The organism is Streptomyces sp. NBC_00086 (assembly GCF_026343255.1).
Classification (GTDB): domain Bacteria; phylum Actinomycetota; class Actinomycetes; order Streptomycetales; family Streptomycetaceae; genus Streptomyces.
In genome coordinates, this window is the sequence record NZ_JAPELZ010000001.1 from 5301603 (window position 1) to 5415499 (window position 113897).

Annotated in this window: 97 protein-coding genes, 1 tRNA gene and 3 pseudogenes (1 of these 101 only partly in view); 54 read left to right on the forward strand and 47 right to left on the reverse strand. The window is 72.2% G+C overall.

All coding sequences use genetic code 11. The annotated features are described in order from the left end of the window. Positions 1–910, reverse strand: the 5' portion of a protein-coding gene (locus OG276_RS23830) for a phosphatase PAP2 family protein (protein WP_266908543.1). It extends 116 nt beyond the left edge of the window; only the first 910 of its 1026 coding nucleotides appear in the window; its start codon is at positions 908–910; its stop codon lies off the left edge, out of view. Between the two features lie 156 nt (positions 911–1066). Here OG276_RS23830 and OG276_RS23835 point away from each other — a divergent pair, with 156 nt between their 5' ends. After that, positions 1067–1660 carry a histidine phosphatase family protein gene (locus OG276_RS23835; protein WP_266908545.1) on the forward strand — a complete coding sequence of 198 codons (594 nt, stop codon included), beginning with the start codon at positions 1067–1069 and terminating at the stop codon, positions 1658–1660. Positions 1661–1751: 91 nt separating this feature from the next. Here OG276_RS23835 and OG276_RS23840 read toward each other — a convergent pair whose 3' ends face one another. Then, positions 1752–3101, reverse strand: a complete 1350-nt coding sequence (locus OG276_RS23840; RefSeq protein WP_266908547.1) for a tetratricopeptide repeat protein — start codon at positions 3099–3101, stop codon at positions 1752–1754. Between the two features lie 304 nt (positions 3102–3405). On the opposite strand from OG276_RS23840, the gene OG276_RS23845 reads away from it, so the two are divergent. Further along, positions 3406–3822, forward strand: a complete 417-nt coding sequence (locus OG276_RS23845) for a hypothetical protein (RefSeq protein WP_266908549.1) — start codon at positions 3406–3408, stop codon at positions 3820–3822. Positions 3823–3856: 34 nt separating this feature from the next. Further along, positions 3857–4735, forward strand: a complete 879-nt coding sequence (locus OG276_RS23850; RefSeq protein ID WP_266908551.1) for a spermidine synthase — start codon at positions 3857–3859, stop codon at positions 4733–4735. A gap of 7 nt (positions 4736–4742) precedes the next feature. On the opposite strand, the gene OG276_RS23855 is transcribed toward OG276_RS23850, so the two are convergent. Continuing rightward, the gene (locus OG276_RS23855) at positions 4743–6245 is read right to left on the reverse strand and encodes a class I adenylate-forming enzyme family protein (RefSeq protein ID WP_266908553.1); all 1503 of its coding nucleotides are present in this window, start codon (positions 6243–6245) and stop codon (positions 4743–4745) included. Positions 6246–6304: 59 nt separating this feature from the next. Continuing rightward, positions 6305–6859, reverse strand: coding sequence for a hypothetical protein (locus OG276_RS23860; RefSeq protein WP_266908555.1), 555 nt, complete (start codon positions 6857–6859; stop codon positions 6305–6307). 79 nt (positions 6860–6938) lie between these two features. On the opposite strand from OG276_RS23860, the gene OG276_RS23865 reads away from it, so the two are divergent. From OG276_RS23865 to OG276_RS23890, 6 genes are all read left to right on the forward strand, one after another. Continuing rightward, on the forward strand, positions 6939–7628 hold the full coding sequence (locus OG276_RS23865; RefSeq protein WP_266908557.1) for a response regulator transcription factor: 690 nt from the start codon (positions 6939–6941) through the stop codon (positions 7626–7628). Between the two features lie 10 nt (positions 7629–7638). Next, complete coding sequence (locus OG276_RS23870; protein ID WP_266908559.1) at positions 7639–9012, forward strand: HAMP domain-containing sensor histidine kinase; 1374 nt, start codon at positions 7639–7641, stop codon at positions 9010–9012. A gap of 131 nt (positions 9013–9143) precedes the next feature. Continuing rightward, entirely contained in the window at positions 9144–9308 is a 165-nt protein-coding gene (locus OG276_RS23875) for a DUF5993 family protein (RefSeq protein ID WP_266908561.1), read from the forward strand. An 11-nt stretch (positions 9309–9319) separates the two neighbouring features. Further along, entirely contained in the window at positions 9320–9961 is a 642-nt protein-coding gene (locus OG276_RS23880) for a disulfide bond formation protein B (protein ID WP_266908563.1), read from the forward strand. Positions 9962–10087: 126 nt separating this feature from the next. Continuing rightward, positions 10088–10762 (forward strand): NADPH-dependent F420 reductase, encoded by a 675-nt coding sequence (locus OG276_RS23885; RefSeq protein ID WP_266908565.1) that lies wholly within the window; start codon positions 10088–10090, stop codon positions 10760–10762. Between the two features lie 79 nt (positions 10763–10841). Further along, entirely contained in the window at positions 10842–11141 is a 300-nt protein-coding gene (locus OG276_RS23890; RefSeq protein WP_266908567.1) for a hypothetical protein, read from the forward strand. Here OG276_RS23890 and OG276_RS23895 read toward each other — a convergent pair. Both OG276_RS23895 and OG276_RS23900 read right to left on the reverse strand, forming a co-directional pair. Then, complete coding sequence (locus OG276_RS23895) at positions 11059–12399, reverse strand: MFS transporter (protein WP_266908569.1); 1341 nt, start codon at positions 12397–12399, stop codon at positions 11059–11061. The genes OG276_RS23890 and OG276_RS23895 overlap by 83 nt on opposite strands. A 99-nt stretch (positions 12400–12498) precedes the next feature. Further along, on the reverse strand, positions 12499–12999 hold the full coding sequence (locus OG276_RS23900) for a MarR family winged helix-turn-helix transcriptional regulator (protein WP_266908571.1): 501 nt from the start codon (positions 12997–12999) through the stop codon (positions 12499–12501). A 102-nt stretch (positions 13000–13101) separates the two neighbouring features. On the opposite strand from OG276_RS23900, the gene OG276_RS23905 reads away from it, so the two are divergent. Both OG276_RS23905 and OG276_RS23910 read left to right on the forward strand, forming a co-directional pair. After that, the gene (locus OG276_RS23905) at positions 13102–13989 is read left to right on the forward strand and encodes an NAD(P)H-binding protein (RefSeq protein WP_266908573.1); all 888 of its coding nucleotides are present in this window, start codon (positions 13102–13104) and stop codon (positions 13987–13989) included. 83 nt (positions 13990–14072) lie between these two features. Continuing rightward, the gene (locus OG276_RS23910; protein WP_266908575.1) at positions 14073–15791 is read left to right on the forward strand and encodes a VCBS repeat-containing protein; all 1719 of its coding nucleotides are present in this window, start codon (positions 14073–14075) and stop codon (positions 15789–15791) included. A gap of 50 nt (positions 15792–15841) precedes the next feature. Here the strand turns inward: OG276_RS23910 and OG276_RS23915 are convergent. From OG276_RS23915 to OG276_RS23930, 4 genes are all read right to left on the reverse strand, one after another. Further along, a tRNA-His gene (locus OG276_RS23915) sits at positions 15842–15914 on the reverse strand. A gap of 96 nt (positions 15915–16010) precedes the next feature. After that, positions 16011–16613, reverse strand: a complete 603-nt coding sequence (orn, locus tag OG276_RS23920) for an oligoribonuclease (RefSeq protein WP_266877785.1) — start codon at positions 16611–16613, stop codon at positions 16011–16013. Positions 16614–16696: 83 nt separating this feature from the next. After that, positions 16697–17866, reverse strand: a complete 1170-nt coding sequence (locus tag OG276_RS23925; protein WP_266908578.1) for a helix-turn-helix domain-containing protein — start codon at positions 17864–17866, stop codon at positions 16697–16699. 376 nt (positions 17867–18242) lie between these two features. After that, positions 18243–18563, reverse strand: coding sequence for a hypothetical protein (locus tag OG276_RS23930; RefSeq protein WP_266908580.1), 321 nt, complete (start codon positions 18561–18563; stop codon positions 18243–18245). Between the two features lie 475 nt (positions 18564–19038). Here OG276_RS23930 and OG276_RS23935 point away from each other — a divergent pair, with 475 nt between their 5' ends. Then, complete coding sequence (locus tag OG276_RS23935; RefSeq protein ID WP_214951587.1) at positions 19039–19569, forward strand: universal stress protein; 531 nt, start codon at positions 19039–19041, stop codon at positions 19567–19569. Positions 19570–19668: 99 nt separating this feature from the next. Further along, on the forward strand, positions 19669–20238 hold the full coding sequence (locus tag OG276_RS23940) for a GPR1/FUN34/YaaH family transporter (RefSeq protein WP_266908582.1): 570 nt from the start codon (positions 19669–19671) through the stop codon (positions 20236–20238). 117 nt (positions 20239–20355) lie between these two features. Here the strand turns inward: OG276_RS23940 and glmS are convergent, their stop codons facing one another. The 3 genes from glmS to OG276_RS23955 form a co-directional block, all read right to left on the reverse strand. After that, complete coding sequence (gene glmS / locus OG276_RS23945) at positions 20356–22173, reverse strand: glutamine--fructose-6-phosphate transaminase (isomerizing) (RefSeq protein WP_266908584.1); 1818 nt, start codon at positions 22171–22173, stop codon at positions 20356–20358. 64 nt (positions 22174–22237) lie between these two features. Further along, positions 22238–22513 carry a hypothetical protein gene (locus tag OG276_RS23950; protein ID WP_214951593.1) on the reverse strand — a complete coding sequence of 92 codons (276 nt, stop codon included), beginning with the start codon at positions 22511–22513 and terminating at the stop codon, positions 22238–22240. Between the two features lie 107 nt (positions 22514–22620). Further along, a complete protein-coding gene (locus tag OG276_RS23955; RefSeq protein ID WP_266908586.1) occupies positions 22621–23568 on the reverse strand; it encodes a DUF4429 domain-containing protein in 948 nt (315 codons plus the stop codon). A 52-nt stretch (positions 23569–23620) separates the two neighbouring features. Here OG276_RS23955 and OG276_RS23960 point away from each other — a divergent pair, with 52 nt between their 5' ends. Together OG276_RS23960 and OG276_RS23965 are read left to right on the forward strand one after the other, a co-directional pair. After that, positions 23621–25225, forward strand: a complete 1605-nt coding sequence (locus OG276_RS23960; RefSeq protein ID WP_266908588.1) for a beta-N-acetylhexosaminidase — start codon at positions 23621–23623, stop codon at positions 25223–25225. Between the two features lie 66 nt (positions 25226–25291). Then, positions 25292–26314 carry a hypothetical protein gene (locus OG276_RS23965; protein ID WP_266908590.1) on the forward strand — a complete coding sequence of 341 codons (1023 nt, stop codon included), beginning with the start codon at positions 25292–25294 and terminating at the stop codon, positions 26312–26314. 16 nt (positions 26315–26330) lie between these two features. Here the strand turns inward: OG276_RS23965 and OG276_RS23970 are convergent, their stop codons facing one another. The 6 genes from OG276_RS23970 to OG276_RS23995 form a co-directional block, all read right to left on the reverse strand. Next, positions 26331–27272 (reverse strand): siderophore-interacting protein, encoded by a 942-nt coding sequence (locus OG276_RS23970; RefSeq protein WP_266908592.1) that lies wholly within the window; start codon positions 27270–27272, stop codon positions 26331–26333. An 88-nt stretch (positions 27273–27360) separates the two neighbouring features. Continuing rightward, complete coding sequence (locus OG276_RS23975) at positions 27361–28398, reverse strand: ABC transporter substrate-binding protein (protein ID WP_266908594.1); 1038 nt, start codon at positions 28396–28398, stop codon at positions 27361–27363. A 125-nt stretch (positions 28399–28523) separates the two neighbouring features. Continuing rightward, on the reverse strand, positions 28524–29684 hold the full coding sequence (locus tag OG276_RS23980; RefSeq protein WP_266908596.1) for an acyl-CoA dehydrogenase family protein: 1161 nt from the start codon (positions 29682–29684) through the stop codon (positions 28524–28526). 8 nt (positions 29685–29692) lie between these two features. Beyond that, on the reverse strand, positions 29693–30625 hold the full coding sequence (locus tag OG276_RS23985; RefSeq protein WP_266908598.1) for a hydroxymethylglutaryl-CoA lyase: 933 nt from the start codon (positions 30623–30625) through the stop codon (positions 29693–29695). Further along, positions 30622–32712: a biotin carboxylase N-terminal domain-containing protein gene (locus OG276_RS23990; RefSeq protein ID WP_266908600.1), complete on the reverse strand. Its 2091-nt coding sequence runs from the start codon at positions 32710–32712 to the stop codon at positions 30622–30624. The genes OG276_RS23985 and OG276_RS23990 overlap by 4 nt, the downstream gene beginning before the upstream one ends. A 16-nt stretch (positions 32713–32728) precedes the next feature. Further along, positions 32729–34345, reverse strand: coding sequence for a carboxyl transferase domain-containing protein (locus tag OG276_RS23995; protein WP_266908602.1), 1617 nt, complete (start codon positions 34343–34345; stop codon positions 32729–32731). A 100-nt stretch (positions 34346–34445) separates the two neighbouring features. Here OG276_RS23995 and OG276_RS24000 point away from each other — a divergent pair, with 100 nt between their 5' ends. Continuing rightward, a complete protein-coding gene (locus OG276_RS24000; RefSeq protein ID WP_266908604.1) occupies positions 34446–35024 on the forward strand; it encodes a TetR/AcrR family transcriptional regulator in 579 nt (192 codons plus the stop codon). 65 nt (positions 35025–35089) lie between these two features. Next, the gene (locus tag OG276_RS24005; RefSeq protein WP_266908606.1) at positions 35090–35890 is read left to right on the forward strand and encodes a phosphatase; all 801 of its coding nucleotides are present in this window, start codon (positions 35090–35092) and stop codon (positions 35888–35890) included. 114 nt (positions 35891–36004) lie between these two features. Here the strand turns inward: OG276_RS24005 and OG276_RS24010 are convergent. Beyond that, a pseudogene (locus tag OG276_RS24010) lies at positions 36005–36882 on the reverse strand (SDR family NAD(P)-dependent oxidoreductase). 101 nt (positions 36883–36983) lie between these two features. Between OG276_RS24010 and OG276_RS24015 the strand changes: the two are divergent. Continuing rightward, positions 36984–37445, forward strand: a complete 462-nt coding sequence (locus OG276_RS24015) for a MarR family winged helix-turn-helix transcriptional regulator (protein WP_266908608.1) — start codon at positions 36984–36986, stop codon at positions 37443–37445. Here the strand turns inward: OG276_RS24015 and OG276_RS24020 are convergent. From OG276_RS24020 to OG276_RS24040, 5 genes are all read right to left on the reverse strand, one after another. After that, positions 37423–38412, reverse strand: a complete 990-nt coding sequence (locus OG276_RS24020; protein WP_266913068.1) for a cation diffusion facilitator family transporter — start codon at positions 38410–38412, stop codon at positions 37423–37425. The two genes, OG276_RS24015 and OG276_RS24020, sit on opposite strands and share 23 nt — an antisense overlap. A gap of 45 nt (positions 38413–38457) precedes the next feature. Next, entirely contained in the window at positions 38458–39336 is an 879-nt protein-coding gene (gene tesB, locus OG276_RS24025) for an acyl-CoA thioesterase II (RefSeq protein ID WP_266908610.1), read from the reverse strand. A gap of 18 nt (positions 39337–39354) precedes the next feature. Continuing rightward, positions 39355–40512 (reverse strand): acyl-CoA dehydrogenase family protein, encoded by a 1158-nt coding sequence (locus OG276_RS24030; RefSeq protein ID WP_266908612.1) that lies wholly within the window; start codon positions 40510–40512, stop codon positions 39355–39357. A gap of 131 nt (positions 40513–40643) precedes the next feature. Further along, on the reverse strand, positions 40644–41015 hold the full coding sequence (locus OG276_RS24035; protein WP_266908614.1) for a hypothetical protein: 372 nt from the start codon (positions 41013–41015) through the stop codon (positions 40644–40646). A 164-nt stretch (positions 41016–41179) separates the two neighbouring features. After that, positions 41180–43153: a helix-turn-helix domain-containing protein gene (locus tag OG276_RS24040; protein WP_266908616.1), complete on the reverse strand. Its 1974-nt coding sequence runs from the start codon at positions 43151–43153 to the stop codon at positions 41180–41182. 113 nt (positions 43154–43266) lie between these two features. On the opposite strand from OG276_RS24040, the gene speB reads away from it, so the two are divergent. The 5 genes from speB (at position 43267) to OG276_RS24065 (ending at position 49226) form a co-directional block, all read left to right on the forward strand. Continuing rightward, positions 43267–44244, forward strand: a complete 978-nt coding sequence (speB, locus tag OG276_RS24045) for an agmatinase (RefSeq protein ID WP_266908618.1) — start codon at positions 43267–43269, stop codon at positions 44242–44244. Between the two features lie 4 nt (positions 44245–44248). Beyond that, a complete protein-coding gene (locus tag OG276_RS24050) occupies positions 44249–45916 on the forward strand; it encodes a thiamine pyrophosphate-binding protein (protein ID WP_266908620.1) in 1668 nt (555 codons plus the stop codon). Between the two features lie 77 nt (positions 45917–45993). Next, positions 45994–46368 (forward strand): hypothetical protein, encoded by a 375-nt coding sequence (locus tag OG276_RS24055; RefSeq protein WP_266908622.1) that lies wholly within the window; start codon positions 45994–45996, stop codon positions 46366–46368. A 16-nt stretch (positions 46369–46384) separates the two neighbouring features. Then, positions 46385–48535 (forward strand): DUF6571 family protein, encoded by a 2151-nt coding sequence (locus OG276_RS24060; RefSeq protein WP_266908624.1) that lies wholly within the window; start codon positions 46385–46387, stop codon positions 48533–48535. Beyond that, complete coding sequence (locus OG276_RS24065; protein ID WP_266908626.1) at positions 48516–49226, forward strand: hypothetical protein; 711 nt, start codon at positions 48516–48518, stop codon at positions 49224–49226. The genes OG276_RS24060 and OG276_RS24065 overlap by 20 nt, the downstream gene beginning before the upstream one ends. Here the strand turns inward: OG276_RS24065 and OG276_RS24070 are convergent. Next, positions 49216–49623, reverse strand: a complete 408-nt coding sequence (locus OG276_RS24070; protein ID WP_266908628.1) for an ATP-binding protein — start codon at positions 49621–49623, stop codon at positions 49216–49218. The two genes, OG276_RS24065 and OG276_RS24070, sit on opposite strands and share 11 nt — an antisense overlap. Before the next feature lie 163 nt (positions 49624–49786). Between OG276_RS24070 and OG276_RS24075 the strand changes: the two genes are divergently transcribed. Next, positions 49787–50548 carry a GntR family transcriptional regulator gene (locus OG276_RS24075; RefSeq protein ID WP_266908630.1) on the forward strand — a complete coding sequence of 254 codons (762 nt, stop codon included), beginning with the start codon at positions 49787–49789 and terminating at the stop codon, positions 50546–50548. 136 nt (positions 50549–50684) lie between these two features. Then, positions 50685–54479, forward strand: coding sequence for an ABC transporter ATP-binding protein (locus OG276_RS24080; RefSeq protein WP_266908632.1), 3795 nt, complete (start codon positions 50685–50687; stop codon positions 54477–54479). A 38-nt stretch (positions 54480–54517) separates the two neighbouring features. Here the strand turns inward: OG276_RS24080 and OG276_RS24085 are convergent, their stop codons facing one another. Then, complete coding sequence (locus tag OG276_RS24085) at positions 54518–55072, reverse strand: EF-hand domain-containing protein (protein WP_266908634.1); 555 nt, start codon at positions 55070–55072, stop codon at positions 54518–54520. Positions 55073–55171: 99 nt separating this feature from the next. Between OG276_RS24085 and OG276_RS24090 the strand changes: the two genes are divergently transcribed. The 3 genes from OG276_RS24090 to OG276_RS24100 all read left to right on the forward strand — a co-directional run bounded on the left by OG276_RS24090 (position 55172) and on the right by OG276_RS24100 (position 58841). Further along, positions 55172–56776: an aldehyde dehydrogenase gene (locus OG276_RS24090; RefSeq protein WP_266908636.1), complete on the forward strand. Its 1605-nt coding sequence runs from the start codon at positions 55172–55174 to the stop codon at positions 56774–56776. Between the two features lie 97 nt (positions 56777–56873). Beyond that, the gene (locus OG276_RS24095) at positions 56874–57287 is read left to right on the forward strand and encodes a hypothetical protein (RefSeq protein ID WP_266908638.1); all 414 of its coding nucleotides are present in this window, start codon (positions 56874–56876) and stop codon (positions 57285–57287) included. 84 nt (positions 57288–57371) lie between these two features. Beyond that, positions 57372–58841, forward strand: coding sequence for a S28 family serine protease (locus OG276_RS24100; RefSeq protein WP_266908640.1), 1470 nt, complete (start codon positions 57372–57374; stop codon positions 58839–58841). A 52-nt stretch (positions 58842–58893) separates the two neighbouring features. Here the strand turns inward: OG276_RS24100 and OG276_RS24105 are convergent, their stop codons facing one another. Together OG276_RS24105 and OG276_RS24110 are read right to left on the reverse strand one after the other, a co-directional pair. Further along, complete coding sequence (locus OG276_RS24105; RefSeq protein WP_266908642.1) at positions 58894–60765, reverse strand: glycoside hydrolase family 3 protein; 1872 nt, start codon at positions 60763–60765, stop codon at positions 58894–58896. A gap of 10 nt (positions 60766–60775) precedes the next feature. Next, positions 60776–61732 (reverse strand): LysR family transcriptional regulator, encoded by a 957-nt coding sequence (locus OG276_RS24110; protein ID WP_266908644.1) that lies wholly within the window; start codon positions 61730–61732, stop codon positions 60776–60778. 105 nt (positions 61733–61837) lie between these two features. Here OG276_RS24110 and OG276_RS24115 point away from each other — a divergent pair, with 105 nt between their 5' ends. Continuing rightward, positions 61838–62866, forward strand: coding sequence for an EamA family transporter (locus OG276_RS24115; RefSeq protein WP_266908646.1), 1029 nt, complete (start codon positions 61838–61840; stop codon positions 62864–62866). Positions 62867–62929: 63 nt separating this feature from the next. Here the strand turns inward: OG276_RS24115 and OG276_RS24120 are convergent, their stop codons facing one another. Then, complete coding sequence (locus OG276_RS24120) at positions 62930–63805, reverse strand: LuxR C-terminal-related transcriptional regulator (protein ID WP_266908648.1); 876 nt, start codon at positions 63803–63805, stop codon at positions 62930–62932. Positions 63806–64010: 205 nt separating this feature from the next. Here OG276_RS24120 and OG276_RS24125 point away from each other — a divergent pair, with 205 nt between their 5' ends. The 12 genes from OG276_RS24125 to OG276_RS24180 all read left to right on the forward strand — a co-directional run bounded on the left by OG276_RS24125 (position 64011) and on the right by OG276_RS24180 (position 79130). Continuing rightward, entirely contained in the window at positions 64011–64205 is a 195-nt protein-coding gene (locus OG276_RS24125; protein ID WP_266908650.1) for a hypothetical protein, read from the forward strand. Between the two features lies 1 nt (position 64206). Further along, positions 64207–65010 carry a hypothetical protein gene (locus OG276_RS24130; RefSeq protein ID WP_266908652.1) on the forward strand — a complete coding sequence of 268 codons (804 nt, stop codon included), beginning with the start codon at positions 64207–64209 and terminating at the stop codon, positions 65008–65010. A gap of 170 nt (positions 65011–65180) precedes the next feature. Continuing rightward, positions 65181–65762, forward strand: coding sequence for a GNAT family N-acetyltransferase (locus OG276_RS24135; protein WP_266908654.1), 582 nt, complete (start codon positions 65181–65183; stop codon positions 65760–65762). A 338-nt stretch (positions 65763–66100) separates the two neighbouring features. Further along, on the forward strand, positions 66101–66685 hold the full coding sequence (locus OG276_RS24140; RefSeq protein WP_266908656.1) for a cysteine hydrolase family protein: 585 nt from the start codon (positions 66101–66103) through the stop codon (positions 66683–66685). 43 nt (positions 66686–66728) lie between these two features. Then, on the forward strand, positions 66729–67754 hold the full coding sequence (gene hypE / locus OG276_RS24145; RefSeq protein WP_266908658.1) for a hydrogenase expression/formation protein HypE: 1026 nt from the start codon (positions 66729–66731) through the stop codon (positions 67752–67754). A 23-nt stretch (positions 67755–67777) separates the two neighbouring features. Next, entirely contained in the window at positions 67778–70189 is a 2412-nt protein-coding gene (gene hypF, locus OG276_RS24150) for a carbamoyltransferase HypF (RefSeq protein ID WP_266908660.1), read from the forward strand. A 4-nt stretch (positions 70190–70193) separates the two neighbouring features. Beyond that, positions 70194–71528: a diaminobutyrate--2-oxoglutarate transaminase family protein gene (locus OG276_RS24155; protein ID WP_266908661.1), complete on the forward strand. Its 1335-nt coding sequence runs from the start codon at positions 70194–70196 to the stop codon at positions 71526–71528. 102 nt (positions 71529–71630) lie between these two features. Next, positions 71631–72371, forward strand: coding sequence for a hypothetical protein (locus OG276_RS24160; RefSeq protein WP_266908662.1), 741 nt, complete (start codon positions 71631–71633; stop codon positions 72369–72371). Beyond that, the gene (locus tag OG276_RS24165) at positions 72358–73827 is read left to right on the forward strand and encodes an MFS transporter (protein ID WP_266908663.1); all 1470 of its coding nucleotides are present in this window, start codon (positions 72358–72360) and stop codon (positions 73825–73827) included. Before OG276_RS24160 ends, OG276_RS24165 begins: the two co-directional genes overlap by 14 nt. A 10-nt stretch (positions 73828–73837) precedes the next feature. Continuing rightward, positions 73838–75136 (forward strand): amidohydrolase, encoded by a 1299-nt coding sequence (locus OG276_RS24170; RefSeq protein ID WP_266908665.1) that lies wholly within the window; start codon positions 73838–73840, stop codon positions 75134–75136. After that, entirely contained in the window at positions 75133–76422 is a 1290-nt protein-coding gene (locus OG276_RS24175) for an acetyl-CoA carboxylase biotin carboxylase subunit family protein (RefSeq protein WP_266908667.1), read from the forward strand. The genes OG276_RS24170 and OG276_RS24175 overlap by 4 nt, the downstream gene beginning before the upstream one ends. 95 nt (positions 76423–76517) lie before the next feature. After that, on the forward strand, positions 76518–79130 hold the full coding sequence (locus OG276_RS24180; protein WP_266908669.1) for an acetyl-CoA carboxylase biotin carboxylase subunit family protein: 2613 nt from the start codon (positions 76518–76520) through the stop codon (positions 79128–79130). Positions 79131–79142: 12 nt separating this feature from the next. On the opposite strand, the gene OG276_RS24185 is transcribed toward OG276_RS24180, so the two are convergent. Then, entirely contained in the window at positions 79143–80351 is a 1209-nt protein-coding gene (locus tag OG276_RS24185) for a transposase (protein ID WP_266913070.1), read from the reverse strand. A gap of 158 nt (positions 80352–80509) precedes the next feature. Between OG276_RS24185 and OG276_RS24190 the strand changes: the two genes are divergently transcribed. The 3 genes from OG276_RS24190 (at position 80510) to OG276_RS24200 (ending at position 83537) form a co-directional block, all read left to right on the forward strand. Next, a complete protein-coding gene (locus OG276_RS24190; protein WP_266908671.1) occupies positions 80510–81850 on the forward strand; it encodes an MFS transporter in 1341 nt (446 codons plus the stop codon). Next, positions 81847–83082, forward strand: a complete 1236-nt coding sequence (locus OG276_RS24195) for a PLP-dependent aminotransferase family protein (protein WP_266908673.1) — start codon at positions 81847–81849, stop codon at positions 83080–83082. Before OG276_RS24190 ends, OG276_RS24195 begins: the two co-directional genes overlap by 4 nt. 80 nt (positions 83083–83162) lie before the next feature. Next, positions 83163–83537 (forward strand): nuclear transport factor 2 family protein, encoded by a 375-nt coding sequence (locus tag OG276_RS24200; protein WP_266908675.1) that lies wholly within the window; start codon positions 83163–83165, stop codon positions 83535–83537. Positions 83538–83621: 84 nt separating this feature from the next. On the opposite strand, the gene OG276_RS24205 is transcribed toward OG276_RS24200, so the two are convergent. After that, the gene (locus OG276_RS24205) at positions 83622–84221 is read right to left on the reverse strand and encodes a DUF937 domain-containing protein (RefSeq protein ID WP_266908677.1); all 600 of its coding nucleotides are present in this window, start codon (positions 84219–84221) and stop codon (positions 83622–83624) included. A 313-nt stretch (positions 84222–84534) separates the two neighbouring features. Here OG276_RS24205 and OG276_RS24210 point away from each other — a divergent pair, with 313 nt between their 5' ends. Together OG276_RS24210 and OG276_RS24215 are read left to right on the forward strand one after the other, a co-directional pair. Beyond that, the gene (locus OG276_RS24210; protein WP_266908679.1) at positions 84535–86781 is read left to right on the forward strand and encodes an ATP-dependent RecD-like DNA helicase; all 2247 of its coding nucleotides are present in this window, start codon (positions 84535–84537) and stop codon (positions 86779–86781) included. 183 nt (positions 86782–86964) lie between these two features. Next, the gene (locus OG276_RS24215) at positions 86965–88254 is read left to right on the forward strand and encodes a citrate synthase (protein WP_266908681.1); all 1290 of its coding nucleotides are present in this window, start codon (positions 86965–86967) and stop codon (positions 88252–88254) included. A gap of 299 nt (positions 88255–88553) precedes the next feature. On the opposite strand, the gene OG276_RS24220 is transcribed toward OG276_RS24215, so the two are convergent. Together OG276_RS24220 and OG276_RS24225 are read right to left on the reverse strand one after the other, a co-directional pair. Then, on the reverse strand, positions 88554–90848 hold the full coding sequence (locus tag OG276_RS24220; protein ID WP_266908683.1) for a cation-translocating P-type ATPase: 2295 nt from the start codon (positions 90846–90848) through the stop codon (positions 88554–88556). Positions 90849–90946: 98 nt separating this feature from the next. Then, positions 90947–91180, reverse strand: coding sequence for a heavy-metal-associated domain-containing protein (locus tag OG276_RS24225; RefSeq protein ID WP_266908685.1), 234 nt, complete (start codon positions 91178–91180; stop codon positions 90947–90949). Between the two features lie 175 nt (positions 91181–91355). Between OG276_RS24225 and OG276_RS24230 the strand changes: the two genes are divergently transcribed. Further along, entirely contained in the window at positions 91356–92612 is a 1257-nt protein-coding gene (locus tag OG276_RS24230; RefSeq protein WP_266913072.1) for a cation:proton antiporter, read from the forward strand. Here OG276_RS24230 and OG276_RS24235 read toward each other — a convergent pair. Beyond that, entirely contained in the window at positions 92590–93300 is a 711-nt protein-coding gene (locus tag OG276_RS24235; protein ID WP_266908687.1) for a TetR/AcrR family transcriptional regulator, read from the reverse strand. The two genes, OG276_RS24230 and OG276_RS24235, sit on opposite strands and share 23 nt — an antisense overlap. A gap of 140 nt (positions 93301–93440) precedes the next feature. Between OG276_RS24235 and OG276_RS24240 the strand changes: the two genes are divergently transcribed. Beyond that, positions 93441–95687 (forward strand): MMPL family transporter, encoded by a 2247-nt coding sequence (locus tag OG276_RS24240; protein ID WP_266908689.1) that lies wholly within the window; start codon positions 93441–93443, stop codon positions 95685–95687. A 44-nt stretch (positions 95688–95731) separates the two neighbouring features. On the opposite strand, the gene OG276_RS24245 is transcribed toward OG276_RS24240, so the two are convergent. From OG276_RS24245 to OG276_RS24260, 4 genes are all read right to left on the reverse strand, one after another. Further along, a complete protein-coding gene (locus OG276_RS24245; protein ID WP_266908691.1) occupies positions 95732–95932 on the reverse strand; it encodes an AlpA family transcriptional regulator in 201 nt (66 codons plus the stop codon). A 245-nt stretch (positions 95933–96177) separates the two neighbouring features. Beyond that, positions 96178–96714, reverse strand: a complete 537-nt coding sequence (locus tag OG276_RS24250) for a GNAT family N-acetyltransferase (protein WP_266908693.1) — start codon at positions 96712–96714, stop codon at positions 96178–96180. A gap of 76 nt (positions 96715–96790) precedes the next feature. Continuing rightward, positions 96791–97804 (reverse strand): Gfo/Idh/MocA family protein, encoded by a 1014-nt coding sequence (locus tag OG276_RS24255; RefSeq protein ID WP_266908695.1) that lies wholly within the window; start codon positions 97802–97804, stop codon positions 96791–96793. Positions 97805–97856: 52 nt separating this feature from the next. Beyond that, positions 97857–98771, reverse strand: coding sequence for a sugar phosphate isomerase/epimerase (locus tag OG276_RS24260; protein ID WP_266908697.1), 915 nt, complete (start codon positions 98769–98771; stop codon positions 97857–97859). A 66-nt stretch (positions 98772–98837) separates the two neighbouring features. Between OG276_RS24260 and iolC the strand changes: the two genes are divergently transcribed. From iolC to OG276_RS24280, 4 genes are read left to right on the forward strand one after another with little or no spacing between them, the layout of a single operon-like run. Next, entirely contained in the window at positions 98838–99818 is a 981-nt protein-coding gene (gene iolC, locus OG276_RS24265; protein ID WP_266908699.1) for a 5-dehydro-2-deoxygluconokinase, read from the forward strand. 7 nt (positions 99819–99825) lie between these two features. Beyond that, a complete protein-coding gene (gene iolB / locus OG276_RS24270) occupies positions 99826–100932 on the forward strand; it encodes a 5-deoxy-glucuronate isomerase (RefSeq protein ID WP_266913074.1) in 1107 nt (368 codons plus the stop codon). Further along, positions 100929–102824, forward strand: a complete 1896-nt coding sequence (gene iolD / locus OG276_RS24275) for a 3D-(3,5/4)-trihydroxycyclohexane-1,2-dione acylhydrolase (decyclizing) (RefSeq protein ID WP_266908701.1) — start codon at positions 100929–100931, stop codon at positions 102822–102824. Before iolB ends, iolD begins: the two co-directional genes overlap by 4 nt. Before the next feature lie 11 nt (positions 102825–102835). Beyond that, on the forward strand, positions 102836–104335 hold the full coding sequence (locus tag OG276_RS24280) for a CoA-acylating methylmalonate-semialdehyde dehydrogenase (protein WP_266908703.1): 1500 nt from the start codon (positions 102836–102838) through the stop codon (positions 104333–104335). Positions 104336–104456: 121 nt separating this feature from the next. Here the strand turns inward: OG276_RS24280 and OG276_RS24285 are convergent, their stop codons facing one another. The 5 genes from OG276_RS24285 to OG276_RS24305 form a co-directional block, all read right to left on the reverse strand. Then, positions 104457–105680 (reverse strand): hypothetical protein, encoded by a 1224-nt coding sequence (locus tag OG276_RS24285; protein WP_266908705.1) that lies wholly within the window; start codon positions 105678–105680, stop codon positions 104457–104459. 74 nt (positions 105681–105754) lie between these two features. Beyond that, on the reverse strand, positions 105755–106774 hold the full coding sequence (locus OG276_RS24290; RefSeq protein ID WP_266908707.1) for a DUF916 domain-containing protein: 1020 nt from the start codon (positions 106772–106774) through the stop codon (positions 105755–105757). 120 nt (positions 106775–106894) lie between these two features. Then, positions 106895–108187: a hypothetical protein gene (locus OG276_RS24295; RefSeq protein WP_266908709.1), complete on the reverse strand. Its 1293-nt coding sequence runs from the start codon at positions 108185–108187 to the stop codon at positions 106895–106897. Between the two features lie 344 nt (positions 108188–108531). After that, positions 108532–109794: a S8 family peptidase gene (locus OG276_RS24300; RefSeq protein ID WP_266908711.1), complete on the reverse strand. Its 1263-nt coding sequence runs from the start codon at positions 109792–109794 to the stop codon at positions 108532–108534. A gap of 117 nt (positions 109795–109911) precedes the next feature. Further along, the gene (locus OG276_RS24305) at positions 109912–110322 is read right to left on the reverse strand and encodes a GNAT family N-acetyltransferase (RefSeq protein ID WP_266908713.1); all 411 of its coding nucleotides are present in this window, start codon (positions 110320–110322) and stop codon (positions 109912–109914) included. A gap of 191 nt (positions 110323–110513) precedes the next feature. Here OG276_RS24305 and OG276_RS24310 point away from each other — a divergent pair, with 191 nt between their 5' ends. Beyond that, positions 110514–111170, forward strand: coding sequence for a nucleoside deaminase (locus OG276_RS24310; RefSeq protein ID WP_266908715.1), 657 nt, complete (start codon positions 110514–110516; stop codon positions 111168–111170). A 20-nt stretch (positions 111171–111190) separates the two neighbouring features. Here the strand turns inward: OG276_RS24310 and OG276_RS24315 are convergent, their stop codons facing one another. After that, positions 111191–111760 carry a hypothetical protein gene (locus OG276_RS24315; protein WP_266913454.1) on the reverse strand — a complete coding sequence of 190 codons (570 nt, stop codon included), beginning with the start codon at positions 111758–111760 and terminating at the stop codon, positions 111191–111193. Between the two features lie 357 nt (positions 111761–112117). Here OG276_RS24315 and OG276_RS24320 point away from each other — a divergent pair. Beyond that, a pseudogene (locus OG276_RS24320) lies at positions 112118–112483 on the forward strand (phospholipase); the annotation flags it as partial. 176 nt (positions 112484–112659) lie between these two features. Here OG276_RS24320 and OG276_RS24325 read toward each other — a convergent pair. Both OG276_RS24325 and OG276_RS24330 read right to left on the reverse strand, forming a co-directional pair. Continuing rightward, on the reverse strand, positions 112660–112902 hold the full coding sequence (locus OG276_RS24325; protein ID WP_266908717.1) for a hypothetical protein: 243 nt from the start codon (positions 112900–112902) through the stop codon (positions 112660–112662). 178 nt (positions 112903–113080) lie between these two features. Further along, a pseudogene (locus OG276_RS24330) lies at positions 113081–113422 on the reverse strand (metallophosphoesterase); the annotation flags it as partial. Between the last annotated feature and the right edge of the window lie 475 nt (positions 113423–113897).

Sequence of the window (113897 nt, forward strand, 5' to 3'; positions counted from 1 at the left end):
GGGGGACCGCGGCGGGGTCTGCGGCGGCGAGGCGCTGGACGGGTAGGAGCTCACCCGCGGAAGTCTCCCATCCGCCACTGACAATCGTGGACTTACCGCGAAAACCCGCTGTTCGGGTGGTGTGCGGGGCGGACCCGTCGGGCCCGGCGGACGCGAGGACTCGGGCCCCGGCGACCCCGGCGACCCCGGTGATGCCGGCGGGCAGGGCGCGGGCCGCCAGGTAGCCGGCCCCCATCACGGCGGCCCCGGCGACGGCGTCGAGGAAGTAGTGGTTGGCCGTGCCCATGACCACCACGGTGGTGACGGCCGGGTACGCGGCCCCCAGCGCCCGGACCAGCGGCCGGCGCGCGCAGCACCACAGCACGACCCCGCACCACAGGGCCCAGCCCACGTGCAGGCTGGGCATGGCCGCGAACTGGTTGGTGAAGGAGCCGAGCCCGCGCGGCGCGCTGGCCTCCGCGCCCCACCAGCCGTAGGCGCTGTACTGGGCCATCGTGTCGGTGAACCCGTACGAGGCGTCGAGCAGCCGGGGCGGGCAGGTGGGCACCAGGGCGAAGCCGACGAGTCCGAGCAGGGTGGAGAGCATCAGCCAGGTGCGGGCGAATCGATACTGCTGGGGGCGGCGCCGGTAGAGCCAGACCAGCACCGCAGGGGTCACGAGGTAGTGCAGGGAGGCGTAGACGAAGTCGGCGGGTATGCCGAGGACCGCCTGCCCGGTGAAGAGCCGGTTGAGCGGCCGCTCCAGGTCCATGGCCAGGAGCTCCTCCAGACGCAGGATCGCGAGCCCGTGGTCCACCGCCAGTCCTACGTCGCCCCGGGCGAGGAGTCTGCCACCCGAGTACGCCCCGTAGACGAGTCCCAGGAGCAGCAGTTCGGCCCACCAACGCGGAGGCTGCCGCCTATTAGTCATACGGCGTATGACGTGTGTGAAGACGCAAGGGTTGCGTGGCGTTCATCTGATGGATGATGGAGCGGCGACGCAATACCCGCAAAGCCGTGCGAATGGTCGGGGCCGTCGATGCTCCGCCCGTACCGCCCATCTCGCTTCTCAACCGGGAGAACTCATATGGCCCCCCGCATCCTCTTGGCCCGTCACGGCCAGACGGCGTGGTCCCAGCTCGGCAAGCACACCGGACGCACGGACGTGCCCCTGCTGGAGGAGGGGAAGCGGGGCGCGAAGCTGCTCGGCGAGCGCCTCGCCCGCGGCCCGTGGGCGAGCCTGCGCGGGCTGGAGGTGCGCACCAGCCCCCTCGTGCGGGCGAGCGAGAGCTGCGACCTGGCCGGCTTCGGAATCCAGGCGGAGCCGTGGGACGCGCTGATGGAGTGGGACTACGGCGACTACGAGGGCATGACCCCGGCCGAGATCCAGGCGATCCGGCCCGGCTGGCTGATCTGGCGCGACGGGGTCCCGGGCGGCGAGTCCGTCGCGGAGGTCTCGGCCCGCGCGGACGAGGTCGTCACCTGGGCCCGCTCGGCCGAACGCGACGTCCTCGTCTTCGCGCACGGCCACATCCTGCGCACCCTGGCCGCGCGCTGGCTCGGCTTCGAGGCCTCCTTCGGCGCCCGCATCCGGCTGGAGCCGACCTCGCTGTCGGTCCTGGGCTGGGCGTACGGGGTCCCCGCGCTGGAGCGCTGGAACGACACGGGGCACCTGGAGTAATCCAGCCCCTCCGGCGTTTGGGGAGCGGGGTCTGGGGCGGAGCCCGGAGGCTCGTGCGCAGCGGGCCGCTCCCCCCTGGCCCCCCGGAGGGTCAGGCCGACGCGTGCCGCCCGAGGAACGCGCCCACGCGCGGGGAGCGCTGGTGCGGAACCAGCGTGCGGGCCGTCGCCGCCAGCATGGACTGGATCCGGGTCGACTGGACCTCCTCCAGCAGCTCCAGCACCCGGCCGCCCGCCCAGGCGGCCTCGTCGGGGGCGCCCGCGTGGGCCAGGTTGTCGGCCAGCTCGGCGGTGTAGAGGGCGACGTTGCGGGCGAAGTGCGGGTCCTGGAGGTCCGCCGCCCGGCGGGCGTGCCGGGCCGCCCGGGCGTGCTCTCCGAGCGCGGCCCAGCAGCGGGACTCCAGGGACTCCAGCTCGGCCTCGCCGAAGAAGGACATCCACTCGGGGTCCGCCCCCGCCTCGCCGCGCGAGAAGTCCGTGTGCGCCCGGGTCAGCGCCTCCTCGCAGGCCTTGCGGTCCGACAGTCCGGCCCAGCCGCCCGCCTCCCGCAGGGCGAGCAGCGACAGGAGCCGCGGGGAACCGAGCGAACGGGCGGCCCGGCGGCCCGCCTGGGCGGCCCGTACCGATTCGCGGGGGCGCCCGCAGTCCCGGGCGAGGAAGGCCATGTTGCTGAAGGCGTGCGCCTCCAGGCCGGCGTCGCCGGAGACCCGGGCCGTGGCCAGCGCCTCCGCGTAGTGCGAGCGGGCGTCGTCGAACCGGCCCGAGTCGTGCGCGAGCCAGCCCACCGAGATGGCCAGCTCGCCCGCGCCCGCGTGCAGTCGGTCCTCGGTGGACTGCCGGGTCGCGCCCGCGTCGAGCAACGCGTACGCGGTGCGCAGGGGTTCGGCGGCCCGCCGGTACAGGGCGTCGGCGCCGTGCCGGTCGTCCAGCAGCCGGATCTGGCGTACGGCGTCCTCGACGGCGGCCGCCTCGGACTCACCGGCGCGGGAGGGCAGTCGGCGGGTGTCGCCGAGCAGGGTGAGGCTGAGGGTCGCGGCCGCCACGGTCGCGGAACCCCCCGCCATGAACGCGCGACGCAGCACGTCGCTCTCCTTGGAACGCGAAGGGGCGGGGGAGCCGACGGAGTGGGTGTGCCTGGCGAAGGCGGAGAAGGGCGCCGCCTGTTCACGCTGCGCCAGCCGGCCCCGTACCGTCTCGCGCGGGGAGAACCCCAGGTCGGCCAGGGTGCGGCCGGGGAACATGTGGAGGAAGACCCGCTCGTAGGCGTAGTTGGGGCAGCGGATCTCGCCGGATTCGACCCGGCCGATGTAACGGGCGTCGCAGGAAACCGTTTCTCCGATTTCCTTCGCCGCCCTGCGCACCAGCGCGGCGAACTCGGCCGGGGAGTGCTGACCGCGCAGCCGCCGGAAGGGGGTGTTCGGTGAGTGGGGGGACGTCGCCATGGACGCGGCCTCTCTGGGCAAGTGATTGCGCTGCCGGTGACTGTGTGGTGCCTGTGACGCGCTGCCCGGCGGGCATGAACGTACCGCCAGCGGCGGAGGGTTGACTCGGTGTTTGGCTACAAAACGGATATCTCACCCGCGATCCGCCATGAACTGCCATCCTTTGCAGCGTCTTGCCGCCGCACCTGTTGACGTTCCCGTGCGTTGAACTTATGCGGAGTGGGAGGAAGCCCGCCGGCTTCCGGGACCGCTCCCGCGTTGCTCGTACGCGGATCGAGGAGGGGTTCCCTTGGTGGAGGGCGGCATGGAGAGCACGGACACGAACACCGCGCCCGAGACCGGAGCGGTCCTCCTCACGGGCGCCCCGGACCTGGTCACCGTGCCCACCCGGCAGGGGCTGGAGGCCGTCGACATCATCCAGCGGGCCGCCGGTCAGGCCAGCCGCGCGGGTGGCGTCGGCCCGGTCCTGCACGACGGCTCCGGCAGCACCCTCGGCTTCCTCGTCCCGCCCGGTACGGCCGACGCCTGGGACCTCCCGGGCAGTGCCTGTACGCACACCAACGGGCGCGGCATGCGCTTCGGCGACAGCTCGCCCACCGCGGGCGACACCGGCTGGCTGCTGCCGCCGGAGGCCGTCGGGCCGGTCACCGACCCGGAGGTGCTGCGGGCGGCGCTCGGCGAGGCGGCCCGGCTGATCGAGGCCGCGGACAACTGCCGCTAGCGGGTGTCGGGCCCTGACCAGCCATAATGAGGACGTGGCGAGCAAGGGCAAGGGCAATGACAAGCGGCGCGGGCGCGAGACCTCCGAGGCGCCGGCCGGGCCGGTGGACGGCGGTCACGCCGCGCTGGAGCCCGACCGGGAGCGGTCGCGCGCCTGGACCCTGCTGATCGACGGGGCCCCGCAGTCCCACGTGGACCTGGACGACCCCGGACACCTGGACTTCGCCTACCAGCGCCGGATCGGCCACCTGATCGACCTGTTCGCCCCCGCCCGGCAGCCCCTGAACGTGCTCCACCTCGGCGGCGGCGCCTTCACCCTGGCGCGCTACACGGCCGCCGCCCGCCCCCGCTCGACGCAGCAGATCGTCGAGATCGACGCCGGGCTCGTGGCCTTCGTACGGGAGCACCTGCCGCTGGACCCGCAGGCCCGGGTCCGGGTCCGCGCGGTCGACGCCCGGGCCGGGCTGGCGAAGATCCCCGACGGCTGGGCCGACCTGGTGATCGCCGACGTGTTCAGCGGGGCCCGCACCCCGGCGCACCTGACGAGCGCCGAGTTCCTGGACGACGTACGCCGGGCCCTGGCGCCGGGCGGCTGGTACGTGGCGAACCTCGCGGACGGTCCGCCGCTCTCCCATCTGCGGGGCCAGATCGCCACGGCCGCGTCCCGGTTCGCGGAGCTGGCGCTGGCCGCCGACCCCGTGGTGTGGCGGGGGAAACGCTTCGGCAACGCCGTGCTGGTGGCCGCCGACCGGGAGCTCCCGGTCGCCGAGTTCACCCGGCGGGTGGCGAGCGATCCGCACCCCGGACGGGTCGAACACGGCCGCGCCCTCATCGACTTCGCGGGCGGCGCCGTCCCGGTCTCGGACGCCTCGGCGGTGGCCTCGCCGGAGCCCCCGCCGTCCGTCTTCCGCTGACGCCCGGCTACTCCCGCGAAGCCGCGGCCAGCTCGCGCAGGCGCCGCTTGTCCGGCTTGCCGCGGCCCGTCAGCGGGAGCGCCGGCAGCCAGAACACCGCCGCGGGCCGCTGCCCCGGCGCCAGCTCCGCCTCGACCAGCGCGCACGCCTCGGCCGCCGCTTCCTCCGTCGGGGCGTGCCCGGGGGCCGCGACGAGGAACGCGCACACGGCTTCCCCGGTGACCGGGTCCGTCCGCCCCACGACGGCCGCCCGGGCCACGGCGGGGTGCCGGGTCAGGGCCGTCTCGATCGGGCCGCAGTAGATGTTGGCCCCGTGCACCATGACCACGTCCTTGACCCGGTCGTCGAGGTACAGGTACCCGTCGGCGTCGAAATGCCCGACGTCTCCCGTGCGCAGCCAGCCGTCGTGCAGGACCTCGGCCGTCAGGGCGGGCTGGTTGCGGTAGCCGGCCATGACCATCGGGGAGCGCACCCACACCTCGCCGGTGGCCCCGGGCGCGCAGCCCCGTACCTCGACCTCCACCCCGGGCGCCGGCCGGCCGACGGAACCGAGCAGTTGGGGGCGGTCGGTGGCCGCCGCGTCGTGGTCGGCCGGGGAGAGCCGGCTGAGCACCCCGGCCTCGTTCATCCCGTAGCCCTGGGTCCAGCGCACCCCGGGACCCCAGCGGGTCAGCGCCCGCCGCAGCCGCTCCGGGTGCACGGGGGAGTCGCCGTAGGAGACCCGTACCAGGCCGGGCACGCCGTCGGCGGTCTCCGGGTCGTCGAGCAGCCGGTACAGCATCGAGGGGGTCAGGTACGTGGCCGCCGGCCCGAGCCGCCGGCAGGCCTCGGCGAACTCCCGGGTGCCGAGGGGGTGCACGATCTCCGAGCGGCCGCCGACGCGCAGCTGCTCCAGGCAGCGGCCGCCGGAGCGCTGGGAGAGCGCGTCGGTCGAGACGAACGTGAGCGGCGCGGAGCCGTCGGTGGACGGGGAGTCGCCGCGGGTTGCCGTACGGGCCGCCATCGCGGCGAAGGTCGAGGCCACCCCCTTCGGCCGGCCCGTCGTACCGCCCGTGTAGGTCACCCGGGCCACGTCCTCGCCGCGCGCCGCCACCGCGACGGGCAGGGCCTCCCGGGTGGAGGCCAGCTCCAGCAGCGCGGCCAGCCCGATGCGGGCTCCCGGGCCCGGCGGCACCGGGGTGTCGTGGACGACCAGGTCGGGCTCGCAGTCCCGTAGGAGGTGGTCGAGTCCGTGGGTGGTGGGGCCGACGCACACGTGGGTCAGCCGGGCCCCCAGCACGTGCGCGGCGAGCCGTACGAGCAGGGTCCGGGGCGGATTGCCCGCCGATACGCAGGCCAGCCCGGAGCCGCGCCGGATCCCCAGCTCGGCCAGGGCGCCCGCCAGCCGGTACGTCCAGGCCAGCACCTCGGAGTGGGTCAGGACCCAGGACCCGGACCCGAAGGCGGGGCGGTCGCCGTACCGCTCGCAGGCGTCGATCAGGTCCGTGACGTACCGCGCGCCGCTGCTCATGGCGCCACGGTATCCGGCGGTCCCGATCCGAAGGACGGGCCCTGCCACCAGGAGACGGTCTAGGGGTCGACGATCTCCACCAGCGGCGGGTGGTCGTGCCAGGTGCAGAACACCGACACCTCGCGGCCGTCACGGGTGAAGGTGACGCGGATCCAGGACGGCTGCTTCCAGACCTGCATCCGCCACCCGGCCAGCGGGGTCGCCGAGACCAGATCGGCGGAGGTGGTGCCCAGATCGAAGACGACCCGGCCGCCCGAGACGCTGTACGCCTTCACGTTCTCGCTCGCGGCCCCCTGCCGCTGCGGCCGGGGGGTGGGCGGCGGGGAGGATCTGGCAGAGGGGGAAGGGGAGGCCGGCGCGGTGGACGCGGACGCGGACGGCGACGGCGAAGGCGACGGCGAGGGTGTCGGGGACGGCAGGGGCTCCGGCTGCGTCGCCCGGTGGGTGGAGGAGGAGAGGGGCTGCGTGGCCAGCGGCACCGCGAGCGGCGGATCGTAGGCGGTACCGGACATGACCGAGTGCACGCCCCACCACGACAGCGTCACCGCCGCCCCGGTCGCCAGGGTCCACGCACCCGCATGGCCGACTGCTCTCCCGACAAGTCCTCGTCGCATCGGGGGACATACTGCACCACCCGTCCCAGACCCGGCCCGGCACCCCTCGCCATCCCCCGAATGGGCTACCGTGCGGGCCATGGCTAGTGTGCTCGTGGTCGAGGACGACCAGTTCGTACGTTCCGCCCTCATCCGGCACCTGACAGAGGCCTCGCACACCGTGCGCAGCGTCGGCACCGCCCTGGAGGCGCTGCGCGAGGTCGCCCACAACCGCTTCGACGTGGTGATCCTCGACCTCGGACTGCCCGACCTGGACGGCGCCGAGGCCCTGAAGATGCTGCGCGGGATCACCGACGTGCCCGTCATCATCGCGACCGCCCGCGACGACGAGGCGGAGATCGTCCGGCTGCTCAACGACGGCGCCGACGACTACCTGACCAAACCCTTCTCCGTGGAACACCTCTCCGCCCGGATGGCCGCCGTCCTGCGCCGCGCCCGCTCCTCCGCCGGGGCCGAACCGCCCTCCCGCGTGCTGCGCGTCGGCGGCCTCGCCATCGACCCGCTGCGCCGCCAGGCCGAGCTGGACGGGGCGGTACTGGACCTCACGCGGCGGGAGTTCGACCTGCTGGCCTTCCTCGCCGGGCGGCCGGGCGTGGTCGTGGCCCGCCGGGAGCTGCTCGCCGAGGTCTGGCAGCAGTCGTACGGCGACGACCAGACCATCGACGTCCACCTGTCGTGGCTGCGCCGCAAGCTCGGCGAGACCGCCGCCAGCCCGCGCTACCTGCACACGTTGCGGGGTGTCGGGGTGAAGCTGGAGCCGCCGGCGTGAGGGGCCCGCTGTGAGGTGGGCGCTGGTCAAGGTGTGCCTCGCGGTCACCGTGATGGTGGTCGTGGCCTTCGCCGTACCGCTCGGGCTCGTCGTCCAGGAGATGGCCAGCGACCGGGCGTTCTCCAACGCCGAGCGGCAGGCCGCCACCATCGGGCCGACGCTGTCCATCACCACCGACCCGGTGCAGTTGCGCAAGGCCGTGGAATCCACGCAGATGGGCGCCGACCGGCGGATGGCCGTGCACGTCCCGGCCGTCGGGGACGACCCGCGCGTGGACATCGGCGACGGCTGGGCCGGCGAGCGCGCCGTCTCCCAGGTCCGGCGGATCGGGCGGGCCGCGACGGCCCCCGTGGCGGGCGGCGGCTTCGCGCTGCTCCAGCCCGTGGCGCTCGGCTCCGGGGACATCGCCGTGGTGGAGATCCTCGTTCCGGAGAGCGAGGTCAGCAACGGCGTCGCCACCGCCTGGGTGGTCCTCGCCGGAGTGGGCCTCGCCCTGGTCGTGGGCTCGGTGGCGGTCGCGGACCGGCTCGGCGCCCGCCTGGTGCGGCCGGCCGAGCGGCTCGCGGACGCCGCGCACCGGCTGGGCGAGGGGCGGCTGGGGGCGCGGGTCCCGGAGGACGGGCCGAAGGAACTCCGCTCGGCGGCCGTCGCGTTCAACTCGATGGCGGACCAGGTGGTGGAACTCCTGGCCAACGAGCGGGAGCTGGCCGCCGACCTCTCGCACCGGCTGCGGACCCCGCTGACGGTGCTGCGGCTCAACGCGGCCTCGCTCGGCGACGGCCCGGCGGCGGAGCAGACCCGGGCGGCCGTGGAGCAACTGGAGCGGGAGGTCGACACGATCATCCGTACGGCCCGCGAGCAGCGGTCCGCCGCCGCACAGGGGCCGGGCGCCGGCTGCGACGCCTCCGAGGTGATCCGCGACCGGATGGGGTTCTGGTCGGCGCTGGCCGAGGACGAGGGCCGCGAGGTGCGGCTCGCGGGGGTCGACCGTACGGTACGGATCCCCGTGGCCCGGCCGGAACTGGCCGCGGCGCTGGACGCCATGCTCGGCAACGTGTTCCGGCACACCCCCGAGGGCACCCCCTTCGCGGTGGACGTCCACGACGCCGGGGACGCGGTCATCGTGCTCGTCTCGGACGCGGGAGGCGGCATCGCCGATCCGGACGCGGCCCTGCGGCGCGGCAACGACGGCGGCCGCGACGGGTCCACGGGCCTGGGGCTGGACATCGTCCGGCGGGTCGCGGAGTCGACGGGCGGGGACGTACGGCTGGGGCGTTCGGTGCTCGGCGGCACCGAGGTGCGGGTGTGGATCGCGCTGGACGGGCGGACGCGGGGAGACGCGGGGCGCGCCGGACGCAGCCGACGCAAGCGGCGACGCAACTGACGCAGGCGACGCACCGGGCGCAACTGACGCAACCGGCGTAGGCCACGCAACTGACGTAACCGACGTAACCCTGCGGGCGGCCGGGGCGCGCCGCCCGCCCGGAATGTCCCCCTGTCGGTACGGTCCGCGCCATGGACACCCTCATCTTCGGCGGCCTCCTCGCCACCCTGATCTCGATGTACCGGGACGCCCCGAGGTTCGTCGTGCTCGGCGCCTGGTGGCTCATGCTCCTCGCCGTGATCCTGCTGATGGCGCACCACATCACCAGCGGCCTCGCCCTCACCTTGAGCTACTGACCGTGGCCGCGATGTCCAGCCTCCTCCCGGAGGCCTCCCTGGAGGGCGGCCTGCTGGGCCGGGTCCAGTTCTGGTTCGCGTGCGTCTTCGCCATCGGCTGGACCGGGGTGGTGTGCGGCGGGCTCTTCTACCAGTTCGGCATGTGGGAGTACCCCTGCCCGCTCTGCATCGTGCAGCGGATGTTCATGCTGCTGGCGGCGATGGGGGCGGCCCACATCATCCGGACGGCACTGTCGCGCGGGGCGGTGACCGGCCGCGACTACATGATGGGCTGGGGCCTGTCCCTGGTCGCCGTGATCGCCGGCTCGTTCGCCTCGTGGCGGCAGACGATGCTGCACGTCCTGCCGGGCGACAAGGGCTACGGGAGCGAGGTGTTCGGCCTGCACCTCTACGTCTGGGCGTGGATCCTCTTCCAGGCCTCGGTCGTCGCCGTCGGCATCGTCCTGGCCTTCGCCCACGCCACCGCGGACCGGGCCGTCCCGGCGCAGGACCCGGGACCGTACCGCGCGGTGGGGACGGCCGCGCTGTGGTTCCTGGGGCTGGTGATCGCGGTGAACATCGTGGCCGTCTTCCTGGAGGAGGGCTTCCACTGGTTCCTGCCGGACGACCCGTCGCGCTATCAGTTCTTCTACGACGTGGGGATCCTGGACTAGCTGAGGTTGGCGCGGAGTCGACGCCGCCCGGCGCGGGAATCCGTACGACCTGCTTGAGTGGGGCCGCCCTTCTCGTTGATTCCTTCCGTTCCTTCCGTTCTTTTCCGTCTGTGAGGGGAAGCCGTCATGCGCTACGCAGTCCTCGGCACCGGGATCGTCGGCCGTACGGTCGCCGCCCGGTTGCTCTCCCTCGGCCACGAGGTCGTCATCGGCACCCGGGACCCCGCGGCCACCCTCGAACGCGACGAGTACGCCACGTGGCAGCAGGCCCACCCGGCCGCGGTCCTCGCCCCCTTCGCGGAAGCGGCGCGGTTCGGCGAGGTGCTCGTCAACGCCACGGGCGGGCAGGTCAGCGTGGCCGCCCTGACGGCGGCGGACGCCGCGCACCTGGACGGCAAGATCCTGATCGACATCGCGAACCCGCTGGACTTCTCCCGCGGCTTCCCGCCCGGCCTCGACCCGGTCGACAGCGACAGCCTGGGCGAGCTGATCCAGCGGACCTTCCCGGGGCTGCGCGTGGTCAAGACGCTGAACACGATGAACTGCCAGGTCATGGTCGACCCGGCCAGGGTCCCCGGCGACCACACCGTCTTCCTCTCGGGTGAGGACGCCGAGGCCAAGAAGGCCGTACGGGAGCTCCTGTACTCCTTCGACTGGCGCGAGCACACCGTCATCGACCTGGGCGGCATCGAGACGGCGCGCGGTACGGAGATGCTCCTGCCGATCTGGCTCCGGCTGATGGGGAGCCTCGGGCACACGGACTTCAACTTCCACATCCAGGGCGCGAACCGGACGGAGTAGCGCGGCGCCCGGACGGAGGCGGAGATGTTGCCGCCTCCCGCACCCGAGCTCAGGGTGGCCGTGACGAAAGGAGCCGCGCATGAGAGTCATGCTCAGGGCCCATATGGACACGGCGGCGACGAACGAGGGCATCAAGAGCGGCGCCCTTCCGGCGGCCATGAAGAAGCTCATGGACACCGTGAAGCCGGAGGCCGCCTACTTCGGGCTCCACGAGGGCGTCCGGTCCTGCTGGATCGTCTTCGACCTCCAGGACAGCGCCCAGATGCCGCCCCTGATGGAGGACCTGTTCCTGCAGTTCAACGCCGAGCTGGAGGTCGCCCCGGTGATGAACGCCGAGGACCTGGCGAAGGGGCTGGCGGCGATGAAGAGCTCGGGCTGAGCCCCGGCACCCGGGCCGGTCCCGGGACCGGCCCCAGTACCCGGTCGGTGGCCGCCCACGCCAGCACCGCGGAGGCGGCCGCGGCCGCGCACGAGACGGCGAAGGCCGCCCGGTACCCGTAGGCCGCGGCGAGTGGACCGGCGGCCGCTGCGGCCAGTGCCTGGCCGATGATCAGACCGCTGCCGGCCAGGGTCATGGCCTCGCCCATCCGGCGCGCGGGACCGGCCCGTTCCACGAGGCCGAAGAGCGCGATGAGGTGCGGGGCGACGGCCAGTCCGATGCCGGCGACGGCGAAGGCGGCGCCCCACAGGCCGGAGACGGCGAGCAGCGGCAGCGTCAGCAGCGCCTGGACGGCGATGGTCCGGCGCAGCCGGACGGTCAGGCCTGCCGTCCCGGGCCGGGCCACGGTCACGAAGCCGGCGATCGAGCTGGTCACGGCCATGGCCGCCCATACGAGCCCGGCGGCCCCGGGGGAGCCGACCGCCACGGCGAGCGCGTTGACCCCGGTATTGGCCCCGCTCCACGCGGCGCCCTGCAGGACGGCCACGAAGAACAGCAGCGCGAGCCCCGGAGACCACAGTCGTACGTCGCCCCGCGCGGCGGCGCCCGGTCCCGTCGGGCCGGGCGCCGTGGGATGCAGGGCGAAGAGCGTCCCGAACACCAGGCCCAGGGCGGCCGCGAGGAGCAGCGCCGACGCGGGATGGACGGTCACCGCGAGGATCCCGGCCAGCGCGGGCCCCACCATGAAGCCGACCTCGTCGAGGGTGGTGTCGAAGGAGAGCGCGGCCCCGACCAGGGCCTTGTCCTCTCCGGCCAGCCGCGCCCACCGGGCCCGGGCCAGCGGCCCGATCTGCGCCGCCGTGAGACCGGCGGCGACGGCCAGCGCGATGCGGGCGGCGAGCGGAAGCCCGCCGAGGACGGCGGCGACGAGGGCGAGGAGCACGGCGGCGTTCGCGGCGCAGGCGACCAGCAGGACGGGCCGGTGGCCGCGCCGGTCGGCGAGCCGGCCGATGACCGGGCCGCCGAGGGCCTGGCCGAGCCAGAGGGCGGCGGCGATGGCCCCGGCGTCACCGATGCCGTCGCGTTCGTTGATGAGCAGCAGGGTGCCGATGGGGCACAGCGCGGCGGGGAGCCGGGCGAGGAACCCGTAGACGGGCAGGGCACGGCCGCCGAGGGCGAACACCCCGCGGAAGCCGGCGGGGGCGGATGGGGGTGTGGGTGGGGGAGTGGGCGCGGGTGTGGGCATGGGCGTGGACATGGACAACCTCCAGCCGCACGCCGACCCTCCCGTTTCTCCGGCGCGCGCCGTTGCCCGTTGGGCGGGAGGCTAGCGCCGGACCGGCCGGTTCGGTAGGTCTCAGGCGGTGTCCCCCGAGGTCAGCCGCTTGGCCTGGGCGCGGCCGACCTCGGCGGCGCGGTGCAGGTAGTCGGCGATGACGGCGAGTTCGGTGTCGGAGTAGCTCGCCAGAACGGCGCCGAAGGCGCGGCCGGGAGTCTCCCAGGCGGCGCCGATCCGGTCGCGGGCCGTGGGGGAGAGGGTGACGAGGGAGCGGCGGCGGTCGTTCGGGTCGGCGTGCCGCTCGACGGTGCCGGCCTTGACCAGGCGGTCCACGAGGCGGGTGGCGGAGCCGGAGGTCAGGCCGGTGAGGCGGGCGATGTCACCGGTGCTGACCGGGGCGGGCTCCATGTCGAGGAGGGCCACGCACTGCATGTCGGTGGGGTGCAGGCCGACGTGGTCGGCCATGGCCTGGTTGAAGAGCGAGTAGTCGGCGTAGTGCCGCTGGCTCTCGGTGACGATGCGCGCGAGCAGCTCGGCGCGGGTCCACTCATCACTCGAACGAGCGTAATCGGTTGACATGGGCTTCTCCGTGGTCCAAATTTATCTGTGTGACGCAGAGATTGCGTCACACAGAATCTGCGTCACGTATTCAGTCTAGAACAGGAAGAGCAGGAATCCGCCATGTCGAACACCCCGAACACTCCGAACACCCCGACCGCGTCGAACACGCCGAGCGCGTCGAAGACGCCGCAGACCCTCGTCACCGGGGGCCGCGGCTCCGTCGCCCGAGGTCTCTCGTCCCTCCTCGCCGCCCACGGCGTCCCACACCGCCTCGCATCCCGCGCGCCGGACACACCCGGCACCGTCCGCTGCGACCTCACCGATCCAGCGACCTTCCCCGAAGCCCTCGCCGGCGTCCGCTCCGTCTTCCTCTACGCCGAGGCCGCCGCCATCGATGCCTTCGTGAAGGAGGCCGTCGGCGCCGGCGTCGAGCACGTCGTCCTCCTGTCCTCCTCCTCGGTCCTCGCCCCCGACGCCGCCGACAGCCCCCTCGCCGCCTCCCACCTCGCGGTGGAACGAGCCCTGCTCGCCTCCCCGCTGCGCACCACCCTGCTGCGCCCCGGATCCTTCGCGAGCAATGCCCTCGGCTGGGCCTGGCCGATGAAATCGGGCCGTCCGGTCCACCTGCCGTACCCCGGTGCGTACAGCGACCCGGTCCACGAGACCGACCTCGCCGAAGCCGCCTTCGCGGTCCTCACCGACCCCTCGCTCGGAGGGCGCGCGTACACCCTGACCGGGCCGCGGACGCTGACCTTCGCCGCCCAGCTGGCCATACTGGGCGACGCTCTCGGCCGCCCCATACCCTTCGAGCCGGTCTCGCGCGAGCAGTGGAAGTCCGAGGTCGACGGCTACATACCCGGCCCGTATGCGGAGGCCCTGTTCGACTTCTGGTCCGCCTCGGACGGCCTCCCCGTTGATCTCACCGACGACCTCGAACGGCTCACCGGGCACGCGCCGCGCACCTTCGAGACCTGGTCGGTGGATCATGCCGACGCATTCCGGGCGTAGGGCCGTCTTCCCTGGCCCCAGGCATCTCCGTCGGCAGAGGTGCGTGTTAGCGTCCGCCGATTGATCGATTGCAGGGGGGAAGCATGCGAAGGCTTTTGAGTATCGGCAGCGCGGTGGCGCTGCTCGTCACCGGCGGTGTCTTGGGTGCGGGGGCGGCCGTGGCGGCCGGGGACCCGACGTTCTTCTTCGACCCGGTCGTGGACAAGGTCCTGATGCCCGGCGAGGAGCGGATCGAGCTGTCGCCCTCCGGTTGGGGTGGGCAGAACGGCGGACAGCCGGACGGTACGTACATCTACGCGCTGAGCAAGAAGCCCCTCACGGATGCCGGCTGGACCGGCGGCGGGGTGCCGACCGGGTTGAGCGTCGACCCGACGGACGAGTGCGCGCCGAAGGCCGGGATCGCCGGGGTGTACCTGTGTGACGTGAAGGAGTGGGGTCACCCGACGCCCCGGATAGCGACGGCGGCCACCGCGCCGGATGGCGCGACGGCCTACTACGGCCTCGTCTACGTGCCGCGCGGGGCCAGCATCAGCGCGGGTATCAAGGAGGCGCAGACCGCGGGCTCCAAGGACATCGGACCGCGCCGGGCACACGCGACGGTCACGGTGAAGAGCAACGCACACGTCGCGCAGAACACGATGGCGCTCTCGACGCCCACGCTGCCGGCCGGTGGTTTCGTGAAGCACACGGTGAAGCTGCACGCTGTCGACAAGGGGCGGCTGCGGCTGTATCCGTCCCCGGCACCGGGCTTCCGGCGCTGGGACGACGGTGAGCTGAAGGTCGCCGCCGGGTTCGACGCCGGTGGCGCCGCCGGGGCCGGCTGCTCCCAGGAATGGGGCCTGTTCGACGGCCTCGCGTGTGACATCAAGAAGCCCGGCGACTACACGCTCACCTACACGCTGACGGCGGAGGCGACCGCGCCGGCATGGAAGGTGCGCACCACTGCGGTCTACGACGTGTACACCTCCGGCACGGGCAACCCGGAGGAGACCTCGGACTTCGCCGTCGCCAGTTCCACCCCGGTGACCCAGCGATTCCGGCTCGTGGGCCGGGACGCCGAGGGCGGTCTGTGGGACTACCGGGGCACGGGCAAGGCCGCCGAGCCGTTCACGCCGGTCGACCCGGTCGGGGGCAGTTTCGACTGGAGCCAGTACACCGCGCTGACCCGGCTGGAGCCGGTGACCGTGCAGAGCACCGGGCGGGGTGCGGTGGGGCGGGACAAGGCCGGGGTGCTGTGGTTCCACCCGACCTCCGGTGACGGCTCCATATACAAGGACCGGATACGGGTCGGTGGCGGCTGGAACATCTTCAACGCGCTCGTCGGCGTCTCCGACGTGACCGGCGACAAGAAGGCGGACCTGCTGGCGCGCGACGCCGAGGGTGGCCTGTGGCTGTACCCGGGCACGGGCCTGGACGCGAAGCCGTTCGGGAGCAGGGTCAAGGTCGGCACCAGCTGGAACATCTACGACCAGCTCGTCGGCGGCACCGATCTGACCGGTGACGGCAAGGCCGACGTGGTGGCGCGGGACAAGGCGGGCAACCTCTGGTTCTACCAGGGCACGGGGGTGGCTGCGAAGCCGCTCTCGGCCAGGAAGCAGATAGGTACCGGCTGGCAGATCTACGACTCGATCGTGGCGCCGGGTGACCTGACCTCGGACGGCAAGGCCGACATGGTGGCGCGGGACAAGTCGGGCAACCTGTGGCTGTACCAGGGCACGGGAGTCGCGGCGAAGCCGTTCGGCTCGCGGGTGAAGGTCAGTGTCCTCGGTACCGGCTTCGGCAGGTACAACCTGCTGTTCTGAGAAACGCGGAAGGCCCCGGTCCGCTTTCGCGTACCGGGGCCTTCCCACAGGGTGAGTGACGGGACTTGAACCCGCGGCCACCTGGACCACAACCAGGTGCTCTACCAACTGAGCTACACCCACCATGTCCGGTCGGAAAACCGACCGGCCGAAGAAAAGGGTACAGGGTCCGGGAGGGTGCTCGCTCCCCCCTTTGTCCGCACCCCTCTCCGGTGGGTGCTAGGCGCCGGGGACGACGTGCTTGGCGGCGATGGTGCGCGCCGTGTCCGAGTCCGGACCGGGCTGCGGTACGAAGACGGCCTCCCGGTAGTAGCGCAGCTCGGCGATGGACTCCTTGATGTCCGCGAGCGCCCGGTGGTTGCCGTTCTTCGGCGGGCTGTTGAAGTAGGCGCGCGGGTACCAGCGGCGTGCCAGCTCCTTGATCGAGGACACGTCCACGATCCGGTAGTGCAGGTACCCCTCCAGCGCGGCCATGTCGCGCAGCAGGAAGCCGCGGTCGGTGCCGACCGTGTTTCCGCAGAGCGGGGCCTTGCGGGGTTCCTTCACGTGTTCCCGTACGTAGGCCAGGACCTGTGCCTCCGCGTCCGCGAGGGTGGTCCCGCCGGCCAGCTCGTCGAGCAGGCCGGACGACGTGTGCATCTCGCGCACCACGTCGGGCATGGTTTCCAGGGCCGCGTCCGGCGGGCGGATCACAATGTCCACGCCTTCGCCGAGCACGTTGAGCTCCGAGTCGGTGACCAGTGCGGCCACCTCGATAAGTGCGTCGTCCGTCAACGAGAGCCCGGTCATCTCGCAGTCGATCCACACCATGCGATCGTTCATGCGCCCCACCTTATGCGGAAGGTCCCCCGCAACGGTGACCACCGAGGTGACCACTGCTGCGGGGGACCTTCCCGGGACCTCTGTTACGCGTGCTCGCGCAGCACCCGGCCCGGGGCGTACAGCTCCGTCACCGTGGGACCGGAAGCGGCCAGGGCCGCGGCCGCCCGCTGCGGCTGCGGAGTGCGCTGGTGCGGGACCGGCGAATCCGACAGCTGAGCCACCTGGACCACGTCGGCCTGCGGGCGGCGGGCCCGGTAGGCGGAGCGGTAGGCGGCCGGGGAGGACCCCAGCTGGCGGCGGAAGTGCCCGCGCAGCGCGACCGGCGAGCGGAACCCGCAGCGTCCGGCGACCTCGTCGACCGAGTAGTCGGAGGTCTCCAGCAGCCGCTGCGCCTGAAGCACCCGCTGGGTGATCAGCCACTGCAGCGGCGCACTGCCGGTGAGCGAGCGGAACCGCCGGTCGAACGTGCGCCTGCTCATGTAGGCGCGCGCCGCCAGCGTCTCCACGTCGAACTGCTCGTGGAGGTGCTCCAGGGCCCAGGCGACGACCTCGGCCAGCGGGTCGGCGCCGATCTCTTCCGGCAGCGACCGGTCGAGGTAGCGTTCCTGGCCACCCGTGCGGCGCGGCGGGACGACGAGCCTGCGGGCCAGTGCTCCCGCCGCCTCGCTGCCGTGGTCCGTGCGCACGATGTGCAGGCACAGATCGATTCCGGCCGCGGTGCCCGCGGACGTCAGCACGTCGCCGTCGTCGACGAACAGCTCGCGCGGATCGACGTGGACGGACGGGTAGCGCTTGGCCAGCGTCGGCGCGTACATCCAGTGCGTCGTCGCGGGCCGGCCGTCCAGCAGACCGGCGGCGGCGAGCACGAATGCCCCCGTGCACAGTCCGACGATCCGGGCCCCCTCCTCGTGCGCCAAACGCAGCGCTTCGAGCGCCTCCGGCGGCGGAGGCGAGGTGATGGAACGCCACGCGGGAACGACGACCGTGCCTGCCCGGGCGATCGCCTCCAGCCCGTATGGCGCGGTCAGTTCGAGTCCGCCGGTGGTCCTCAGCGGACCGTCCTCACCGGCGCACACGAGCAATCGGTAGCGTGGAACTCCCGCGTCCTGCCGGTCAATGCCGAACACGGAAAGTGGAATGGAGCTCTCGAAGATCGGTCCGCCGCTGAAGAGCAGCACCGCGACGATCTCCCTGCGGCGACGCCCCGCGAGCTTCCTGCCGTCTACGACGACGGCGGTGGAATCCTGGCTCATGGCGCTAAGCCCCCCTTGGGTGTCGCGACTCCTTGGTCTGGTCGCACCTGCACGTATCCCCTCGGCCTTGCACGTGGCTCCCCCGCCGTAAATACATGATCGAATCTACTGCGTCCCGTGGTGTCGGCGTGACAAGTTCAGCACGCAGCGCTATGTCGACTTGGCAACTTGGCGAAAAGCATTCGATCAGGAAGCGTTCCACTCCGCTACCCGGGTGGAAAGCGCACTGTCCGGCCATGGCCAGTACTCGTAGGGTCAAAGACCCCCTGTGGCGCCGTAGTCGCTGATGGTGAGGGGGGTGGGGGGACATTCCGGCAAGGGGGGTGACCTGCCGGGAAGTTGGCTGAAAACATGCGGGTGTGGATGTGCGAATAAGTCAGTCTTGAGGGGACATCCCAGAGGAAACCTGACATCCGCGCTGGCCCCCGGCCCCGGCGCGCGAGTGCCGGCCCCGATGCGAGGGCGTCAATCGGTCCTCCGCGAGGATCCGGGCGGCACTGCGCTCCGTCCGCTCGGAGTGGCGCAGCAGCACCCGGCAGGCCGCCGTGACGGCGGCGAGGCCCAGGGTGGCGACGGCGGCCCCGCCGAAGGAGGTCCCGTAGACGACGAGGACCACGGGGACGAGCAGGCAGCTGAAGGCGGCCCATCGCACCACGTCACCCGCGGGGTCCCCGTGGGGTCGCCGAGCGGCCTGCACGGACGAGTGAAGGGGAGGGGGTGGCGTGTGGACGGACTGCGTCGGCTGAGCGGGCGACTGAGCGGGCTGGACGGGGTGAACCGGATGACCGGGCACGGCGTGCTCCCTGCGGGCTCTTCCTGGACGGTCGGACTCCTGTCCAACGGCGTGCGGCGCGGCTCGGTCACTGCGCGCACGGGTGGCGCACACCCGATGGGGTGCTCCTGGTCACTGGCTGTAGGGGGCAGCGGACATTGCCAAGGAGGCGTGGCTGCGGCATGCTCCCTGGGACGCTCTCCAAGGGCGGCATGACCTGTGCAGCACAGGAGTGTCGCCGTACCCTGGTGGGTATGGGCTTGGGAAGATGCTTCCCGGACAGAGCTCGGTCACACTGAGTTGTCGTTTTCTGGAATCGTCCCGCTTGAATCGTCGCTTCCGCCTACTGGCGCCCCGCCCCCTTGTCCCTTCCCCTGAGGACCTCTTCGCCGAGACACCCATGGCCGGTCACGAATTCTCCGAACCCGCGGACCGTAAGCGCAAACGCCTCGCCGACCCCGAATCGGCCGACCTGCGCGCGGTGGAACAACCACGTCATCCCTGCGACCCGGCCTTCCGGCACGGGGTCGTGGTGGGCTTCGACGGATCCACGTCCAGTGAGCGCGCCCTCGCGTACGCGATCGGGATGGCGCGTCGCTCAGGCTCCGGTCTGATCATCGTCCATGTCGCGAACCGGCTGCCCACCACCGTGTGGGCGGGCTGTGAGCCGCCGGTCTTCGTGGACGTGCCGGACCACCGCACCGAGGTGCTGGGGCTGGAGCTGGCCTGCGCGGACTACCTCTCCGAGGTTCCGTGGATCCTCGTCGAGCGGGGCGGGGACATCTGCCACGAGCTGGAGGAGGTCGGCCGGGAGTACTCGGCGGACGCCATCGTGGTCGGCTCCACGCACGGCATCGTCGGCCGGATCTTCGGATCGGTGGCGGGCCGGCTGGCGAAGCGGGCGCAGCGACCGGTCGTTGTCATCCCGTAACCGACTGTATGTCGATTGTGCGGTTGTGCACCCCCATGTAAGGGGTAGATAAAGGCTGCTGGGACGCAGCAAACAACTGCAGATCGAAGGGAGCCCGCCGTGGACAATGGTGTCTCTGCGGGAAGCACGGCCTCGACTTCGACCCTCGGGCACATCGCCCTGGGTCTCACCCTTCTCGCGTTCGGTATCGGTACCACCGGCATCATCGACGGTGTGACCGCGGCCAACTCCGTGTCGCTCGCCATGTACCTCGGCGGCCTCGCGCTGTTCGTCCTCGGAGTCCTCGAGTACCGCGGCGGCAACGGCTTCAACGGCACGGCCTTCGCGGGCCTCGGCACCTTCTGGTTCATCTGGGCCAACGGGGCCGACGGAAAGGTTTCGGCAGACGCGGCCGGAATGTTCCTCGTGCTGTTCGCCATGCTGGCACTGACCCTCACCGCCGCGGCCTCGGGCGGGCTGTTCGGGCAGGGCGTGTACGGCCTGTTCACCCTCTCCCTGCTGCTCCTGGCGATAGGCACCTTCGCCGAGAGCGACGGGCTGGCCAAGGCGGCCGGCTGGGTGGCGGCGCTCGCCGGACTGCTGGCCTGGTACGGGGCCACCGCGGCGCTGGCGAGCTGGCCGATGGCCTTCGGGAAGGGTTCGCGTCGCGGCGCGGTCGCCGCGAGCTGACGGACCACGCAGCACCACGTAGGACGTACGGCGCACGACGCGCACCGTACGAAAAGGCCCCCGGGGGATCCCCGGGGGCCTTCCTCGTGCGCGTGTGACCTACAAGGTCTGCGCGACCTACTCGACGGTGACGGACTTCGCCAGGTTGCGCGGCTTGTCGATGTCGCGGCCCATGGCCAGGGCCGTGTGGTACGCCAGCAGCTGCAGCGGGATGCCCATCAGGATCGGGTCCAGCTCGTCCTCGTTCTTGGGCACGAGGATCGTGTGGTCGGCCTTCTCCTGCTTGGTGTGGGCGACCGCCAGGATCCGGCCACTGCGGGCCTTGATCTCTTCGAGCGCGGCGCGGTTCTTCTCCAGCAGGTCGTCGTCCGGGACGATCGCGACCGTCGGCAGCGAGGGCTCGATGAGGGCGAGCGGACCGTGCTTGAGCTCGGAGGCCGGGTAGGCCTCGGCGTGGATGTAGGAGATCTCCTTGAGCTTCAGGGAGGCCTCCAGGGCCACCGGGTAGCCCCGGACGCGGCCGATGAACATCATCGACTTGGCCTCGGCGTACTCCGCGGCCAGCTTCTTGATGTCCTCCTCGCCGTCCAGGATCTCCTGGATCTGCGCGGGCAGCTTGCGCAGGCCGTCGATGATCCGCTTGCCGTCGGTGACGGACAGGTCGCGGATGCGGCCCAGGTGCACGGCGAGCAGCGCGAAGGCCACGACCGTGTTGGTGAAGCACTTGGTGGAGACGACGCAGACCTCGGGGCCGGCGTGCACGTACACGCCGCCGTCGGCGGCGCGGGCGATCGCGGAGCCGACCACGTTGACCACGCCGAGGACGCGGGCGCCCTTGCGCTTGAGCTCCTGCACGGCCGCGAGCACGTCGTACGTCTCACCGGACTGGGAGACCGCGATGTAGAGGGTGTCGGGGTCCACGACCGGGTTGCGGTAGCGGAACTCCGAGGCCGGCTCGGCGTCGGCGGGGATGCGGGCCAGGCTCTCGATGAGGCCCGCACCGATCAGGCCGGCGTGGTACGAGGTGCCGCAGCCCAGGATCTTGACCCGGCGGATGCCGCGCGCCTCGCGCGGGTCCAGGTTCAGGCCGCCCAGGTGGACGGTGCTGAAGCGGTCGTCGATCCGGCCGCGCAGGACGCGGTCGACGGCGTCGGCCTGCTCGGAGATCTCCTTGTGCATGTACGTGTCGTGGCCGCCCATGTCGTAGGAGGCGGCCTCCCACTCCACGGTCTCGGGCGTGGCGGTGGTCGTCGTACCGGAGGTGGTGTAGGTCCGGAAGTCGTCGGCCTTCAGGGTCGCCATCTCGCCGTCGTCGAGGGTGACGATCTGGCGGGTGTGCGAGACGAGCGCGGCGATGTCCGAGGCGACGAACATCTCCTTCTCGCCGATGCCGAGGACGACCGGGGAGCCGTTGCGGGCCACGACGATGCGGTCGGGGAAGTCGGCGTGCATGACGGCGATGCCGTAGGTGCCCTCGACGACCTTGAGCGCCTCGCGGACCTTCTCCTCCAGGGTGTCGGCCTGGGCGCGGGCGATGAGGTGGACGAGCACCTCGGTGTCGGTCTCCGAGAGGAAGGCGACCCCGTCGGCCTCCAGCTTGGCGCGCAGCTCGGAGGCGTTGTCGACGATGCCGTTGTGGACGACGGCGACCTTGTTGTCGGCGTCCAGGTGCGGGTGGGAGTTGAGGTCGCTCGGGGCGCCGTGGGTGGCCCAGCGGGTGTGGGCGATGCCGGTGGTGCCGGCGAAGCGCTTGGGTACCCGGGACTCCAGCTCGCGCACGCGGCCCTTGGCCTTGACGACCTTCAGGGCCGCCGCCTTCGGGCTGTTGACGACGATGCCCGCGGAGTCGTAGCCGCGGTACTCCAGTCGCTGCAGGCCCTCCAGAAGCAGCGGTGCCACGTCACGCTTGCCGATGTAACCCACGATTCCGCACATAAGGTCTTTCCCCTCCTGAAGTTCGGTTGCTCTTGCCGCTGTCCGGATCCCCGGCGGGTGGTGCTCAGCCGTAGACGATGCGGCGCAGTTGCCGGAGCGAGAGCTCCGGCGGTGCCACGGCGCGGTGCGGCAGTTCGGCCGCGATCCGCTCGAAGATGTCCGCGTTGACCGCGCCCCCGGACTGGAGCTCACGGTGGCGCCGACGGACGAACTCCTCGGTGCTCTCGTCGAAGTACGCGAGGACGTCGAGTACCACTCGGGCGGCTTCGCCCCGCTGGAGCGAGGTGCTGCGCACCAAGTGGTCGACGAGGTCGTCGTGCGACGGGCGGCGGTCGGGCATCCGTCGATATTGGCGGTACCGGCCGCAGAACGCAAAAATCCTGCCCGAAATCGGGCAGGATCGCGCTGGTCTGGACCAGGGGAGGGGTGAATTCCGGTACTAGATGCTCAGAAACGACCCAAAATCGCCGCTTTCGCCGTCGAGAACTCCTCGGCCGTGAGGATCCCCGCCTGGTGCAGCTCTCCCAGCTCGCGCAGCCGGCGCAGCAGGGAGTCGTGGTCGGTTGCCGGGGCGGTGCCGGCGGCCGGAGCCGGGGCGGCAGCCGGAGCAGGGGCCGGGAGGGTCCCGGGCGGGAGCGGGAGCGGGAGCGGGAGCGGAAGCGAGGGCAGGGGCTCGGGCCCGGGCGCGGGTGCCGCCGGGTGGGGCATGCGGACCACCACGGCAGCCGCGACCAGCGCCATCAGGTGGGACTTCTTGGAGCCGTACAGCTCCACCGTGTACGGGTCGTACTTCGGCGGGGCGCTCTGGGCGGGGGCGCCCGCCAGGGCGAAGCGGATCAACCCGTTCGTCAGCCCCCGGGCCGGGGCCCACTCCACCGACCGCAGGTCCGCGACCCGGAACTCCCGGACTCCGCCGGACCGTTTCGCCTCCTCCGCCATCCAGTTCCACTCCAGGGACACCCGGTCCCCGTCGAAGGCCACGGTCCCCTCGCCCGCGTCGACCGTGATCGGCACCGCGGGGCCCGGCAGGAGGTAGGAGTCGGCGGACCCGGCATCCACCTGGTCCAGAAGCAGGGCGTTGCGGACCTCGTCCACGAAGTACTCCGCCACCCCGCCGCGGTCCGGTTCCACGGTCAGCCGGTACGGATCGGAGGCCTCCGGCAGCCGGCCGCCCGTCACCTGGAGCAGCGGGTCCGCGCCGTCACGCAGCCGCAGGCGCAGCCGGCCCGCCTGGCGCCCCGGTTCGAAGGAGATGCCGGCCAGCGCGCGCAGCGGGACGAGCACCTCGCCCAGCGTCTGGCGCAGCAGGCTCACCCCCTTGTCGCGGCCCGGCACGATGCGCACCGCGTCCCCGTCGAAGGTCCATGTGCCGTCCTTCTGGATGATTTCCGCCATCCTTGGATTCTTGCACCGGCCCCACGAGCCCGGTTGGCCTATACCTAGGCCCATGAGAGTCCCGCGACGCATGCTCGCCGCCCTCCTCGTCCTCGCCGCCGTCCCCGCGGCCGCCTCCTGCAGCAGCGCCGCGAGGGGGGACGACGCCCGACCCCGTCGAGCAGCTTCCGAGCCCCCCGTCGTGCTCGCGCCCTACGAACGGCTCCTGCCGGCTCCCGTTTCCGCGCACGCCGAAGGCCCGGGCTACGCCTTCGGTCCGGGCACGGTCATCCGTACCGGCCTGACCGACGACGAGGCGGTCCGCAGGGTCGGCGAACTCCTCGCCGAGCAGTTGCGCGGCCCCAGCGGGCTGCCGCTGCCCGTGGTCGACGGAGTGGAGGGCGACGGGATCCGGCTGCGGATCGACGAACGGGCCGAGGGCGCGGGGGAGGAGGGCTACCGGCTGGAGTCCGGGCCCGGCGGGGTCACCCTCACCGCCCGCACGCCCGCGGGGCTCTTCCACGCCGGCCAGACGCTGCGCCAGCTCCTGCCGGTGTCCGGTCCGGGGACGGTGCCGGGCGGCACGGTCACCGACGCGCCGCGCTTCGCGTACCGGGGGGCGATGGTGGACGTGGCCCGCCACTTCTTCACGGTGGAGCAGGTCAAGCGGTACGTCGACCAGCTCGCGCAGTACAAGGTCAACACCCTGCACCTGCACCTGACCGACGACCAGGGCTGGCGCATCGCGATCGACTCCTGGCCCGGGCTCGCGGAGCACGGGGGCGCGAGCGAGGTCGGCGGCGGACCCGGCGGGCACTGGACGAAGGACGAGTACCGGGACCTGGTGGCGTACGCCTCGGAGCGGTACGTGGACGTGGTCCCGGAGATCGACATGCCCGGCCACGTGAACGCCGCACAGGCCGCCTACGCCGAGCTGAACTGCGACGGCAAGGCGCGCGAGCACTACACCGGGATCAAGGTCGGCTTCAGCTCGCTGTGCGTGGGCAAGGAGCGGACCTACGAGTTCATCGACCAGGTGCTGGGGGAGCTCGCGGAGCTGACCCCCGGCAAGTACCTGCACATCGGCGGCGACGAAGCGCACTCCACGCCCGCCGCGGACTACGCGGCCTTCATGGACCGCGCCCAGGCGGTCGTGGCGAAGCACGGCAAGACGGTGGTGGCCTGGCACCAGCTCGCGACGGCCCGCCCGGCCCCGGGAGCGGTGCTCCAGTACTGGGGACACGACCGCACGGCGGCCCCCGAGAAGGCGGCGGTGGCCGCGGCCGCCAAGGCCGGCAGCCCGGTGATCCTGTCCCCGGCGGACCGGCTCTACCTGGACATGAAGTACGACAAGGAGACGAAGCCGGGTCTGGCCTGGGCCGGGTACGTGCCGGTGCGCCGCGCCTACGACTGGGACCCGGGGACCTATATGACGGGCCTCCCGGAGTCTTCGGTCCTCGGGGTGGAGGCCCCGCTGTGGACGGAGACCATCGCGACGCGGGGGGACTGGGAGCTGATGGCCTTCCCGCGCGTACTGGGGCTGGCGGAGCTGGGCTGGTCCCCGGCCGCCGGCCGCGACTGGACCTCGTACCGGCTGCGCCTGGCCGCCCAGGGCCCGCGGCTGGACGCCCAGGACGTCACCTTCTTCCGGGCGCCGGACGTGCCGTGGGGCCCGTGACGGCCCGCCGGAACGGGGCACCACCTGCCTGACCCCCTGGATCGGACGGTGCTGCAGGATGTGCGGGTGATATTCCGAGGCAGGAAGCTCCCGGGCGTCGTGGAGCAGTTCGAGAAGGCCGTGCGCGCGCAGGACGCGCCGGTATCGGAACGGGCGTTCGCGAAGCTCCTTCGGGTGGCCGGCAAGGCCGGGGACGCCGAGTACCGGGAGGCGGGACCCCGGCTGGCGGCGCTGCTCGGGGAGATCCCGCCCGGGCCGAGGGCCACGGTCGGGGTGATCGTCGGGGCGTGCGTGGAGCGGGGCGCGGACCCGGTCGTCTGCGCGCCGGGGATCCTCACCGGGGCCACGGAGGCGTTCGCGGTCGCCCTTGAATTCTGCGCGCGCTGGGCGGAGACGGGCGGCGGGGAACTGCCGGGCCCCGAGGGCGAGCACACCGACGAGATCGCCGAGCGGGTGGGGCACGACCTCGCGGTGGGCTGGTTCTCGCTGCCGGAATGGGAGATGGCGGCCGTCGCCGTGCTGGGCACGGCGGCCGTGCGCCGGACGGTGGAGGGCAAGGCGGAGCTGCTCGCCCGCGTGGAGCGGGTGACGGAGGCCTCGGGCGACGCGTTCAAGTGCCTGACGTACGCCCTGCGGGTGCTGGACGACGAGCCGCTCATCGTCCTGCACCGCGAGAGCGGGACCGGCTTCGCCCTGCGCATGAGCGGAATCGGTGACAACTTCCAGCTGCACACCCTGCTCGCGGGCGTGCTCACCGGCGGCAACCACGTGCCGGGCGAGGCCCCGTCGGCGCGGGAGGTCGCCGTGTGCCGGGACGCCGACGGGATGGTCCCGACGACCGGGGCGTTCAACCTGGTCGGTGCGGACGGGATCTGGATCTTCAACGAGGGCACCCCGACCGACATCGCCGTCGTGGACGGCGTCCGGCTGCTCGTCCTGGACCCGTCCCCGTACCGGCGGAGCTGGGAGGCGGGGCGGTTCTTCCCCGGCATGCACGGCGACCTGGTGCTGGAGCGGGTGCTCGGCGCGGAGGAGACCGCCGGCTGGTTCGGCAAGGTGGCTCCGGACAAGGGGTGGGCGCGCGCGTGAGGAACCGGAGCTGGGGCTAGAGCGCCGCGGTCGGGTCCTCGTCGGGGGCCCGGCCCGCGTAGGCCTCCGCGAGGAGCTGTTCCTCGCTCGCGCCGAGCCGCCAGTATCCGGTGAAGCGGACCGCGCGCCGGTCGACGCCGCAGTCCTGGACGAAGTGCCTGCGGACCGCGCGGATCGTCGCGGACTCGCCCGCGATCCAGGCGTACGGGGCTCCGGCGGCGGGCCGTTCGGCCGCCCGGAGGGCCTCCAGCACCCGGTCGGTGCGTTCCGGGCCGGTGCCCGGCTCCCGGACCACCCAGGTGATGTCCGCGTCGGCGGACGTCGGCAGGTACAGCCGGTCGTCCTCGTGCGGGACCTCGAACCAGGCCCTGACCGGGGTGCCCTCGGGGAGCCGGTCCAGGATCGCGGAGGCCGCGGGCAGGGCGGTCTCGTCGGCGTACATCAGGATCGCGTCGGTGGCGGCCGGCGGCTGGAAGCGTACGGACTTGTTCTCCGCGACGGCCGGGCCGATGGCCATGATCCGGCGGCCGGTCACCGCGCGGCCCGCCCAGGACGAGGCGGGGGAGGTGGTGCCGTGCAGGACGAAGTCGATGTCCACCTCGTCCACGCCCGCGGGGGTACGGCGCTGCTCGCGGACCGTGTACGAGCGCATCACCGGGCGCTCCTCGTCCGGCATCGCACGCCAGTCGCCGAACCAGGTGTCCTCGCCGGTGGACGGCAGCACCGTGTGCTCCCGGCCGGCGGGCGGCAGGAAGAGGGACAGGCTCTGGTCGTAGCCGCCCGAGCGGAAGTCCGTCAGGGAGGCGCCGCCGAAGGTGATCCGCAGGAAGGAGCGGCCGAGGCGGCGCGTGCGGAGCACTTCGAGCTCGAAGAACCGGAAGTGGGGGATCTCGGCTTCGGGCGCGGGCGCGGGCGCGGTGGTGGCGGCGGCGGTGCTGGCGTTGGCGTTGGCGGTCATGCGGAGGGTCCCCCCTGGGATCGGCGATGACGGGCGAAGCAGAAGGCCCCGGCGCCTGGGTGAGGCGCCGGGGCCGGACGGCCAGGGGTCAGCTGACCTTCTTGGCGTTCTGGATGGCCTTGGTGAGCTCTTCGACGATCTGCGCGCACTTCTCGTAGGAGTAGATCGGCTCGGTCACGCGGGGGGTGATCTGACCGGCCTTGACGGCCGGCATCTCGGCCCAGGTCGGCTTGGCCTTCAGCTCCTCCGGCTGGAGGGTGCCGGTGCGGTTGTCGAGGAGGATCACGTCGGCCTTGTACTTGCCGGCGTTCTCCCAGCTGAGGCTCTCGAAGAAGCCGCCCTCGACCTTGTCCGGGACGACGAACTCGACGCCGAGCGACTGGAAGTACTTCAGGTCGGCGGAGGTGGCCGGGGTGGAGACGTAGAACAGGTCCGCGGCGCCGGAACCGACGAGCACCTTGATGCCCGGGTTCGCCTTGGTGGCCTCGCGGAGCTTCGCGGAGGCGGCCTCGAAGCGGGCCTTGGCGTCGACGGTCTTCTTGTCGTTCAGGTCGGCGCCCAGGGACTTCGCGAGATCCGCGGTGCGGGCCAGGGCCTTGTCCATCGTGACGTCGCCGCCCACGCCGATCGCGGCGGCCGGGGCCAGCTTCAGGATCTTGTCCTTGGAGGCTTCCGGCAGGTACCAGTAGCTGCCCTTCTCCCAGGTGTTGGTCACCAGGAGGTCGGGCTGCAGGGCTGCGTACTTCTCGACGTTGAACTCGTCGTAGACGTTGCCGATGATCTCGACCTTGGAGATGTCCATCGAGCCGGCCTGCACGTCGGCCTTGCCGTCGGCGGTCTTCGTCGGGCCGAACACGCCCTTGACGCCCACTCCGTAGTCGTGGAGCGCGGCCGCGGTGCCGGTGAAGGCGACGATGTTCTTCGGCGTGGACTTGGCGGTGACGTCCTTGCCCATGTCGTCCTTGAAGCTCCACGCGCCCGACGCGGCGCCCGTGCCCTTGTCGCCCGATCCGTCCTTCGCGGAGTCGCTGCCACCGCAGGCGGTGAGCGCGGCCACGAGGCCGAGGGCGCCGCCTGCCGCGATGAGACCGCGGCGGGTGAGGAGGGAGGAGCGGGACTTGGGCATGGCGATGTCCACTTTCGTGCGTACTGGGTGGCTCGTGCGTTCGAGAGGAAGGTTAGCCTAACCTTGGCTGAGAACGATAAAGGGCCCTCCACATGGAGGGCCCCGTACCGCACCACCGACTGCCGTTAGGCGGAAAGCCCCAGCTCACGGGCGATCAGCATGCGCTGCACCTCGCTCGTGCCCTCGCCGATCTCCAGGATCTTCGAATCGCGCCACATGCGGGCCACCGGGTACTCGTTCATGAACCCGTAGCCGCCGTGGATCTGCGTGGCATCGCGCGCGTTGTCGACCGCCACCGTCGAGGAGTACAGCTTCGCGATGGCCGCCTCCTTCTTGAAGGGCTCCCCGGCCACGAGGCGGGAGGCCGCGTCGCGCCAGCCGATCCGGGCCATGTGGGCGCGCATCTCCATGTCCGCCAGCTTGAACTGGATGGCCTGGTTGTCGCCGATCGCCTTGCCGAAGGCGTGCCGCTCCTTGGCGTACTTCACCGATTCGTCCACACAGCCCTGGGCCAGGCCCGTCGCGAGCGCGGAGATGGCGACCCGGCCCTCGTCGAGGATCCGCAGGAACTGGGCGTAGCCGCGGCCCTCTTCGCCGACCAGGTTGGCGAGGGGGACCCGGACGCCGTCGAAGGACAGCTCGCGGGTGTCCGAGGAGTTCCAGCCCACCTTGGAGTAGGGGGCGGCCACGGTGAAGCCGGGGGTGCCCGACGGGACGATGATCGAGGAGATCTCGGGGCGTCCGTCGGCCTTGCGGCCCGTCACGGCGGTGACGGTGACCAGGCCGGTGATGTCCGTACCGGAGTTGGTGATGAAGCACTTGGAGCCGTTGATCACCCACTCGTCGCCGTCCCGGACGGCGGTCGTACGGGTGCCGCCCGCGTCGGAGCCGGCCCCCGGCTCGGTCAGGCCGAAGGCGCCGAGGATCTCGCCGGAGCACATCTTCGGCAGCCACTGCCGCTTCTGCTCCTCGGTGCCGAAGAGGTACAGCGGCATCGCGCCGAGCGAGACGCCGGCCTCCAGGGTGATGGCGACCGAGGAGTCGACGCGGGCCAGCTCCTCCAGGGCGATGCCGAGGGCGAGGTAGTCGCCGCCCATGCCGCCGTACTCCTCGGGGAAGGGCAGGCCGAACAGGCCCATGCGGCCCATCTCGCGGACGATCTCGTACGGGAACTCGTGCCGCTCGTACAGATCGCCGATCTTGGGCGCCACCACATCGTGCGCGAACGCCTCGACGGTGCGGCGGAGTTCCTCGTGCTCGGGGGTGAGCCGGTGGTCGAGGGCCATGGTCTTCGTTACTCCTTGTGGGAGAGGGCGCGGACGGTACGGGAGGGGCTGGGACGCCCCAGCTGTTCGGCCATCCACACGCTCGTGGCGGTGAGGGCGGCCAGATCGACCCCGGTCTCGATGCCGAGGCCGTCGAGCATCCAGACGAGGTCCTCGGTCGCGAGATTGCCGGTGGCGCTCTTGGCGTACGGGCATCCGCCGAGGCCGCCCGCGGAGGCGTCGACGGTGCTCACGCCGTGCCGGAGCGCGGCGAGGGTGTTGGACAGGGCCTGGCCGTAGGTGTCGTGGAAGTGCACGCCGATCCGGTCGGTGCCCACGCCCTCCGCGTTGAGCGCGCAGAGGAGGGCCCGCACGTGCCCCGGGGTGGCGACGCCGATGGTGTCGCCGAGGCTCAGCTCGTCACAGCCGAGGTCCAGGAGGGCCTTGGCGACGCCGACCACCTGGTGGACCGGTACCGGCCCTTCCCAGGGGTCGCCGAAGCACATGGAGAGGTAGCCGCGGACGTGCGCCCCGTGCTCCTTGGCGCGGGCCACGACGGGCTCGAACATCGCGAGGGACTCGGCGACGGTCCGGTTGAGGTTGCGGGCGGCGAAGGTCTCGGTGGCCGAACCGAACACGGCGATCCGGGTGGCCCCGAGGGCGAGCGCGCGGTCGAGGCCGCGCTCGTTGGGGACGAGGACCGGCAGCGCGGCCTTCACGTCGGCGAGCAGCGGGAACAGCTCGTCGGCGTCGGCCAGCTGGGGGACCCACCGGGGGTGCACGAAGCTGGTCGCCTCGATGGTGGTGAGCCCCGCGGCGGCCAGCCGGTGCACGAACTCGGCCTTCACGTGGGTCGGGACGGCCGTCTTCTCGTTCTGCAGCCCGTCCCGGGCGCCCACCTCGTGGATCCGGACCCGGGCCGGGAGGCCCTCGTCCGGGAAGCTCATCGGAAGCCCGTTCATTCGGCCTTCTCCTCCTCGTCCGGAGTGACCACGGCGAGGACCTGGTCCATGGCGACCGTGGTGCCGGGGGTGACGTCGAGTTCGGTGACGGTGCCGGCGTGCGGGGCGGAGATGACGTGCTCCATCTTCATGGCCTCGACGACGAGCAGGCTCTGACCGGCGGTCACCCTCTCGCCGACGGCGACCTTGACGACGGTGACGGTGCCGGGCATGGGGGCGGCGAGGGTGTCTGCGCCGCCGCGGCCCGCGCCGCGGAGGTTCGCCTCGACCGGGTCGTGCGCCTGTACGTGCCAGGAGTCGCCGTCTCGGCCTAGCCAGGTCCCCTCCGGGGAGGTGGCGTGGCTGAACCGGTGGGTGACGCCGTCCAGTTCGACCGTGAGGTGCTCGGGGGTGAGGTGCACGATCCGGCCCCGGGCCGGGGTGCTGGGGCTCCGCCCCGGACCCCGCGCCTCAAACGCCGGCGGGGCTGGATGTGCCTGGGCGCCGTCGTCGAGCAGCAGCTCCGTGTCCGGGCCCGTTCCGGCGGACCGGGTACGGACCGTGACCGGGTCCTGGCCCGGGAGGCGGAAGTGCTGGACCGTCCAGGCGGGGGTGCCGCCCAGGCGCCAGCCGTTGGCGGAGTCGAACGGGTCGACCCAGCCCCCGGCAGGGTTTCGGGAAGGGGCGGGGTGGGGGAAAGAACCTCCGGCCAGCAGGGCCGCCGCCGCGTACACCTCGTCCGGGACCCCCTCGGGGAGGAGCTGGGACAGGTCCCGCTCCACCAGGCCCGTGTCCAGGTCGCCCGACACCACATCCGGGTGCGCGAGCAGGCGGCGCAGGAAGCCCGTGTTGGTCTGGACGCCCAGGATCACGGTGTCCGCGAGGGCGCCGCGCAGGACACGCAGCGCCGAGGCGCGGTCGGGACCGTAGGCGATGACCTTCGACAGCATCGGGTCGTACGTGGAGCCGGTGTCGACCCCCGCCGCCAGCCCGGAGTCCGTACGGACGGAGCCGCCGGACGGCTCCGACAGCGCCAGCACCGTGCCGCCGGACGGCAGGAACCCGCGCGCCGGGTCCTCCGCGCAGACGCGGGCCTCGATCGCGTGCCCGGTCAGCCGGACCTCCGACTGGCCGAAGCCCAGCTCCGCGCCCGCCGCGACCCGGAGCTGCTGCTCCACCAGGTCCAGGCCCGTGATGAGCTCGGTGACCGGGTGCTCCACCTGGAGCCGGGTGTTCATCTCCATGAAGTAGTACGAGGCGGGGTCGTGGCCCGGGACGATGAACTCCACCGTGCCCGCGCCGACGTACCCGCAGGACCGGGCCGCCTCCACCGCCGCCGCGCCCATCGAGGCCCGCAGCTCCGGCGTCAGCAGGACCGACGGGGCCTCCTCGATCACCTTCTGGTGGCGCCGCTGGAGCGAGCACTCGCGCTCCCCGAGGTGGACCACGTTCCCGTGCGCGTCCGCCAGTACCTGGATCTCGATGTGCCGGGGCCGGTCCACCCAGCGCTCCACGAGCAGGGTGTCGTCGCCGAAGGAGGACTTCGCCTCGCGGCGGGCCGCCGCGATCTCCTCGCCGAGCAGCGCGGAGTCCCGTACGAGCCGCATGCCCTTGCCGCCGCCGCCCGCCGAGGGCTTCAGCAGGACCGGCATGCCGATCTGCTCGGCGGCGGCGACCAGTTCGGCGTCGGACAGCCCGCTGCCCGAGGAGCCGGGGACCACGGGCACGCCCGCGGCCTTGACGGTCTCCTTGGCGCGGATCTTGTCGCCCATCAGGGAGATCGCCGAGGCGGGCGGTCCGATGAAGGCCAGGCCCGCGTCCGCGCAGGCGGCCGCGAAGGCGGCGTTCTCCGCGAGGAAGCCGTAGCCGGGGTGGACGGCCTCGGCGCCCGTGCGGCGGGCCGCGTCGAGCAGCCGCTCCACCGACAGGTAGCTCATCGAGGCCGCCGCCGGGCCGATGCGGACGGCCGTGTCGGCCTCCCGTACGTGCCGGGCGTCCGCGTCGGCGTCGCTGAAGACGGCCACGGAACGGATGCCGAGCTCCCGCAGCGTGCGGATGACGCGGACCGCGATCTCGCCCCGGTTGGCGACCAGAACAGTGCTGAACATCAGTGAGGTCCTCACGTCACATGCGGAAGATGCCGAAGCCCGAGTCGCCCAGCGGGGCGTTCGCGCACGCGGTCAGGGCCAGTCCCAGCACCTGCCGGGTCTCCATCGGGTCGATGACCCCGTCGTCCCACAGCCGCGCCGTGGCGTAGTAGGCGTTGCCCTGCTCCTCGTACTGCGCCCGGACCGGGGCCTTGAAGGCCTCCTCGTCCTCGGCCGGCCACTCCTGGCCCGCGCCCTCGATCTGGTCGCGCTTGACCGTCGCCAGGACGGAGGCCGCCTGCTCGCCGCCCATCACGGAGATCTTGGCGTTGGGCCACATCCACAGGAAGCGGGGGCTGTAGGCCCGCCCGCACATGGAGTAGTTGCCCGCGCCGTACGAGCCGCCGACCACCACCGTGAGCTTCGGGACCCGGGTGCAGGCCACGGCCGTGACCATCTTGGCGCCGTGCTTGGCGATGCCGCCCGCCTCGTAGTCCCGGCCGACCATGAAGCCGGAGATGTTCTGGAGGAAGAGCAGCGGGATGCCGCGCTGGTCGCACAGCTCGATGAAGTGCGCGCCCTTCTGGGCCGACTCGGAGAACAGGATGCCGTTGTTGGCGACGATCCCGACCGGGTGCCCGTGGATCCGGGCGAAGCCGGTGACCAGGGTCTGCCCGAACTCCGCCTTGAACTCCTGGAAGCGGGAGCCGTCCACGATCCGGGCGATGATCTCGCGGGCGTCGTAGGGGGTGCGGGAGTCGACCGGCACCGCGCCGTACAGCCCGTACGGGTCCACCTTGGGCTCCTGCGGAGCCTCGACCGACCAGGGCAGGGCCCGGCGCTCGGGCAGGGTCGCCACGATGTTCCGTACGATCCGCAGCGCGTGGGCGTCGTCCTCCGCGAGGTGGTCGGTGACCCCGGAGGTGCGGGAGTGGACCTCGCCGCCGCCCAGCTCCTCGGCCGTGACCACCTCGCCGGTGGCGGCCTTCACCAGCGGCGGGCCGCCGAGGAAGATCGTGCCCTGGCCGCGGACGATGACGGCCTCGTCGCTCATGGCCGGTACGTACGCGCCGCCCGCCGTGCAGGAGCCGAGGACGGCGGCGATCTGCGGGATGCCGGCCCCCGACATGCGGGCCTGGTTGTAGAAGATGCGGCCGAAGTGGTCCCGGTCGGGGAAGACCTCGTCCTGCATGGGGAGGAAGGCGCCGCCCGAGTCGACCAGGTAGAGGCAGGGGAGACGATTCTCCAGGGCCACCTCCTGGGCGCGCAGGTGCTTCTTCACGGTCATCGGGTAGTACGTGCCGCCCTTGACGGTGGCGTCGTTCGCGACGATGACGCACTCGCGGCCGCTGACCCGGCCGATGCCGGCGATCACCCCGGCGGCCGGGGCCGCGCCCCCGTACATCCCCTCGGCTGCCAGCGGGGCCAGCTCCAGGAAGGGGGACCCGGGGTCGAGGAGGGCGTCCACGCGGTCGCGCGGCAGCAGCTTCCCGCGGGCGGTGTGGCGGGCGCGGGCCTTCTCCCCGCCGCCGAGCCGGGCCGCCTCCAGGCGGGCCCGCAGGCCCTCGGAGAGCTCACGGTGGGCGGCCTCGTTGGCCCGCCAGGCATCGGACGCCGGGTCGGCGGCGCTCGTCAGCACTGGTGCCTGCTGCATCGGTCGAGCTCCCTTGCTCGGTGCGCTCTTGTTAATGAGCGTTAACGCATGTGGGACTTAGGTTAACGACCGCTAACGGCCCTGTCTAGAATGGATTCCCATGAGCACCAGAGCAGCCGCCCCGACCCGGCGCGAGCAGATCCTCGGCGAGGCTGCGCGCCTCTTCGCCGAGCGCGGTTTCCACGGCGTGGGCGTGGACGAGATAGGGGCCGCGGTGGGCATCAGCGGCCCCGGCCTGTACCGGCACTTCGCGGGCAAGGACGCGATGCTCGCCGAGCTGCTCGTCGGCATCAGCGAACGGCTGCTCACGGGCGGCCGCCGCAGGGTGGAGGAGGCGGCCGGTGACCCGTCCGGCGTGCTGGCCTCCCTCGTCGACGGCCACATCGACTTCGCCCTCGACGACCGGGCGCTGATCACCCTCCACGACCGGGAGCTGGACCGGCTGCGCGAGGCCGACCGCAAGCTCGTACGGCAGCTGCAGCGCAAGTACGTCGAGCTGTGGGTCGACGTCGTACGGGAGCTGCACCCCGAGGTGGGCGAGGCGGAGGTACGCGTCTCCGTGCACGCCGTCTTCGGCCTGCTGAACTCCACCCCGCACCTGGCGGCGCTCGGCCGGGACGCGACGGAGTCGCTGCTGCGCCGGCTCGCGAACGGGGCCTTCGGGGCGCTGTCGGGATGAGGCGGCGCGTCCGGGGTGTCCGGGGGGCGGGATGGAAGGGACGGCTCCGGGCGGGCGGCGGCAGAATGGGCCGCATGCCGAAGCCGATAGCTGTTCCCAGTCGAGCCGAACTCATCGACCACCTGGTCCGCACGCGGATCGCGGGGGACGTCGCGACTCCGCGCGAGAACAACCTCTCCCACTACCGCAAGCTCGCCAACGGTGACCGGCACTACTGGCTGGGCCTGGAGCTGGGCGACCGCTGGACGGACGAGCAGGACGTGCTCGCGGTGATGGCGGAGCGCTGCGGGGTCGTGGACGAGGCGACCCACCGCTTCGGCCAGGACACCATCGACCCCGAACTGACCGTGTCCGCGCTGGACCGGATGGCCGCGCGGTTGCGCAAGGCCGCGCTGGACCGGCAGAGCGTGCTGCTGGCCACGGGGCATCCGGGCGGGCTGCTGGACGTGCACCGGGCCACCGCCGACGCGTTGCGCTCCGCGGGCTGCGAGATCGTGGTGATCCCGCCGGGGCTGGTCGCCGACGAGGGCTCGGTGTGGCAGTTCGCGGACGTCGCGGTGCTGGAGCGGGGGGCGACGCTGTGGCACACCCACTCCCCGGAGCCGATGGCGGCGATCCTGGACGCGCTGGCCGCCCACGGGCGGCCGCAGCCCGACCTGGTCGTCGCCGACCACGGCTGGGCGGGGTGTGCGGCGCAGCGGGGCCTGGATGCGGTGGGGTACGCCGACTGCAACGACCCCGCGCTGTTCCTGGCCGAGGCCGAGGGCACGCTTCAGGTGGCGGTGCCGCTGGACGACCACGTCCGTGACCCCCGCTACTACGACCCGATGGTCGCGTACCTGCTTGCGGCGGCGGGCCTGCTGTAGCCCCTCCGGGGTCGGTCGTCTGGTGCGGCGCCGCTGCCGGGGACCCGGGCCCCGCGCCTCAATCGCCGGCGGGGCTGGATTTTCCCGCCCCGGCGGCCGGCGGAGCGGGGCGGGTCAGCGGACCCAGCTGCCCGTGAGGGTCTGGACGGCCGAGCCTTCGAGGTCGGCGAGCTTGGGGGCGACGAACTCGCGGGCCCAGTCCGAGGTCTGGACACGGAACGGGGCCGCTCGGCGGTCAGCGCCGCGACGACCGGGGCGGCGGCCTCCGCGGAGGTCTGTGCGCCGGAGTACGACTGCGTCGTGCGCTCGACGTAGGCCCGCAGCGCAGGGGCGTACGGCCCGGCATCGGCGAGCATCGCCGGGATGTCGAGCCCCAGGCTGGCGACGAACTCGGTGGCCACGGCCCCCGGTTCGACGACGGTCACCCCGACGCCGACGGTCGCGGCGACCGGCGCGAGCGATTCCATGAACCCTTCGACGGCGAACTTGGCCGCGCAGTACGCCTCGTTGAAGGGCTGGCCGATCACTCCGCCGACGCTGGTGACCGTGATGACCCGGCCGCCGGAGGCGCGCAGGTGGGGGAGGGCCGCGCGGGTCAGCTCGACGACGCCGAAGTAGTTGACCTCCATCGCGGAGCGGACCGGCTCCATGCCCTGCTGCTCGACGGTGCCCACGGACCCCGCCCCGGCGTTGTTCACCACCGCGTCGAGCCGCCCGTGCTCGGCGACGACCTCGGCCACGCAGGCGGCGACGGACACGGCGTCGGTGACGTCGAGCTGCTTGACCTGGACGAGGCCGGAGACCCCGGCCTCCTCGGCGGCCTTGAGCAGGGCATCGGCGCGGCCGGTGTCGCGCATGGTGGCGACGGTGTGCCAGCCGGCCTCGGCGGCCCCCACGGCCGCGGCGAGGCCGATGCCGGAGGAGGTCCCCGTGATGAGGACGGTCTTGCGGGGCGAAGAGGCCGGCGGGGTCGACGAGGTGGAGGGGGTCATGGCGGGCTCCAGGGTGCGGCGGACGGCACGTGAATAATCATCGCGTGTACACACACAGATTATCGTTGTGTGTGCGTACACGCAACCGGTACCCTGGCCCCATGGCGCACAACGACTTCACCCTGGGTGCTCTCACCCCCCGCGACCACGCCTTCTACGGGCTCGTGTGGGCGGGCACCACCCTCACCGCCCGGGTGGACCAGGCCCTCACCCGCCGGCACGACCTGCCGCTGTCCTGGTTCGAGGTCATGCTGTGGCTGCGCGCCCAGCCCGAGCCGGTCGCCCCCTCCGAGCTGGGGGCCAGGACCCTGCTCAGCCGCAGCCAGGTCTCGCGCGTCACCGACTCGCTCCAGGCCCGCGGCCTTGTCGAGCGGATCCCGTCCCCGACCGACGCCCGCTCGATACGCGTGGCCCTCACCGACGCCGGCCGCCGCGCCTTCGCCGAAGCCGATGCCACCCGCCGCGAGGCGCTGGCGGAGGTCTTCGACGACCGGCTCGACGACGCGGACATCGCCGCGCTGGAGGCGGTGTGGGCCAAGCTCAAGGCCCGCCCGCAGCAGTAGGGGGACCGGCGGGCCCCGGCGGCGGGGCGGGCGTCGGCGTCGGGTCCAGGTACACCCGGCGGATCGCCGGGAAGCGGTCCCGGAGCTGCGCCTCCGCGACCTCGCACGCCTCCTCCACCTGCCGCGCCGAAGCGAGATCGTGGAAGTCGACCTTCGCGGCGATCAGCACCTCCGCCGGCCCCTGCACGATCGTCGTCAATTCGAGGACGCCCTCGATGTGCAGCACAGACAGCAGCTCCTCCCGGACCTCCGCCCGCATCGCCTCCGGCAGCGGCCGCCCGATCAGGTACTGCGCGTTCGAGCGCCCCAGCTCCCACGCCACCCACACCAGCAGCAGCCCGATGAGGAGGGAGGCCACCCCGTCGTAGACGCCCGAGCCCGTGAGCTGCGCGCCGAGCAGGCCGCCGGCGGCCAGGGCCAGTCCGATCAGGGCGGCCACGTTTTCCAGGAGGACGGCCTTCACGGCCGTGTCCGGGGTGTGTTTCACGTACAGACCCAGGGGCGCCCGCATCCGCGCCGCCTCGCCCTTGACCTGCCGCCAGGCGACCAGGAGGGAGTAGCCCTCCAGGACGGCGGCGACGGCCAGGATGATGTAGGAGAGGGTCGGGTTTCCGGGGTCCTCGCCGTGGACGAGGGTGTGGATGCCGTCGTAGACGGCGAACACCGCGCCGCCGACGAAGGTGGCGATCGATGCGAGGAGGGCCCAGATGTAGCGTTCCGGCCCGTAGCCCAGCGGGTGCGCCTCGTCCGCCGGCTTCGCGCTCCGCTTGAGCGAGGCCAGGAGCATCACCTCGGTGACGGTGTCGGCCACCGAGTGCGCCGCTTCGGAGAGCATCGCGCTCGATCCGCTGACGATCCCGCCCACGGCCTTGGCCGCGGCGATGCCGAGGTTCGTGACGACGGCGACGATGACCGTGCCCACGCTCTCGTTCTCGCCGGGGCCGCCGCTTCCGCTTCCGTTCACCATCACATCGCTGCTGGACATGGTGTGACGTTATGTCGGGCGGCCGTACTACGCGCGCGGGACGCGCACCACGCCCTCCTGGATGACCGTCACGGCGAGCCTGCCGTCCTGGGTCCAGATCCGGGCCTGGCCCAGGCCCCGGCCGGCGGCCGCCGAGGGTGACTCCTGGTCGTACAGCAGCCATTCGTCGGCGCGGAACGGCCGGTGGAACCACATCGCGTGGTCGAGTGATGCGCCGACCACGTCGCCCACCGCCCATCCGCCCTTCCCGTGCGCGAGCAGGACCGAGTCGAGCAGGGTCATGTCGGAGACGTAGGTGGCCAGGCAGGTGTGCAGGAGCGCGTCGTCGCTCTCCAGCTTGCCGGAGGTGCGGAACCACACCTGCGAGCGCGGTTCGACCGGTTCGCCGATGCTGCCCCAGGGCGGGACCGTGGCGTACCGCAGGTCCACGGCGCCGCGCGCCTCGATGAGCCGCTCCACCGTGCCCGGGTCGCGGAAGACCTCCCGGTAGAGGGGGAGGGACTCGGCGGCCGTCGGGAGGGTCTCCGGATCGGGGGCCTCGGGCATCGCGGTCTGGTGGTCGAGGCCGTCCTCGTACGTCTGGAAGGACGCGGAGAGGTGGAAGATCGGCTGGCCGTGCTGGACGGCGACGACGCGGCGCGTGGTGAAGGAGCGTCCGTCGCGGATCCGGTCGACCGAGTACACGATGGGCGCGCCCGGGTCGCCGGCGCGCAGGAAGTACGAGTGGAGAGAGTGCGCGGTGCGGTCCTCCGGCACGGTCCGGCCGGCCGCCACCAGCGCCTGGGCGGCGACCTGGCCGCCGAAGACCCGCGGTACCAGCGCGGAACGGCTGGTACCGCGGAAGATGTTCTCCTCGATCTGCTCGAGGTCGAGCAGGTCGAGGAGAGTCGTGAGGGCCTCGTTCATGGGGGAAGGCTAGATGCCCTACAGGCCCATCGACTTGGCGATGATGGACTTCATGACCTCGCTGGTGCCGCCGTAGATGCGGTTCACGCGGTTGTCGGCGTACAGGCGGGCGATCGGGTACTCGTTCATGTAGCCGTAGCCGCCGTGCAGTTGGAGGCACTTGTCGATGACGCGGTGCGCGACCTCGGTGCAGAACAGCTTCGCGGAAGCGGCCTCGGCGGCGGTGAGCTCACCGGCGTCCAGGGCCTCCAGGGCGCGGTCGGCGACGGCCTCGGCGGCGTCCACCTCGGCCTGGCAGGCGGCCAGTTCGAACTTGGTGTTCTGGAAGTGCGCGACCGGCTTGCCGAAGACGGTGCGGTCCTGAACGTAGTCCTTGGCGAACCGGACGGCGGCCTTGGCCTGCGCGTACGCGCCGAAGGCGATGCCCCAGCGCTCGGACGGCAGGTTGGCGCCGAGGTAGTAGAAGCCCTTGTTCTCCTCGCCGAGCAGGTCCTCGACCGGGACCTTGACGTCGACGAACGCCAGCTCGGCGGTGTCGGAGGTGCGCAGGCCGAGCTTGTCGAGCTTGCGGCCGATGGAGTAGCCCTCGGACTTGGTGTCCACCGCGAAGAGGGAGATGCCGAAGCGGCGGTCGTCCTCGGTGGGGGCGGAGGTGCGGGCGCAGACGATCACACGGTCGGCGTGCACGCCGCCGGTGATGAAGGTCTTGGAGCCGTTGAGGACGTAGTGCGTGCCGTCCTCGGAGAGCTTGGCGGTGGTCTTCATGCCCGCGACGTCGGAGCCGGTGCCCGGCTCGGTCATCGCCAGGGCCCACATCTCCTCGCCGGAGACGAACTTCGGCAGGAAGCGCTTCTTCTGCTCGTCGGCCGCCAGCATCTTGATGTAGGGGAGGGCGAGCAGCACGTGCACGCCGGAGCCGCCGAAGTTGACGCCCGCGCGGGAGGTCTCTTCGTAGAGGACGGCCTCGAACTTGTGGGTGTCCAGGCCGGCGCCGCCGAACTCCTCGGGGACGTTGATGCCGAAGATGCCCAGCTCGCCGAGCTTGTAGTAGAACTCGCGCGGGGCCTGACCGGCCGCGAACCACTCGTCGTAGACCGGGACGACCTCGGCCTCGATGAAGGCGCGGATGGTCTCGCGGAACGCCTCGTGGTCCTCGTTGAACACCGTACGGCGCACGGCCGACTCCCTTCGTCGCGGCAGTCCGCCGCCCAATCTAAGCGCTTGCTCAGATTAAGTTACCGGCGAGTTGGTCGCGCTGTCCAGAGTGAGGTGGGGCACGTCGGTCCGCAGGCCGGTCCGCAGGCCGGTCAGAAGCCGTCGCAGACGGCGGAGGCGAAGGGGCCGGTGGCCGTCGCCGTGACGGGCGGGTCGTCGTCCACCGTCACCGAGCAGGTGGCGGTGCCGCCGGCGGGGCCCAGGGTGACGACGAGGGAGCCGCCCTTGACGAAGCCCTTGGTGGTGAGCTCCTCGGTCCAGGGCAGGGTCCGGTCGCCGACCTGGCTGGTGGACAGGTTCCCGTCGCGCCAGGTCGAGTAGGTGATGGCCACGCCCGAGGCGGTGCCGGTGGCCGCGTACGTGATCCGGGCCGGGCGCGCGGCCTCCTCGGACACCTCGTCGACGAAGACGGCGAAGAGGGCGGTGCAGCCGCCGAGCAGGAGCAGGAACAGGCCCAGGAGCACCCACGGCCAGCGGCGGCGCCTCCGGGGCGGCGGCGGGTACGGGGACGGGTACGGCTGCTGGGGTGGGCGCGGTCCCCAGTGAGGGGGGTCCGAGTGGCCCGAGGGGCTGTCCGGCCGGTTCATGTCCCCAGCGTCACCCCGCCCGCCGCACGCCGCGACACGGCCTACGGGGCGTCCGGGCCGTCGGTGTGGCGCAGCGCGAACCACAGCTCCATGCGGGTGTCCGGGTCGTCCAGGTCGGCTTCGCCCAGCAGGCCGGCGATCCGGGCGATGCGCTGGCGGACGGTGTTGCGGTGGATGCCGAGGGCGGCCGCGCTGCGGTCCCAGCTGCCGTGGTGGGCCAGCCAGGCCTGCAGGGTCTCCCGGAGCGCGGAGGAGAGGGGCGCGAGCAGGGCCTCGGCGTGGGCCCGGGCCTCGGCGGCGCCGACCAGGCCCGAGAAGCCGGGGTCCCGGTGCCGGACCAGCGGGGTACGGGCCGCCTCGGCGCGCTCCAGGGCCCGCCCGGCCTGCGCGTCGGCGCCGGGCAGGCCTCCGGGCTCGGCCGCGGCGCTCACCCCGAGCCGCCAGCCGGGCTGGGGGGCGGGCTCGCGGTGGGTGAGCAGGCGTACCGAGCCTGCGCGTGCGGAGCCCGGGGGTACGGAGCCGGGGTGTGCGGAGCCGGGGCGTACGGCGTCCTCGTGCACGGGATCCCCGGGTACGGAGTCCCCGCGCGGGTCCAGCAGTACGGTGCCCAGCGCGGCCGCCAGGGCCCGCGGGTCCCCGGTGCCGCGGGCGTGGACGGCGTACCAGGGTCCGGGGCCCAGTGCCGTCCCCGGATCCCCGTCGAGCAGCAGCCGGGTCAGGGCGGCCTCCGATCCGGCGGGGCGGTGGGCGGTGAGCAGCGTCAGCAGGACGGCCGCGACCGAGGCGATGGTGTGGTCCCCGGGTGCCCGCGTCGGGGTCGCGAGGGCGAGGACCCGCCCGTCGCCCAGGGCGTGGACGCCGAGGTGGAGCCCGCCGTGGGTCGCCGTGGCGGTGACGGCGGAGCCGGGTGCGACCCGTCGGGCGAGTTCGGTGAGCACGTCGAGGGCCTCGGGGGCGGGCGCTGTTCCGGCGGAGGCGCCGGGGGCGGTGAGGGTGGCCGGGCTGGCCGGACTGGCCGGAGTGGCCGGAGTGGCCGGTCCAGAAGATCCCGCCGGTCCTGTGGGCATCGGCCCGGGTTCGGCTCCGGCGGCACCCGCCCTGAGGCCCTGTTCCTGGCGGGCATCCGGGCCCTCCGGTGCGGAAGGCGCCGGCCCGGTGGGTGATGGGCCGGTCCCTGTCCCGGTGGGTGCGGTCTCGGCCCCCGCCCGGTTGCGCGCAGGTCCGGTCCCTGCCCCGGTGGGGGCGGACCGAACGGTGTTCGCCCCGGCGGTGGGCGCCGCCCCGGATCCCGCTGCTGCGGGCTCCGCCCCGGCCGTCCCCGCCCCGGTGGCCGCCGGGGCGTCCGGCCGGGTGGCGGGGAGGAGGCCGGCCCAGCCGCCGAGGGTCGCCGCCAGTCGGCGCAGGACCGCCGGGACCGGGTCCGGGCGGGCGGCGGCCGCCGCCAGGGACTGCTGGGCCTCGGTCACCCGGCGGAGCTCGGCGGTCCGGGCGCGGGCCATCAGCCGCCAGACGCTCCGGCCGACCGCGGTGAACGGGGTCCCGGGCGGCACCTCGACCAGGGGCAGCCCGTACCGCTCGCAGGCCTCGACGAGGGATCGCGGCACGGTCGTGAACACCGGGGTCACCCCGAAGCCGACGGCCCCGACCCCGGCCCGGACCAGCCGTGCGACGTACGGCCCCGCGTCGATCGGCCCGGCGTCCGCGGGCCGGGCGTGGCCGGGGCGAGCGTCGACGGGGCCGTCTCCCGGAGGACTCCCGTCCGCCCCCGAGGGCTCCGTGCTGCCGCCCGGCCCGTGTTCCGTCCCCCCGGCCGGCCAGGCCCCCGCGCCCGAGAGGCCCGCGCCCGCCGTCAGGAGGAGTTCGCCGCCCAGCAGGTACGGGGACGGGTCCGCCATCTCGGAGGCGTGCACCCCGTGCAGTTCGGCCTCGGCGGGCCCGGCCAGGTGGCGCAGCCCCAGCTCGTGGTCGGCGAGCAGTCGGCCGAGCGTGACCGGCGGGGTGGGCGGGGCTTCCATGGATACTCCGTACACATCGGTGGGGCCGGATGGATGAAACGTACACTTCGCGCCCCCGAGGTGTCCGTTTACGCTCGAAGGACCGCACCGCACACCTCCCCGGAAGGCCCCCCATGAGCACGCAGCCGCGCGGCCCCGTCGACTCCTCCCGCATCCCGCGCTACGCGGGCCCCGCGACCTTCGCCCGGCTGCCCCGCCTGGACGAGGTCGGTGGCAAGGCCGACGTGGCCGTCGTGGGCGTGCCCTTCGACTCCGGAGTCTCCTACCGCCCCGGCGCCCGCTTCGGCGGCAACGCCATCCGTGAGGCCTCCCGCCTGCTGCGCCCGTACAACCCGGCGCAGGACGCCTCCCCGTTCGCGCTCGCGCAGGTCGCCGACGCCGGCGACATCGCGGCGAACCCCTTCAACATCAACGAGGCCGTCGACACGATCGAGGCCGCCGCCGACGAGCTGATCGGCAACGGCTCCCGCCTGATGACCCTCGGCGGCGACCACACCATCGCGCTGCCCCTGCTCCGCTCGGTGGCGAAGAAGCACGGCCCGGTCGCGCTGCTCCACTTCGACGCGCACCTGGACACCTGGGACACGTACTTCGGCGCCGAGTACACGCACGGCACCCCGTTCCGCCGCGCCGTCGAGGAGGGCATCCTCGACACCGAGGCCCTGTCCCACGTCGGCACCCGCGGCCCGCTGTACGGCAAGCAGGACCTGGACGACGACGCCAAGATGGGCTTCGGCATCGTCACCTCGGCCGACGTCTACCGCCGCGGCGCCGACGAGGTCGCCGACCAGCTGCGCCAGCGCATCGGCGACCGTCCGCTGTACATCTCCATCGACATCGACGTGCTGGACCCCGCGCACGCCCCCGGTACGGGCACCCCGGAGGCGGGCGGCATGACCTCCCGCGAGCTGCTGGAGATCATCCGCGGGCTTTCCTCCTGCAACCTGGTCTCGGCGGACGTCGTCGAGGTCGCCCCGGCGTACGATCACGCGGAGATCACCTCGGTCGCGGCCTCGCACACCGCGTACGAGCTGACCACGATCATGAGCCGTCAGATCGCGCAGGCGAAGGCGAACCCGAAGGGCAACTAAGAGCGTGACGCACGACCACGACCTGGTACTCCGTCCCACCGAAGCCCAGAAGGCGGCGGCGCTCGCGCCCCCGCCGGGGCGCACGGGCGGGGACCTGGTCGTGGAGACGCTGCGCTCGCTCGGCGCGACCACCGTCTTCGGGCTGCCCGGCCAGCACGCGCTGGGCCTCTTCGACGCCGTCGGCCGCTCCGACCTGCGTCTGGTCGGACTCCGTACGGAGAACAACGCCGGGTTCGCCGCCGACGCGTACGGCCGGATGACCGGCGAGGCGGCCCCGCTCCTGCTGTCCACGGGCCCGGGCGCGCTCATGGCGCTCCCGGCCCTGGCCGAGGCGGCGGCGGCGTCGGCGCCCGTCCTGGCGATCTCCTCGCAGGTCCCTACCCCGGGCCTGGGCGGCGGCCGGCGCGGCCACCTGCACGAGCTGCGCGACCAGTCGGCCTCCTTCCGGGACGTGGTCAAGTCGGTGCACACCGCCCGGACCCCCTCCCAGATCCCGTCCGTGATCGCCGAGGCCTGGGAATCGGCGCTGACCGCCCCGCACGGGCCGGTGTGGGTGGAGATCCCGGAGGACGTCCTGCGCGCGGAAACCGTCATCCCGCAGGTCACGGGCATGGACGCGACCCCGCACGAACTGGCCCCGCGCCCGGAGCTGACCGCGCTGGCGGCGCACTGGCTGGAGAACGCCGAGCGCCCGGTGATCATCGCGGGCGGCGGGGTGATCCGCTCGGACGCGGCGGGCAAGCTGAAGCAGCTCGCGGAACGCCTGAACGCCCCCGTCGTCACCACCTTCGGCGGCAAGGGCGCCTTCCCCTGGACCCACCCGCTCTCCCTCCAGTCCTGGCTGGAGGACCGCCACATGACGGACTTCCTGGAGGACGCGGACGTCCTGCTGGTGGTCGGCTCGGGCCTGGGCGAACTGTCCTCGAACTACCACACGTTCTTCCCGGAGGGCCGGGTCGTCCAGATCGAGGCGGACCTCGGCAAGCTGGAGTCCAACCACGCGGGCCTCGGCATCCACGCGGACGCCCGCCTCGCCCTGCAGGCACTCCTCGAAACGGTCGCCGAGCGCCCCGACCCGCAGGCCCCCGAGCGCGTCGCCCTGCTCCTCGCCGACATCGCGACCCGGCTGGCCGAGCAGGACCTGACCCTGGAGCAGCAGCTCCTGACCTCGATCCGCCAGGCCCTCCCGCCCCGCTCCCCGTCCTTCTGGGACATGACGATCCTGTCCTACTGGGCGTGGTCGGCCTTCGACGCCAAGCACCCCAACACCATGCACTCGGCGCAGGGCGCGGGCGGCCTCGGCTACGCCTTCCCGGCGGCCCTCGGCGCGGCCGTCGCGGAGCCGGACACCCCGGTCCTCGCGGTCTCCGGCGACGGCGGCGCGATGTACTCGATCGCCGACCTGGCCACCGCCCGCCAGCACGACCTGGACGTCACCTGGCTGATCGTGGACGACGGCGGCTACGGCATCCTGCGCGAGTACGGCTGCGAGACGGGAACGGCGCTGACCGGCCCCGACTTCGTAGCGCTGGCGGCCTCCTTCGACATCCCGGCGACCACGACCACCCCGGAATCCCTCCGCGCGGACCTGGCCAAGTCCCTGAAGACCCCGGGTCCTTCGCTCCTGCTACTCCCGGCCAAGCTGAGGATGTTCGCACCCACCCACGTCTGAGGGGTGCGCGGACCGGGTTAGGTTGGTACCGGTCAGTCCCGGGCGCAAATCGCCGGTCGCACATCTTTGGGGGAGCGGTGTCGTTCGAGCAGCAGTGGGCCCAGCAGCGGCAATCCACGACCGCGCCGGGCACCGGAGTCCTCGCGACGGCCCCGCCCGAGAAAAAGAAGGCGGCCGACACCATCGAGAACGTCCTCCAGCCGGGGACGACGAAGGCGGCGGACGCCGCCGACGAGCCGACGACCGCTGCGGTCAAGGCCTTCGCCGGCTGGGAGACCGCGACGGGCCTGACGAAGGCGCACACGCACTGGGACGACCAGGTCAAGCGCCTGATGGGACGCCTGAACTCGGAGAAGACGTCCCTGCGCGGGGCGTCGAACCTCTTCACCGGCAACGACCAGCTGACGGGCCAGGGCTTCCAGCCGGTCACGTCCAAGCTCTCGGGCCTGTAGGGGAGACGGAGACGCGATGCCGAACTACCAGGAGATCGTCACCACCGACCTCGGGGCGCTCGTCACGGCCGCCGACGGCTGGAAGTCGATGGCGACGCAGTTCAAGACGATGGAAGACGTCTACGAGAAGGAAGTCCAGAGCGTTTCCAGTGGAAACGGCTGGCTGGGCAGCAGCGCGCAGACGGCGAGCAACAACGCGGCCATCACCCGCCGGGAGTTCGACGCGGCGCAGACCCAGGCGCTTGCCATGGAGTCCCTGCTCCGCGACGCGCACGCCCGCTTCACGGACCTCAAGGGCCGGGTGACCTCCGCCGTCGCGGACGCGGTCAAGGCCGGGATGAAGGTCTCGGACGCGGGCATCGCGAGCTACGACTTCAGCAAGGCCGACCCCGCCTCCGTGAACGCGATCCGGCACGACCCCGACCTCCCGGAGATCGAGCGGTCCTGGACCCGGAGCATCGCGGACGCGGTCAAGGCGGTCACGGAGTTCGACGAGGACGTACGCATCGCCCTCCTCAACGCGTCCGGAGCCGACGGCACTTCCCTCTTCGGCTTCAACTCCCGGGCCGTCGGCGACGTGGAGGCGGTGGAGGCCCTGGCCCTCACCCAGAAGATCCAGTCGGGCGACGCCTCCCCGGACGACCTCAAGCACTACGACGATCTGCTCCGCCAGAACGCGAAGGACAGCCACTTCAGCGAGGCGTACCTGCACTCGCTGGGCGCCAAGGACACCGTCCACCTGGCCGACCAGCTCAACCTGGCGTCCAACGAACGCGGCGCCTCGGCAGCCGACAAGAAGCTTTACGAGTCCATCGGCACGGGCCTCGCGGGAACCATCGCCTCGGGCACGAAGGACCCGGAGAGCTACGCCTACAAGCCCTTCATGGCGGGCCTGAAGGAACAGGGCCCGGCCCTGGTCGCCGACGGCCTGCGCCCGACGTACGGCTACCAGTCCCTGGTGACGCTGATGCAGCGCGGCGACGGCTACGGCAAGCAGTTCCTGAACGACCTCGGCGACGGCATGATCGAGGCCGAGAAGTCGAAGCCCCACATGTATGACCACGCCTACGACTCCCAGCGCCCGAACCTGGTCACGGACCCGCTGGACGGCCTCCTGGGCATCATGGCCAAGGACCCGGACGCGGCGACGCACTTCCTGGACCCCGAGGCCCCCGGCAACAAGAACGAGCACCTGAAGTACCTCCTCACCGACCGCGACATGCCGGACCCCTGGATCTCGACGGGCGTGGGCCAGCCGATCGAGATCCAGAACGACAAGACGGCCGGCCTCGGCGCGGCCATCCAGGCGGCGGCCACGGGCCACGTGGACGGCGAGAAGCTGGGCCCGCCCGGTCCGCACACGGAGGGTCAGGCGCGGGTGATGCACGATTCGATCCGCCTGCTGGACGACGACATGGGCGGAGATGAGTTCCCGAAGGACAGGGAGGGCCTGCGCCAGCCGATGGCGAAGGCGCTGGTCGACTACGTCGCGGACACGCACGAGATCCTGGGCGGGCAGAACCCCGACCTGGGGAGCGTCAGGGGCTCCGACTCCATTCACGGCTCGGGCGACCGGTCCCAGATCGCGGTGGGCCAGGGCAGTCTGATCCGCGTGATGCGGGGGATCGCGGACGACGGCCCGTCCTACGCGCTGATGGTCGAGGCGGAGCGGGCCTATTCGGCGGGCTTGCTTTCGGACGCCCCCGTGTTCACGGCCGATTCCCCGCACTCGGGGAGCGCCGACTGGGACAACCGTGCGCATGAGATCGGCGTGGCGAACGGCGCCCTCAACGGCATCGGGGCTGACGTGCACAAAGACAAGGAGGATGACAAGGTCGAGTGGGCGGAGGCCACGTCCACGTACTCGGCCGCCGGGGCCAACGGCCTCATCGGCGAGATACCGGTGGTGAGCACGATCGGAGGCTCGTTGATCGACGTGGCGGGTTACCACTGGGTCGAGGACGTCAAGGACGCCGCCGAGGAGCTGAGTAAGCAAGAGTCCAGCAACAACTACGCGGCGGGCGTGGAGGGGACCAACGCTCTGTTCGCGGCCTGGGGCAAGGACCGCGACATCCAGGGCGACCAGGCCTTCGAGCACGCCCAGAACACGGCGAACAGCTCCTACTCGACCGGACGGGAGGCTGCTCGTGGGCACCTGCGGCCTTGATCTGCGGAAAACCCTCGCGCGGTCTGCGGCCGCCGTGCTCGCCGTGCTGACGCTGGCGTCGTGCACCGCAGGCGAGACCGAGGCGAAGGCCGACCACCTGTGTGACATCACTCCTTCCTCGGAGGAGGACGTCCTCCTCCGGGAGATCCTCGGTAGGGGGACGGCTCCGGGTACGGACGTGGATGCCTTCAGGACCTTCATCCCCAACCGCACGAGCCGTCTCGTGGAGAAGCTGGGGCGCGAACTGCGGGAGATGGACCCGGCGAAGGAGACGTTCGCGCCATCCACCTGCACCTTCAGGCCGCCCACGCGGTCCGAGGGCGCGGCGTTCAGCGCCGGGTGGGCGCCCCGCACGTCGAAGTTCGTCGAGGAGCCCCTGCGCGAGGCGGGCCGGTTCGAGGTGAACGGAGCCTTCGGTCAGAGCAACTACTTCTCCACGAAGCTGTTCGTCCGGTGCGACATGCCCGGAGACCTCGCCGAGCCCTCGAAGACGGCATGGCTGTACGCGAACGCCTCGTACGTGGTCAACATCTCCCCGACGGAGATCCTCCCGGCCGACATCGACCAAGCGGCCAAGGACCGGCAGACGACGCTCACCTACCTCATGACCCGCCGCGTCACCGAAGCCCTCGGCTGCGAGAACAAGCCGCTGGCGAAGCCCCCCGTGGTGAAGCGGCTGCCTACACCCTGACCTCGGCCCAGACCGCCTTGCCGATCCCGTGGAGCCGGGGGCACTGCCCCCACCGCTCGGCCAGGGCCGCGACGATCGCGAGTCCCCGGCCCCGCTCGTCGGTGTCCGCCACCACCTGTGGCGTGAGCTTCACGGCGGGGCCGGCGTCGGCGACCTCCACGCGCAGCAGCCCGCCGTAGCGGGCGAGCCGGATGCCGAGGTCCCGGCCCTGCGGAGCATGCGAGTGCCGTACGGCGTTGGTGACCAGCTCGGAGAGCAGCAGCTCCGCCGCCTCGGCGGGTGTCGTTCCGATGCCCCACGCGGTGGCCTGCTCGCGCAGCAGCGCGCGGGCCCGGCTGGGAGCGCGGGTGTTGCGGGGCACAAGCCAGAAGATCTCGCCGGCATGCAGCACTGTCATGGCGTCGCCTCTCTAGAGATGCCCGATTAGTGAAGCGTTCAGTTGTGGGCCGGTCAAGCTTTCTCTAGAGATGTGTCCCGCTCGGTCTCAGGATGGACGAGCTTGTCGTCACTCCGTCCCCATGGGGTGCCTAGGATGACTAGAGATGATCAGGGAGGACCGCATGCCGAGTGACGGCGCCGTACGCCAGCCCAAGTACAAGCGCATCGCCGCCGCCCTGAAGGACGCCATCGCATCGGGCGAGTACGGGCCGGGTGACCGGCTGCCCGGGGAGAACGACCTCATGGCCTCCTACGGCGTGGCCCGGATGACGGCTCGGCAGGCGCTCGGGGTGCTCCAGTCCGAGGGGCTGACCGAAGCGCGCAAGGGCGCCGGGGTCTTCGTCCGGACGTTCCGGCTCATCCGGCGGCGGGGGATTCAGCGTCTGGCCACTGGCGTGTGGGGCGAGGGGCGTTCCATCTGGGACGCCGATACCGAGGACCGGGACCCCGTCGTCGAGTTCATCGGGGTCACTGCGGAACCAGTGCCCGATGCCGTAGCCGCCGTGCTCGGTCTCGCCGAAGGCTCGCTCGGCTGCGTCCGGCGCCGCAGGTTCCTGCTCGACGGGAAGGCCGTCATGTTCGCGACCTCCTACCTCGACGCCGCCCTCGTCGCCGGTACGCCCATCACCGAGCCCGACACCGGCCCCGGCGGGATCTACGCACGCCTCGCCGAGCTCGGCCACAAGCCCGCGCGGTTCCGCGAGGAGGTCCGCTCGCGGATGCCCGGCGCCGAGGAGGCCGCGAGCCTCGGGCTGGCCGCCGGGACGCCCGTCGTGCTGGTCGTCCGTACCGCCTTCGACCCCGACGGCCGGGTGGTCGAGGTCAACGAGATGGTCCTCGACTCCGCCGCCTACGTACTGGAGTACGAGTTCGACGCCCCGTAGGGCTCCGCCCGCCCCCGTAGGCCCAGCACCGCGCGCGGAACCCGCGCAACCCAGTTCGAATTGTTGCGGCGGGATGAAATCCGCCGGTCGGAGCGTTGGCGCTTCCGGTAGGGCAGGACGAACGGGGAGGCAGTACGTGGCTACGGCGACGGCGGAATCGGCGGCTGGAAGCAAACAGGGGTGGGGGAGGCGGCTCGCCGCCTACACCTGGCGGTACAAGGCCAATGTGCTGCTGGCCCTCGGATCCTCGCTCGGCGGCATGGCCGTCATGGCGCTCGTGCCGCTCGTCACCAAGGTGATCCTCGACGACGTCATCGGCGACCGGAGCAAGCCCATGACGCCCTGGGCGCTGATGCTCATAGGCGCCGCGCTCCTCGTGTACGTGCTGACCTACATCCGCAGGTACTACGGCGGGCGGCTCGCCCTCGACGTGCAGCACGACCTGCGCACCGACATGTACGACACCATCGCCCGGCTCGACGGCCGCCGCCAGGACGAGCTGTCCACCGGGCAGGTCGTGGGGCGGGCGACCACCGACCTCCAGCTGATCCAAGGGCTGCTCTTCATGCTGCCCATGACCATCGGCAACTTCCTGCTCTTCGGGATATCCCTCGGGATCATGCTGTGGCTCTCGCCGCTGCTGACCGTCGTCGCACTGCTCATGGCCCCCGCCCTCTGGTTCATCGCCAAGCGCAGCCGCAAGAAGCTCTTCCCCGCCACCTGGTACGCCCAGAGCCAGGCCGCCGCCGTCGCCACCGTCGTCGACGGGGCCGTCACCGGGGTCCGCGTCGTCAAGGGCTTCGGCCAGGAGGAGCAGGAGACCGGCAAGCTCCGCGACGCCGGGCGCCGGCTGTTCGCCGGGCGGATGCGCGGGATCCGGATGAACTCCCGCTACACCCCGGCGCTGCAGGCCGTACCGGCCCTCGCCCAGGTCGCCATGCTGGCCCTCGGCGGCTGGATGGCCACCAAGGGGCAGGTCACCATTGGTACCTTCGTCGCCTTCTCCACCTACCTCGCCCAGCTCGTCGGCCCCGTCCGCATGCTCGCCATGGTCCTCACCGTCGGCCAGCAGGCCCGCGCCGGCGCGGAGCGGGTCTTCGAGCTCATCGACACCGAGCCGGTGATCCAGGAGGGGACGAAGGAGTTCCCCGCGGACGCGTCCGCCACCGTCGAGTTCGACGACGTGCGCTTCGGGTACGACCCCGAGCGGCCCGTGCTCGACGGGTTCAGCCTGTCGATCGCCGAGGGGGAGACCGTCGCCCTCGTCGGTTCCTCGGGCAGCGGGAAGTCCACCGTTTCGCTGCTGCTGCCGCGCTTCTACGACGCCGACCGCGGTGCCGTCCGCGTCGGCGGCCACGACGTGCGCGAGCTGACCTACGACTCCCTGCGCGATGCCATCGGGCTCGTGCCCGAGGACTCCTTCCTCTTCTCCGACACCATCCGCGCCAACGTCGCCTACGGACACCCCGGCGCCACGGACGAACAGGTCCGCGCCGCCGCCCGCGCCGCCCAGGCCGAAGGGTTCATCGAAGCCCTCCCCGCCGGGTACGACACCAAGGTCGGCGAGCAGGGCCTGACCCTCTCCGGCGGCCAGCGCCAGCGCATCGCGCTCGCCCGCGCCATCCTCACCGACCCCCGCCTGCTGCTCCTCGACGACGCCACCTCCGCCGTCGACGCCCGCGTCGAGCACGAGATCCACGAGGCGCTGCGCGCCGTCATGGCGGGCCGCACCACCCTGCTCATCGCCCACCGCCGCTCCACGCTCGCGCTCGCCGACCGGATCGCCGTACTGGACCACGGGCGGCTCTCCGACGTCGGTACGCACGAGGAGCTGGAGCGCCGCTCCGCCCTGTACCGGCGGCTGCTCACCGACCCGGACGCGCTGGGCGCGGGCTCCCCGCGGACGCCCGAGGCGCCGGCGATGGAGGAGTTCGAGCGGGACATCGAGCGGGGCATCGAGCTCGAAGCCGAGATCGACTCCGAGCCGGTCAACGCCAAGCGCCGGGTGGCCGGCGGGATCACCCCCGAGCTCTGGCAGCGCCAGGAGGAGGCGGACGAGAAGACCACCGCCCCCGCGGGGATGTCCGCCACCCCCGAACTGCTCGCGCAGGTGGCCGCGCTGCCGCCCGCCGACGACACCCCCGACGTGGACGAGACCCGCGCCGAGTCCGCCGAGGACAGCTACAACCTCGGCCGCCTGCTGCGCGGCTTCTGGGCCCCGCTCGCGATATCCCTCGGCCTGGTCGCCCTCGACGCCGGCTCCGGACTGCTCCTGCCCATCCTGATCCGGCACGGCATCGACCAGGGCGTCGAAGCGGCCGCCCTCGGCGCCGTCTGGGCGGCGTCCCTCCTCGCGCTCGGCGTGGTCCTGGCCCAGTGGGCCGCACAGTTCGCCGAGACCCGGATGACCGGCCGCACCGGTGAGCGCGTGCTCTACGCCCTGCGCGTCAAGATCTTCGCCCAGCTCCAGCGCCTCGGCCTCGACTACTACGAGCGCGAGCTGACCGGCAAGATCATGACCCGGATGACCACCGACGTGGACGCCCTGTCGAGCTTCCTGCAGACCGGGCTCGTCACCGCCGTCGTCTCCCTCCTCACCTTCTTCGGCATCCTGGTCGCCCTCCTGATCCTGGACGTGGAGCTGGCGCTGATCGTCTTCGCCACGCTGCCCGTGCTGATCATCGGCACCGTCTTCTTCCGCCGGAAGTCCGTGGCCGCCTACGAGCTCGCCCGCGACCGGGTCGGGCTGGTCAACGCCGACCTCCAGGAGTCCGTGGCCGGACTGCGCATCGTCCAGGCCTTCCGCCGCCAGCGCGCCGGCGCCGTCCGGTTCGCCGAGCGCAGCGACTCGTACCGCGAGGCCCGGGTCCGCGGCCAGTGGCTGATATCCGTCTACTTCCCCTTCGTGCAGCTGCTGTCCTCGGGGGCCGCTGCCGCCGTACTGATCGTCGGCGCCGGGCGGGTGGAGGCTGGCACGCTCACCACCGGCGCGCTGGTCGCGTACCTGCTCTACATCGACCTGTTCTTCGCCCCCGTGCAGCAGCTCTCCCAGGTCTTCGACGGCTACCAGCAGGCCACCGTCTCCCTCGGCCGGATCCAGGGCCTGCTGCGCGAGCCCACCAGCACCCCCCGCCCGGCCGACCCCCGCCCGGTCCCCGAGCTGCGCGGCGACATCGCCTTCGAGGGAGTCGGCTTCTCGTACGGCACGGCCGAGGAGCGCGGGGAGAAGGAACCGGCTCTCACCGGGATCAGCCTGCGCATCCCCGCCGGGCAGACCGTCGCCTTCGTCGGCGAGACCGGAGCCGGCAAGTCCACGCTGGTCAAGATGGTCGCCCGGTTCTACGATCCGACCTCCGGCCGGGTCACCGCCGACGGGGTGGACCTGCGCGAGCTGGACCTGACCGGCTACCGACACCGCCTCGGCGTCGTCCCCCAGGAGCCGTACCTCTTCCCGGGGACCGTCCGCGACGCCATCGCCTACGGGCGGCCCGAGGCGAGCGACGCCCAGGTGGAGGCCGCCGCCCGCGCGGTCGGCGCCCACGCCATGATCGCCACGCTGGACGGCGGCTACCTGCACACCGTCACCGAGCGCGGCCGCAACCTCTCCGCCGGCCAGCGCCAGCTGATCGCGCTGGCCCGCGCCGAGCTCGTCGACCCCGACGTCCTGCTGCTCGACGAGGCCACCGCCGCCCTCGACCTGGCCACCGAGGCCCTGGTCAACCAGGCCACCGACCGGCTCGCGGGCAAGCGCACCACCCTGGTCGTGGCGCACCGGCTGACCACGGCCGCGCGCGCCGACCGGGTCGTGGTCATGGACCGCGGCCGGGTCGCGGAGGACGGCACCCACGCCGAACTCCTGGCCCGCGGCGGCCGGTACGCCGAGCTGTGGCGCACCTTCGCGGGCGAGGACGAGCCGGCCGCCGCGGCGTAGCGGAGCCGGGGCGAGGGGCCAGGAGCCAGGAGCCAGGGCTAGAGCTCGCCGAAGAGCAGGTTGCCCGGGGCGTCCTCCTCGGTGCCGGTGTAGTACTCCCGCACCGCGCCGAGGAGTTCGTCCACGGACAGGAACCCGTCGTGGTCGGCGTCGATCCGGGCGAAGAGCGCCTCGGTGTCCGCGTGGCTCAGCTTCGTGTCGAAGGCCGTCTGGGCCTTCTGGAACTCCTCGGGGCTGATCCGGCCGTCGTCGTCCTTGTCGACGACCAGGAGCATCGCGTGCGCCATCGGCCGGAAGGACTTGTCGTAGGCCGCGCGGTCGTCCCGGAAGAGGCGGGTCATGCCCTGCTTGTACTCCTCCGGCGTGACCTTCCCGTCCCGGTCCATGTCCAGCTCGGTGAAGAGCTCCTGCCAGAAGTCGACCAGCCCGCCCATCACCTGGGTCGCCTTGGGCGAGGTCGCCGGCTCGCCGAGGGCCGACAGCAGGCGGGAACCGAGCCCGATGATGTCGTGCTCGTCGATCACCTGGTCCTCGTTGACGTCGAGGTGGGCGAAGGCGCGGTCCAGCTTGCGGTCGAGCAGGTCGTTCGTCATATCGGTTGCCTTTCACGGCTACGGTACGGGGTCTTTCCCTCACCTAGCGTAATCTCCTGCGTGATCACGAACTCCCGTTATCCCGCTAGGAAGTTGTGGATGCACTCTTACGAGGTATGGGTCAACGGCGTCGAGGAGCCGGGCACCCGATGGATCTACTGGCCGCGGGTGGGCCGTCTCCTGCGCGAGCCGTACGAGGTGCTCGGGCTCAAGGCCAGGCTGGAGCGCGGCGAGGACCTGCCGTACGACGACCGGCTGCTGGCGGGGCGCGTGGCCATGTCCACCCCCGAGCAGGGGCTGCGCGCCCTGGCCGCCGCCCGCGCCGCCCGGCCGGGGTGGGCGGCGATCCCGCTCGCGGACCGGCTGGAGCTGCTGCACGGCGTCCACCGGGCCGTCGTGGAGCGGCGCGAGGAGCTGACCGGCCTGCTGGTCGCCGAGGGTCACCCCGTACGGCTGGCCGCCTGGGAGCTGGACTCCGTGGCCGCCTCCTTCCACCCGGACTCCGTCGCCGACTTCGCCGGGCGGCTGCGGGAGCCCGAGCGCACCGCGGCCGGCCGGCGCACCCGCATGGTGCGCAAGCCGGACGGGGTGGTGTGCCTGAGCCCGCCGCGCAACGCCCCGACCTCCAACTCCTTCTACGGGGCGCTGGCGCTCGCCGCCGGCAACAGCCTGATCGTCAACGCGCCGCCCACCGCCCCGCTGGGCGTCGGCTTCGTCTACCGGGAGATCGTGGCCCCGCTCCTGCAACGGCTCGGCGCCCCGCCCGGCACCCTGAACGTGCTCTGCACCCACGCCCGCGCCGTGGTGCGCCAGTGGCTGGACAGCCCCGACTGCGACGACCTGGTCTTCTTCGGCGGCTCCGAGCAGGGGCTCAAGCTGGAGCGGGAGTGCGTGGCCGCGGGGAAGAAGCCCGTACTCGAACTGTCGGGCAACGACGGGGTGCTGGTGTGGCACGACGCCGAGGCCGATCTCGCCGCGCGGGCCCTGTGCGAGCGGTACTACGGCTCCGGGCAGATCTGCATGACCCCGAAGTTCGCCATCGTCCACCCCGAGGTGGCCGACCGGCTGCTGAAGGAACTGGTGGAGCAGGTGGGGCAGATCCGGCCCGGACCGCCGGAGGATCCGCGCACGGTGCTGAGTCCGGTGGTCAAGCGGGCGGAGTTCACCGAGGTGCTCGGCGAGGTGCTGGCGGCCGGCGGGGAGCTTCTGTGCGGCGGGGAGTTCGTGGACGTGGACGACGAGCCCTCGGCGTCGGGACCCTTCATCCGCCCGGCGGTCGTCCGGGTGGACGGGCTGGCCCAGGCGGCCCGGCTGCGCGCCTTCCGCGAGGAGACCTTCTTCCCGCTGCTGTGCGTGGTCGTGCCCGAGGCGCCGTTCCGGCTGGAGGAGGCCATCGCCTTCCTCAACGCCAACCGCTACGGCCTGCGCAACTCCCTGTGGACCCAGGACGAGCGGGTCGTCGAGCGGTTCTGCGAGGAGGTGGTCAACGGCGGCATGCTCAAGGTCAACGACTCGCACATCGGCTGCCTGCCGGGGATCCCGTACAACGGCGGCACGGGAGCGACGGGCGGGATCTTCGGCGAGGCCAACCTGCCCGCCGTGCGCACCACCCACCTCCAGTCGATCGCCGTCGCCACCCTGGTCCGGCCGCGCGAGTCGGTCTTCGACCACGGTGCGGCGTACGGGGCAGGCCCTACGCCATGACCGGCCGGGCGGGCTCCACGGGCTGAGTGCTTGTTCCACGCAACCAATCGAGGGGGTCGGGCGTCGTACGAACGTACGCACGTTGTACGTACGACCGATGGGGGACAGGGTGTTGAAGGCGCGGAACCGGCACGGGCGATGGGCGGCCCGCGCGGTGGTGGTCACGGTGACGCTGTGGCTGGGCGCGGCCGGGCTGCTCACGGCGCAGCCGGCGCATGCGGCGACCGGCGGGTGCGCGGGGAACCTGGTGCGGACGCTGCCGTTCTCCACGGGTGAGGTGCGCGTGTACAAGACCCGCGACCGGGCCTGCGCGGTGGCCGTCGCCCGCGCGCCCGGTCAGCGGCGGTCGATGTCGGTGAGCATCCAGCCGCGCGGCGGCTACCCGGTGCGCGACGCGGGGCAATTCACCCGGTACGCCGGACCCGTCAGCGTCCACGCGATCAACCGCTGCGTGTATGTAAAGGGGAGCGTGGGGTCCGGATCCGTGGATTCCGGCTGGATCCTGTGCTGAGGGAGCGGCCCAACTAGGTCTGTTCAGTCATGTGTTCCCCCGGCTAGGTTCACGGCGACCGATGTGAACTCATGGGGAGTGTGAATGCGCAAGAAGCTCGGATGGCTGCTGTCGCTCGCGGTGCTGATCGGCACCGCGGGTGCGGCCGGCACCACGGCGCAAGCGGCCACCGCCGCGGAACCGTCCGCCGTCACGGATGCCACCGCCACGGATGCCACGGCAGCCACGGAAGACATCAAGGACCGGATCCTCGCGATCCCGGGGATGACCCTGATCGAGGAGAAGCCGTACACCGGTTACCGCTTCTTCGTACTGAACTACGAGCAGCCGGTCGATCACCGCGCGCCGTGGAAGGGCACCTTCAAGCAGCGCCTGACCCTGCTGCACAAGGACGTCACACGGCCCACGGTGTTCTTCACCTCCGGCTACAACGTCAACACCAACCCGCGCCGCAGTGAGCCGACGACCATAATCGACGGCAACCAGGTGTCGATGGAGTACCGGTTCTTCACCCCGTCCCGGCCCGACCCGGCCAACTGGGCGAACCTCGACATCTGGCAGGCCGCCAGTGACCAGCACCGGATCTTCACCGCGCTGAAGAAGGTCTACAAGAAGAACTGGCTGTCCACGGGCGGCAGCAAGGGCGGCATGACCGCCACCTACTTCGAGCGCTTCTACCCGCGCGACATGGACGGCGTCGTCGCGTACGTCGCGCCCAACGACGTGGTGAACAAGGAGGACTCGGCCTACGACCGGTTCTTCGCCAAGGTCGGCACCAAGGAGTGCCGCGACAAGCTGAACGCGGTGCAGCGCGAGGCGCTCGTGCGCCGCGAGCCGCTGGAGGCCAAGTACGCGGTCGCCGCCGCCGAGAACGGCTGGACCTTCACCACCGTCGGCAACCTCGACAAGGCCTTCGAGGCCGTCGTCCTCGACTACACGTGGGCCTTCTGGCAGTACAGCCTGCTCGCCGACTGCGCCACGATCCCGGCCGCCGCCACCGCGTCCGACCAGGAGATCTGGGACACGATCGACGCGATCTCCGGCTTCTCGGCCTACGCCGACCAGGGCCTGGAGACGTACACCCCGTACTACTACCAGGCGGGCACCCAGCTCGGTTCCCCCGACATCAAGCAGTCCCACCTGGACGGCCTGAGCCGCTACGGCTACCAGCCGCCGCGCAACTTCGTGCCCCGCGACATCCCGATGACCTTCCAGCCCGCGGCGATGCGGGACGTGGACACCTGGGTGAAGAACAACGCCAACCAGATGCTCTTCGTCTACGGGCAGAACGACCCGTGGGGTGCCGAACCGTTCCACCTCGGTTACGGGGCCCGCGACAGCTACGTGATGACCGCTCCGGGCGCCAACCACGGGGCCAACGTCTCCAAGCTCATGGAGGCCGAGAAGGCGCTGGCCACCGAGAAGATCCTCAAGTGGGCCGGAGTCGCCCCGGCGACCGCGCCCACCGGCGCGGCGAAGGTCGCGCCGCTGGCGAAGCCGGACGCGACGCTCGACCAGCGCGACATCGAGCGTGAGCCGATGCTGCGCCCGTAGCTCGGTAGCTCCGTAGCTCGGCAGGGCCCGAGGCCGCGGGCGGGGTACGGGGTCACCCGTACGCCAGCCCGTGGCCCAGCGGGTAGCGGCCCGGCACCGGGACCGGCAGGCGCCCCCTGGGGCGTACGGTCCCGGTGACCACCCGGGCCGCCGCCCGCAGCTCCACGTCCGTCCAGGTGTAGGTGGCCAGTTCGGCCGCGCAGGCCGGCAGCCGGGCCGGGTCGTAGGGGTTGCGGATCGCCACCAGGACCACCGGCACCCCGGTGGCCAGCAGCCGGGTGACCAGCTCGCGCTGCGGGCTCTCGCCGACGGGGACGTTGTACGTGCACACGAGCACGGCGGCGTTGCCGGGCGCGGCCGCCACCGCGCGGGCGGGCGGCAGGGCCGTCGCCCGGCAGCCCAGCGCGGACAGCTCCCGGGCCAGTACCGCGGTAGGGGGTCCGGTCGTACCCGTGGGGGAGACCGGGTCGGTCCCGGTGACCAGGAGCAGTGGCCGGTCCGCCGGATCCAGTGGCAGCAGTCCCACCGGATTGGCCAGCAGGGTCGTCGTGCGGTCCGCGATCTCCCCGGCGGCCGCCAGGTGCGCCGGGATGCCGACGGCCGCGTCCACCGCGTCCATCGCCCGCGCCGCGTCGCCCTCCTGCGCGGCCGCTTCGAACAGGCCCCGGCGGGCCTTCAGTTCCAGGATCCGCAGCACCGACTCCTCGATCCGGGCCCGCGTCAGCTCGCCCGACTCCACGGCCGCCAGCACGCTGCGCACGGCCAGCCCCAGGTCCGGCGGGTTCAGCAGCTGGTCGCAGCCCGCTTTCAGGGCCAGCACCGGGACCCGGTCGTCCCCGTACTTCTGGCGGACCCCGGCCATGTCGAGGGCGTCGGTGACCACCACTCCGCGGAAGCCCAGGCGTTCGCGCAGGATCCCGGTGACGATGGGCCGCGAGAGGGTCGCCGGATCGCCCGAGGGGTCGAGCGCGGGGAAGACGATGTGCGCGGTCATCACCACGTCCACGCCGGCCTCCACGGCCGCCCGGAACGGCGGCTCGTCCAGCTCCTCCCACCGCGCGCGGGTGTGGGTCATCAGCGGCAGCCCGACGTGGCTGTCGGTCCCGGTGTCCCCGTGCCCCGGGAAGTGCTTCGCCGTGGCGGCCACCCCGGCGCCCTGGTAGCCGCGGACCTGGGCGGCGACCAGGGCCGCCACGGCCTGCGGGTCGGCGCCGAAGGACCGTACGCCGATGACGGGGTTGGCGGGGTCGACGTTCACGTCGGCCACCGGGGCGTAGTTGTGCCGGATGCCCATGGCCGCCAGCTCGGCGCCCGCGATGCGCGCGGCCCGGCGGGCCTCGGCGGTGGAACCGCCGGTCCCCAGGGCCAGGGCTCCCAGCGCCATGGCCCCCGGGAGCAGGGTCGCGGGCCGGCCCACGCGGGCGACGGCGCCGTGCTCCTGGTCGATGGAGAGCAGCAGCGGGATGCCCGCGGCTCCGTTCGCGGGGGCCGTGGCCGCCCGCTGGAGCCCGGCCGACAGCTCGGCGACCTGGCGCGGGGAGCGGGTGTTGTGCGCCCAGCCGAAGTAGACGATCCCGCCGAGGTGGTGGCGGGCGACCAGCTCGGCGGGGGTGCGCACCCCGAAATGCTGCTGGTTGAGCGCGGCGTCCTCGGGGTCGGGCTCGGTGGCCGAGTGCCCGTACGCCCGCGATACGAAGAGCTGCCCGACCAGTTCGGCCAGGCTCATCCGCGCCATCGTCTCGCGCGGCCGCACCCGGGGGGCCGGGGTGTGCCCCGGCGCTCGGTCGCCGGGCCGGGGGTCGTCGGGGGCCGGGCCGCCGGGGTCCCGGTCGGGGCCCACCGCGGCGGACGCGGCCCCCGCGGCGGTGACGGCGGCCACGGCGGCCACGGTGAGCAGGGTCCGGCGTGAGGCGTGGTTCGGCACGCGCCGGACGCTACTGCGGGGCGGGGCCCTCGGAGCGGGGGACACTCGCGGAGTCCCCCGTACGGGGTGCCACTCGGGGCCAGTGTTCGCGCAGCGTCCGTACGGCCTCGGTGATCGCGGGCCGGCGGGCCGCCCCGGTCCGCCACAGGGCGTACAACCGGCGTACGGGGCCCGGCTCCAGCGGTACGGCCACCGCGCCGGGCGGCAGCGTCCCGGTGCCCAGCCGCGGTACGACGGCCACCCCGAGCCCGGCGGCGACCAGCGAGACGATGGTGTGGTTCTCCTCGGCGACGTGCGTGATGTCGGGCTCGAACCCGGCCGTGCGCAGGGTCCGCACCAGCCAGTCGTGGCAGACCCGGCCGGGCGGCTGGCAGACCCAGCGCTGCCCGCCCAGGTCGGAGCGGTGGATGACGGTCCGGGAGGTGAAGGGGTGCCCGGCGGGCACGAGGAGGTCGCAGCGGTCGTCGCCGATCACCGCCTGCTCCACGCCCTCGGGGGCGGGCAGCGGGGCGATGTCCCAGTCGTGGGTCACGGCCAGGTCGGTGACCCCGCGCGAGACCAGGTCCATCGACAGGTGCGGATTGATCTCGGTGAGCCGTACCTCCAGGGCCGGGTGACGCTGGGCCAGGTCCGCCAGGACCCCGGGGAGCAGACCGCGGGCGGCCGAGGCGAAGGCGGCGACCCGCAGTCGGCCGATGGGCTGGCCGCGGGACTCCTCCAGCGCGGTCTCCGCCTGCTCCGAGATGTCCATCAGCTGCTGGGCCGTCGCGGCCAGCAGCTTGGCCTCCTCGGTGAGGGCGACCCCGCGGCCGTGGCGTTCGAGGAGGGTGGTGCGGGTTTCCCGTTCCAGCTTGGCGATCTGCTGGGAGACGGCGGAGGGGGTGTACCCGAGGGCGGCCGCGGCCGCGCCGACCGAGCCGTGGACGGAGACGGCGTGCAGGGCGCGCAGCCGGGAGAGGTCGAGCATGCCGGTCAGCTTAGGCCCGGCGGATCCCCGGATGAAGCATTGCTACATCCGACCCTGAAGACATCCGTGCTGGTGCTAAACGGTTGATGAGCCGATGCTCGGATCATGCGACCCATGCACACTGCCCTCGCGGTCCTCGTAGCCGCGGTCTGGGGTTTCAACTTCGTCGTCATCGAGTTCGGGCTCGGCTCGTTCCCTCCGCTGCTGCTGTCCGCCCTGCGCTTCCTGGTCGCGGCCCTGCCGGCGGTGTTCTTCGTCGGGCGGCCCAAGGTGGCGTGGAAGTGGATCATCGCGGTCGGCGTGGTCCTCGGCATCGCGAAGTTCGGGCTGCTGTTCACCGGGATGGACAACGGGATGCCGGCCGGGCTGTCCTCGCTGGTCCTCCAGGCGCAGGCGGTGTTCACGGCCGTGTTCGCGGCCGTCGTACTGAAGGAACGGCCGGGCCGGCTGCGGATCGCGGGCATGACCGTGGCCTTCGCGGGGATCGCGGTGGCCGCCGTGGACGAGGGCGCCTCCGGGCCGGTGCTGGGCTTCACGATGGTGATCGCGGCCGCCGCGTGCTGGGGCGTGTCCAACGTGCTGACCCGCAAGGCCTCCCCGCCCGACGCGCTGAACTTCATGGTGTGGGTGAGCGTGGTGCCGGTGCTGCCGCTGGCGGGGCTCTCGCTCCTGCTGGAGGGCCCGGAGCGGGACCTGGCGGCGCTGCGCGGACTCGACTGGAGCGGGGTCGGGGTCATCCTGTACCTCGCCTGGATCACCACGGTGTTCGGGTTCGGGGCGTGGGGGTTCCTGCTGCGCACCTATCCCGCTTCCTCGGTCGCCCCCTTCTCGCTGCTGGTGCCGGTCTTCGGGATGAGCTCGGCGGCGCTGGTGCTGGGGGAGGGCGTGAGCGGGCTGCGCTGGATCGCGGCCGTCCTGCTGGTCGGCGGGGTGGCGGTGACCTCGCTGGTGCCCCCGAAGCCCCGGCCCGCGGCGGCGCCGGAAGCGGAGGCGGGAACCGGGGGGGAAGCGGAGGCTGCGGCGAAGGGGCCGCAGGCCGCGGAGGTGTCCGGCCCGGCGTCGGCGCCCGCGGCCGCGGCGGCGCCCGCACGTGGCGCCGGCCCGGTTCCGCTTCCGGCGTCGGGCGGTCGCTAGCGGGAACGCTTCCGGCTCCCCGGTCGCCCGGCCCGCATGCGCGCGGCCCGGGCGACCGGAGGCTCAGACGCCGTTGAAAGGCTCCTTGCCCAGCAGATATCCGGCGTGCAGCCGGTTGCGGGCTCCGATGCTCTTCATGATGTTCGCAATGTGGCGTTGGCAATTCCGCAACGATATGCCGACCACATGCGCTATTCGGTTGTCCGATTCACCCTGAATGAGCAGCGAGACGATGGTCTGCTGAATGTCGGAGGTAATGGCCGCGCGCGCCGGCCGATCATCGTCCGAGGTGAATTTCTCGGCCGCGCTCCAGGCCCGCTCGAAAGCCTCCACAAGAAATGAGACAAGGTGGCTATTTTTCGATACTGCCGCTCCGTGGGATCCGTCGGAAAGCGGCAAGATCGCCACCTCCTTGTCGAAGATGATGCAGCGCGGAAAACCGTGCGCGAGCGTGCACACCTCCGCCCCGAGCGGTGCGACCCGCCCGACGAAGGAGGCCGTGGCCGGGCTGAACCGGGCCGTGTGCTGGTACAGGGTCCGCATCCGGACCCCGCGCTCCAGCAGTCGTTCCGTGCGCTCCAGGCTTTCCTGGAGCACCTCCGTGTCCCGGGCCCCTCCGGGCTGGGAGGTCATGACCTCGGTGCGGCAGCCGACCGCGAGACCGGCGATGAGTTTGCGGACGTCCCCTACGCCCGGTACCAACTCCAGTGCCGTGTCGTCCTTCAGGTGCGCCGTGGTGAGGGTCAATAGATCGAGATCCCCGCGCAGTTGATCGAGGAAGGTCTGGGTCTCGTTCAGGCTGTGCTGCGCGGGGTTGAGGACCTTGATGCGCGCGTGGTCCACGGGGTACGGGGTGTAGATCTCGGTCCCGGGGCACTTGCTGAGCAGTCCCAAGGTGTCCAGGGAAGCCGCGGCCGCCTCTATTTCCTCGGTGGTCATGCCGAGGGCCGCGGCAGCGGTTTCGCTTGTTGTTCCCGGTGTCTGTGTACAGAACCGGTAGAGACGGTCTCCGGCAGGGGTAAGCCGGGGCACGGGAAAAGGGTGGACTTGTCTGATTGTGTTCAATTCATCCCCCTGTCATGTTTTCGCCAGCGGCAACATGATCCCAGAAAGGGATGGCTCCGGATGTCGTAGAACGGACAGGATGAGCCCGAAGCTGATCCGGACCGCAGGACATCTTGAGGGGCAGGCAAGCATGCCACGTATAGCGAGTTTCCTCATCGCCATTGCGGCAACTTTCGCGGTGACCGTCTTCCTGGCCCCGTCGACCAGTGGTGCGGCGAACCTCGCCGCCCCCGCTGGTCCGGGTCAGGTAGCCAACGATCTCGGCTGGGGATGAGATGCCTCGTAGTAAGTCGTACAACACGTACTCCAACCTGCAGCGCCCTGAGTTCCGCAAGCGCGTCGACGAGCTCCTGCTGAAGTTCGAGCGGGACTTCTACGAGCGCAGCGCGGGCGCCGACGGGATGCTCGACAAGGAGAAGTTCGACCTCGAGCTGTACAAGCGGCACAACGTCGAGACGATGATCCGGATCGGCCTCAAGCGCGCCGTCGACCCGCTCATCGCCAACTACTGGGCCACCCGCGACCCGCAGCTCTGCAAGGAGTGGGGCATGTACGGCGCGGAGGAGGGCCGCCACGACCGCATGTTCGCCGGCGACCTGCACAAGGTCGGCATGACGGACGAGGAGATCTACGCGATCCGTCCGACCTTCGCCACCGAGCTGCTCAACGGCTACTTCTACTACACGATGGCCACCGAGGGTCCGCTGGCCGCGATGATCAGCGGGTTCTACCTGGAGTACATCGCGGGCAAGACGCAGCCCGACTGGCTGGACATCATGGAGCAGCACGTCGGCGCCGACAAGACCAAGGGTGCCCGTGCCCACCTGGCCCTCGACGACGACGACGACCACGTCGACATGGTCTGGAACCTGATCATGCGCATCATCAAGGACGAGTCCGACGAGGAGCGCTTCGTCGAGCACCTCATCAAGATCAACTCGCTCTTCGTGTCCTACTTCGTCGAGGTCTACGCGGCCACCGTGCTCGGCGCCGGCGCCGACGCCTCGCTGCTGACCCAGGCCGCACCGGCCGCCGCCGTCCAGACCAACCTGCAGACGAAGGCCACCGCTTCGGTCTGACCGACCGGCCTCCACCTGCCGGCAAGGCCCTGAAGGGCCGAAGGGCCGACGCTCCCGCAGTCCGGCGATCCCGGGCATTGCGTACCAGATGTGCCGCACAGCCCCCACGGGGGCGGTGCCGTGATGTCCGGGGTCCGGCTGCTCCACCCGTCTACTCACCAAGGAAGACGATGCACTATTCATGGCCTCGCGAACTGTCCGAACAGGACATGCGCGAAATGATCGAGCTGATGGACGCCGTCGCGGTCAAGGAGATGACCCTCGGCTTCTACGAACCGGTGGGCCTGGAGAAGGGCCTGCCCCTGATGCGGGCCTTCGAGGCCGACCTGCGCAAGGGCGCCGTCGAGCTCCTCCACGTCCGCACCGACGAAGGCCGCATCGTCGGCATGGTGACGCTCGCCCGGGCCCCGCTGCCCGCCCGGCGTCACATCGTCGAGATGCGCCGCTGCGTCGTCGCCCCCGACTACCGCGGGCAGTTCCTGCTCGAAGGCTGGGCCGAGGCCCTGCGCAAGGTCGGCGAGATGGGCTGCGACGTCATCACCCTCGAAGTCCGCGACGACGGTCCCTCCGTGCTCTGGCAGCGCCTGGGCTTCCGCGAGTACGGCCGGCTGCCCGACTACGCCCGCGCCGACGGCCGCCCCGTCACGGGCTTCTACATGCATGCCCGGCTCGCCGACATCACGGCCCACTTCGAGGCCACCGGCACCTGGCTGCACGAGCTGGAGTCCGACCGCGTCGCGGTCGCGAGCTGACTTCCCCACCGTCGGGCCGTACGCGTAGCACCTCGTACGCGCACCACGCCTGAAGTACCCGTCGCGCACCCGCACGCGCATCCGTGCCCCTCCTGATCGCCGCGCCGCCCGACCCGGCCGCGCAGGCCCCCGCGCACCGATCACGCCGCACCGAGCAGGCCGTACACCCGCCCCGGGCCGATCCGCCCGTGCGCCACGGCCCTTCGCGGCCGACCGGCCGGTGCGCACCCCTCCTGGCCCGACCCACAGCTCTCACCCCACCCACCGCCCGCCGGGGCGCACGTCGACGTGCGCCGGCCGGGTTCCGGGATCACACCACTCCACCGAAGGGCACAGCCATGTCCAAGATCGCCGTCCTGACCAACGACCTCCAGTACGAACTGGTCGAGAAGAACCCGGAGCGCGTCGCCGCCGTCGAGGCCGCGACCCCCCACTTCACCGGCTTCCTCGACGAGATGCGCAGCCGCGGCCACCACATCTTCCACCTGCAGCTCGTCAACGACCCGGACGACCCGAACGCCGAGCGCTACGACGGCCACCTCCCGGTCCAGCGCGGCACCCACGGCGCCGACATCATCGAGGCCTTCCTGGCCCCCGAGGACGTCGTCATGGAGAAGAGCAAGGACTCGGGGTTCTACGAGACCGACCTGCACGAGCGCCTCCAGGCCCTCGGTGTGGACACCGTGCTGATCACCGGCATGCAGACGCAGATATGCGTCCAGACCACCGCCGCCGACGCCTTCTTCCGCGGCTACAACATCTGGGTCCCGTCCGACTGCGTCGTCTCGGCCCGCCTGGACGACAAGCAGCGCGCCCTGGACTGGCTGGAGGGCTACTGCGCCACGGTGAGCGACTCCGCCGAGGTCATCAAGGTCCTCGACGCCGAGGGCGGGCTGCCCCGCAAGAACATCAAGACCCCGTGACCACGCCCCGCACCTCAACTCCCCGTTCCAGAAAGGAACAGGCATGACCACGAGCGTGGATCCCACCGAATTCATCGTCCTCGACCACGGCACCGGCGCGAAGCTCAGCCAGGACCTGGTCCAGCTGATCGCGGCGACCCTCGGCGACGTGTACGTCGGCATCATGGAGGACAGCGCGGTCCTCAAGATCGAGGGCGACCGCATCGCGATGACCACCGACTCCTTCGTGATCGACCCGCCGTTCTTCGGCAACGGGGACATCGGGAAGATCGCGGTCTGCGGCACCGTCAACGACCTGGCCGTGGCCGGCGCCCGGCCCAAGTACCTCACCCTCGGGATGATCCTGGAGACCGGACTCCCCATCCCCAAGCTGGTCCAGGTCCTGGAGTCGATCCGCGACACCGCCCGCGAGGCCGGCGTACAGATCGTCGGCGGGGACACCAAGGTGGTCCGCAAGGGCGAGGCCGACCAGATCTACCTGAACACCGCGGGCGTCGGGGTCTTCGAGCGCGAGCCGCTCACCATGACCGACGTGCGCCCCGGCGACAAGGTGATCCTCAGCGGCCCCATCGGCAACCACACGGTGCACCTGCTCTCCATCCGCGAGGGCCTCGGCTTCGAGCAGCGCGTGGACAGCGACTGCGCCCCGCTCAACGGGCTGGTGGACACCGTCCTGTCGACCGTGGAGGCCGGCGCCGTCCGCTCGATGCGCGACGTCACCCGCGGCGGGCTGACCGCCGTGCTCCACGAGTACGCCCACAAGCTCGGCCGCACCATCCGCGTCGCCCAGGACGACCTGCCCATCCAGCACGAGACCGCCATGGCCGCCGACATGCTCGGCATCAACCCGCTGCACTGCGCCAACGAGGGCTGCCTCGCGGTCTTCGTGGCCCCGGAGGCGGAGGCCGACGTACTGGCCGCCCTGCGCTCGCTGCCCTACGGCAAGCACGCGGTCACCATCGGCGAGATCTCCGAGGACACCGAGGCCCTGGTGCTGCTGCGCGACAAGGACGGCCGCGAGACCCAGCTTGAGGAACTCCTCGGCGCCGAACTGCCCCGGCTCTGCTGAGACAAGGGACCGAGGAAACCGCCATGAGCACCGAGCAGACCGTCACGGAGCGGCCCGAAGGGATCACGGACGCCGACAGCGCTGTCAGCGCTGTCAGCGCCGTCGACGAGTGGCGCATCCGCGTCACCGGCGTGGTCCAGGGCGTCGGCTACCGGCCGTTCGTCTACAAGCTGGCCCGTGAACTCGGCCTCTCCGGCTGGGTTCGCAACGACCCCGAGGGCGTGCTGGTGGAGGCGTCCGGACCGGTCGCCGCCCTGGAGGAGTTCGCGGCGGGCCTCAGCGGCCGCGCCCCCGAGCTCGCCCGGGTGGACGAGGTCCGGCCGACCCGGGGACTGGACCGCGGCACCGTGCCCGCGGGCCCGTTCACCATCGTGCACAGCGAGCACACCGGAGCCCGGTCCGCGCTGCTCCCGGCGGACACCCACGTCTGTGGCGACTGCCAGGCGGAACTTCGCGACCCGAAGGACCGCCGGCACCGCTACCCCTTCATCAACTGCACCAACTGCGGGCCCCGGTACTCCATCATCCAGGACCTGCCGTACGACCGTCCGATGACCACCATGGCCACCTTCACCATGTGCGCGGACTGCAAGGCCGAGTACGAGGACCCGATGGACCGGCGCTACCACGCGCAGCCCAACGCGTGCCCGGACTGCGGCCCCCGGCTGCTGCTCCGGGACCGCGAGGGGAACACGGCCGAAGGGGACGAGGCGCTCCTGAGGGCCGCCCGGGTCCTCGCGGACGGCGGGATCGCCGCGATGAAGAGCGTCGGCGGCTTCCACCTCGTGGTGGACGCGACCAACGCCGACGCCGTGGCGCTGCTGCGCAGCCGCAAGCGCCGCGACTCCAAGCCGTTCGCGGTGATGGTCCGCGACCTCACCACGGCGCAGGACCTGGTGGAGCTCTCCGAAGCGGAGATCGACGTCCTGCGCTCGCCGGCCCGTCCCATCCTGCTGGCCCGCAAGCGCGCGGGCTCCCTCCCGGAGTCCGTGGCCCCGCGCAACCCCAACCTGGGGATCATGCTGCCCTCGGCACCCCACCACCACCTGCTGCTGGACGAGCCCGGCCTCGAAGCGCTCGTCGCCACCAGCGGCAACATCTCCGGCTACCCCATCGCCTACCGCAACGAAGAGGCGCTGGAACAGCTCTTCGAGATCGCGGACGTGATCCTCTACCACGACCGCGACATCGAGATCCGCGTCGACGACTCGGTGGTCCGCCTCTCCGACCACCCCGAACTCGACGAGCCGCTCCTCCAGTTCATCCGCCGCGCCCGCGGCTACGCCCCCTACCCGGTGGACGTCGGCCGCGAGGTGGCCCCCGTGGTCGCCCTCGGCGCCGAACTGAAGACGACCGTGGCCCTCACCAACGGCTCCCAGGTCTTCCTCAGCCAGCACATCGGCGACCTCAAGAACGACGAGACCTTCGCCGCGCACCACCGCACCGCCCGGCACCTGGCGCAGCTGTACGCGCTCAAGCCGGAGGTCACGGCGCACGACATGCACCCGCAGTTCCGCTCCACCCGGGCCGCCCTGGACGACGACGGCGCCGGCCCCGCGCTCCCCACGGTGGAAGTCCAGCACCACCACGCCCACATGGCCTCCTGCATGGCGGAGAACCACGTGAGCGGCACCACCCTCGGCGTGATCTTCGACGGCTTCGGCTACGGCGAGGACGGCACGGTCTGGGGCGGGGAGTTCCTCCTCGGGGATTACGCCGCCTACCGCCGGGTCGGCCGGATGCGCGGCCTGCCGCTGATCGGCGGGGACCAAGCGGTGCGCGAACCCATCCGCACCGGGTACGCACTCGCCCTGGACGCCTTCGACGGGGACGCGGACCGGGCCCTCGCGGGCTTCCCCGCCCTCGCCGCCCTCGACGAGCAGCGCCGCCAGGTCTTCGCGACGATGGCGGCCCGCGGGATCAACTCCCCGCCCACCTCCAGCATGGGCCGGCTCTTCGACGGGGCCGCCGCCCTCGCCGGGGTCTGCGCCAAGGCCGAGTACGAGGCCCAGGGCCCGATCGAGCTGGAGGGGCTGCTCGACCGCGACTCCGCCCCGGAGCCGCAGGCCTCGTACCGCTTCGGGGCCTACGAGGCCGACGGACTGACCGAGGTCGACCCGCGGCCCGTGATCCGGGCCATGGCCGCCGACATCGCCGGCGGACTGCCCGTGGACCGGATCAGCCGCAGGTTCCACACGGCCGTCGTCGAGATGGTGCGCGAGCGCTGCAAGGCCCTGCGGGAGGAGACCGGGGTCAACCAGGTCGCCCTCTCCGGAGGCGTGTTCCTCAACGAGTTCCTGCTGCTCAACTGTCTGACCGGGCTGACCGCCGACGGTTTCGACACCTATGTCCACCGGCTCGTCCCGACCAATGACGGAGGAATCGCCCTCGGCCAGGTCATGGTCGCCGACGCCCGCTCACACCTGAGGAAGTGACGACGTGACCACCCTCACGCCGGACGAGATGTACACCTTCGTCGAGGCGCGCGAATCGGGCGCCCGGACCTACGCCAACACCTTCGGCAAGCTCCTCGCCGAAGGCCACGGAGCACGGATCCGCGACGGGCACGGCCGCGAGTACCTGGACTGCCTCGCCGCGGCGGGCACCCTCTCGCTGGGGCACAACCACCCCGGCGTACTGGCCGCGGTGGGGGAGTACCTCACCTCCGGTCAGGTCCAGCAGGCACTGGACCTGACCACCCCGGCCAAGTACGAGTACCTCCAGGCGCTCTACGAGCGGCTGCCGGGCACCATGGCGGACACCTTCAAGACGCAGTTCTGCGGGCCGGCGGGCACCGACGCCACCGAGGCCGCCATCAAACTGTTCAAGATCGCCACCGGCCGCCGGACGGTGATCTCCTTCCACGGGGCCTACCACGGCATGACGGCGGGTGCCCTCGCCCTCACCGGCAACCTGGGCGCCAAGGAGTCCGTGCCCTCCCTGATGCCGGACGTCCACCACCTGCCCTTCCCCTACGACTACCGCTGCCCCTTCGGCATCGGCGGCGAGGCGGGCATCCAGGCCGGCCTGACCTACATCGAGCGGCTGCTCACCGACCCGGAGAGCGGCATCACCACACCGGCCGCGATCTTCGTCGAAGCCGTCCAGGGCGAGGGCGGGGTGATCCCGGCGCCGGCCTCCTGGCTGCGCGGCCTGCGGGAGATCACCACCCGGCTGGACATCCCGCTGGTCCTGGACGAGATCCAGGCCGGCTTCGGACGCACCGGCACCATGTGGGCCTTCGAGGAGTCCGGGATCGAACCGGACGCCGTCCTCGTGTCCAAGGCGGCCGGCGGCGGCTTCCCGCTGTCGCTGCTGCTCTACCACGGCAAGTACGACGCCTGGGCGCCCGGAGCCCACGCGGGCACCTTCCGCGGCAACCAGATCGCCCTGGTCGCGGGACTCGCCGCCATGCGGGTCACGGAGGCCGAGGGACTGATCGAAAAGGCCGCCGCCAAGGGCAAGCTGATCGCCACCCTGCTCGGCCGGCTGGCCGCCGGCCACCCCGAGATCGGCCAGATCCGCGGCCGGGGCCTGATGTGGGGCATCGAGATCGTCGACCCCGCGGGCCCGGCCGACCGGCTCGGTTCGCTGCCCGCCGACGGGGCCCGGGCCAAGCGCATCAAGCGCGCCTGCCTGGACCACGGGCTGCTGCTGGAGAGCGGCGGCCGGTACGGCGCCGTGCTCCGGCTGCTTCCGCCACTGGTGATCACCGACGAGGAGATCCACGAGATGGCAGCGGCGCTGGAGAAAGCTCTGATCGACTGCGCCTGAGCCGGAGAAGCCGGTTCGGCACGGCAGAGCACGGATCCGCGCGGCACGCGGTGGCCGACACCACGGCGCCCGCACCGGATCCACGAACGTGAGGACAGGGACATGACCACGGGAACGAACAACGGTCAGCACGGCGGCGAGTGGCGCGTCGACTTCGACGCGGAGGTCGTCTTCAGCAACGGAGGCGCCCTGCAGATGCAGGGGTTCCGCCTGGACATCCCCGGCGACGACATCGCCGACGGGGAACTGGGCGAACTGATCGTCCGCCACCTCGGACTGCTGATGGTCGGCAGCACGAAGATCACCCGCCGGGAGCTGCTCCGGGAACCCCACAAGGGCTCCCGGAACACCGGCTCCCAGACCCCTGGTTCCGCCGGATCGGGCCGCACCACGACGGACCTGACCGGCCCCGCGACCCGGGCCGCCTGGCCGTCGGGTCCGGGCGGCGCCGCACCGGGCCTGGCCGGCCTGGTGGACCTTCCCGTGGTCCTCGTCCGGCTCCTCGGAGCCGGAGCGCCGGTCGCCGACCGGCTCGCGCTGGCGCCCTTCGACCTCACGGGGCACGCCGTGGTCGTGCAGACCGGCCGCGCGGCCGGCGCGTACCTCACCGAGGACGCCGTGGCCCTGCTCGCCGGGCAGGGCGCGCTCATGGTGGCCACGGACAGCCGCGAGGGCAACGGGCCGGTGGCGGCGGCGCTCGCCGCCGCCGGCCTGCCCGCCCTCACGGGCCTGACCGGCCTGGAAGCCCTCCCGGCGACCGGGGTCCGGCTGCACGCCGTGCCCTTCCCCGGCCAGGACAACTCATTGATCAGGGTCTACGGAGTGACAGATGACCAGCACTAAGACCGACCGTCACGTGGGGGACGGCCTCCCCGCGGCCGGTGCGGAGGCGGCCACCACTGCCCCCGCGCCGGCCCGGCGCCCCCGCAGGGAACTGGCCGCCGCCACCGTCGGATCGGTCGTGGAGGCCTACGACTGGACCATCTACGGCATCCTCGCCCCCTACTTCGCCGAGGCACTGTTCCCCGGCACCTCGCCCACCGCCAAACTCATCGCCGCCTACCTGGGCTTCGCCCTCGGCTTCCTGGTCCGCCCGCTGGGCAGCGTGCTCATCGGCCGGCTCACCGACACCCGCGGCCGGCGCTACGGACTGACCCTCACCGTCGGCCTGATCGCCGCCGGCTCGCTGTTCCTGGCCGTCATACCGGGCTACGCCTCCATCGGACTGGCGGCTCCGCTGCTGGTGGTCGGGGCCCGGCTCGTGCAGGGCCTGTCGGTCGGGGCGGAGAACCCGAGCGTGGCCGCGTACGTCACCGAGACCGCGCCGGCCGGGCGCCGCTACTTCTACAGCGCCGTCTCCTACGGGGGCGTGGTGCTGGGCAGCGCGCTCTCCTTCGTCGTGATGAGCGTCCTGCTCGGGGTGTTCGGGGAGAGCGGAGTCGAGGACGGCGCCTGGCGCTACGGCTTCGTCTTCGGCGGACTGCTCGGGCTGACCGCCCTGTGGATCCGGCGCGGGGCGGCGGAGAGCGGGGTCTTCACGGCCGCGGCGGGGGAGACGGCCAGCAAGGCGGAGGCCAAGGCACCGGGGGAGCCGACGGGCAAGGCAGCGGGCAAGGCGGCAGCGAAGGCGGCAGCGAAGGCCAAGGCGCCGAGCCCCTGGCCGGTGCTGCGGGCCCATCTCGGGCGGCTCGCCGTGGTGTTCGCCATCACCTCCGGGGCCACCACCACCTTCTACTTCGTCACCGTCGACTTCCCCTCGTACGCCGAGAGCGCCGGTGCCGCCACCAAGGAGGAGACCTCCGCCGCACTGCTCCTCGGCATGGTGGCGCTCCTCGCGGCCATGCTCGGCGGCGGCAAGGCGGCCGACCGGTTCGGCGCCCTGCCCGTGCTGCGCCTCGGCTTCGCCGGGCTCGCCCTGGGCACCGTGCCGCTGCTGCTGGCCATGACCTCCGGACAGGTGCCCGTCCCCGTCGTCACGGTGGTCCTGCTCTTCCTGCTGGGCCTCCCGCTCGCGGTGAGCAACGTCTTCGCGGGGCAGCTGTTCCCGCCCGCGGTGCGCGCCGTCGCCGTCGGCCTGCCCACCGCGGCCGCGATCAGCCTGTTCGGCGGCACGTTCCCGATGCTCGCGGAACTCCTGAGATCGGCGGGGCACAACGCCTGGCTGCCGTGGTGGCCCGCACTGACCGCCGCGGCGGCGCTGGCCGCCTCATGGGCCGTACAGGAACACCCCGGGCGCGAGCACCCAGATCGCGAACACCCAGGTCGCGAACACCCCGTGTCCGTAACCCCTCATGCCTGAGAAGGACGTCATGACTGCACTGCTCGAAGGTCTCGACTCGCTGATGCCGGCGCTGGAGGCCGACTACCGAGAACTGCACACCCACCCCGAACTCGCCTTCCAGGAGAAGCGGACGGCGGCCCTCGTCGCCGAGCGGCTGGCCGCCCAGGGCGGCTGGGAGATCACCACCGGCGTCGGCCGCACCGGCGTGGTCGCGGTCCTGAACAACGGCGACGGACCGGTGGTCATGCTGCGCGCCGACATGGACGCGCTGCCCGTCAAGGAGGCCACCGGGCTGCCCTACGCGAGCACCGAGACCGCCACCGACGAAGCGGGCACCGAGGTCCCGGTGATGCACGCCTGCGGCCACGACCTGCACGTGGCCGCGCTGATCGGGTCCTGCGCCCTGTTCGCCCGTAACCGCGGAGCCTGGAGCGGCACCGTCGTCGCCGTCTTCCAGCCGGGCGAGGAGAGCGGCTACGGAGCCCGCGAGATGGTCGAGGACGGGCTCTTCGAGCGTTTCCCGCGCCCCGACGTGATCCTCGGCTCGCACGTGGGACCCGGTCCCGTGGGCCTCATCGCGACCCTGCCGGGCACGGTCATGGGCGCCACCGACTCCATCACCGTCAAGCTCTTCGGGCGCGGCGGCCACGGTTCCAAGCCCGAGGCGGCCGTCGACCCCGTGGTGATGGCGGCCTCGCTCGTGCTGCGGCTCCAGACGATCGTCTCCCGCGAGATATCCGCCCAGGAACCGGTGGTGGTCACCATCGGCAAACTGCACGCCGGCACCACGGCCGCGGTCATACCCGACACGGCCGAGCTCGGCATCAACGTGCGCACCAGCTCCGCACCGGTTCGCGAGAAGGTCCTCGCGGCCATCGAGCGCCTCGCGCGCGCCGAATCGGCCGCCGCGGGCGCGACCGCCGACCCGGAGATCACCTCGGTCTACCACCTGCCGATGACCGTCAACGACACCGCGAGTGCCGAGCGGGTGGCCGAAGCCCACCGCGAGCACTTCGGGGCCGGCGCCGTCATGACGATGGGCCCGACCACCGCCAGCGAGGACTTCGGCCTCCTCGCCACCGCCGCCCAAGTCCCCTCGGTGTACTGGTTCTACGGCGGCCTCGACCCGCAGACCTTCGGCGAGGCCTTCGCCGCCGGCAAGCTGGAGGAGCTCCCGCAGAACCACTCCTCCACCTTCGCGCCGGTCGCCGGACCCGCGCTCTCCATCGGCGTCCGCACGATGGCGACGGCCGCCCTGCCCTGGCTCGCCGCCGCCGCTGACTCCGCGCCCGACGCCGACGCGGGTGAGGGGGGCGAGACGGCATGAGCGCCGCCGACCGGCCGCACCTGATCGTCCTGCACCGCTGGCGGGACACCCACGCGCACTACGCCGACTACCTCGACCACGACGCCGCCCACGTCACCTACGTGAGCACCGAGCTCGGCCGCGCCTCGCTGCCGGAAGCCGCCGCCGCGGTGACCACCGTCGGGCTGACCGACGACCTGCCCGCCGTCCGCGCCGCCGTCACCGGGCTCGTGGCCCGCTTCGGGACCCCGGCGCGGCTGATCGCCCTCAACGAGGGGGACCTGGACACGGCCGCGCTGATCCGCGAGGAGTTCGCGATCCCCGGCCAGCACACCGCCGAACTGGCCGTGTTCCGCGACAAGCTGACCATGTGCCGCACCGCCGAGGCCGCCGGACTGCCGGTGCCCGCCTTCGCCCCCGCCCCCGATCCGGCCGCCGTCCTCGCCTTCGGCGAGGCCCACGGCTGGCCGCTGGTCGTCAAACCGCACCGCGGCACCGCCAGCCGCGGCGTGGTCCAGATCGACTCCGCCGCCGAACTGGCCGCGCTGACCGGGCTGGCCGCGGCGCTCGCCGCCGAGCCGTACCTCGTCCAGAGCTACGTGGAGGGGCCGATCCTGCACATCGACGGCCTGTGGGAGGGCGATTCGCTCGGCAGCTGGACCGTCTCGCGCTACGTGGGCGGCACCTGCGCCGACTTCACGCAGGGCACCTGGCTCGGCTCCGTGGAGGAGGACGAACCCGGGCTCCTGAAAGAGGTCGAGGCCTTCGCCGCCGCGGTCGGCCCCGCCCTCGGCGGCTCCCAGCCCTGGGTCTTCCACCTGGAGGCCTTCGTCACCCCCGCCCCCGACGGCGGGCCCGCGCTGGTCTTCCTGGAGTGCGGTGCCCGGGTGGGCGGCGGGGAGATCCCCTTCACCTGGCGCGACGTCCACGAGGTCGACCTGATGGCCGCCGCCGTGGACATCCAGCTCGGCCTGACCCCCGTCCTGCCGCCGCTCAAGACCGGCGAGGTCGGCGGCTACCTGCTGCTCCCGCTCCCGGTGCCCGCTCCCTGCCGGATCGAAGCGGCCGGCTGGGTACGGGAACCCGCGCCCGGCCGGCTCCCGTACGCCGTCAAGCACACCCCGGTCGGCTCCACGGCCCCGGCGATCAGCGGCTACGAGCACGTCGGCACCCGCTTCCGCTTCCGCGGCGCCTCCACCCGGGAAGTCGAGGCGGCCATCACCGAGTCCGCCGACTCCTTCCGCCTGACCTGCGTCCCCGTCGGAGCCCCACCGGCCGCCGCCGGCCCCGCCGACCGGACGGACTGACCCCCACCACACCTCGTAAGACCTCTCGAACCCCCTGTTCTCCGGGGCGAACCCGCTCCACGCCCCGAACCGGAAAGGAATCCACCGTGGTCTTCATGACCTCCGAACGCCAGCGCGTCATCCTCGTAGGCAGCCGCATACAGCAGTACCGGGAGTACGCCCTGGCCTCCCTCGCCCAGCACTACGAGGTGACGCTCGTCGCGCCGGAGGCGCCGACCTGGCAGGCCCGCTACGTGGAGACCCACCGGATCGCCGACACCACGGACGCCGCCAAGCTCTACGCCTCGGTCGCCGACCTGCGCGGGGAGGTCGCCGACGCGGCGATCGTCACCTGGGACGAGTGGTCGCTGGTCGCCGTCTCCTCCGTAGCCAAGAAGCTCGGCATGCGGGCCATGGACCCGGCCGCCGCCAAGATCTGCCGCGACAAGTACGCCACCCGCCAGGCCCTGGAAGCCGCAGGCATGGCCGCCGTCCGCTACATCCCGGCCACCACCGAGGACGAGGCCGTCGCCGCCGCCGAGTCCATCGGCTTCCCCGTCGTCGTCAAGCCCCGCACCCTCGGCGGCAGCTTCGGCGTGATGATGGCCCGCGACGTCGACGGCCTGCGCCGGGCCTTCCGGCTCGCCTCCACCAGCCGGCTGCGCGGCGCCGGCACCACCGCCTCGGTCCTGATCGAGGAGTTCATCGAGGGCCCCGAACTGAGCGTGGACAGCGTCGTCGTGGACGGCGTGGCCACCCCGGTCTGCGTGGCCCGCAAGCGCCTCGGCGCCCACCCGTACTTCGAAGAGGTCGGCCACCTCGTCACCGACTGGCGCCACGAGCCGTGGGCGGACGCCGTCACCCAGCTGGTCCAGGACTCCCACCGCGCCGCCGGAGTCGACTACGGCGTCACCCACACCGAACTGCGCGTCGCCGCCAACGGCCCCCGCCTGATCGAGCTCAACGGCCGCCTCGGCGGCGACCTCATCCCGCACCTGTACAAGCTCGCCACCGGCGTGGACCTGCCGCTGGCCGCCGCCAGGATCGCCTTCGAGCAGACCCCCGACATCACCCCGACCCGCGCCCTCAGCGCCGAGGTCCGCTTCCTCTACCCGGCCTACGACGGCGCCGTCGACCGCGTGCTCCTGCCCAGTCCCGAGGACGTGGAGGACCTCGCCGAGGCCGTCGCCCTGGTCGAGCCCGGCGACGAGCTGCTGCTCCCGCCCCGCGGCCTGACCCCCCGCTCCGCCGCGCTCGTCGCGGTCAGCGAGACCCCGGCCGGGACCCGCCGCGCCCTGGACCGCGCCGAGGCCCTCTCCCGTACGGAGGTCTCCGGAGTCGCCGCGCACCGGCTCGGCGCCCGCGTCGAGAACGCCGTGACCCGCCGCTTCTTCGACCACGAGCGCACCGCGGCCCGCCAGACCGTCTCCGGAGTCCGCGGCGTGGAGTGGTTCCGCTACGGAGCCGGCGGCGGCGAGGGGCTCAACCGCCCCGTCTTCCTCAGCGAGGCCGACGTGACGGGCCTGGAGAGCGACCTGAACGGCCTCTTCGAACTGCTCAAGGCCGTGCCCGCCCGGCTCTTCGGCGGAGACCTGCGCGCCTTCGCCACCGCCGTCGGCATGTCCCCCACCCAGGCCGACCTGGTCCTGCGCGGATCCGTGGACGAGCTCGCCCCGCTCTCCCGCGCCGATCTGTACCGCGAGACCGGCGGCTTCCGCGTCATGGAGCTCAACACCGGCTCCTCGCTGGGCGGCTGGCAGATGGGCGAGTTCGCCCGCGCCCTGATCCAGGACGAGGAGTTCGCGAAGTTCGCGGCCGCCGAGAGCCTGGTCTACCCCGACCCGCTCGCCCGCATCACCGAGGTGCTGCGCCGCCAGGCACCCTCCCTCGAAGGCATCGAGCGGCCGCTGCTCGCGATCACCGACTGGCCCGAGGGCTTCGAGAAGTCCAAGTGCTGGATGGAGTTCGTCGTACCGGCCTTCGAGCGGCTCGGCTTCGAGACCGTCGTCTGTCACCTGGGCGACTTCGCCTACGAGAACGGCAACGTCCTCCACGCCGGCCGCAAGGTCGACGTGGTCTACCGGATGTTCCTGCCCGGCGAAATGCCCGACGAGCCCCGCACCTACGACCTCGTCAACCCGCTGCTCGACGCCGTCGAGGCCGGCACGGTCGAACTGTTCGCCCCGCTCGACTGCGAGCTGTACGGCAACAAGGGCAGCCTCGCGATGCTCAGCGACGAGCGCAACCGCGCCGTCTTCACCGAGGCCGAGCGCGAGCTGATCGACCGGATCCTGCCCTGGACCCGCTTCGTCCGCGACGAGAAGGTCACCTTCGGCGGCGAGAAGATCGACCTGCTGCCGTACGCCATCGCGAACAAGGACCACCTGGTCCTCAAGCCCACCCTGCTCTACGGCGGCGTCGGCGTCACCCCCGGCTGGACCACCGACCAGAAGGAGTGGGTGGCCAAGCTGCGCCAGGCCGTGGACGGCCCGTTCGTCCTCCAGCACCGCCTGCTGCCGACCACCGAGCGGTTCCTCTCCGAGGACGGCGAGACCTGCGAGGACATGGCCGTCGCCTACGGGACGCTGATGGTCGACGGACGCTACGCCGGCACCCTGGCCCGCGGAGTCACCGACCCGGCCGTGGGCATCGTGAGCATGCTGCGCGGCGCCCAGATCGGCTGCGCCTTCCACGTCGACCCGGCCGCCGAGGGAGTGGACGCGAATTGAATCCTCCCCGCCCTAAAGGGCGGGGATTCCTGGCTCACTCCGCCCGCGGCCCGACGGGCGCTCAGGTCTTACGAGATCGGTACCAGCCGGGTTGAGACCAGCCCGGACGAGCATGACGCGTGCGGAGTTCTTGTCTCTGGGAGAGACGGCTCCGCATGCGGTGCACGTATACGTTCGCATTGAGAGGGGTAGCGCGTGCTTGGTTCTCGCTCCGCACTGTGCGCAGTCCATGGTGGTGTGCGCGGGGTGGACAAGGTGCACGATGCGCCCGTGCTTGCGGCCCATCTCGATGAGCGCCGTCTTGGTGGCGGAGACGGCGGCATCGGCTGCTTTGCGAGCCAGGGTGGACTTGGCGAGGAAGTTCGGCCGGAAGTCCTCGACCGCGAGGGCGTCGTGGTCGCGGACCACGGTCTTGGCCCACTTGCGGCCGGTGTCCTGGCGCTGGCGGGCCACCTTCTTGTGCAGCTTCGCCGTCAGCTTCCTCGCCGCCCGGTAGCCCCTCGAAGCGGGCTTGCCCTTCGCCGGTTGCCGGCGAGCCATCATTCGCTGGTAGCGGGCGAGCCCCGCGGCGGCCTTCTTGCCGTGCTCGGGGTGCGGGAGATCGTGGGCGTCGCTCGTGGTCGTCGCGGTCTCCTTCACACCCCAGTCGATCCCGATCACCGCACCCGTCTCCGGAAGCAGTCGCACTTCGGCGGCGGCGACGAAGGACGCATACCAGTGGCCGAGGGCGTCGCGGTAGATCCGCACCGAGGTGGGAGGCTTGGGCAGGTCACGCGACCACACGACCGTAACGGCGATGCCGCCTGCCAGGTGCAGGCGCCCATCCTTCAATCGGAATCCGCGCTGCGTGTAATTCAGGCTCGGACAGACCTTGTTCTTCCTCTTGTACCTCGGCATCCCGGACCGCTGACGCATCGGCAGCCCCGCTTTGGTGTCCTTGAGCGCCTTGGCACGGGACTTCCCGAAGTCCCGGATGAGCTGCTGCTGCGGAACGCTGCTGCCCTCACGCAGCCACGTGTTCGCTGCTCGGGCCGCGGTCAGCATCTTGTCGAGCCGGGCCGGACCGCACTTCTCGTCCTCGGCGTGGGCCTTCTTGGAGCGGGCCACGGACTCGTTCCAGATCCACCGGCACCGTGCCCACTCCGCTTCCAGGGCGGCGCAGCCAGTGGCCGACATGCGGAGCCGATAGGCGTACCGGGCGTACCCGGCATCTACGGCCATCTGCGCTGTCGTCACACGGCCAACTTAACCAAGGCCACTGACAATCCAAGAAGGTGCAGGTCACAACAGATGCGCAGTGAGCTCAGCCGCTTTGCGGCTCCGGGTCAAGGACCCATTCTTCCCCTGGCCGAAGCCCAGGGCGTTCTGGGAGAGATCAAGTGACCGACATCGGGAACGGGGCCGCCGAGCCGGTGGAAGAGACGGCGGCCGCTCCGGCGGCCGCCGCCGCACCCGCCACGCTCTGGCGGGACCCGGAGTTCCTCAAGTTCTGGTCCGGGGAGGCGATCTCGCAGGTCGGGGCCCAGGTCACGACCCTGGCTCTGCCGCTCACCGCGGTGCTGACGCTCGACGCCAGCTCCTCCCAGGTGGGCTTCGTCAACGCGGCCTCCTACGCCCCGTTCCTGATGGTCACCCTCCTGGTCGGCGTCTGGGTCGACCGGGTGCGGCGCAGGCCCCTGATGATCATGGCCAACGTGGGGCGTGCGCTGCTGGTCAGCGCGGTGCCGCTGCTGGCCGTGCTCGACCTGCTCCGCATCGAGTACGTGTACGTCGCCGCGCTGCTCGTGGGCACCCTCACGGTGGTCTTCGACGTCTCCTACCAGTCCTACCTGCCGACCCTGGTCGGCAAGCAACACCTGGTGGAGGGCAACAGCAAGCTCCAGGGCACCAGTTCGCTGGCCCAGATCGGCGGACCCGGCCTGGCCGGCCTGCTCATCGGCTGGGTCACCGCCCCCTACGCGCTGCTGATCAACGGAGCCTCGTACCTCGTCTCCGTGCTGACGCTGCTGGCCGTACGGCGCGTCGAGCCGGAGCCGGTGCCCCAGCAGGAGCGGACCGGGATCCGGACCAGCATCGCCGAGGGCATCCGGATCATCTGGGACAGCGCCCACCTGCGGGCCTGCGCCCTCCAGTCCGGTCTGTACAACCTGTGCTGGATGTCCCTCCAGACGGTCTTCGTGCTCTACGCGGCCCGCACGCTCGGCATCTCGCCCGGCGGCATCGGCCTGCTGCTGGGCACGGGCGCGGTGGGTTCCCTGGTCGGCTCGATGCTCGCGCAGTGGCTCAAGCGCAAGACCGGACTCGGCCCGGCCATCCTGGTGGCCCTGCTGCTGTGCTGCCTGGCCCCGGTGGCCATCCCGGCCGCTCCGGCGAACGGCGGGGCGCTCTCGCTGGTCCTGTTCGTCGCCGCGTTCGCCCTGATCGGCGCGGGCGGCACCATCGCCAACATCCACATCATCAGCCTGCGCCAGTCCATGACCCCGGACCACCTCCTGGGCCGGATGAACGCCGGGTACCGCTTCGTCTCCTGGGGCACGCTCCCGCTCGGCGCCCTGCTGGGCGGCTGGCTCGGCGACCTCATCGGGCTGCGGGAAACCCTCTTCGTCACGGCCGCGCTCTTCCTGACCGCGGTCCTGGTCGTCCTGAAATCGCCGGTGTGGCGCCTGAAGGACTTCCCGCCCCAGATCGTCGCCGAGCCGCGGAAGGCGGACGCAAGGTGAGCGCCGCGCAGCAAACCCCCGCCCCTCGTGACATCGAGGGGCTGCTCGCCCGCCGGACCGGCTGGGGCCGCTCCGACGCGGTGAGCCGGATCCTGGCGGCCGCCGCGGCCCCCGGGGTGCTCTCGATGGCCGGCGGGATCCCGGCCCCCGACAGCTTCCCCGTGGCCCGGCTCGCGGAGGCCACCGACCGGCTGTTCACCGGGCCGGACGGGGCGGCCGTACGAGCGCTCCAGTACGCCCCCACCGACGGCATCGGCCCGATGCGCGAGGTGATCGCCGCCCGGGCGAGCGCGACCGGGGCCCCCGTCGGCCCCGACCGGGTGATGGTCACCGCGGGCAGCCAGCAGGGCCTGGACCTCGTCGCCCAGACCATCATCGACGAGGGCGACGAGGTCGCCCTGGACGACCCGAGCTACCTGGGCGCCGTACAGGTCTTCCGGCGGGCCGGCGCCCGGCTGCTGCCGGTGCCCGGCGACGCGGAGGGGATGCGCACCGACGTACTGGAGCAGCGGCTCCTCGCCGGGGCCCGGCCCAAACTGGTCTACGTCGTACCGCACTTCCACAATCCCACCGGAGCCGTGCTCTCCGAGGAGCGGCGCCGTCACCTGGCCGCGCTGGCCGAGCGGTTCGGCTTCCTCGTCGTCGAGGACGACCCGTACGGGGACCTGGCCTTCGAGGGGAGCCGGCTGCCGTCCACCGACGTGCACAGCGGGCGGGTGGTGCGGCTCATGAGCCTCTCCAAGACGGTCTGCCCGGGACTGCGGGTGGCCGGTCTGGTCGCACCCGCCGAGCTGATCGGGGAGCTGGTCGCGGCCAAGCAGTGCGGGGACCTGCAGACCAACACCTTCGGCCAGTACCTGCTCGCCGATCTGCTGGGGGACCCGGAGTTCCTGCCGGCCCACCTGGCGGGCCTGCGCACTTTGTACGGCGGCCGGGCCCGCGCCATGGAGACGCTGCTGCGCGAGCGGCTGCCCTGGCTGGACTTCGAGCGGCCGCGCGGCGGGCTCTTCTTCTGGTGCCGGCTGACCGACCCCCGGGTCGGCTCGGACGCGCTGTACGCGCACGCGCTGGCGCAGGGAGTGGCCATCGTGCCGGGCACGCCGTTCTGCATAGAGGAGGACGGCTCGCGGGTCCTGCGGCTGTCCTTCGCCTCCCTGGACGGCGCGCAGCGCCGGGAAGGGGTTTCGCGGCTGGCCGCTGCCTGGGAGAAGGCTCTCGCCGACGGGCCGTGACCGGAGCTCTCCCGCCTTCCGCTTTTCGTCGCTCGTCTCTCGTATCTCGTCTTTCGTCCACACCCTTAAGGAGCAAGGCCGTGACAACGACGTCGCCCGCACCGGTGACCGCCGAATCCCTGGTGGCCCGGCTGTTCCAGGTGATCGACTCCCGCTCGTGGGACCGGCTCGGCGAGGTCTTCGCGCCGGACGCCGTGTACGAACGGCCGGGCTACCCGGCGCTGGAGGGTCTCGACCGGATCCGCCGGTTCTACGAGCACGAACGGATCATCACCTCGGGAGCCCACGAGGTGAGCCAGGTGACCGGCGGCCTGGCCGCGGCCGCCTGCTGGGGGCGCTTCCAGGGCGCCGACAAGGATGGCAAGACCCTGGACGAGGCCTTCGCCGACACCTACCTCGTGCGCGACGGCAGGATCGAGCGCCGGAAGACCTTCTTCTACCGCCCGGCGATCTGACCGCGGGCCGGGTCCGGACCGCCGGTGCGGTCCGGACCCGGCCCGGGCCGATTCCTCCGAACGGGTGAGGCGCGCTGCTTCTCGCTACTTCTTGCCGCCGCCGAGGATCTGGCCGAGCAGGTCGCCGAGGCTGCCGCCGGCCGCCGGGGCCGCGCCCGCCGGACCCGCGGGCGCCGCGCCCGCCGCTCCCGGCACCGCTCCCGGAGACGGGATCGGGGACTCGCCGCCGGCCGCCTTCGGGGCTCCGGCGCCGCCGCCCTTCCCGGAGGCCGCGCGCTTGGCGAAGACCGCCAGCAGGACCGGGATCAGCAGCTCGATGACCCGGGCGATGGTGGGCGCGGGGATGCCGGTCTTCTTCGAGACGGCGTTGGCCACGGGCTTGCTCACCTTGGCGAGCACCCCGGCCATCATTCCGCCGCTGAGCATGCCGCCCAGCCCGCCGCCGAGGGTGGCCACGCCTTCCAGCGGGGGCTGGGTGACCTCGGCGAAGGCCTGGCGGACCTCGTTGCCGTCGTCGTCATCGGCGTCCGCCTTCTGCTGGAGGTCGCCGGTCATCGCCCCGACCGTCGTCGCGACGGTGTCACGGGCGCCGTTCGTGTCGGTGCCGAGGAGGCCGGCGATCTCGGTCAGCCGGTCGTCGCCGAGTTCGTTCAGCACGTCGTCCTGGAAGGAAGGTTCGCTCATGTCTGAAACGCTACTTCTGTGGCGATTCGGCGGCACCTCGGATGGCGTCCGGAGCCCCCTTGGGTAATGGAAAAGTAAAGTTCCGGATGCGCGTGCAACCACGGGCATGGGTCGAGGGTCGTATGGTGCGTCGGGACTTCCGGGGGGGGATCCGGGGGGGATCGGGGAGTCCGACGAGGGAGGGGTAACCGTGAGGGGGTCCGGCCGGAAGGCGGGACCCCCTTTTGGCTTCCTGCTCTTGACCGCCCGCTCTCGGTGGGCCTTTTTCCACAGGCCCGGCGGGCCTGTCGCACCCGGGCTGTAGCTTCGGGCCATGACGACGAACGCGGCCGTGGCGCCGGCGGTGGTCGAGGGGGTGCTGGAGCGCATCACCTACGCCAACGAGGAGAGCGGATACACGATCGCCCGGGTGGACACGGGTCGTGGCGCCGGAGACCTGCTCACGGTCGTCGGCTCCCTCCTCGGGGCCCAGCCGGGGGAATCGCTGCGCATGGAGGGCCGTTGGGGCTCGCACCCCCAGTACGGCCGGCAGTTCACCGTGGAGAACTACACGACGCTGCTGCCCGCGACCATCCAGGGCATCCGGCGCTATCTCGGCTCCGGCCTGATCAAGGGCATCGGCCCGAAGATCGCCGACCGGATCGTGGAGCACTTCGGCCTCGACACCCTGGACGTCATCGAGGGGCAGCCGAAGCGGCTGATCGAAGTGCCCGGCCTCGGCCCCAAGCGCACCAGGCTGATCGGCGCGGCCTGGGAGGAGCAGAAGGCCATCAAGGAGGTCATGGTCTTCCTCCAGGGGGTCGGGGTCTCCACCTCCATCGCGGTGCGCATCTACAAGAAGTACGCCGACGCCTCCATCTCCGTGGTGAAGAACCAGCCGTACCGGCTCGCCGCCGACGTCTGGGGCATCGGCTTCCTCACCGCCGACCGCATCGCGCAGGCCGTCGGGATCCCGCACGACAGTCCGGATCGGGTCAAGGCCGGGCTCCAGTACGCCCTGTCCCAGTCCGCCGACCAGGGGCACTGCTTCCTGCCCGAGGACCGGCTCATCGCCGACGGGGTCAAGCTGCTCCAGGTGGACACCGGGCTGGTGATCGACTGCCTGGCCGAGCTCGCCGCCGATCCCGAAGGGGTCGTACGGGAATCCGTGCCGGACCCGCAGGGCGGCCCGGACCCCCTCACCGCCGTGTACCTGGTGCCGTTCCACCGCGCCGAGCTGTCCCTGGCCGGTCAGGTGCGCCGCCTCCTGAACGCCGACGAGGACCGGCTGCCGGCCTTCCGGGACGTGGACTGGGACAAGGCCCTGGGCTGGCTCGCCGGCCGGACGGGAGCCAAGCTGGCGCCCGCGCAGCGGGACGCGGTCCGGCTCGCCCTCACCCGCCGGGTCGCGGTCCTCACCGGCGGGCCGGGCTGCGGGAAGTCCTTCACCGTCCGCTCGATCGTGGAGCTGGCCCGGGCCAAGAAGGCCAAGGTCGTCCTCGCCGCCCCGACCGGCCGGGCGGCGAAGCGGCTGGCCGAACTCACCGGGGCCGAGGCCTCCACCGTGCACCGGCTCCTGGAACTGAAGCCGGGCGGGGACGCGGCGTACGACCGGGAGCGGCCGCTCGACGCGGATCTGGTCGTCGTGGACGAGGCCTCGATGCTCGACCTGCTGCTGGCGAACAAGCTGGTCAAGGCCGTGGCACCCGGTGCCCACCTCCTGCTGGTCGGGGACGTGGACCAGCTGCCCTCGGTCGGGGCGGGCGAGGTGCTGCGCGATCTGCTCGCCGAGGGCGGGCCGGTTCCGGCCGTCCGGCTGACCACCATCTTCCGGCAGGCCCAGCAGTCCGGGGTGGTCACCAACGCCCACCGGATCAACACCGGTCTGCCGCCGATCACCGACGGGCTGCCCGACTTCTTCCTCTTCCCCGAGGAGGACACCGAGGAGGCCGGAAAGCTTGCCGTCGACGTCGCCGCCCGTCGTATTCCGGCCAGATTCGGTCTCGACCCGAGGCGGGACATCCAGGTCCTCGCCCCGATGCACCGCGGCCCGGCCGGTGCCGGAAACCTCAACGCGCTGCTCCAGCAGGCCATCACCCCGGCCCGGCCGGGCCTGCCCGAGAAGCGGTTCGGCGGCCGCGTCTTCCGGGTCGGCGACAAGGTCACCCAGATCCGCAACAACTACGACAAGGGGGCGAACGGGGTCTTCAACGGCACGGTCGGCGTGGTCACCGGCCTTGACCTGGACGAACAGCGGCTGACGGTGCGCACGGACGAAGACGAGGAAGTGGCCTACGAGTTCGCGGAGCTCGACGAACTGGCCCACGCGTACGCCGTCACCATCCACCGCTCCCAGGGGAGTGAATATCCGGCGGTGGTGATCCCGGTCACGACCGGCGCTTGGATGATGCTCCAACGGAACCTGCTCTACACGGCCGTCACCCGGGCGAAGAAACTGGTCGTCCTGGTCGGGTCCCGCAAAGCCCTGGGGCAGGCGGTGCGTACCGTTTCCGCAGGCAGGAGGTACACGGCCGTCGCACCCAGACTGTCCGGCCGCATACCGGTGGGAAACATCACCTAGATGATCGATCATTTGGGGTTCCTACAACGGTTGCGGAGGGGGCAGGATGTGCACGCTGGCGGCACTGAGTGCCGTCAAAAACACCAAAGCTCGACCCCGAGTGCACTCACCTGCGCCAAATGGGGGAAGGTAGAGGCAGTCAGGGCACCTCGAAGAAGAGGCACTACGTCGGTGAGGGATGACGTGAGCGACAACTCTGTAGTACTGCGGTACGCGGACGGTGAATACACCTACCCGGTGGTCGAGAGCACCGTCGGTGACCAGGGCTTCGACATTGCGAAGCTGAGGGCTCAGACCGGGCTGGTCACCCTGGACAGCGGCTACGGAAACACCGCCGCCTATAAGTCCGCCATTACTTACCTCGACGGTGAGCAGGGCATCCTGCGCTACCGCGGATACCCGATCGAGCAGCTGGCCGAGCGCTCGACCTTCATCGAGGTCGCCTACCTGCTGATCAACGGGGAGCTGCCGACCGTCGACCAGCTCGCGTCGTTCCGCAACGAGATCACCCAGCACACGATGCTGCACGAGGACGTCAAGCGCTTCTACGACGGCTTCCCGCGCGACGCGCACCCGATGGCGATGCTGTCCTCCGTGGTCAGCGCGCTGTCGACGTTCTACCAGGACAGCCACAACCCGTTCGACGAGAAGCAGCGCAACCTCTCGACGATCCGGCTGCTGGCCAAGCTCCCGACGATCGCGGCCTACGCGTACAAGAAGTCGGTCGGCCACCCGGTGGTCTACCCGCGCAACGACCTCGGCTACGTCGAGAACTTCCTGCGCATGACCTTCTCCGTGCCGGCCCAGGAGTACGACCTGGACCCGGTCGTGGTCGCCGCGCTCGACAAGCTGCTGATCCTGCACGCGGACCACGAGCAGAACTGCTCGACCTCCACCGTGCGTCTGGTCGGCTCCTCGCAGGCGAACATGTTCGCCTCGATCTCCGCCGGCATCTCGGCCCTGTGGGGTCCGCTGCACGGTGGCGCCAACCAGTCGGTTCTGGAGATGCTCGAAGGCATCAAGAACGACGGCGGCGACGTCGACGCCTTCATCCGCAAGGTGAAGAACAAGGAAGACGGCGTCCGCCTCATGGGCTTCGGACACCGCGTCTACAAGAGCTTCGACCCCCGGGCGAAGATCATCAAGGCCGCGGCGCACGACGTCCTCTCGGCGCTCGGCAAGGACGACGAGCTCCTCGACATCGCCCTGAAGCTGGAAGAGCACGCGCTGGCCGACGAGTACTTCGTCGAGCGCAACCTCTACCCGAACGTGGACTTCTACACCGGCCTGATCTACCGGGCCATGGGCTTCCCGACCGAGATGTTCACCGTGCTCTTCGCGATCGGCCGGCTGCCCGGCTGGATCGCCCAGTGGCACGAGATGATCAAGGAGCCCGGCTCCCGCATCGGCCGCCCGCGCCAGATCTACACCGGCGAGGTCCTGCGCGACTTCGTTCCGGTCGAGTCCCGCTGACCCGAGGGTCGAGCCGCAGTACCCGTAGGACTCGCAGTACTTGCAGGACCCGAACAGGAAAAGCGCCCCGCCATCGATCCCCCCACGGGTCGAAGGTCGGGGCGCTTTCCGTACCCCGGAACGGATTCCCCCCACGGGACCCGGACCGGGTGTCTGCGTGCCGAGAAACCGCGTGTTCGTTCCAACACGTTTCTGGCATCGCCCCATTAGACCCACGGGGTCGCCCCAAGGTTACGTCGGGGTCGCTGTGATCTGCGTCTCGCGTGAAGGCGGTGTGCGCGAAACGTGAAGGGTGATCACTAGCGGAAGGACCGCAGCCGCAGGCTGTTGGTGACCACGAAGACCGAGGAGAAGGCCATCGCGGCCCCCGCGATCATCGGGTTGAGCAGTCCGGCGGCGGCCAGCGGAAGCGCCGCGACGTTGTAGCCGAAGGCCCAGAAGAGGTTGCCCTTGATGGTGGCCAGGGTCCGGCGCGAGAGCCGGATCGCGTCCGCCGCGACCCGCAAGTCGCCCCGTACGAGGGTCAGATCGCTCGCCTCGATCGCCGCGTCGGTGCCGGTGCCCATGGCCAGGCCCAGATCGGCCTGGGCCAGGGCGGCCGCGTCGTTGACCCCGTCGCCGACCATGGCGACCGTACGGCCCTCGGCCTGCAGCCGGCGTACGACGTCCACCTTGTCCTGCGGGAGGACCTCGGCAATGACCTCGTCGATGCCCACCGCGCGGGCCACCGTCCGCGCCACGGCCTCGTTGTCGCCGGTCAGCAGGACCGGGGTCAGGCCCAGGGCCCGCAGCCGGGACACGGCCTCGGCGCTGGTCTCCTTGACCGCGTCGGCCACGGTCAGCACTCCGCGGGCCTCCCCGTCCCAGGCGACCAGGACGGCGGTGGAACCCTCGGCCTCGGCGGCGGCCTTGGCCTCGGCGAGGGCGGCGGGCAGCGCGATCGACCAGTCGGCGAGCAGCTTCTCGCGGCCCACCAGGACCGCGTGCCCGTCGACCACGCCCTGGACGCCGAGGCCGCCGTGGTTCTCGAAGCCCTCGGGGACGGACAGGCCTTCGGCGAGGTCCGCGGCCGCCGATGCGATGGCCCGGGCGATCGGGTGCTCGGAGGCGTGCTCCAGCGAACCGGCCAGGCGCAGCAGTTCGGCCGGGTCCACGCCCTCGGCGGGGTGGGTGGCGGTCAGGGTCATCCGGCCGGTGGTGACGGTGCCGGTCTTGTCCAGGACGACGGTGTCCACGCGGCGGGTGGACTCCAGCACCTCGGGGCCCTTGATCAGGATGCCGAGCTGCGCGCCCCGGCCGGTGCCGACCATCAGGGCGGTCGGGGTGGCCAGGCCCAGGGCGCAGGGGCAGGCGATGATCAGGACGGCCACGGCGGCGGTGAAGGCGGCCGTCGGGTTGTCGGTGATCAGCAGCCAGGTGACCCAGGTGCCCAGCGCCAGGACGAGCACGACCGGGACGAAGACCCCGGAGATCCGGTCGGCGAGGCGCTGCACCTCGGCCTTGCCGTTCTGCGCGTCCTCGACCAGCTTGGCCATCCGGGCGAGCTGGGTGTCCGCGCCGACGCGGGTGGCCTCGACGACGAGGCGGCCCGAGGTGTTGACGGTGGCGCCGGTGACGGTGTCGCCGACGGTGACCTCGACCGGGACCGATTCTCCGGTCAGCATGGCGGCGTCCACGGCGGAGCTGCCCTCGACGACCGTGCCGTCGGTGGCGATCTTCTCGCCGGGCCGGACGAGGAACCGGTCGCCCACCGCGAGCGCGCTCACGGGGATGCGCACCTCGCTCCCGCCGCGCAGGACCGCCACGTCCTTGGCGCCGAGCCGCATCAGGGCCTTGAGGGCGGCGCCGGCCTTCCGCTTCGAGCGGGCCTCCAGGTACCGGCCGAGCAGGATGAAGCTGACGACTCCGGCCGCCACCTCCAGGTAGATCGCCGAGGAGCCGTCGGTGCGGGACACGGAGAAGTCGAAGCCGTGGCGCATGCCGGGCATGCCGGCGTGGCCGAAGAACAGGGCCCACAGCGACCAGGCGAAGGCGGCTCCGGTGCCCACCGAGACCAGGGTGTCCATGGTGGCGGCGCCGTGCCGGGCGTTGGTCCAGGCGGCCTTGTGGAAGGGGAGCGCGCCCCAGACGACGACGGGGGAGGCGAGGGTCAGCGAGAGCCACTGCCAGTTGTCGAACTGGAGGGCCGGGACCATCGCGAGCAGGACGACGGGCAGCGAGAGCGCCACGGAGACCAGGAGGCGCTGGCGCAGTGCGGCCAGTTCGGGGTCGCGGGCTTCCCGTGCCGCGGCGGCCTGCGGCTCAGGCTCGGGTTCCGGCGGCGGGGGCTCCTCGGCGGTGTAGCCGGTCTTGACGACCGTCGCGATGAGGTCGGCGACCGCCACGCCCTCGCCGTACGAGACCTTGGCCTTCTCGGTGGCGTAGTTCACCGAGGCGGTGACCCCGTCCATCCGGTTCAGCTTCTTCTCGATGCGGGCCGCGCAGGAGGCGCAGGTCATGCCGCCGATGGTCAGCTCGACCTCGGCGGTGCCGGCGGCCGCTGCCGCTGCTTGCGCCACCGCTATGGGTCCGTCGTGCACTGTGCTGCTGCTCATGTTCCGGCTCCAGGGGGAGGGCCGGGCCGTACGGAACCAGTATGAGCTGGCCGGTACGGCCCGGCGCGGTACTGCGGGGTGCTGCCGAAGAGGGGGACTCAGGCCTGGCCGGCGAACTCGTAGCCGGCCTCGTCGACGGCGGCGCGTACGGCGGCCTCGTCGAGCGGGGCGGCCGAGACCACGGTGACCTCGCCGGTCGCGGCGACGGCCTTGACCGAGCTGACGCCCGCCAGGGCGGAGAGCTCGGTGGTCACCGCGCCCTCGCAGTGCCCGCAGGTCATGCCGGTCACCCGGTAGACGGTGGTGGTCTGGGTGTCCGTGTCGGCGCTCATGTCGTTCTCCTCTTCAAGGGCGTTTCCGGGCGGCCGGAAGACGGCGGATCGCTCGTGGAGAGTCCACCGTTCATCCCGACACTTCGAGACTATACCCCTAGGGGGTATGGATGCGAGCATCCCCCGAGATCTTTTGCAGTGGACAATCCGCGCGAAGCGTATGTAAATGACACACATGGCGCACTCGGGGATCACTCTCATCTTGATCATGTCGATCGCGGTTCTCGCGCCCCTGCTCGCGTACGGGGTCTCGCGCTGGCTTTCCGTACCGCTGGTGATCTTCGAGATCGTCCTGGGCGTCCTGGTCGGGCCCGACGTGCTCGGCTGGGCGCATTCCACCGAGGTCATCGACGTGCTCAGCGAGCTCGGCCTCGCGATGCTGATCTTCCTGGCCGGCTACGAGATCCAGTTCGCCCAGGTCAAGGGCGACACCCTGAAGCGGTCGGTGTGGGCCTGGGTGGCCGCCCTCGCGCTGGGGCTCGGGCTCGGCCTGCTGCTGTCGGGCGGCGGATTCGACAAGGGCGTCTACATCGGCACCGCCCTCACCAGTACCGCCCTCGGCACGATCCTGCCGGTCCTGCGGGACTCGGGGGACCTTCAGAGCCGGTTCGGCTCGGTGATGATGGCGATGGGCGCGGTCGGCGAGTTCGGGCCGATCATCGCGATGGCCCTGCTGCTCAGCGGACGGGCGCCGGCGCAGTCGGCGGCGCTGCTGATCGGCTTCGCGGTGCTCACGGCCGCCGCCGTGTTCTGGGCGATGCGGCCCAAGCCGCCCTGGTTCGCCCGGGTCATCTCCAAGACCCTGGACAGCAGCGGGCAGTTCGCCGTCCGCCTGGTGGTGCTGATCCTCGTGGCGTTCCTGGCGCTGTCCGAGGTGCTCGGCCTCGACGTCCTCCTCGGCGCCTTCGCCGCCGGGCTGATCACCCGGCTCGTACTGCACGGGGCCGCCCCGGAGAGCAGCGAGGCCGTGCTCTCGAAGGTGGAGGCCATGGGCTTCGGCTTCCTGGTGCCGCTGTTCTTCGTGGTCACCGGGATCGAGTTCGACCTCGCCGCGCTGCTCGACGGCGGCTGGGTGCTGGTGCTGCTGCCGGTGTTCCTGCTGCTCTTCCTCGTGGTGCGCGGGCTGCCGATGTGGCTGCTGGCCCCCCGGGACCTCGGGCGCCGGGACCGGTCGGCGCTGGTGCTGTTCGGCTCCACGGCGCTGCCGCTGGTCGTGGCGATCACCACCCTGGGCGTGCAGGAGGGAAAGCTCGGGTCGGGGGAGGCGGCTGCCCTGGTCGGGGCCGGGATGCTGTCCGTACTGATCTTCCCGCTGCTGGGGCTGCGGTTGCGGCGGGCGGGGTCCGGTGACGGCTCCGGCTCGCTCCCCGGTGCCGGCTCGGGCGGGTCCGGGGGCGCCGGGAGGAGGGTCAGCGAGGAGGAGGCGTGGTGATCATCGGGGCCAGGTAGCGGAACAGGACGGTCTTCAGCTGCGTGACGTACGCGGCCCGTTCCGCGCCCTCGCTGGCCAGGATCAGTTCGAGCGAGCTCTGCACGATCCCGAGCACCATGTGGGCGACGTGGGTGAGTTCCCCGTCGGTGGCGGGGGCGCCGGCGGCGGCCGGGGTGACGCAGGTGCGCAGCAGCCCCTCGACGCGGGTCAGCATGCCGACGTGCAGCTCGTCGTGTTCCTGGGCGATGCCGGGGATGCCGGAGCCGTGCATGAGCGCCCAGAAGGCCGGGTTCTCGCAGTTGAAGGCGATGACCGGATCCAGGACGGCGTCGATCAGCTCGGGCAGCGGGTGGTCCAGGTTCTCCGGGAGGAAGGCCCGGCCGTGCGCCTCATGGGCGCGCTGGAGGAGGTGGCCGCCCAGCTCGACGGCGATGGCCTCCTTGTTCGGGAAGAACTGGTAGAGCGTGCCCGGGGAGACGCCGGCCTCGCGGGCGATGGCGTTGGTGCTGGCCGCCGCGTAACCCGTACGACAGAACACCCCGGCGGCGGCGGCCAGGAGCTGGGCGATCCGCCGCTCGCCGCGGGCCTGGCGGCGGCGGGGAGCGGTTTCCGTCGCTGCTTCCAGCGCCGCCTCCGTGATCGATTCACCCGCTTTGTCCGAGCTCTTGGTCCGAGAGGTCTCCCGCATGTCCAATCCCTTGCTTCCCGTTGCTTCCCGTGGGTGATTGACAAACACGAGAGATCGCTCGCATTCTTGAGGAACGCGAGCGACTGCTCGTGTTTGCCAGTCTAAGTGGCTTGGCAACACGGTGAAGGGGACACCGAGACATGTCCGAAGTCAAAAGACCGCCGTCGCCTGGGGAGGGCGGCCGGTGGACCGGGTTCGTCACCACACGGCCGAGGCTCTCGCTGCTGCTCGCCCTCGTGGTCACCGCCCTGGCCGTCTTCGCCGGCGGAGGCGTCGCCGACCGCCTGGGAAGCGGGGGCTGGGAGGATCCCGGCGCCCGCTCCACCTATGCCACCAAAGCCCTGGAGCGCGAGTTCCCCGGCTCCCAGCCCAACCTGCTGCTGCTCGTCGACGCCGGAGCCGCCGCCGGGACGGCCGGGGTGGACGACCCCGCCGTCGCCGCCGAGGCGGAGCGGCTGACCGCGCGGCTCGCCGCCGAGCAGGGGGTGACCGGCGTGGGTTCGTACTGGCGGACCGGGCTGCCCACCCTGCGCTCCGAGGACGGCCGGCAGGCCCTGATAGCCGCCCGCGTGCTGGGCGACGAGAAAGCGGCCAACGCCGTCCTGGAACGGATCACCCCGAGCTACCGCGGTGCGCACGGACCGGTGAAGGTCACCCTCGGCGGACCGGCCGCCGTCCAGCGCGAGGTGACCTCCACCATCCAGGAGGACCTGCTGCTCGCCGAGCTGATCGCCCTGCCCGTGACGCTCGTCCTGCTCGTCCTCGTCTTCGGCAGCGCCGTCGCGGCCCTGCTGCCCCTCGGTGTCGGCATCATCGCCATCATCGGAACCAACGCGGTGCTGCGCGGGCTCACCGAGATCACCGACGTCTCCGTCTTCGCGCAGAACCTGACCACCGCCCTCGGCCTCGGACTCGCCGTCGACTACGCCCTGTTCATCGTGCGCAGGTTCCGCGAGGAGCTGGCCGCCGGGCGCGACCCGGTCGCGGCCGTCGGGGTCACCCTGCGCACCGCCGGGCGGACGGTCCTGTTCTCGGCCCTGACCGTGGCCGTCGCGCTCTCGGCCATGCTCTTCTTCCCGATGTACTTCCTGCGCTCCTTCGCCTACGCCGGAGTCGCGGTGGTCCTGCTCGCCGCCGCGGCCGCGCTCATCGTGCTGCCCGCGGCGCTGGTGCTGCTGGGGGAGCGGGTCAACTCCTTCGACCTGCGCCGGCTGTGGCGCCGGACCGGACCGGCCGGGAGCGACCCGGCCCGGGCCGGGAGCGGGCGGGGCTGGGCCCGGCTGACGGACCTGGTGATGCGCCGGGCCCCGGTGTTCGCCGTGGCCACCACGGCCGGGCTGCTGCTCCTCGGACTGCCCTTCCTCGGCGTGAAGTTCGGCACCGTGGACGACCGGCAGCTGCCGGCGACCGCCGAATCGCACGTGGTGCAGCAGCACATCCGCGAAGGCTTCCCCGGCAGCCCCGGCGGAGCGCTGACCGTACTGACCGAGGGGGCCTCCGGCGCCGCCGATCTCGACGCCTACAAGCGGCGGGTGGAAGCCCTGCCCGGAGTGCTGGGGGTGGAGGGGCCGGTTCCTTCCGCCGCCGGTGGCGGATACGCCTACTTCTCGGTGCTCACCGAAGGCGAGGAGGTGGGACCACAGGCCCAGGACCTGGTGGGTCTGGTCCGGGCGGTGGACGCACCCTTCGACACCGCCGTGACCGGACAGGCCGCGGTGCTCGTCGACGCCCGCGACGCCATAGCCGAGGAACTGCCCTTGGCCCTGGGTGTCGTGGTGCTGGCCACGCTGCTCCTGGTCTTCCTGCTCACCGGAAGCCTGCTGATACCCGTCCAGGCCGTGCTGCTCAACGCACTGAGCCTGACCGCGATGTTCGGGGCCGTGGTGTGGGTGTTCCAGGAGGGCCACCTCTCCGGACTGCTCTCCTTCACCTCCACCGGAGACATCGAGACCACCCTGCCCGTGCTGATGTTCTGCATCGCCTTCGGACTCTCCATGGACTACGGGGTGTTCCTCATATCCCGGATCAAGGAGGAGTACGACCGGACCGGGGACCACGAGGGTGCGGTGCGCGCCGGGCTGACCCGCACGGGCGGACTGATCACCGCGGCCGCCGTGATCCTGGCGGTGGTGATGGTCGCCATCGGAAGCTCGCGGGTGACCAACACCAAGATGCTCGGCCTGGGAATCGCGCTGGCCGTGCTGATGGACGCGATGGTCGTGCGGAGCCTGCTGGTGCCGGCCGTGATGAAGCTGACCGGAAAGGCCACCTGGTGGGCGCCGGCGCCGCTGCGCAGACTGCACGAACGCTTCGGACTGAGCGAAGGGGAGCCGGCGCCGGCCGTCGAGCGGCCAGAGCCGGAGCCCGTGCCCGCCGGGAGCCGCTAGCGGACGGGGCCCGGGAGGGTCCCGCCCCTGGAACGGACGCCGCGTCAGTCCTCGCGGCGTCCGCGGTTGCCGGGCCTTCGCGCCACCCAGGCGCGGATGGTGTCGGCGTACCAGTAGGGCTTGCCGCCCTCCACGGTGTCGGGTGCGGGCAGCAGCCCGTGCTTGCGGTAGGAGCGCACCGTGTCCGGCTGGACCCGGATGTGAGCGGCGATCTCCTTGTACGACCACAGCTGTCGGTCGCTCATCCTCGACACCTCCTTGTCCACGCCGCGGGGCCGGCCGGGAGGCCGTCGGGGGAGCCGGCGCGTGGACACTGTCGATCACTCAGGTTGTGCCCGGGGAACGACGCAGGGTGATACCAGGGGAGGGCCTGTCGTCCGCCTGTGACGGAAGACCCGCGTAATGCGGACATGCGTGACACAAGGGCAACCCTCGTGACACGGGTGGCACATGGCGCGGGTGGCGCAGATGGTGCACCCGGGGTTCCGCGTCACATGGGCAGGGAGAGCAGTCGTACCGGCCCCGCAGGCCAGAGGGCGTCATCGCGCAAGGGGGTCACCATGGTGCGCAGCGGCATGGTGACCAAGCGGTCTTCGGGCTGCTCGACGAGGACCTGCTCGTCGAGCGGGTGCCATCCGAGGCGCTCGTAGAGCGCGACGAGCGGCGGCCGGCAGAACAGGAGCGCGTGCCGGGGGCCCATCGTGCGCGCGTGGTCGAGGGCGGCCGAGACGACGAGCCGGGCCAGACCGCGCCCGCGTACGTCGGGTGCGACGGCCACTCCTCCGACGCCCACCACCTCCGTCTCGGCGGCGCCGATCGCGACGGGCAGCCGCAGCAGGCCCGCGTGGGCCAGCAGGCGGTCTCCGTACCCGACGCCGAAGTGTTCCTCCTTGGGCAGCCAGGTCAAGCCGGCGGCGGCCACGCCGAAGGGGTCGGGGCCGCCGCCGAGGATCTCGTCCTGTTCCGTCTTGGTGTACCGGGCGAGCCGCATCGCGGTCGGGGCCGCGGGGGAAGGTATCTCGGACATTCCCCCATGATGACCCCGTCGTCCGGGAAACGGGCGAGGGGTGCGTCCTTCGGCCGGTGCGGGACCTTCGGGCGGATCAGCTGTAGAGGGACGGGCGTTGGGCCAGATCCACCGGGGTCCGTACGCCGCTGCGTGCCGCGGCGAGGCCCGCCTCGGAGACGGCCGACGCCGCGTAGCCGTCCCACGCGTCGGGACCGTCCACCCGGCCCAGCGCGGCCGCGGCGACCCAGCGGCGGAGCTGGCGGTCGTAGGCGTCGGCGAACCGCACCGTGAAGTCCTGGTCGATCTCCCCGCCCCAGCGGCCCGCCGACTGGACGACCATCGCGTGGCCGTCGCCGATCCGGGCGGTGCCGGCCTCGCCGACGGCCTCGCACTGCACCTGGTAGCCGAAGCCGCAGTTGACGAAGATCTCCACGTCGACCACGGCGCCTCCGGAGGTCTCCATGAGGACGAACCGGGGATCGCGCAGCCCTTCGGGGGCTGCCGAGGAGGGGGTCGGGGAGAGCACGGTCACCGCGGTGATCTCCTGGCCCAGCAGCCAGCGGGCCGCGTCCACCTCGTGCACCACCGAATCGCTGATCAGCATGTCGCTGGTGAAGAAGGACGGCGAGGAGGCGTTGCGGTGCCGGCAGTGCAGGAACAGCGGGCGCCCGATGCCGCCCGCGTCGAGCAGCTCCTTGAGCCGCGCGTACTCGGCGTCGTAGCGCCGCATGAAGCCGACCTGGACGAGCCGGCGGCCCAGCCGTGCCTCCGCCTCCATGATCCGCAGGGAGCCCGCCGGATCGGGGGTCAGCGGCTTCTCGCAGAGCACCGGCAGCCGCCGCTCCAGCGCGTGCAGGATCGCTTCCTCATGGGCGGGCCCGGGCGAGGCGATCAGTACGGCGTCCACCCCGGGCGCCGCTATCGCGGCCGCCGGATCGGTGTGCGCGCTCGCCCCCTCCAGACCGGACGCGACCTCCTTGACCCGGTCCCCGTCCGGGTCGGCCACGGCCACCACCCGGGCCCCGCCGACCGTCCGGCCGAAGCGGCGGACGTGGTCGGAGCCCATCTTCCCGGTACCGATGACGGCGATGCCGAGCGTGCTGGTCATGTCGTGTTCCTCCACGAGGGTGCGTAGGGCAGTTACGGTCATGGGGTCCGGTTCAGCGGGCGCCGCAGGAGCGCAGGTGGGCCCGGGTGCGGCGGGCGATCGGCAGCGGCCGGTCGGGCGGGCACGGGTACATGTCCTGCTCCACGATGGCGAACAGGTCCACGCCGAGCCGCTCGGCGGCCGCCAGCACCGGTTCCAGCGCGGGCACCCCCGCCGGCGGCTCGCACATCACCCCGCGGGCCACGGCCGGCCCGAAGGGGACCTGGTCCCGGACCACTTCGGCGAGGATCCGCGGATCGACCTGCTTGAGGTGGAGGTAGCCGATGCGCTCGCCGAAGGTCTCGATCGCCCGCACGCTGTCGCCGCCGCAGTACGCGTAGTGCCCGGTGTCCAGGCAGAGGGAGACCAGCGCCGGGTCCGTGGCGTCGAGGAAGCGGGCCACGTTCTCGGGAGTGTCGATGTGGGTGTCCGCGTGCGGGTGGACGACGATCCGCAGCCCGTACTCGTCCTGGACCCGCTTTCCCAGCCGCTCGGTCTGCGTGGTCAGTTCGTGCCAGGCCCCGGGGCCGAGGGTGCGGTCCTCCAGCACCTCGCCGGTCTTGTCGTCCCGCCAGAAGGAGGGGATCACCACGAGGTGCGCCGCGCCCATGGCCCGGGTGAGCTCCGCGATCCGCGACACGTGCTCCCAGGTGTCCTCCCACACGGCGGGCCCGTGATGGAGTCCGGTGAAGACGGTTCCCGCGGAGACCCGCAGGCCGCGCGCCCCGACCTCGTCGGCGAGCCGGACGGGATCGGTGGGGAGATAGCCGTAGGGGCCGAGCTCGATCCACTCGTACCCGGCTTCGGCGACCTCGTCGAGGAACCGCTCCCACGGGGTCTGCCGGGGATCGTCGGGGAACCAGACCCCCCACGAGTCCGGAGCCGAACCGACGCGGATACGGGTCAACGCGGTTGGTGAGGACGTCATACGGCCACCTTAGGGTGCGAGGCTCTTGGGTGCGGGGAGCACTCGGTCGTGAGGAATGGTGTGGTGATGACTGCGGATCCGTTGGCGTTCGACCTGATCACGATGGGGCGGATCGGGGTGGATCTCTACCCCTTGAAGACGGGCGTACCGCTCGGAGAAGCGGACACCTTCGGGAAGTTCCTGGGAGGTTCCCCCACCAACGTCGCCGTCGCGGCGGCCCGGCTGGGCCGGCGGACGGCGGTGATCACCCGGACCGGCGCGGACCCCTTCGGCGCGTATCTCCGGGCGGAGCTGCGCGGGTTCGGGGTGGACGACCGGTGGGCCGGGGAGGTGGCGGCCTATCCGACGCCGGTGACCTTCTGCGAGATCTTCCCGCCCGACGATTTCCCGCTGTACTTCTACCGGTACCCGAAGGCGCCCGACCTGGAGATCGCCGCGGACGAGCTCGACCTCGACGCGGTGCGGGCGGCGCGGGTGTTCTGGATGACCGGTACGGGGCTCAGCGCGGAGCCGAGCCGGACGGCCACCCTGGCCGCGCTGGAGGCACGCGGCAGGAGCCCGCTCACGGTGTTCGACCTGGACTGGCGGCCCATGCTGTGGCCCTCCGGGGAGGGGGGCGGGGCCGAGGGGCCCGGGGACCCGTACCGCCGGGCGCTGTCCCTCGCCACGGTGGCCGTGGGCAACGCCGAGGAGTGCGCGATCGCCACCGGCGAGACCGAGCCGTACGCGGCGGCGCGGGCACTGCTCGGCGCCGGGGTGGAGCTGGCGGTCGTGAAACGGGGCCCGGAGGGCGTGCTGGCCGTCCACCGCGACGGGACGGTGGTGGAGGCCGCGCCGGTGCCGGTGGCCGTCGTCAACGGGCTGGGCGCGGGCGATGCCTTCGGCGGGGCGCTGTGCCACGGGCTGCTCGCCGGATGGGAGTTGGATCGGGTCATCCGCTACGCGAACGCGGCCGGGGCCATCGTGGCCTCGCGGCTGGCGTGTTCGACGGCGATGCCGTTCGGAGAGGAAGTCGAGGAGGTGCTGGACCGTGCCGGTGGTGTCTGAGTGGGCGATGGACTGGACGAGGCTGCTCGTGCTCGATCTCGCGCCGGGGGAGACGTACGCGCACGCGTGCGGGGAGTCGGAGTGGATCGTCCTCCCGCTGGAGGGCGGCTGCGAGGTCCGCTGCGCGGAGCCGTTCCCCCACCCCGCCCCTTCCCGAAACCGGGGCTCCGCCCCGGACCCCGCGCCTCAAACGCCGGCGGGGCTCAAGGATCGGGGCTCCGGCCCGGACCCCGCGCCTCAAACGCCGGCGGGGCTCAGGGACCGGGGCTCCGGCCCGGACCCCGGCGCCTCGAACGCCGGCGAGGCTGGGGTGGCCACCGGCCCGCCAGGGGGCGCGATGGGTCACTCGCACGTGCAGCCTGACGCGGGCCGAAATCCAGCCCCTCCGGCGTTTGAGGAGCGGGGTCCGGGGCGGCGCCCCGGGAGCGGACCGCAGGTCTTGCGACTACGGGGGCGACGCGGGGTGTTCGACGGCCCCACCGACTTCGCCTACCTGCCCCGGGACGGGCAAGCCGAGGTCCTGTCCCCTGAGGGCGGCCGCTTCGCGCTCGTCGGCGCCCGCTGCGAGCAGCGGCTGCCCGCCCGGTACGGGCCCGCCGCCGGGGTCCCCGTAGAGCTCCGCGGAGGCGGACAGTGCTCCCGACAGGTCAACAACTTCGCCGCCGCCGGCGTCTTCGACTGCGACCGGCTCATCGCCGTGGAGGTGCTCACCCCCGGCGGCAACTGGTCCTCGTACCCGCCGCACAAGCACGACGAGCACCACCCCGGCGTGGAATCCCGGCTGGAGGAGATCTACTACTACGAGATCGCCCCGCACGGGGACACACCCGGCCTCGGCTATCAGCGTGTCAGCCCCTCCCCGGCGGGGAAGACCGACATCCTCACCGAGGTGAGGACCGGCGACGCGGTCCTCATCCCGGACGGCTGGCACGGTCCTTCCATCGCCGCGCCCGGCCACGACATGTACTACCTCAACGTCATGGCGGGACCCGGCGCGACCCGGGAGTGGCTCATCCGCGATCACCCCGATCACGGCTGGATCCGCTCCACCTGGACCGGTCAGGACCTCGACCCCCGGCTGCCCTTCCACCACCGAGCGGAGGACCCCGCATGACGCCGCAGCAGGCGACGCAGACCGTCCGGCTCACCGTCGCGCAGGCCCTCGTCCGCTTCCTCTCCCGGCAGTACACCGAGCGCGACGGACAGCGCCGCCGGCTCATCGCCGCCACCTGGGGGATCTTCGGGCACGGGAACGTCGCCGGGATCGGCCAGGCGCTGCTGGAGAGCGGTCGCGGGGAGATGCCGTTCCTGCAGGGCCGCAACGAGCAGGCCATGGTGCACGCCGCCGTCGGGTACGCCCGCCAGAGCGGGCGGCTGTCCGCGCACGCCGTCACCACCTCCATCGGCCCGGGCGCCACCAACCTCGTCACCGGGGCCGCCCTCGCCACCATCAACCGGATCCCGGTGCTCCTGCTGCCCGGGGACGCCTTCGCGACCCGGCCCGCCGACCCCGTCCTCCAGCAGCTGGAGGTCCCCCATGCGGGTGATGTCTCCGTCAACGACACCCTGCGCCCCGTCTCCCGCCATTTCGACCGCGTCACCCGTCCCGAAGCCCTGATCCCCGCCGCCCTGCAGGCCGTACGGGTCCTCACCGACCCCGTGAGCACCGGCGCCGTCACCCTCGCGCTGCCGCAGGACGTCCAGGCCGAGGCGTACGACTGGCCGGAGGAGTTCTTCGCCGAGCGGGTGTGGGGCGTACGCCGGCCCCGCCCCGACCGGACCGAGCTGGCGGCGGCCGCCCGCGCCGTACGGGGCTCCGCGCGGCCGCTGATCATCGCCGGCGGCGGGATCCGGCACAGCGCGGCGGGGGCGGCGCTCGCGGAGTTCGCGCAGGCCACCGGGATCCCGGTCGCCTCCACCCAGGCGGGCAAGGGGGTCCTGCCCTGGGACCACCCCGCCGACGTGGGCGGGATCGGGCACACCGGCACGGCCACCGCCGACGCGCTGGCCCGCGAAGCCGATCTGGTGATCGCCGCCGGGACCCGGCTCACCGATTTCACCACCGCCTCCGCGACGCTGTTCCAGCACCCCGGGGTGCGCTTCCTCGGGCTCAACCTCGACCCGTACGACGCCCACAAGCTCGCCGCCCGCCCCCTGGTCTGCGATGCGCGGGAGGGCCTGGAGGAACTCCGGGCCGCGGTCGCCGGGTACCGGGTGGACCCCCCGTACGAGACGGCGTACAAAGAAGGGAAGAGGGCGTGGGAGCGGCTGGTCGACCGGGCGTACGCGGCTCCCGACGAGGACGGCGTCCCGACGCAGGCACAGGTGCTGGGTCTGCTGGACGGCCTCGTCGACGGCGACGACATCCTGATCAATGCCGCCGGTTCGCTCCCCGGGGACCTGCACAAGCTGTGGCGGGCCCGCTCCGCGGACCAGTACCACGTCGAATACGGGTACTCCTGCATGGGCTACGAGATCCCCGCCGCGATCGGCACCGCCCTGGCCGCCCCCGGGCGGCCGGTGTGGGCGCTGGTCGGCGACGGGACGTACCTGATGAATCCGACCGAGATCGTCACCGCCGTGCAGGAAGGGATCCCGGTCAAGCTGGTGATCCTCGACAACCACGGGTACGCCTCGATCGGCGGCCTGTCGGACGCGGTGGGCGGCGAGGGGTTCGCCACCGCCTACCGCTTCCGGGCGGTGGACGGTTCGTACAGCGGTGCGCCCCTGCCGGTGGATCTCGCGGCCAACGCGGCTTCCCTCGGAATGGCCGTGATCCACCCCCGCACCATCGGTGACCTGCGCAAAGCCCTCGCCGAGGCGCGGTCGGCGGACCGTCCCACATGTGTCTACGTGCAGACCCGAACACCCGACACTGTGTCGGGCCCGCCCCCCGCACAGGCGTGGTGGGATGTCCCTGTGGCCGAGACCGCGACCCGTACGTCGGCGGCCAAGGCCCGAGAAGAGTACGACCGGCAAGCCGCGCAGCGACGTCGCCATCTGTGAAGGAGTTAGGCATGAAGACCGTCAACCACTGGATCGGTGGCAAGACCGTCGAGGGCGCGTCGGGCAACTACGGCCCGGTCACCGACCCGGCCACCGGCGAGGTCACCACCCAGGTCGCCCTCGCGTCCGCCGACGAGGTCGACGCGGCCGTACAGGTCGCCAAGGAGGCGTTCCTGTCCTGGGGGCAGTCCTCGCTGGCCGCCCGCACCAAGGTGCTGTTCGCCTACCGCGCCCTGCTGGACGCCAACCGCGACGCGATCGCCGACCTGATCGTCGCCGAGCACGGCAAGGTGCACTCCGACGCGCTGGGCGAGGTCGCCCGAGGCCTGGAGATCGTCGAGCTGGCCTGCGGGATCACCGTGCAGCTCAAGGGCGAGCTGTCCACCTCGGTCTCCAGCCGCGTGGACGTCTCCTCGATCCGCCAGCCGATCGGCGTGGTCGCGGGCATCACCCCGTTCAACTTCCCGGCGATGGTGCCGATGTGGATGTTCCCGCTGGCCGTGGCCTGCGGCAACACCTTCATCCTCAAGCCGAGCGAGAAGGACCCCTCGGCCTCCACGCTGCTGGCGCAGCTGGCGAGCCAGGCCGGTCTGCCGGCGGGCGTGCTGAACGTGGTCCACGGTGACAAGGTCGCCGTCGACGCGCTCCTCTCGCACCCCGACGTCGCGGCCGTCTCCTTCGTGGGCTCGACCCCGATCGCCCGCCACATCCACACCACCGCCTCCGCCAACGGCAAGCGCGTGCAGGCCCTGGGCGGCGCCAAGAACCACATGCTGGTGCTGCCGGACGCCGACCTGGACGCCGCCGCCGACGCGGCCGTCTCCGCCGCCTACGGCTCCGCCGGTGAGCGCTGCATGGCCATCTCGGCCGTGGTCGCCGTCGGTTCCATCGCCGACACCCTCGTGGACAAGATCCGCGAGCGCGCCGAGAAGATCAAGATCGGCCCCGGCAACGACCCGACCTCCGAGATGGGCCCGCTGATCACCGCGGCCCACCGCGACAAGGTCGCCTCGTACGTGACGGGCGCGGCCGCCCAGGGCGCCGACGTGGTCCTGGACGGCACCGGCTACACGGTGGAGGGCAACGAGAACGGCCACTGGATCGGCCTCTCGCTGCTGGACAACGTCAAGACCGACTCCGACGCCTACCGCGACGAGATCTTCGGCCCGGTGCTGTGCGTGCTGCGCGTGGACACCTACGAGGAGGGCGTGGCGCTCATGAACGCCTCGCCGTTCGGCAACGGCACCGCCATCTTCACCCGCGACGGCGGCGCCGCCCGCCGCTTCCAGCTGGAGATCGAGGCCGGCATGGTCGGCGTCAACGTGCCGATCCCGGTGCCGGTGGGCTACCACTCCTTCGGTGGCTGGAAGGACTCGCTCTTCGGCGACCTGCACATCTACGGCAACGACGGCATCCAGTTCTACACCCGGGGCAAGGTCGTCACGACCCGCTGGCCCGACCCGTCGGACGCCCCGGCCGGAGTCGACCTCGGCTTCCCGCGCAACCACTGACGGGAGTCCCCGGCCGCAGACCCGGCCGGGCGCACGCCTCGTAGGACCGCTCGCCCCCCGCAACCCTCACCGCGGGGGGCGAGCCCGTTTCCGGGCCGGCCCTGAAGCGGAGCGGCCGGGCTCAGAACAGCGACCAGACGTCCGCCGCCGCCGTGTGCGACCAGAGGGGGTCGCCGTGTCCGTACCCCGGGACGACGGCGAAGCGGACGCGGCGCGGCTGCGGGCCCTCGCCCGCCCGGATCAGCCGGGCGCCGCGCGTGTGGTCGCCGCGGCCCAGTTCGCTGTTGATCCACACCACTTCGGCGGAGATCCGCTCCCAGTCGATCGCGTACGTCTTCTCGTCGCCGGCCCAGACCGCGGCCAGGTCCCGCAGCAGGGCGTCCGGGATCAGCCCGCTGCCGAGGGCGGCGGTGGCCGCGTGCCAGGTGGCGAGCGTGGTGTGGGCGAGGCCGAAGCGGTCAGCGGCCGGGGTGGCCCCGAAGGAGTACGAGCCCGCGGCGTGGCCCTGCGTGTAGATCCAGTTCGCCGGGCCGGGCAGCAGGGAGGTGCGGACCAGGGCGAAGTGGGCGAGCCCGGCGTGGGTGAAGCGGAGCTCCGGGTCCGGGGGCCAGGGGACCTCCGAGGGGCCCGCCGGATCCGTGACGGCCCGGGCGAGCAGCCCCGCCAGACCCGGGTCCGTCGCGTACGTGCCCCGCTCGATCCGGGCCTCGTACGCGGCCTGGGTCTGGGCCGCCCGTACGGCCAGGTCGCCGGAGTAGGGGCCGGTCGTGTCCAGGGCCACCACCCGGGTCAGGCGGGGCGAGTCGTCGTGCGCGGCCGCGTCCAGGGCGAGCAGGGCCCCGGCGGAGTGGCCGACGTACTGGTACGGCAGCCCCAGCGCCCCGTCCAGCGCCTCCACGACGGAGGCCAGATCCCTGCGGTGCGCCGCGAGCCCCCAGTCGCGGCCGATGTCCCGCACGGTCGCGGCGTCCTCGCGCGCGGTGACGCCGACGACGATCAGGCCGTCGCGGCGCAGCCGGTGGGCGAGGTTCAGGTCGGACGGGGTGAAGAAGACGGAGCCGAAGTTCAGTCCGGCGCCCGGCAGGAGGTACGCGATCCCGCGCGGGGTGCGCCGGGTGTCCGCGATCACGTCCACCGTGACCGGGGCCGGACCGCCGTCGTCGAGCGGGAGCGTGAGCCGGATCCAGCCGTCGCCCGGGACGTACACCGCGGTGCCGGTGCCCAGCGTCCGTTCGACGAGGGAGAGCAGCCCGATCCCCGCGTCGGCGGGATCCCCGGGCCGGCCTGCGGGGACCGTTCCGTGCGCGGGCCGGCCGGGCTCCGCTTCGCCGTGCTGTCGTGCCATGTGTGGTGCCTCCCGGCGCCTGCCCCTGCCCGGGGATGGCCGAATGCCGTCCCCCTGGAGGACACCTTCTCCGATCAGCGGACTTCGGCCAAGTCCGGCGCGGGTTCCGGCTGTTCGGCGGCCGCCCGGCGGCGCCGGCGCAGTACCCGGACGGTGATGGCGGCGCCGGCCAGCACCAGGAGGGCGCCGAGTGCGGTCCACGGCACGGCGATGAGATCCGTAGCGGAGGAGGAGACGAGGTCGGGGTAGGCCGAGGCGCCGGCGGTGATGTCGACGGTGACCCAGTCCGACTGGGGCGCGTCCGCCCAGTCCTCGGTCAGCTCGATCCGCTGGCCCGGCAGCAGGACGAGCTTCAGTTCGCGGGCCGGCCGGTCCAGCACCCGGCGGCCGAACAGCCCCTCGGCGGAGACGGTCACCTTCGGCTCGACGACCACGTTGCCCCGGTTGACCAGGGAGTACGTGATCTTGGCGCGGGCGTCCTTGACCCAGGGCAGCAGCGGCGCCGCGCGGCTGATCTTCACGTCCTCCACGCTCAGCCCCGGGGTCACCGGCCCCGGGACCCGGAAGTACAGCCGGGCGCCCACCTGGCGTTTCACCCCGACCTGGACCTTGCCCTCCTGCTGGATGCCCTCCACGGCGGTGTTGAGGGCGACGATCCCGCCCACATGGTCACCGGGCGTCGCGTCCGCCGGGACCTTCACGGAGAACGGGAAGTCCTTGCGCCCCTTGGGCGGCACGGTGACGGTGTTCTTGGTCTCCGGCGGCAGCGCGACCCACGTGCCCACGTCCTTGGGCTTCGTCTCCACCGGCAGCAGCGCGAAGCCGCCGCCCACCGGGGTGTTTACGGCGTCCGTGGCGAATATCTGGAACGTCAGCTCCTTGTCGGAGGAGTTCACGATCGTCGCGCTGTCGCTGATGGTGGTGCCGGCCTCGCCCTGATGGAAGAAGTACGCGCGGTCGGTCATCGCCGCACCGGCCGGGGGTGTCGGGAAGACGCCCCAGGTGCCGTTGTCCGCGGCCGTCGCGGGGAGGGTGGGCAGCAACAGGGCGGCGAGGCCGAGGAGCAGGCCGAGGAGGAGGGTGCGGGTGCGCATGGGCGGTTCTCCAGTCGGGCCGGACGGGGAGGGGATGAGCGCTGGGCGAAGGGGGAGGTGCGCGGAAGGGTGGTGCGGCGAAGGGGTGGTGCGCGGAAGGGTGGTGCGGGGTCGTACGGGTCAGGCGATCGAGAAGGTGACGACCGACTGGTAGGTGTCCGCGAACATGAACGGCGGGAGCTGGATCATTCCGGCTCCGCCGATCTCGAACTCTCCACCGGTCAGGTTGTCGCCGCCCGCGGCCGCCGAGGCGACCTTCAGCGGGACGTCGGAGATCGCACCCGGCGTACCGGTGGTGCAGACGCTCGGGCTGGCCGGGTTGGTCACCTTGCAGGTCGGCTGGATGCCGATCTGTGCCGTGGCCATGGAGTGTCCGGTGACCGAGTTCAGGAAGGGCGTCCGGGTCGCCGAGACGTCCCAGCCGAGGGTCCCGCCGCGGAAGTCCTGGACGGCCATCGCGGTGAACTGACCGACGACCGACTGGGACTTGCCGTTGATGGTGACCGAACCGAAGCTGACGGCGGGGTTGCCCGCCTCCGGGCCGATGGCCAGCGGTCCGGGCAGGACCTCGACGTCGACCGGGTTCTGCACGCCCGGCTGCGGGGCGATGAAGATGTAGGCCTTGTACGGGAGGATCGAGCCGTCGATCTTGATCGCGTCGGCGGGCTGGTTGACGACGATGTTGCAGGTCGCGACGCCGGCCGCGGTGGCCGTGCCGGTACCCGTGTCACCCGTGGCCGCGCCGTTCTTGAGCGCGGAGCAGGTGACCGGGCCCGCCGGGAAGTTGGCGCCCGTGACGACGACCTCCTGGCCCGCCTCACCGCTGTTGGGCGTCAGCTTGGTGGTGATCGGGTCCTTGGGCAGGGCCTCCACGACCACCGAGCCGAGCGAGGCGCTCGGGCGGGGGTTCGGGGTACAGGTGGTGGTGAAGACCGAGCCCATGAGGCTCGCGTCGGTCACCGCCAGGTCCAGGGCCACCTGCACCGTGGTGCCCTCGGAGCCGTCCGGGATCTTGATGGTGCCGGAGAAGGCGGCGGGGTTGAGCGCCTGTCCGGCGACCACGTCGACCGTCTCGGGCGGGCTGACGACCGTCTGGAGGGTCGACCCGACCTTGAGGGTGATCTTGGAGACGTTGGTGGTCGTCACCGAGAAGCTGGGGATGACCGGGCTCGCACCCGGGTCGATGGTGATCGGGACCACGTCGCCGGCCTTGGCGCCGTCGGGCAGTGTGATCGTGTAGGGCTGGGTGCCCGAACCACCCGGCTGGGGTGCGGGCGCGACGCAGTCCATCGGGACGGGCGTCGTCTTGGTCGCGGCCTGCGCGGTGCCCGACAGACCCACCACGGCGCCCGTCAGGGCCAGGGACAGAGCGCCAGCCCCGGCCAGAACTCTTCGTCGAAACGTTGTACTCACTGGGTCGCGACTCCTTCGTCATACGAACCCTCCCCCCACCCGCTGTGTGGGGGAGGTCGAGCCGGTGCGGTGGCCGACATTGACGCGTCGCGGGATTGAGAAGTCAATGACTTGCTTTCGCCCGAAGCACACAGAAATTGATGTGCCATCAGACCGGGTGGAGCGGAGGGACGGATACCCGTTGGCCGGGGGCGGCTCGGGTGGGGCGGGTGGGGTTTCGGCCCGGGCCTTCGGGGTGGCTCGCGGGGCGGCTTTCGCGGTGGCTTTCGCGGTGGCTTTCGCGGTGGTCCGGCCGGGGTCCGCCGGGGCGGCGGAGGGGCCGCCCGCGGAGGACCCGGGCCGGGCTACTGACCGGCCGGGACGTGCAGCAACAGGTTCGGGGTCCCGGCCGGCAAGCCGGTGATCCGGTCCCGCACGGCGTCCCGTACGAGGGCTTCGGCCACCTGCGCGGGCGTCTGGCGCGGGCCGCCGGCCGCGAGGCCGCGCGCCAGCACCAGCGCGGCGGCGCCCGCCACGTGCGGGGCGGCCATCGAGGTGCCGGAGGCGCGGGCGGCGGCCGTGGCCGAGCCCTTCCAGGCGGAGGTGACGGCCACGCCGGGGGCGGAGAGGTCCACGCAGGCACCGTGGTTGGAGAAGGCGGGCCGCCGGTCCAGCGAGTCCGTCGCGCCCACGGTGAGCGCCTGCGGGACGCCGGAGGGGGAGCCGGTGCAGGCGTTCTCGCCGGAGTTGCCCGCCGCCACGGCCAAGGTGATCCCCGACGCGATCGCCCGGGTCACCGCCCGGTCGAGGGCGAAGCTGCGGCCGCCGCCCAGGCTCATGTTGGCCACGGCCGGGGTGGCGGGCGACTTGAGGGCGTCCTTCACCATCCAGTCGAGGCCGCGCGTGATGGCCGACAGGGTCGCGTCCCCCCGGCAGTCCGCCACCTTCACGGCGACGAGCGAAACCTCCTTGGCCACCCCGTAGGTGGCTCCGCCGACGGTCCCGGCGACGTGCGTGCCGTGGCCGTTGCAGTCCGTGGCGCCCTCCATGAAGACCGCGTTGGCGCCCCAGCGGGCCCGGCCGCCGAACTCCTGGTGCAGGGTGTTGATCCCGGTGTCCACGATGTACGCGGTGATCCCCCCGGCCTTGGCCGGGTACGTGTACGACCCGTCGAGCGGCAACTCGCCCTGGTCGAGGCGGTCCAGGGCCCAGGGCGCGGGGCTCTGCACGAGGGGAGCGGCGGGGGCGACCGCGTCGGCGGGGTCGACGGGGGCAACGGGGGCAACGGGGTCGTCGAGCGGCGTGTCGGCGATCCGGAAGACCGCGTCGGGCTCCACGGAGGCCACCCGCGGATCGGCGGCGAGTTCGGCGGCGCGGGCGGCGGTGGTGCGGACGGCGAAACCGCTCAGGGCGGTGTCGTAGACGGCCCCGACACGGTCGCCGGCGGCCTCGGCCTCGGCGGCGAGCGCGCGGGTGACGGCGGCCGCGGAGGCGCGGGTGCCGCCGTCCTTGAGGACGACGACGTAGGGGGCGGTGGGGGCGTCGGCGGCGGTGGCGGCGTACGGCGGCAGGGCGGTGGCCACCGCCAGCAGGGCGGCGGCCGGGAGCAGCGCGGTGAATGCGGTCATGCCGCCGATGCTCGGCGAGGCCCGGGCCGGCCGCGCGGAGGGTGCGCCGACTGGCCCCACGACACGCCGCCCACGGGGCTAGGGCCTGTCGTCAAACTCCCGGGACAACACACACAGCTAGGCCGAGGGCCAGCCGAGCATCCTGAAGACTCCCTCGTCGCGGGCGCCGGCCGCCGCGTAGGTGGCCAGGGCTGCCTCGTTGTCGGTGTCGACGCCCACCCACATGCCGTAGCAGCCGCGCGACTCGGCCTCGGCGGCGAGTGCCTCGGTCAGGGCCCGGCCGAGGCCGCGCCGGCGGTGGGCCTCGTCCACGGAGAGCTCGTAGAGACACATCTCGGTGCCCTTGTCGGGGTGGATCATCTCGATGCCGGAGACCATGCCGACGGGGGCGTCGTCCACGTAGGCGATCAGCATCAGGTGCCCCGGCGCGGAGAGGAACCGCTCCGACCAGTCCGCGCGGGCGGGCCCGTCGAAGAGGGCCTCTGCGGCGTGGAGTTCGGCGACGGTACGGGCGGGGCGGATGTCCATGGCGGCGACGATAGCGGTGCCGACGCCGTTGACGGGAGCGATATCCAGAGCGGTGACGAGAGTGGTGACGAGAGCCGCGGAGCCGGGTGAGGCGACGGGGAAGGCGCCGGTGGCGGTGACGAACGGGGTGGCGCCGAGGGCGACGGAGCAGCGGCGAAAGCGGTGGCGAAGGCCGTGGCGATAATGGCCGGATGAGTAACGGGGAGCATGGTTTCGACACGGAGTGGCGCGCCGCGCCGGAGCCCCTGCGCAGGGCGCTCGCCCTCGCCTACGAGGCCCTCGCGGCCGGAGGCCTCGCGGTGGGTGCGGTCCTGACGGACGCAGACGGGAAGCCCGTCGCCGAGGGCCGCAACGAGGCGTACGAAGACGGCCCGGGCACCGGACCACTGCGCGGGACGCCGCTCGCGCATGCCGAGATGAACGCGCTGGGGGCCGCCCGTACGGGCTGGGACCTGGGCACGGCGACGCTGTGGAGCACCCAGGAGCCGTGCTCGATGTGCGCGGCGGCGGCCGAGTTCACCGGCGTGGGGCGGGTCCGGTACCTGGCCCCGGACCCGTGGGCACTGTCGAGCGACAACGGAACCGGATCCGGCGCCGACCCGGGCCGGTCGCAGTGGCTGCTGGTGGCCAACACCATGTTCCTGCGGAGCGTGGCCGTGGCCTCGGACGGCCCCGCGGAGCCGTCGATCCTGACGCACCACCGAGCCGTCGAACCGGAGACCACCGCCTTCCACGACAGCCTGCCGGCGGGTCTGCCGACGGCCGCCTCACCGCAGGACTGGCTGCGCCCCCACTGGACCCGTCTCGCGGAACTCTCGGCGGCCCGAGAGCTGCGCACGCTTCGCTGACACCCCCGGGCCGAACCGGATCAGGGGGCCGTGGCCGACACCTGCCGGACGGGGACGCCGCCCTGCGTCCCCGCGCCGGGGGACCGGGTGCCGTCGGTCCAGGCGTAGACCTCCTTGCCGCGCACGGTGACCTGGTACTGGAAGGTGCCCCGGCACTCGGGCCGCTCCTCGGACCCGGTGCCCGCAGGCCACCACTTGGCCTCCAGCGCCGTCCCCGCGTGCTTGCTCGGCGTGCCCGCCGAGCACTGCGGGCCGTCCAGCGGGGTCGCCCCCAGCGTGAAGTGCAGCAGCCGCGCCTCACCGTCGGTGCGCGCCATTATTCGCACGTCGGTCGCGTCCTTCGGCACCCACTGCGGCAGCACCCACGTCTCCTCCCCACGTGCCCGCTTCCGGAGGGCAGCCTCCCCGCGCGTCGGCTCTCCGCTGGTCGGAGCGTCGGCGGCCGTCGCGAAGCGCATGCCCTTCTCCTTGAACACCCGGTCGTTGATCCTGTCGGTCAGGGGGTTGGGCGGGAGGTTGGGCAGGGCGATGGCAGCGGTGGCGAGGACTCCGACGGTGGCGGCGGCGATGACGAGAGGACGGCGGTTCATGTCCACGAGTATTCGCGGGTGAGGCCGTAGTCCGCGTCCCTCCCGAGGCTGAACCGGATCTCTGCCGCAAGAGTGACAACGGCTCATACCTGAGTACTGGTCCCGCCCTCCGGTCGCCCTCGCCTGACACGTCCGACACCCCTGGTGGCACCCCTCGTTAGTGGATGCGTGCCCCACCGCCCCGCCATCGCCCCCACCCCGGCCGCCCCCACCCCAGCCGCCCCGATCCCGGCCGCAGCCCCAGCCCCGGCCCCCACCCGTACCGGAGCCCGGATGTCCGCCCTCGTCTCCGGCGCCGTGGCGGCCGTACTGGCCTTCGCGCCCACGGCGGCCGCGGCCCGGCAGGCCCCGCAGGTTCCCGAGGACAAGCCGCAGGTGCTGAGCGGCTGGACGCAGCCGGGCACGGCCAGCCAGGAGGCCTGGGCCGCGGCGCGCGGGAACCGGGGCGAGTGGGAGCCGTACGGCTTCGACTGGACCACGGACTACTGCACCACGTCCCCGGACAACCCCTTCGGCTTCCCCTTCCGGACGGCCTGCGCCCGGCACGACTTCGGCTACCGCAACTACAAGGCGCCGGGCGAGTTCCAGGCGGCCAAGCCCCGGCTGGACGAGATGTTCCACTCCGACCTGAAGCGCGTCTGCGCACGCTACTCGGGCGCCCGCAAGGCCTCCTGCGACGGCACCGCGTGGACCTACTACCAGGCCGTCAGGGCCTTCGAGTAGCCCTCCGGACTGTGGGCCGCGTTCGCACTGCTCCGCTCCCGTCCGGCCGCACGGGGGTGAACGCGGGCCGGTCATCGGGATCTCCGGGGCGAGACGCCGGATCCGGCCCTGGGGGGCATGGCGCTCTGCGGGTAGGCGGCCTACACGGCCTACACGGCCTCCACGGCCTACGCGGCCTACGCCTGCGGGGCGCGCAGTTCCAGCAGGGTGATGTCCGCCGGCGCGCCGACCCGAACCGGTGGGCCGAAGAAGCCCGCCCCGTTCGTCACGTACACCTTGGTGTCGTCCACCGTGCCGAGACCGGAGTTGACCGGATTGGCCAGCTCGGTGAGCGCGGTCAGCGGGAACATCTGCCCGCCGTGCGTGTGTCCGGACAGTTGGAGGTCCACCCCGTGCCGGGCGGCCTCGCCGGCGAACACCGGCTGGTGGGCGAGGAGTACGACGGGACGCGACAGGTCCCGCCCCCCCCAGGGCCTTCCCGAGGTCGGGCCCCCGGCCGTGGTCCTCCCCCGCGAGGTCCTCGACCCCGGCCAGGTCGAGGTGGGCGCCGTTGTGCCGGATCTCCACGCGTTCGTTCACCAGGGGGCGGACGCCGACGTTGCGCATCTCGTCCAGCCAGTCCTCGACCCCGTCGTAGAGGTACTCGTGGTTGCCGGTGACGAAGAAGGTGCCGTAGCGCGATTCGAGACCCCTCAGCGGCCGGGCCGCCGGCCCCAGCTGGGACGCCGTTCCATCGGCCAGATCCCCGACGATCGTCACCAGGTCGGCCTGCAGCCCGTTGACCATCCGGACGATCCGCTCGGTGTGGGCGCGCCCCAGGAGCGGCCCCAGGTGGATGTCGCTGACGACGGCGATCCGCAGACCCGCCAGGCGCGGGTTCACCTTGGAGAGGGTGACCGGTACGCGCTTGATCAGCGGGTCCCCGAGCGCCGAGGACATCCCGTAGCCCACGGTGCCGAGGGCGGTGGCCCCGGCCAGGGTGCCCACCGCACGGCCGAGGAAGAGCCGGCGGCCGATCAGGCGGTCCTCCGACTCGGCCGGGGCCGATACCGCCAACGCCGCCGCCGGCACGGGGACCAGTACCGGCACCGGCTCCGGCACTGGCACCTGCTCCGGCACCAGCTCCGCAGCTGCATCCGCCCGCTGCTCGGCGCGCCGCCACGTGCGCAGCGCGAGCGCCCGCGGCAGTTCGAGTACCAGGAGCGTCGGCAGCAGGTAGAGCAGCACTCCGATCAAGACGTAGCCGGGCCACGCCAGGAACCGGCCACCACCTCCGTCCGAGGGATCGAACAGCGGGGTGAGGATCCGGGTCCCGGGAGCGAGCAGCGCCGACAGGACCACCCCCCCAGGTGGCCGGCCGCCGCACGGACGCCCCCGGCCTGGTCGTGTCACGGACCAGGCGGATCCACAGGTA

What these genes read in the sequence shown, in the direction of transcription:
- OG276_RS23835 (WP_266908545.1), top strand. Translation starts at nt 1,067, where the DNA reads ATGGCCCCCCGCATCCTCTTGGCCCGTCACGGCCAGACGGCGTGGTCC.
- OG276_RS23840 (WP_266908547.1), bottom strand. Translation starts at nt 3,101, where the DNA reads ATGGCGACGTCCCCCCACTCACCGAACACCCCCTTCCGGCGGCTGCGC.
- OG276_RS23845 (WP_266908549.1), top strand. Translation starts at nt 3,406, where the DNA reads ATGGAGAGCACGGACACGAACACCGCGCCCGAGACCGGAGCGGTCCTC.
- OG276_RS23855 (WP_266908553.1), bottom strand. Translation starts at nt 6,245, where the DNA reads ATGAGCAGCGGCGCGCGGTACGTCACGGACCTGATCGACGCCTGCGAG.
- OG276_RS23860 (WP_266908555.1), bottom strand. Translation starts at nt 6,859, where the DNA reads ATGCGACGAGGACTTGTCGGGAGAGCAGTCGGCCATGCGGGTGCGTGG.
- OG276_RS23865 (WP_266908557.1), top strand. Translation starts at nt 6,939, where the DNA reads ATGGCTAGTGTGCTCGTGGTCGAGGACGACCAGTTCGTACGTTCCGCC.
- OG276_RS23875 (WP_266908561.1), top strand. Translation starts at nt 9,144, where the DNA reads ATGGACACCCTCATCTTCGGCGGCCTCCTCGCCACCCTGATCTCGATG.
- OG276_RS23880 (WP_266908563.1), top strand. Translation starts at nt 9,320, where the DNA reads ATGTCCAGCCTCCTCCCGGAGGCCTCCCTGGAGGGCGGCCTGCTGGGC.
- OG276_RS23885 (WP_266908565.1), top strand. Translation starts at nt 10,088, where the DNA reads ATGCGCTACGCAGTCCTCGGCACCGGGATCGTCGGCCGTACGGTCGCC.
- OG276_RS23890 (WP_266908567.1), top strand. Translation starts at nt 10,842, where the DNA reads ATGAGAGTCATGCTCAGGGCCCATATGGACACGGCGGCGACGAACGAG.
- OG276_RS23895 (WP_266908569.1), bottom strand. Translation starts at nt 12,399, where the DNA reads ATGTCCACGCCCATGCCCACACCCGCGCCCACTCCCCCACCCACACCC.
- OG276_RS23900 (WP_266908571.1), bottom strand. Translation starts at nt 12,999, where the DNA reads ATGTCAACCGATTACGCTCGTTCGAGTGATGAGTGGACCCGCGCCGAG.
- OG276_RS23905 (WP_266908573.1), top strand. Translation starts at nt 13,102, where the DNA reads ATGTCGAACACCCCGAACACTCCGAACACCCCGACCGCGTCGAACACG.
- OG276_RS23910 (WP_266908575.1), top strand. Translation starts at nt 14,073, where the DNA reads ATGCGAAGGCTTTTGAGTATCGGCAGCGCGGTGGCGCTGCTCGTCACC.
- orn (WP_266877785.1), bottom strand. Translation starts at nt 16,613, where the DNA reads ATGAACGATCGCATGGTGTGGATCGACTGCGAGATGACCGGGCTCTCG.
- OG276_RS23925 (WP_266908578.1), bottom strand. Translation starts at nt 17,866, where the DNA reads ATGAGCCAGGATTCCACCGCCGTCGTCGTAGACGGCAGGAAGCTCGCG.
- OG276_RS23935 (WP_214951587.1), top strand. Translation starts at nt 19,039, where the DNA reads ATGGCCGGTCACGAATTCTCCGAACCCGCGGACCGTAAGCGCAAACGC.
- glmS (WP_266908584.1), bottom strand. Translation starts at nt 22,173, where the DNA reads ATGTGCGGAATCGTGGGTTACATCGGCAAGCGTGACGTGGCACCGCTG.
- OG276_RS23950 (WP_214951593.1), bottom strand. Translation starts at nt 22,513, where the DNA reads ATGCCCGACCGCCGCCCGTCGCACGACGACCTCGTCGACCACTTGGTG.
- OG276_RS23955 (WP_266908586.1), bottom strand. Translation starts at nt 23,568, where the DNA reads ATGGCGGAAATCATCCAGAAGGACGGCACATGGACCTTCGACGGGGAC.
- OG276_RS23960 (WP_266908588.1), top strand. Translation starts at nt 23,621, where the DNA reads ATGAGAGTCCCGCGACGCATGCTCGCCGCCCTCCTCGTCCTCGCCGCC.
- OG276_RS23970 (WP_266908592.1), bottom strand. Translation starts at nt 27,272, where the DNA reads ATGACCGCCAACGCCAACGCCAGCACCGCCGCCGCCACCACCGCGCCC.
- OG276_RS23975 (WP_266908594.1), bottom strand. Translation starts at nt 28,398, where the DNA reads ATGCCCAAGTCCCGCTCCTCCCTCCTCACCCGCCGCGGTCTCATCGCG.
- OG276_RS23980 (WP_266908596.1), bottom strand. Translation starts at nt 29,684, where the DNA reads ATGGCCCTCGACCACCGGCTCACCCCCGAGCACGAGGAACTCCGCCGC.
- OG276_RS23985 (WP_266908598.1), bottom strand. Translation starts at nt 30,625, where the DNA reads ATGAACGGGCTTCCGATGAGCTTCCCGGACGAGGGCCTCCCGGCCCGG.
- OG276_RS23990 (WP_266908600.1), bottom strand. Translation starts at nt 32,712, where the DNA reads ATGTTCAGCACTGTTCTGGTCGCCAACCGGGGCGAGATCGCGGTCCGC.
- OG276_RS23995 (WP_266908602.1), bottom strand. Translation starts at nt 34,345, where the DNA reads ATGCAGCAGGCACCAGTGCTGACGAGCGCCGCCGACCCGGCGTCCGAT.
- OG276_RS24000 (WP_266908604.1), top strand. Translation starts at nt 34,446, where the DNA reads ATGAGCACCAGAGCAGCCGCCCCGACCCGGCGCGAGCAGATCCTCGGC.
- OG276_RS24005 (WP_266908606.1), top strand. Translation starts at nt 35,090, where the DNA reads ATGGGCCGCATGCCGAAGCCGATAGCTGTTCCCAGTCGAGCCGAACTC.
- OG276_RS24015 (WP_266908608.1), top strand. Translation starts at nt 36,984, where the DNA reads ATGGCGCACAACGACTTCACCCTGGGTGCTCTCACCCCCCGCGACCAC.
- OG276_RS24020 (WP_266913068.1), bottom strand. Translation starts at nt 38,412, where the DNA reads ATGGTGAACGGAAGCGGAAGCGGCGGCCCCGGCGAGAACGAGAGCGTG.
- tesB (WP_266908610.1), bottom strand. Translation starts at nt 39,336, where the DNA reads ATGAACGAGGCCCTCACGACTCTCCTCGACCTGCTCGACCTCGAGCAG.
- OG276_RS24040 (WP_266908616.1), bottom strand. Translation starts at nt 43,153, where the DNA reads ATGGAAGCCCCGCCCACCCCGCCGGTCACGCTCGGCCGACTGCTCGCC.
- speB (WP_266908618.1), top strand. Translation starts at nt 43,267, where the DNA reads ATGAGCACGCAGCCGCGCGGCCCCGTCGACTCCTCCCGCATCCCGCGC.
- OG276_RS24060 (WP_266908624.1), top strand. Translation starts at nt 46,385, where the DNA reads ATGCCGAACTACCAGGAGATCGTCACCACCGACCTCGGGGCGCTCGTC.
- OG276_RS24070 (WP_266908628.1), bottom strand. Translation starts at nt 49,623, where the DNA reads ATGACAGTGCTGCATGCCGGCGAGATCTTCTGGCTTGTGCCCCGCAAC.
- OG276_RS24075 (WP_266908630.1), top strand. Translation starts at nt 49,787, where the DNA reads ATGCCGAGTGACGGCGCCGTACGCCAGCCCAAGTACAAGCGCATCGCC.
- OG276_RS24085 (WP_266908634.1), bottom strand. Translation starts at nt 55,072, where the DNA reads ATGACGAACGACCTGCTCGACCGCAAGCTGGACCGCGCCTTCGCCCAC.
- OG276_RS24090 (WP_266908636.1), top strand. Translation starts at nt 55,172, where the DNA reads ATGCACTCTTACGAGGTATGGGTCAACGGCGTCGAGGAGCCGGGCACC.
- OG276_RS24095 (WP_266908638.1), top strand. Translation starts at nt 56,874, where the DNA reads ATGGGGGACAGGGTGTTGAAGGCGCGGAACCGGCACGGGCGATGGGCG.
- OG276_RS24100 (WP_266908640.1), top strand. Translation starts at nt 57,372, where the DNA reads ATGCGCAAGAAGCTCGGATGGCTGCTGTCGCTCGCGGTGCTGATCGGC.
- OG276_RS24110 (WP_266908644.1), bottom strand. Translation starts at nt 61,732, where the DNA reads ATGCTCGACCTCTCCCGGCTGCGCGCCCTGCACGCCGTCTCCGTCCAC.
- OG276_RS24115 (WP_266908646.1), top strand. Translation starts at nt 61,838, where the DNA reads ATGCGACCCATGCACACTGCCCTCGCGGTCCTCGTAGCCGCGGTCTGG.
- OG276_RS24120 (WP_266908648.1), bottom strand. Translation starts at nt 63,805, where the DNA reads ATGACCACCGAGGAAATAGAGGCGGCCGCGGCTTCCCTGGACACCTTG.
- OG276_RS24125 (WP_266908650.1), top strand. Translation starts at nt 64,011, where the DNA reads ATGAGCCCGAAGCTGATCCGGACCGCAGGACATCTTGAGGGGCAGGCA.
- OG276_RS24130 (WP_266908652.1), top strand. Translation starts at nt 64,207, where the DNA reads ATGCCTCGTAGTAAGTCGTACAACACGTACTCCAACCTGCAGCGCCCT.
- OG276_RS24135 (WP_266908654.1), top strand. Translation starts at nt 65,181, where the DNA reads ATGCACTATTCATGGCCTCGCGAACTGTCCGAACAGGACATGCGCGAA.
- OG276_RS24140 (WP_266908656.1), top strand. Translation starts at nt 66,101, where the DNA reads ATGTCCAAGATCGCCGTCCTGACCAACGACCTCCAGTACGAACTGGTC.
- hypE (WP_266908658.1), top strand. Translation starts at nt 66,729, where the DNA reads ATGACCACGAGCGTGGATCCCACCGAATTCATCGTCCTCGACCACGGC.
- hypF (WP_266908660.1), top strand. Translation starts at nt 67,778, where the DNA reads ATGAGCACCGAGCAGACCGTCACGGAGCGGCCCGAAGGGATCACGGAC.
- OG276_RS24160 (WP_266908662.1), top strand. Translation starts at nt 71,631, where the DNA reads ATGACCACGGGAACGAACAACGGTCAGCACGGCGGCGAGTGGCGCGTC.
- OG276_RS24165 (WP_266908663.1), top strand. Translation starts at nt 72,358, where the DNA reads ATGACCAGCACTAAGACCGACCGTCACGTGGGGGACGGCCTCCCCGCG.
- OG276_RS24170 (WP_266908665.1), top strand. Translation starts at nt 73,838, where the DNA reads ATGACTGCACTGCTCGAAGGTCTCGACTCGCTGATGCCGGCGCTGGAG.
- OG276_RS24175 (WP_266908667.1), top strand. Translation starts at nt 75,133, where the DNA reads ATGAGCGCCGCCGACCGGCCGCACCTGATCGTCCTGCACCGCTGGCGG.
- OG276_RS24180 (WP_266908669.1), top strand. Translation starts at nt 76,518, where the DNA reads ATGACCTCCGAACGCCAGCGCGTCATCCTCGTAGGCAGCCGCATACAG.
- OG276_RS24185 (WP_266913070.1), bottom strand. Translation starts at nt 80,351, where the DNA reads ATGGCCGTAGATGCCGGGTACGCCCGGTACGCCTATCGGCTCCGCATG.
- OG276_RS24205 (WP_266908677.1), bottom strand. Translation starts at nt 84,221, where the DNA reads ATGAGCGAACCTTCCTTCCAGGACGACGTGCTGAACGAACTCGGCGAC.
- OG276_RS24210 (WP_266908679.1), top strand. Translation starts at nt 84,535, where the DNA reads ATGACGACGAACGCGGCCGTGGCGCCGGCGGTGGTCGAGGGGGTGCTG.
- OG276_RS24220 (WP_266908683.1), bottom strand. Translation starts at nt 90,848, where the DNA reads ATGAGCAGCAGCACAGTGCACGACGGACCCATAGCGGTGGCGCAAGCA.
- OG276_RS24225 (WP_266908685.1), bottom strand. Translation starts at nt 91,180, where the DNA reads ATGAGCGCCGACACGGACACCCAGACCACCACCGTCTACCGGGTGACC.
- OG276_RS24230 (WP_266913072.1), top strand. Translation starts at nt 91,356, where the DNA reads ATGGCGCACTCGGGGATCACTCTCATCTTGATCATGTCGATCGCGGTT.
- OG276_RS24235 (WP_266908687.1), bottom strand. Translation starts at nt 93,300, where the DNA reads ATGCGGGAGACCTCTCGGACCAAGAGCTCGGACAAAGCGGGTGAATCG.
- OG276_RS24240 (WP_266908689.1), top strand. Translation starts at nt 93,441, where the DNA reads ATGTCCGAAGTCAAAAGACCGCCGTCGCCTGGGGAGGGCGGCCGGTGG.
- OG276_RS24245 (WP_266908691.1), bottom strand. Translation starts at nt 95,932, where the DNA reads ATGAGCGACCGACAGCTGTGGTCGTACAAGGAGATCGCCGCTCACATC.
- OG276_RS24250 (WP_266908693.1), bottom strand. Translation starts at nt 96,714, where the DNA reads ATGTCCGAGATACCTTCCCCCGCGGCCCCGACCGCGATGCGGCTCGCC.
- OG276_RS24255 (WP_266908695.1), bottom strand. Translation starts at nt 97,804, where the DNA reads ATGACCAGCACGCTCGGCATCGCCGTCATCGGTACCGGGAAGATGGGC.
- OG276_RS24260 (WP_266908697.1), bottom strand. Translation starts at nt 98,771, where the DNA reads ATGACGTCCTCACCAACCGCGTTGACCCGTATCCGCGTCGGTTCGGCT.
- iolC (WP_266908699.1), top strand. Translation starts at nt 98,838, where the DNA reads ATGACTGCGGATCCGTTGGCGTTCGACCTGATCACGATGGGGCGGATC.
- iolB (WP_266913074.1), top strand. Translation starts at nt 99,826, where the DNA reads ATGGACTGGACGAGGCTGCTCGTGCTCGATCTCGCGCCGGGGGAGACG.
- iolD (WP_266908701.1), top strand. Translation starts at nt 100,929, where the DNA reads ATGACGCCGCAGCAGGCGACGCAGACCGTCCGGCTCACCGTCGCGCAG.
- OG276_RS24280 (WP_266908703.1), top strand. Translation starts at nt 102,836, where the DNA reads ATGAAGACCGTCAACCACTGGATCGGTGGCAAGACCGTCGAGGGCGCG.
- OG276_RS24285 (WP_266908705.1), bottom strand. Translation starts at nt 105,680, where the DNA reads ATGGCACGACAGCACGGCGAAGCGGAGCCCGGCCGGCCCGCGCACGGA.
- OG276_RS24290 (WP_266908707.1), bottom strand. Translation starts at nt 106,774, where the DNA reads ATGCGCACCCGCACCCTCCTCCTCGGCCTGCTCCTCGGCCTCGCCGCC.
- OG276_RS24300 (WP_266908711.1), bottom strand. Translation starts at nt 109,794, where the DNA reads ATGACCGCATTCACCGCGCTGCTCCCGGCCGCCGCCCTGCTGGCGGTG.
- OG276_RS24305 (WP_266908713.1), bottom strand. Translation starts at nt 110,322, where the DNA reads ATGGACATCCGCCCCGCCCGTACCGTCGCCGAACTCCACGCCGCAGAG.
- OG276_RS24310 (WP_266908715.1), top strand. Translation starts at nt 110,514, where the DNA reads ATGAGTAACGGGGAGCATGGTTTCGACACGGAGTGGCGCGCCGCGCCG.
- OG276_RS24315 (WP_266913454.1), bottom strand. Translation starts at nt 111,760, where the DNA reads ATGAACCGCCGTCCTCTCGTCATCGCCGCCGCCACCGTCGGAGTCCTC.